The sequence below is a fragment of the Candidatus Wallbacteria bacterium genome (assembly GCA_028687545.1).
In the GTDB taxonomy this organism is placed as follows: Bacteria; Muiribacteriota; JAQTZZ01; order JAQTZZ01; family JAQTZZ01; genus JAQTZZ01.
Map to the genome: position 1 here is coordinate 1 of JAQTZZ010000012.1, position 88,314 is coordinate 88,314.

Sequence of the window (88,314 nt, forward strand, 5' to 3'; positions counted from 1 at the left end):
TGTATAGGAATCGTCATACAGCCTCGATCTTCCCCTCAAACCCAAGGAAACTGCTGAGCTGGAGATTCCCCTACTCCGCACCAGCGGGACTTTTTCAGAGACAGGATTCATCGGCCTCTCCCAGGATCCTGTCCTGCAGGTGGAATGCCTGAAACACCCGGAAGAGATCGACGTCAAAGAGCTCAAGAATCCGCTGTTTGCCGGGCAGAGCGTTTTTTCAGCCTACAAATGGGATAATCCAGATGCACAACTCAGGCTCAGGCTGATCAAACCGGATTATGAAGCAGTTCCGGACTGCATTGTCAGATACGCCAAATTTCAAACCGTTTATACCCTGGACAGGCTCACTAAAAATCTCTACACCCTGTTCATACAGAACAACGGCCGCCAGTTCCTGCGCGTCCGCCTGCCGGATGCCTCCACAATCTATTCCCTTGAAATCAATGGTCAGAAGGAACGCTTTTCCAAGCCTGACCCGGATGGATACACTGCCTTCAAAATACCCCCACAATCCGAATCAACATATTCTGTGCTAAGGTTGCAGTTTGAAACAGCTGCAGCTGGAAGCGCTGGGCTGTTCGGAGGCTCCAGGCTGAAAAGCCCTGAGATCAGCGAAGTAAATGTGAGCCGGCTGGACTGGGAACTGTATCTGCCGAGCAGACTTTCATACCTCTGGTTCGGGGGCAACGCGGAGTCTGTAGGAGGCAGGTATTCTTACTATGATTCCGGTTATGAGCAGAAAGTGCGGCAGCAGTCGTTCCAGATCGATTCAGGCAGTCTTGAGACTTCCGGCAAGCGCTTCCTGTTCACCAGACTGGCATCCAGCGCAAATCTCTCGTTCCTGTATATTTCGGAAAAATTCTATTCTTTCCTCCTGTTTTTACTGTTCCTGGGTACTCTTTACTGGCTGTTCAGGCGGAAAGACTTGCGGCTCTCAATTAAAACCCTGCTGGCAGCATTGCTGCTTTCCTTTTTCTTTGACAAAAGGCTGGACTCGATCAAGTTCGTTCTGCTGGACATACAGGTGGCTTCAGCAGCTGTAATCGGATTGCTCCTCTTACACAGATACAGGGATCTCAGAAAATCGAATCCGGTAAAAAAGGAAGGTGCGGCCTGAAATGAGGTTCTTTCTTCTCTTACTTCTGGCAGCGCAGTTCATGCTCTGCGCCACTGACGAGACCATCATCTTCAACCATGTCCCGGCTTCAGCCTTTCACAGCCTGCTCTCTGAAGACACTAAAGGCATATTGCTCACCAGTGATGAATTCATGGATCTGCTGAATAAAGGGCTGAAAAACGAACCTGAAAAACAGCCTTTTCCCTATACACTCAACTATTCCATCTATTCCGGGAGATTCATCCCTGGCTCATCGCTGCTCCTGCTTGACGGGAGCCTGGAAATCAGGCTCTGCGAAAATGGTCCGGCTCTGATCCCATTTGAGAGCGAAAACGCGTTTTTCTCATCTCTCGATTCCAATGGCCCCTGGTTTGAAACGTCCGCTGAAATCAAATCCCTGGCTGTTGATGGATCCGGATCGTTCCTGCTCAAAGCCAGAGTTTTCGTGCCTGTGGAGTATAAAAACGGCTTCATCCGGACCAGATTCCGCCTGCCGCAATTCAACGCCGGCGCAGTCTGCCTGACCTTCCCCTTTCCTGTGAAATGTGGCTCAGAGGACCTGCCATCCTGCGAGAAAATACTGGATCTTGACGGTTCGGCGGGTTACGAATTCATCCCTGAAACCAGAGTCGAGTCAGAAAGCATATCAGTGTCCCAGGAGATCAAACTGGAACTTTCAGAGTCCGAACTTCTGGAACGGATCGACTACAGTTTCTCTTGCTCTGGAACCGACGGGCTGATTCTTTCAATCCCTGCAGGCTGCTCTGCTGAAATGCACAGTTCATTTGCCTCATCCTCGAATCTTGAAAACAGCAGTCTGATCATCAGTTTTCCAGTCAGGATGAAAGAAGGAAAATTTCAAATCCTGCTCAGGCAAAACCTGAATCCTGGTGGGATCACAGTTCAAGGCATTGAAACAGAAAGCGCAATCATCGAATCCGGGACCATCTATTTCATGAAAAACGAATTTGCTCCGCTGCTCACTGGAACTTCCGGGCTTGATACCATCGAGTCAGCCGACGAACTCTGCTATGCTTTCAATCAGAATCGCTGGTGTCTCTCCTTCTTGCCTCAGAAATATCCTCAGAATCTTACAGAAATCCTTGATCTGAATCTCTATCTGACAGATCAGAAAACCTATTTCCAAGGAAAGCTCACAGTCAGTTCTGATTCCGGATTTTACTCCTGCGGGCTTGGCTGCGACCCTGCCTGGAACCTGACTCTGGTTCCGGAAGACAGCCTTGAATGCTGCTTCACGGACGAGGGGAACGGCAGACTCAGAGTGGAACTGCCGGTCAAATCAAAATCAATCAGTTTTCAGTTTTCTGGCGAACGGACAGGTGCAAGTACTGAAAACATACCTGTAATCCTGATCAAAGAAGGGATAGTCAAGGGAAGTATCAATCTAAGGCCTGATCCGGAAATTTCAGTTTCTCTCGCGAATTTCTCAGGTCTCAAATTCGATCCAGCAGGGTTGAATTATCAAATTACCGGTCCCTATTCCGGTACCCTGCAGCTGTCCCGCGAACAGCCGCAGATCACAGCGATCTTTGTGAGGAGCCTGCTGTTTTCCGAAACAGTTCAGGAAAAAATCACTGTCTTTACCGAGATCAGGAATAATTCCATCAGATCCCTGCAGGTTTCCTTTCCCGGGCATCCAGCCAGGATCAGGGTGACAACTGAGCATAAGGAAATCAGTTTCGATTCCAGTGAGAATTCCACGCTCTGCACAGTCACCTTCAATCAAAGCCTGAGCGGAGCCCAGGAGATCTCTTTCGAACTCGAACACAATACCCTCGATGCAGCTGTCTTTTCAGGAATCAGCTGCCCGGCTGCAGTTACTTCTTCGGGTTTCATCTCAGTCTATTCAGGCCGCAGCAGTGATTTTTCCATAAAAAACAGCGGACTGCTGGAAATCGACCCTGACGAGGTACCTGACTGCGGGCATTTCAGAGAGCGCTGCCTCGCTTCCTTCCGTTACGGAAATCCCAATTACACGCTGTCTGTATCGCAGAAAGAATTCGGAAAAAATCCCAGATCAGCAAAGGGATTCATAAACAAACTGGACCTCTCGACTGAACTTTCCACAGCACGTTTCTTCACTCAACTCTGCACACTGGATCTGTCGGCTGCAGGGATGCAGTTCCTGAAACTCAACCTGCCAGACCAGAGCCAGATCCTGTCTGCTCAGGTGGAAGGGGAAAGCGTCAAGGCAATGTGCGAAGAGGGTTCACTCCTGCTGCCGCTCTCTGATAAAGCCGAACAGAAAATTGAATTGCTCTATAGATCGCCTCAGAGGGGATTCTGCGACCTGAAAATTCCATTCCCCAAGTTCAAAGTGCCTGTGGTTACAACTGATTTCAGGCTGTATCTGCCTGAAAAATACAGAATGCTGGGTTTTTCAGGTATGTATAAATCTCAGGCCATGATTCACCCTGATCCAATTCTTTACTGGTTGATTATTAATATCAGACTATTACTGATACCTTTTGTGGTGATTTTTCTTGCAGTTTTACTGTTTAATTTTTTCAGAACTAAGAATTGGCGGTTCGATTGGTCAACTCTACTTTTGAAACTAATGTTAATAATAGCGGTGACTGGAATTCTAGCGGCGATTGCTGTCCCGAATTTCACTAAGGCACGTGTAAAATCTAAGCAGAAAGTGTTAGAAGCCACACAGAGAAACAACCAGTTTCAAGAAGAGATCAAATCCCTGTCTAATGCTCCTGTCACCCAGATGCCTGCTGATGCCGGGCAAGACAGAGAAATTGAAAAAAAAGTCCTGGCTGAACCCCAGCTGGAAATGGACAAGAAGCCTGGTGTAAAGGATGAAGAATCCCAGCTCAATGTTCAGGAAGGAGCGGCGGGAACTTTCTCCAATGTCGAGCAGAGCACTGAACAGATGAAGCCTGTTCCTGCGAAACCAAGGACGCCAATGCCTAAACCTGAGACAAAACGCAAAGGGCAGTTCTCGCTGCCGGTCCAGTTTGACCCTCAAGGCAGATTATATTCCTTCTCCATTGATAAGCAGCCGGAAAAACTCAACATATATGCCTGCAGAAATCGATTGCTCTCTCTGCTCGGAATGATCGGGCTGCTCTGCACCTTTTTCCAGGCGCTCAGACTGGAACTCAGGCAGAATCTCCTGTTGCTTTTATTGTTTCTCGTCTTCCCGATGATAATTCCTACTTTTGCCAATCAGCTCTTCAATTTTGCAGCAGGAGGAGTATTGACAGGAATGCTGGCAGTAAAATGCAGAACTCCGGCCAGGTTGATTCCATTCGCGCTCTTCTTCGCTCTGCTGATCTTTGGCTATGCCCTGTCTGCAGCGGAATACCTTATCCCTTCAGACGATATTCTGAATCACAGTCAGGACAGCAGAATTTATCTTGACCGGGAACAGTTTCTGAAGCTCTATCATGCCGCCTATCCAGAAGACCGGAAAACCGAAGACCCGCGGCCGGAACTGGTTTTCTCAAATCAGAAATATGAGCTCACTGTCTCTTCAGGCAGCGCCCAAGTGAAATATTCAGGAAATATCCTATCTACCAGGCCGGGTTTTACTAAAGTCAGGCTCAGGCTTCACAGTCTGAATCTCAGTTCACTCCTGCTGGACGGAAAACCAGCGGCTGCTGAAGGAGAAAACCTGCTGCTGTCCAAACCTGGAGCATACAAGCTTGAACTCAGCTTCTCGGTTTCCCTTGCTTCATCCGGAAACGACTCCAGCTTGAATTTCCCGGCAGTCACTGACAGTACCGCACTCTGCGAACTCGATTGCGGTCGTTTTATCCCCAGGTTTGACGGGAAAGCGTTTCAGAGGGATGGGGAAAGCTATTTCTTTTTTACTGAAGGAGAAGGCTTCAGCCTGGTACTGCAGGCTCAGGATATTTCCCAAAAAACAGTCAACACTGAAACAATCTGCAGCGTGGAAATCGGAGTGAACCGCATTTTCGGGAAATTAGCCGGTACTCTTAAAAATGCGTCCGGAAAGATCAGCCTGGTACTGCCGGAAAACTCCAGAGTCAGCTCTGCCGGCTCTCCAATGTTCGAACAGTGCAATCAAGCCGGCCGTACACTGGAAATTTCGATTTTCCCCGGTGCAGGAGAAGAGATTCCCTTCAGTCTCGATTATGAGCAGGAGAAGAAAGAAATACTGCCGCTGCCGATACCTGTTTTCTCCACCATTGAGACCTGTGGCAGGATCTCCTTCAGAACCCGTTCCTCAGAAAAACTCAGTTTCGAATCCCTGAAAAACATGCAGCGGATCGATTCAAACGATCCTGCTGAAACCGTTTTTTCATATTCCAGGCAGACTCCGTCCGGAAATTTGAAAATCAGGGAAAAATCGCCTGAAACAGAGACCACTTGCAGGGTGCAGGTATCCATTTCCAAAGCTAAAATCGAATCACAGTCTGATCTCGAAATCAGAAATCCTCCTGCCTTAACTAGGATCAAGATCCCGGAAGGCTTCAGGCTGATCAGACTTTCAGGGGCCAGTTACCTTGAAAATTCAGGAGAAATCCAGGTTTTCAGGAATAAGAATCCTCTCTGCCTGACACTTTTACTGGAATCAGCCTATGCGGACAGCATGGAAATCTGGGGACCAGGACTTTCAGGTCTGACAGATTCCACTCTGAGTGTAGCTGTTTCAGAAGAACTGGAACCCAGAATCATTGATACAACCGGCCTGTTTCAGAAAAAAAACGACACGAACGCTGAATTCGAGATCAGATCCGACGATTTCAGGATCGTTTATGAATTCCGGACACGGCCGTCTGCGCTGGATTTCATCTCAGTCTGTCACCTGAAGCTCAGAAACGAGGGAATCTCCTTCAGCGGCCTCCTGAATTTTACACCCAGCATTTCACCGGTATCCGAGCTTGGATTCAACCTGCTGCTGCCTGAAACGGCCCGCCCCCTGATCGTATGCGAAGAGGCCAGGGAAAAATCCGTCAGATACGAGGGCGGCTCATTCGAGATTTCGCTGAAACTCAAGCAGCCGATGCTCTCTCCTGTCCGCATCACAGTAAATGCTGATCTGAAGCAGGAAGAGGACCTCATTTTCCCGAAAATCTTACAGGATCTGACTGGCAGGGAAAAGAATTTCCTGCTGCTGGAAAATGACTCGGGGATGGAATTAGCCAGGAAAACCTGCACAAATCTTGAAGAAACAAGCAGCATCCCCTTCCTGCCTGAAGGACTTTCCCAAAATCGCATCTATCAGAGTTACGTCTCATACGGAAAAGACTGGGATCTTTCATATACTGTCAGGAAAATCGAGAGTGCGGTGCTGGTCAAAGCATCAGTGCTCTGGGCCAGTCTCAACACATTTATGGACGGATCAGGATATTCGCTCAATAAGGTTTCTTATAAAATCCGCACGAGCTCGCTGCAGTATTTCAGGCTGAAGCTCCCCAGGCTCGCCATACTCTGGCAGGTCCGCGTCCAGGATCACTCAGTGCAGGCGGCCCGGGACTCTGAAGAAAACCTGATCATCCCTCTTGAAAAAACCTCAGCCGGATCAATGGATCAGATGCTGGAGCTGACCTATCAATGCCGCCAGACGGTTTTTCCCTGCCTGCTTTCCCTGAGACCGCCAGTGATCATGGAAAAACTGGATATAGCCAAGACCTTCTGGACTGTCACCCTGCCGTCAGACCGCTGGTACCTCAGATTCTCAGGTAATCTGGAGAGAGCCGGCGAATCGGAAGGGGATGTGGAATATCTGCGGGAACTGGTGGACGAGATCCGCAATGTCCGCAGCGCTCAAAATTCTGAAAACCTGGCTGTTCAGAACCGGGCCCGCGAAAACCTGTCGATTCTTCAGGGAAAGCTGGACCTGGGGTATTCTAAAGTGACTTCTGCACAGATAGGAAGCAAAGGTTATTCAGTGCTCAAGGATGCGGACGAAGAGCGACAGAAACTGGCTTCTGAAAACACCGGAGACTCGAATCAACAGCAGAAAATGGACCAGATCTTTTCCCAGAATCTGATGCAGAATCAGACAGCCTGGTCCGGAAAAGATCAACCAAAAAAGCAGTCCGGCATGGAATTCCAAGGATTTGCCTCCAGAAAAAGAAAAACAGTGGAACAGAAATTCGAGATAGCAGAAGGCAATCTGATCAAGCTGCCTGACAATGGGAAAAAGTTTTACTTCAAAAAAATCGGCGAAACACCGAGACTGCGGGCGACCTTCCTGAGTCACGATCTATTGCGGCTGATCCTAGCGCTTCTCTTCCTCGGTGCAGTCATCAGATTCTGGAGGAGGAAGGCAGATTGAAACAGGCAGACTCAAGTCCGTCCTTTGGTTATGAATCCGCCTGATCTCCGGCATAGCTTGAAATCTCAAGCGTTTCTGTCGCCTCGTAATCCTTTCGTTTCTGTTCACCAAGGTAGCTCCATTTAAGCAGTCGGAAAAGAAGGTAGGGGATAAGAATCCAGTAAGTGGTGTAATTGGCGAGCGAAACCAGGTAATAGTTCCAGGAGGCGAACCCGCCTGCAATTTCTGAAGCCCAGTGCATGGTAAAGGCCGGTTCAGGTGCGCGTGAATTCAGGTTCCAGACAAGTGTGGCTATTGCAAGCCAGTTGGTGTAAATATTCGACATTGGGGAAGCGGCTGTGGTCAATTTCATTCCCACTGAACGGTCTTTAGTGAAGGGATAAAAAAGGTTTGAACCCAGAAATCCGGTCTGGTCCTCGATGATATGCGTCCAGAACGCCAGAATCGAGATAAAGAATGCTGCAATCGCCCCCGGAGTAAAAAAGCCACCAACATTCCCGGAGAAAAGTGCGTTCCAGTCCGCGAACAGCGCTAATCCAATCGGCCCCATAAGTGTTCCTACAGTAAGGCTGTGCGACCAGCGGCGATGCCAGGGTATAAAGTCAATTCTGACTTTATTTTTCCCGGGAACGAATTCAAAGTCAGGTCCTGAGAAAATTCCGACTTCAGTCTCTGCATAATATGTATTGATCACATCTGCCTTGAATTTGGCTGTATAAAATGCGTTTTCTCCAGGAGCAGTTTCCTGTAGGCAGGGAACAATCTTATAGATATTCTGGAATGTTTTAGCAACACCATGCTTACTTATCGATTCTTTTACCAGACTAACATCCGGCATGTATTCAAGCTTTTCCATCACCTGGCTCATGGTCTTCAAAGGACCGATCAGACATGTGACTTCTTTATTCACTTCGTCTACGAATACAAGATATGTCCTGTAATATGAGGAAGACAATCGAATGATGTCCATCCTGAGAGTGACGGACTTGCCTGTTTCTGCCGCCTCATCGATAGCAGCTGCAACTGCTTCAGCCGGAACCCTAGGATTCAGGTCGTTCTCATTGATGCGCACAACATGCTGATAATTCCAGAAGTATCTGGCGAATCGAAAATCCATGGTGTCAGGCAAGACTCCGAATGCTCCGCCTAAAGGAAGCAGAAATCCTTTTGTGGCGAATACAGAATTTATTGCCTCTGGAAAACAGGAGGCGATTGCAACTCCGCTTATAAAATGGGTAATTCCTTTCAAGATGCCCCCTATATCAATAAATACCTAGGAAATGCGCTATTTTCGGGCCGATTCCAGCCATATTCAGACAGATGGGAACAAGAAGAACCGCCAGGAGACTGATCCGTCTTGTATGCCACATGTTGGGGACAATTCCCAGCATGGTAGAAACAGTAAGGATGATCAGACCCTGCCAGCTGGTGATCCAGGCAGTCAAGCCGACAAGTATAATCAAACCGATCAATGAAAACACCTTGTAGTCGAATTTATGCACAAGCCAGATGCAGAGCCTAGAAAATGGTGCCAGCAGCAGAAACGAAAATCCTCCGATAAAAGCAATAATGCCGCAGACAAGCAGAAACTGTTCAGTGGTTTCGGGGACAAAGAACAGGCTGATATTGATGGCTGCCCCACCGCGCCGCATATAAACGCCAGGCAGGAAAAACAGCAGCAGAGCTCCTACATAATATAGAAGCCTTGCAGTTCCTCCACCGATCAGGAACTGCCTGTCTCCGCTGGAACAGGTAAGATGCCCGCTGAGAAGCAGCGCAGGTCCGGGAGTCATACCCGGATTGAGGCTTGCAAAGGCACCAGCCACAAAACCGGAAATTCCGCCCCTGGCAATGTCAATCTTGCGAACCTGTATACTCTGGCAGGCATGCTGTACAGGAACTCTGGTTCTGGTAACAAACGTCATGATAAAGGAAGGCACTGAAAACAGTCCGACAAAAACAGGCATCAGGGACTGGAAGGAGCTTTCCACTGGGACCAGGGTACGGAAGAAAATAAAAATTCCCAGGATTCCTGCAGCAAAAAAAGTGAAGTAACCCATCAGAAGCTGGACCCATCCGTCCTGAAAACGCTGTTTTGGATCAGCACCGACTCCATGATCTTTGGGCCATTCTGTCATCAGTATAAATACAATCACTACCGCTAAAATCCAATAATGGTGCGGTTGAATCAGTTTAAGCACTGTGGAAATCGGTCCTGAAAGGATTGGAATAAGGATTGTGATCACGAAAAGTCCCAGAAGTCCACCAATTCCCCCAAGCATGACAGCTTCATGTCCTCGTCCTTCGAGAAGAAATCTTTCATGAGGCAGCATTATCGAACGAAAGGATTCATCATTAGGCTGGAAATACTGGGAAGAAACGGTAAACAGCATCGAAAATCCAACTACCATTCCAAGCATGAACGATGTCAAAACCATAGGGTCAGTACCGGCAAACATGTTAACTGCTGTAAACGTAAAAAGCATGGTAATTGCAATCACATTATAGATATGCAGCCCGGGGATCAGCGAAACCGCAGCAGCAATGATCATCCCGATAAGAGATGCGAGTATCGACATGAACACCATAGTTGAAGTCATTTTCTTACTCCTCCCGCCAGGGGGTTACGGCATCGCGGTCTCCCTTGTCTGTCTTGATTTCCCAATAGCCTCCATCTGAGTAAAAAGTAAAAGTCCCCCTGACAGATACAAGATCACCTTCAGAATACTGTTCGGGTTTTATTCCGAAAACCAGGAAATTCTGGGGCGGATCCGCATCAGGATCGGAAATTTCAATTATGTACTTCTCACGGCATTTGACGATTCGGGATTTTTTCACCAGGACCGCCTTGTCACGCCAGGATTCAGCATTAGCAAGAAGTTCTGTCACAGTAGCCGGAGCATAGGCGATTCCGCCAGCCGACATAGTATGGCCAATGATTTTTATAAACTGCTGTGAAGAAAGATTGAGGACTCGATATCCGGGTCCGGCATAAAGAGAAGCTGATAACTCCACCAGATCTCCGTTTTTGGGAAGGTTACCGCTGTTTTTCAAAGCTGTTCCATTTTCACCCTCAGCCTTCAGCCTTATCACATTCTGATCATTGTCACTCCAGTCGACGGTTCCATCGGTCTTAAGTCCTCGGAGAGTCAGGCTGACGGAAGTGTTCCTTTTGTATTTATCCAGATTTGTATATGCAGCAGTCACCAGTCCCTTAACCCTCACTCTTTTAAAATTCATCGTTTCGTTCAGTGAGAAAATCGGAATAAACACTGGCTTGTATGTAAGAGCCAGAAAAAAGTAAAAAAAACCGAGGCAGACCAGGAAATATCCAAACCAGTAAAAATTCCTGACTGGAATCCGGGAACTTCTCAGTGCACCGCAATATATGCAGGACTGACGCTCAGGCCCCAGAAAACGGCCGCAGCTTTCACAGTTTTCCTTCGAAAATCTGTCATGTGGAATAGTAATCTCATTCTGAGCAGATGTCTCAGGATTCATTGTCAAATCTCCGCTGCTTTCAGTATTCATTGCACCTTCCTGATGTCTTCAGGCATGGCTACTGCAATCGAAAATCCGGCATTTTTGCCGCGCTCAGGCACAGGGACGCCGGAAATTCTTGTCAGATCACCTGACTGCGGCATTCCTTCCCAGGTTCCTGCTCCTTCGGAGATTCCAAGCGCATCCAGGACACCGCCCGGAAGATAGGCCAGGATTGTGCCACCTGAACCGTCATCGATCATGAATTCCATCCTGAAGCGGTTGTAAGCCGAAGAAATCAATTTTCCCTCTATCAGAATGCCTTCGGTCTGTGTTTCGTCTTTACTCAGCAGTACACTGATTTCACTGCTAGCCGTAACTGTATCAGGCCGTTTTCTGGAAATCGTAAGACCATAGGTTGAACCGAGAATCAGCGACTCACTCCTGCCCCTTGATTGAAATGTTCCATGGATCACTACTTTATCGCCGATTGCAGGGATCTTTCGTTCTTTTATCAACTCACGGGTTGCATCGTCATAGCAGCGGACTTTAATCACTTCAGTTCCATCATCAACCTGAAATTCAAGGGAACCGCCTGCCTCTTCCCCGCCCCGGGTAGCTTTGTAATATCTGAGGTCTCCGGAAACAGCACCTTCAACAATGACTTGGGCGTAATTATTCATCTGTCCCAGTTCAGCTACCTTGACCCTAGGATTGTCTATGTACCGGGCCAGTATGAACAGGAATAAAATTCCCAGAATTGTCGCGATCGGAGATCCATATTTAAGGATGCGGACCGACAGGCGCTTGGCATTAAAATGCCTGCAGAAAGGACATACTTCACAGGCTCCTACGTAACGCCCGCACTTCTGGCATTCGCATTCAGACCTGTTCTGGCTGTATACGAGATTTTCAACATCGGCTGGTAGTTTGATCTGTTTCTCCTGCCCGGATCTCCGGTAGAATAATTTTATACGGTCACTATAACAAAAACCGGATCATTTTGTCAAAATGGCAATACTGGTTTTAACCTGTCCGCTCAGTCTCTTGAAAATATCTTGAGAAACGCGCTCAGGATATTATCCGGATTGGTCATGATTTCCCTGGCAAAGATCAGAAGCGGCACTATCATAGTGGAACAGAAGGTGGAGAGCATTTTGACGTCATAAGGCCAGGTCGGCATGTGGCAGATGTGTTCATATATCTTTGACAATTTCTGATGTGAATCGTAGATCTCGTCACCGTCCTGGTTGAACATCTCGGAAATGCTGTCTGTGTCAAGCACCCGCTTCATGAGCTTACAGTTGATTTCAGAATATTTGCTCGACAGGCTCTGCAGAAGATGAAGCTTTGCAGCCGACATGGCTCTGTGGGCTTCCAGGAGCGGCAGAAAAAACACGATGCAGATCAGCATCATCACCAGGATCCCGCCTGTGACAAGGGGCCAGTTAAGGCCGTGTGTGATATAGAGCGCGATCAGGAAGAGGAGGGAGATCGCGATCGTATAATTGAGTTTGAGAGCCAGTACACCCAGCTTTCCCATCCCTCCCGCATTGTCAGGGTGGAGTGGATTGACTGAGAGGGCGTTTTCCATTCGCACAGCCATGAAAATGCCATTCAAAGACCTGATCATGAGAAGCAGCTTTTCCACAATCAGCGGTGTGAATATTCCCCAGAAAACCAGGTAGAATAAACGCATGGCAAACCAGCCAAAGGGATAGTTCAAGGTATCGTAACTGTCCTGGCCGAAGACTTGAACATAGATCCCTATTTCAGATGTGAGCTTGGCATTCACCAGTACAAGGCAAATTCCTACTGCCAGAAAAAAGTAATGGTAAAATCTGTCTCTTCTGCACTGAACAAACCCTCTGCAAAGCAGATTTTCCAATTTTTTCCCGAGTTTGGTCTGGGCTCCATCTGCATCAGTCAGCTTTTCCCTGTCGATCAGATCCCGGATGCCTGACAAAAAGTCATGATATTCGATCAAAGCCGTAGCAAAACAAATCACCAGCAGCGGGAAGAAAAAGAGAAATGAGAGATTTCCGAGGTGATAGCACAGGCTTACTCCTTTGGAAGCCGGCAGAGTGAAAAGAGTGCCGTCAAGCATTGCTCCCAGAAAAACCATCAGACTCGGGAGATAAAGCAGTATCAGCGGCCTGCGCCAGTCAATGAATCCTTTCCTCATTCTAAAGACAAATCGAAAAACTCTGTCCTGAAGCAGAGAATAGGTGACAGGCTCACTCATCATACCTCCTCGCCAGGTTTTCTAAGCAGCATCTCCAGTTCTTTCCTTCCGTCCATGAACACAACTTTCTTGAATCCGCATCTATCATCCAGCAGTACCTGAGTCTGGATTTTTCTGCCCTGGAAAGCGATATTGCCTTTGATGCTGAATGGAGCATTGAAGGTGTAAGTGCCGGATATTTCAAAAAGCTCGTGGTTAAGCGAACTGATAGCCCTGCAGATGCCGCTTGTGAGCTTGCCGGCAACAAGTTCCAGCGGCAGATGATCCTGCCAGCTGACTTCCGGTCTGTAAAAAAGTGGAAGCTTGGGCAGCGCTAGGAACAAGAACTTTAAGCTGGACTCGCTTTTGAAAAAATAATTATAAAAAATGAAAATCCGCTCCCTCAGGACAAAATAAAGCCTGTTTTTCTCGTCCGTCAGATAAGTGGCACCTGCCTCGTCCATTCTCACGGTATATTTCTCAATTCTGGAAGGTTTTCCCTTTTCGTTCACCTGGTAGATGAATGATTTTCCCAGAATGAAATTCACTTTCTGAGACAGGTTTTTCTCAGCAATGACAGACTCGATGTCTGATCTTTCCGGAGGGATCGCATTATCCCGAAATACAGTGTTATTCCCAATGAATGCATCGAAAAGAAAAGAGGCAGTGCCTGAAAACAGATCAGGAGTAAGCTGCGCCTGGATATGGACATGGGGCTGGGGTGAATACCCGGAATTTCCGCAGAATCCAAGCAGATTTCCGACTTCCACCCAGTCTCCGGGTTCCACCAGGATCGAGCCTGAGGCGAAATGGGCGATCAGCACATAGAATCCCCTCTCATCATACAACTGCACAAAATTACCGTAGCTGCGCTCGCTGTCTACTATGGCCGGTGAGTTATCTGGAATATCCTTGACTATCGAAACCACTTTTCCTCGGACAGGTGCATAGATCGGCTTGCGATAGGCATAAAAATCGCTCAACGCAGTTCCCAGACCGGAAAAAGTTGTGCCACGCTCGTCCCTGATCACCAGATCAATGGAATTCTTCAGCATGCCTTGATGGGTCCATTCACCATCAAAAGACTGCCAGATGGTCCATTTCCCTAAAACAGGAAGGCTGATTACTCTCCAGTGACGGGGAAATCTCTTGCCATAGGTAATATAATAAGAGAGGGTGCGCTCAGGGGAACCGGAATAGTAAAGTGTGGATAGGTACTTGAATCCCGAATACCCCAGGGTATACAGGAAGATCAGCACAGTCGCATTGAAAGGCAGTGTAAAGACTGGAAATCCGGAAGCCAGGTAAAACAGTCGCGCTGATTCATAAATCGGGATTGAAACAAGCACTGCAAATACAGCCAGAAGATAACTGGTGATGGAAGGAACCAGAAAAATTCCACCGATCGCCATAGCGATCAGGATGTAGTTGAAAGCATAGAAATCCAGAAAAGAGTCGTTCAGAGACCCGTTCAGCAGATACTCCATCCCGGAACCGGTGAAATAACCGGTAACTGCAAGAAAAGCCAGAATCCGCGAATGGATGAAGATCAGCAGAAAAATCAGACAGCCGATCGCAGGGGACGGTGAAAAGAACAGCCCCCCGAGCGCGGTAAAAAATCCCCTGATAACCAGTGGAAGGTCACTGCCCCATGTCAGATACTGAGGCGACTGGATTGCTTGTTCGACCAGGGAAGGATATCTGATGCCGAGCTGGCACATCAGGCCTCCTACCACTACAAATGGCAGACTCAGTACAGGCAGTTTATGACGGACGGCCAGGATACCGGACAGGGCATAAGTGGCTAGAAAAGAGAGGATCCCTGCCAAAAAAATCAGGGGCAGGGAAAAAAGTCCTGATTTGAAGACCTCTCCCAGATACATCCCTACCAGCAGCGGATTGTAAAGATATGCGCTGGAGCTGTCAAAAATGTTGCTGAGATTGATCAGCCTGGCAAAAAGGACAGAAGATAAAACACAGAACAGACCCGCAAGGCCGGCACGAGGGTTGAGCAGCGAACAAGCCAGCAGCATGAATCCCAGGAAAGGTCCATCCAGAAGGTAAACTTCAGCGTAACTTTTCAAGACAGGCAAAAAAATCTTACTTACTTTCATCAGTTAATCTCAGCCTGTCCGGTATTCTCTCCAGTCTCACTATATCTTGCAGCGTCTCGGCTTCTCTGATCAAATCAATTTCTCCGTTCCTTCCGATCAGCAATGAGGCAGGCCTGTATCTGATGAACTGCATGGACTGAGTTTGATTGTATGCACCGACTGGAGACAAAACCAGTTTTGTCCCGCGGGGCAGGGACGGCAGGTAAGTATGCTCATCCACCAGATCAATATTCATGCAGAGCGGTCCATACAGCACACTGGGTACATTAGGACCCGGAACTTCACTGGTCAGTTCAATGTTGAATTTATACCAGTTGGAAGTGAAAAGGATATTGACTCCGGCATCCAGCACATAGGCTCTCAGTCCTCCTGGCAGCGTCTTGGCCGCATGCACTGAAGTGATTAAAAAGCCGGCTTCATCGATGATGTATCTTCCTGATTCCAGAATCAGCCTGGGGGGATTACGTTTGAATTTTTTCAGAATTTCCCCTGTAATCTCTTCTGCGTAAGTCTCGATCGAAGGAACTGCAAGTTCAGGCGGCAGATAGATCCCCTTTAACCGGCTGCAGGAAGGAAAACCGCCTCCCATGTCAATGTATTCAATGCTGACTCCAAACTCCTTTTCACAGTGATGCAAAAAATCGCATAGTTTCCTGGCCGCGATCCCATAGGCTTTCTGCTCCAGAATGAAAGTCCCCAGATGGCAGTGCAGGCCGTTGATCTGGATTTTTCTGCCGCTCCTGATACGCTTCATAGCCTGCTGAGCCTGGCCGTTTTCCAGGTTGAAGCCGAAGCGGGTCCACTGGGGGGATATTCCGGCGTCCAGATTGATACGCAGCCCTGCCTGCACAGTTTTTCCAAGATCGGCTGCTGTCTTTTCCAGATCCTGGATTTCTTCATAATGATCAAGATTGATTCTGCCGCCCCCCAGAACAACTTTTTTCAAGGTATCGACCGGTTTATAGGGACCGTTGAAAATAATCCGGTTGGACGGTACTCCAATCCTGAGGGCTTTATCATATTCAAATTCCGACACCACTTCAGCTGATTCGCCTTCCTGATGCAGGATGCAGCAGATGGCATCCAGGTAATTTGTCTTGTATGACCAGCTGAACTCCACATCCGGATAGCGGGTGGTGAAGGCATTGGCAAAGGTCCGGTAACGGTTGCGGATCGTATTTTCCGAAAAAACGAACAGCGGGGAACCGAATTTCTGCACCAGTTCTTCAATTTCCACGCCCTCAATCCGGCTGCGGATTTTTTTCAGACAGGCCGTGGAGGGTGTGCCGAATTTATTAGTCATTCCGGTCTGGAGCTTTTGGATCACCGGTTTTTCGTACTTTTTCTTCATGCTTCTCCCCTGGTTGCCATTTTCTGAAAAAGATCCATGTCGCAAATCAGTTCATCAGTATAGCGCACAAAAAGCTTACCCGCCTCATAATCGGATCCCCTGTCAACATCTTTGCCCATCGCAGTCAATAGAAGCCGATACGGCAGATTGATCCCCAGGGCTGTGGCAAAATAAACCCAGGCCGGGAAACGGGGATTGATCTCTATCAGATAGACATCATCATTCTGAACTATGCATTCCAGTTCAAACCCGCCTCTCCATTTAAATTTCTTGACAAATTTCCGGGCTGCTTCAAGCATGGGCTCGTTTTTAACCGATACAGCGGTCCAGATCTTACCCTGGGCAGTGACAGTGAGCTTTTTCAGTCCTACCAGCCCCAGACTGCCGCCTTCGCCGTCTCCCAGGCCGATCACATTCATTTCTTCTCCGTTAACGGCTTTCTGGACCAGCACCGGATATCCCCATTCTGCAACCAGCGAGTCAAAACTCTGAAGGGCCTGCTGATAATGATGGCATCTGTATGCGCGATAAAAAATTCCCTTGACAAGCAGGGGAAAGCCGATCTCTGATACGGCTGAAATGAATTCCTCAAGTGATTTTGCCACTCTGGTGTTCGGATACTCGATCCCGATGCAGTCAGCGACTTCTACCAGCTTGTCCTTGGCCCGCAGGTCATAGTGTTCCTTGTCCGGGAGAAATGTACGGATCCCTGCTTCTGCGAGTTGTTCCTTTGATTCAATATACAAGGGTAATTCCGAATCCAGGGCTGAGATCACCAGATCAAGGCCGTAGTTTTCCTTGATATACATGAGGCGATTCAGATAAGGCTCTCTTCCACCGGAAGGATAGGGCATCAGAAATGATTTTTCGATGAAATCCCGCAAGTAAATCCCGGGTTCCAACGCATCATAGGCCAGACCAAAACATTTCACTTCACTGTCGATTTCAAGTATACTGCGGACGATTCCGAAACCAGGCCCAGGATTATCTGCGGTATTGATCCCTGAAACCCCGCAGATCAACTTCATTTGTCCTCCAGAAATCCGCAGCGCTTCAAATCGTCCATGAAAGAGGTCAAATCTGCTTCGGCTTCCTGACGGGAAACCTCGTACTCTCTGACAAGCCAGGAAATGATGAGTATCTTTTTAATCCCCTGCCTGAGTTTTTCTACAATCAGAAGCCCGACGGAATTGAGCGTATAACTGTTGCCTGTCTCGGAATCAAAGATAAAACCGTCAGGACTGATGGTGAGGCGGTTGATTTTACGGGTCACAGTTTACTTTCCCTCGCTCAATCTTAGGGCCAGCAATTTCGGAAGACCTGAGCTGACGATCTTATTCTGGGTAGCGGTAAAATTATATTCTTTCTTATGGTAGGTCACGGTGTTGTTTTCCTGGTCATACACCAGATAACACAGCCTGGGGTCTCCGTCGCGAGGCTGACCGATGCTGCCCGGATTTATGAGATAAAGACAATCGTTTTTAAATTTGAATTCCAGCTCATCTGCTGTTTCATAAATCGTCATTTCGCGTTTTTGATTCAGCTCGAGGATGATTGGAAAATGAGTATGTCCGAAAAACAGCACTTTCCCGCCTACAGGTAATTCATCGAAAACTTCAAGTGCAGTCTGATCGTCCAGTATATACTCATGCGTGTCCCGGATACTGCCATGACAATAAAACACAGAGCTGCTGAGACTCCCGGAAACCGGCAGCCCTGCCAGCCAGGTTTTTGACTCAGCCGACAATTTGTCCCCTGTCCAGGAAATCACTGACCTGGCGTGGTCGGTGAATCTCGCCCGAACCGAAAGGTCGGTCACTGCCAGATCATGGTTACCGGTAACTTTAGCGAAGATCCGCCCTTCCTCATCCCATCTGCGCATGATTTCAATGACTGGTTCGGGGTCAGGATTATAGCCTACAAAATCACCTAGAATCACCAGTTTGTCCAATACAGAAATTGAACTCTCAAAGGCACGAACCGCTTCCAGATTTGCATGCAGGTCTGAGCAGATAACGTAACGCAATTGAAGCTACTTCTTCTTGTTGAGGGCGAGCTGGGCTTCTTCCAAAAGATTTTTGCCGGCGTAAGTCTTGAACTTTTCCTGGGCTTTGGCGAGAAGTTTGGCTACGCTCTTGTGATTGATTTCCTCAAGAGCCATGATTACTGTCTGCACACCATACTTATCCTTGGCTTTTTCGAGCATTTCTTCCATCAGGAATACAGCAGTTTCAGGATCTTTCTCAAAAACATAAGCAGCAGCTTTTGCTTTGACTTCATCGGTCTCATCCTTGTTGTGGAGCATAGGCAGCACATATTCATGGGTGAATTCATTGCCGATCAGGCGCAACGCCAGAATGCTGCTTATCCGGACGCGGTCATCGACGTGTTTGAGCTTCTGCGTAATCATGTCGATGTCGCTGTCGTTCCCGACCTTTCCCAGTACTTTCACGGCTTCGGAGAGAACATTTGAATCGACCTCATACATGACCCGTTCCCTGAGAATATCTTTAGGGATCTTGAATGTTCCTTCGTAAATCTGATTCAGGATGACCAGTTTTAAATCCTGAGTTCCTTCTTTGAAAATGTATTCCATTCCCTTCATCACAACTTTGTGATCAGTCTCCTTGGCCAGAAATTCCCAGATCGTCTTGGGTTGAAAATCTTCAAATCCCACTTCCCGCTCGATCAGTTTCCCTAGCACATCAATCTTGTCCTCAATGCTGCCGGAAGTGAAAATCGTTCCAATCTGCGTGGCTGCATCGGCCTGCAGTCTGTCGTGGGCTGTTCCTGGTGCTGGGGTAGCAGCCGGTTTCTGGTCAGGCTGTGCGGGAGCTTCTTTTTTGATCTGATCAATGATCTTGAGAACACCTTCCCGGATTGCAGGACTGGGATCTGTCTTTGAGATCTGAACAAGTATCTCCAGCTTATGCCTGTAATCCGACTTGGCAAGGGCAATGATTGCTTTTTTCCTGGTGTTGGGATCAGGGTCGCTTAAAAATTTTTTAAACTTATCAATATCCATGCAGCATCCTTTGTTGAAGGGATGAATTTATTTTATTAGGTCAGAGGATTAATTTCAAGACTTTTTTTCAGATTCGGCATTTTGAAATATTTGGAGCTTAAAGCTATCATCAGATGTTCTCTTTTTGATTCATTTTTTAAGCAAAAGAGGCAGACATGAAAAACATGAGATTATGGGATATTGTTCTGATGAATGTCACTGCGATCATCGGACTGCGCTGGCTGCCTGTTGCAGCCCAGTATGGGGCAGCTTCCACCTCCTACTGGATTCTGGCGGCTCTGGTCTTCTTCATACCACTGGGCTTGATTTCTTCGGAACTTGCAACCACCTGGCCGGACCAGGGAGGGATGTATATCTGGGTAAGGAAAGCCTACGGAGAAAAATCCGCCTTCATCACTTCCTGGTTCTACTGGCTGTGCAACCTTTTCTATTTTCCAAGCATTTTGACGGCAAGCGCAGTAGTGATCGCGTTTCTGATCGACCCCGCCCTGAAAAACAACAAGCTCTATGTCTGCTCATCGGTTCTGGTGATCTTCTGGATCTTGACACTTTTCAATTTCAAAAGCCTGAAAACCGGTAAATGGCTGTCCAACCTGAGCGGGTCTGTCGGCACAATTCTGCCTGGATTGACAATCATCGGACTTGGAGTGATGTCCTCCCTGTTCTGGAGGCGACCGGTCCCGACCGACTTTTCCCTGTGCAGCTGGCTGCCAAGTCTCGGCTCTACGGCGGGCCTTTCCAACTTTTCAATGCTGATGTTCGCCATGGCAGGGATCGAACTTACGCCGATTTTGGCAGGAGAAACCGAGAATCCACAGAAGACTTTTCCTAGAGCCACGGTAATTTCAGCCCTGATCATCGCCGGAGTTTACATCATAGCCACAACCGCTCTTACACTGATCATATCCCCCGAAAAAATCGGAGCAGCAAGCGGTGTGATGGATGCAACCAAACTGCTCGCGGATGAACTGCAGATTAAATATCTGGTCGGTGCCATGGCCGTGATGATACTGATCGGAAATTTTGGAGGAATCAGTGTCTGGATAGTCTGCCCCATCAAGATGCTGTTCGAAAGCACCAAGCAGGGCGTCTTCCCGCAGGCCGTCACCAGGCTGAATCGGGAAGGAATGCCTCAGAACGCCCTGCTGATTCAAGCTGTTTTCATGACAATCATTGTGCTGCTGACCTCATTTTTCCCATCTGTGGATGCGATTTACCAGGCACTGGTACTGATGGCCACGATCACTTATTTCATCCCCTATCTATTGATGTTCGGCGCTTTCATCAAGCTCAGAAAATCATTTCCTGATGCAGTGCGGCCATACAGAGTCCCTGGTGCCGCCCCAGGGGCCTGGGCAGTCACAATTCTCGGGTTCTCCTCAGTCCTGCTGGCAATCGGTCTGTCCTTCGTCCCATCCGGGACTTTTGACACCAAGATGGCTCTTTATCTCAACGAACTGGGTATCGGCTTAGGTCCCCTGGCATTCGGCCTGCTTGGATTCATGATTTACTGGACTTATGAGTGGCGGCTGGGGATCGACCCGGAATCGGAAGTTTAGAAAGAATCCAGATTTGCTCAACTGCCGCAATAGTCTCTTGACGTACTGACACAGAACATGGCATACTGGATAAATAGCCTTGACCATCTTTTAGGGAGAGTGCGATGCCGGCAATCGAACATCACAAAACCCCGAATGTACTGATCATCGATGATGATGAAGATTTTCTGAAACTGATTTCCCCCATGCTCAAACAGCTGGGAATGTTTCCAATCCCTATGGCTGGCAGCCTTGAGGCAGTGGCATTCTTCAGACAGAATCATTTAATAATCGATTTTGTTTTAATGGATTATAGATTGCCGGTTTTAGATGGCTGCCATGTTTTCACTAAACTCAAATCTTTTGATCCTGAAATCAAATGCATTCTCTGCACAGCTTCCGATTCTCCTGAAGATTACCTTGAAGCCATGAAACTCGGGATGAAAGCCATCCTCAAAAAACCATTCACGCTTGAGGATGTGACAACTGCAATCAGTCTGGCAAGTAAGTCTGAACACTAGGAAAAAATGCCTCAAAGCCTGGTTCGTTTTGACATTCTTTTCTCTGTTGTGATACCCTTTTTCATGTTAAATCAAAGTTCCTGAAGGAGACTCCACCTTGAAATACCTTGGCTTTCTGCTGCACATTTACCAGCCGCCAACTCAGCTCGACTTCGTGATCCATGAAATTGTCAAACAATGCTACCTGCCACTTTCGGAAATCTTCACCTCTGATCTATTACCCAAATTCACCCTTAACATCAATTACAGCCTGACCGAAAAACTGCTTTCATGCGGGCATGACGATATAGTAAAAAATCTGAGGAAAGCTTCTGAAACCGGCAATCTGGAATTCACCGGTTCAGGTGCCTATCACCCGATATTCCCTCTGATCCCGCAGACTGAGGTTACCCGCCAGCTTACCGTCAACAGTGAAAAAAGCCGCAAGGTTTTCGGTAATTCCTTCCAACCTTCCGGAATTTTTCCCCCTGAAATGTGCTTCTCTTCGCATCTGGGAACCCTGATATGTGAAATGGGTTACAAATGGGCGATTACGGATGATCTTCCCTACAACTATTATCACCAGCAGAGTCCGTTCGATTACATTCCCGAGGTTTCCGGTCTCGGTGTATTCCTGCGCTCAAACCGCTGGTCCAATGAACTCTCCTTCAACTCCTGGAAAGGCAATGACTTCATCAACCGGATCGACGAGGATCTGGACAAATGGTTCGACGGCAAGGACGGATACCTGATCATCGCCCTGGATGGAGAAACATTCGGACATCACCATCGTTTCTACGAAGAAAAATTTCTGCGCTCCATGTTATACGAACTTCCGAATCACGATGACCTGCAGCTGGCCACGCTGTCGGAAATCTTCTCCAAGTTTCCTCTCAGAAAAAGCTTTGTTCCTCCGTCCACCTGGTCCGCTTCGATGCAGGACCTGCAGGGAGATGACCCATATCCTCTCTGGCAGAGCAGGCACAATCCGATCCATCACAATCAGTGGGTTCTTACTTATCATGTTCTCTCGTGTGTAGAGAAAGATAAAGGGGCTGACCCCACACTCAGAGAGCTGATGGATAAAGCTATCTATTCCTGTCAGTACTGGTGGGCTTCGATCTGGAATTTCGATCCGTCACAGATTTACCGCGGAGCATATCTATTGATGGACACTCTTGAGTATTATGCTCAGTTGCACGGCGACAGGGAGGCTCTGCGTCTCGGACGCGACCTCTATAACAATCTTGTCTATTCAGTAGCCGAAAGGCTGCGTAAAAAATCATAGCAAACCTTAACCATGCGTGGTTTGCAGAGTTTTTGCAATCAATAACGGAGGAAACATGGCCACTTTTTTTACTGACAAGGATTTTGAAGCAGAAGTGCTGAAACACAAGGGTGTCGTACTGGTGGACTTTTTCGCCGAATGGTGCGGCCCCTGCAAGATGCTGGCACCCATGATCGATGAAATCGCCAAAGAATATCAGGATAAAATCAAAGTCGGCAAGATGGATGTCGATAAATCCGCCGAAACAGCCGGTAAATACGGGATCCGCAGCATACCAACTCTGATCCTGTTCAAGGATGGCGTTGTGATGGAAACCCAGGTCGGCGCTCTACCCAAAAAAGACCTTACCAGTCTGATCAGCAGATACCTCTGACCATGGAATTACTGGATCTGATCATCATCGGAGGAGGACCTGCAGGTCTGACTGCAGGACTTTATGCTTCCCGTTCCCGCCTGTCCACCCTGATCATCGAGAAAACCGCGCCAGGTGGAATGATCCTGTTGAGCTCGGAAATCGAAAATTACCCGGGAACAGGCAAAACAGGCACATACGCCCTGATGCAGATCATGGAGAATCAATGCCGGGAATTCGGCTGCAGTATCAAAATCGCGGAAGCCCTTGAAATCCGGAAAACAGGACATTTTTTTACAGTGAGAACGAGCGAAGGGGAATTTTCCGCAAGTTCACTGATACTCGCTACAGGAACCCGCTACAAAAAACTGGAGGTGCCCGGCGAGCGTGAATTCACCGGCAGGGGAGTTTCTTACTGTGCAACCTGCGACGGACCCTTTTTCCGTAATCAGGATGTAGCTGTAGTCGGCGGCGGAAACAGTGCCTGCGAGGAAGCCCTGCATCTGACTAAATTCGCAAAAAAAGTCTATCTGATCCACCGCAGATTGGAATTCCGCGCCACCAGTATAGTAAAGGAACGGCTCAAGCAAAATTCCAAGATAGTACCTGTCCTGAACTCTGTTGTGCAAGAAATTCGAGGCAAAACAGGAGTGGAAAATATACTGCTGAGAAATACTGAAAGCGGGGCTATATCGGAGCTTCCAGTCACAGGAACCTTTATTTTCGTCGGCCTGATCCCGAATTCGGAAATATTCAAGAATCTGGTGGAACTGGAGGAAGGTTTCGTGAAAACCAGAGAGCTGCAAACCGACGTACCTGGAATTTTTGCAGCAGGGGACCTGCGGGTAACTCCGCTGCGACAGGTTATCACGGCTTGCGCAGACGGTGCCTCAGCTGCGTTTCTAGCTGAGAAATACCTTTCGAATCTTAGAACTTCTTAATGTTTTGACGCTCCTGCGAGATCAACAGCCAGGCTCCGCAGAGCAGTAAAGACAGGCAGCCTAAGTTCAAGAGCGCGATCCACCACAGTGAAAAAAAGTACGGAAGCCTGATCTGCAGATTCAGGCTGGGATGATCAGCGTAAAACACGGTCAAAGGCATCCTTGGCACAAAAAACGGTAATTGCCTGATCCCTCTATAAACAGTCAGATGATAGGTATCGCCGCACGAAAGGAAAAGGTGGAAAGCAGCACCCCACCTTCTAACTATTTCATCGGGAAATCCTTCGCTCCAGTAAGTCAGCCCCATTTCCTGTTGAAAGTTCAGGTTCAGACAGCATTCTCCGGTAGATTGGGACACATGATTACGGAAAACCTTAAACGCTCCCCTTACATGAGGCGTATAGCAGGCATATACCTGCGAGATCCCAAATTTCTTTATCAGGAATTCCCTAGCTGCCAGATCCCGCTTCTCGCCTTCTCCGGCCAGTTGGCCGGCATCTCTCCAGATCAGAGTAAGATCCTGATCACTGGACAATCTTTTCTCAAGCAGCACCCCGGCGTTCTCCGGGGTGTATTCAGGGGTTGTCAGGGGAGTGATTTCCGGAGAAATATACATTTTCGCCGTCCCGAGCATGGCGAAAGGCGACTCCAGCAGTGGACCGGGTCTGTTTGAACGCGCTAGAAAATCCCTGACTTCGAGCAGGCTCCGGTCTCGAACTGAAAACTGGCTCAGATCTCCCTGCCATTCAATCAGAAGCAGAACAGCCAGGCACAGGTAACGGACTTTGAGTGGCATCCTGCTCAGGCTGACCGCAAGCAGCAGGATCAGTGCGGGAAGTGCGAACATCGCATGGCTTGGTTCATAGACTGCCGCTGAAAACAGTGCGCTCATCAGATGAGAAAAGCCGAAGAGGAGGAGAAGTGGGAAAAAGAGATAAGCAGCCAGCAGCATGTATTTCCGCCTGATGTCGCCGATTCCCGCTCTGAAGCCATGCAAAAGCAGAATAATCATGATGATCAGCCCCCAGTAACCTGTCAGCTGGAAATGGCGACCTTCCAGCATGATGCTGAAATTATCCAGAAACTGCATGAAATTGGCAGGTTTCAGCCACCAGGCATGCAGCGATATCTGATAGGAAAAACCGGGATGGAAGGGCGAGGCTCTGGCACAGACAAGCACCGGAAGTATGCAAACCAGCACAGCTGCCTGCCAGGCCGCTAAAATTGAGAGCGAACGCAGATTCCGGTGTGTCAGCAGATAGGCTGCGGCCAGGAAGAGAAAAGGAAAAACAAAATAATAATGACTGTAAAATCCAAGAACCGATGCCATCACGAGCAGCCAGAAATCCCTTGATTTGCCGGTTTTGTCGAATTTCATCCAGGCCCAGAAGAAAATCACTGAGACAAGATACAGCAGAGTGTACATCCTGGCTTCCTGGGAATGGAACATATGCATCGGATTGATCGCGAGTAGGAGAGCCGAAATCACTCCTGCTTCCAATCCGAACAAGGCGCAGGCAGCCAGGTATGTGACATACACACCGGCTACCCCGAGCAGGGCGGAAGGCAGCCTCAGCGCAAATTCCTGGCTGAGCGGGAGCGACAGGAAAGGCCTCAGCATCAGATAATAAAGGGGAGGGTGCACATCGTCTCTAAGGATTTTGACGATGGTCCCGCCAATGCTCCGTCCGGTGTTCCAGTCCCGGCCGAAAAGTTCATCCCAGAAAAGGCAGAATCCACCCAGATCATGAATTCTGATCCATAATGAAAACAACAGGATAATGTAAATATATTTAGATTTGTGCTGCCCGATCCTGATCATGCTGCCAGCAGGAAAGTGAATTTAAGGAGCTTTTCCCGGGTCAGGTACTCGATTTTCATTTCCCTGGACATTTTACTAGCCATGAAAAGCCCGTATCCGTCAACCGGAAGCTCTTCGATTCTGGGTGGCAGGAGCTTGATTTCAGAATACTCCTGGTCAATGTAGGTTACAATCAGCTGAAGCTTATCCGCAAAAAGGCTGACTTCATATCTGAAAAGGCTTTCAGCGGGAGAGACGCTGTGCCTGAGAAAATTGGTGAACATTTCATTGAGGATAAAAGTAAGGTCATTCAGGCGCGAATGGCTGATTCCATCCCCTGATAAAGCCTTCTGCAGATCCTCTCTGAGGATGGAGATGAATTCGACCTTCTTCGGATAGGAAAAATCGATCTTCCTATTTTCCTTCATAGATCCTGTTAACCACCAGGTTGATAATCAGCCGGGCCAGCTTCTTGAAATTATGCCTTAAATAATCCGACTCCTCCATCAATTCGTCCAGGACAATGTCGGTGTCGAGCCTCGCCAGCTGGTCCCTGTCGACCACAACCGGATACGACTCCTTGAGAGCATATCTGGTGAGCGATTCTTCGGATCCCCGCTGGGAATTGATGATGCAATAATCCAGCTTCACTTTAGGCAGATACTCCAGAATAGTCCTGATGTGATCGGAAGCCGTGAAACCGCTCGTCTCATGTGGCTGAGTCATGATGTTGCAGATGTAAATCTTGAGGGCCGCGCTTTCAGACAGCACAGCCCGGATTTCCGGTATCAGCAGATTCGGGATCACGCTGGTGAACAGGCTGCCGGGTCCGAATATGATGCAGTCAGCCTCACTGATGGCCTGGATCACTTTATGATTGACGGCTGTTCCAGGGGGATCCAGAAAGACCCGCTTGATCTCCTTGCCCTGGGTGATGCCGATTTCGGATTCCCCTGCAGCGATGCTGCCGTTTTTCAATTCTGCCATCAGTGTGTGCGATGAACTCATCGCAGGCAGTATTGTACCTTTGATCGCCAGGATTTTGCTGGATTCCTCCACTGCCCGTTCGAAATCTCCGGTGACATTCGTCAGCGCGGCAATGAAGAGATTTCCGAAACTATGCCCTGAAAGTTCTCCGCTGCCCTCGAATCTGTATTTGAAAAGTTCAGCCATCAGGGTTTCCTCGTTGGCCAGGCTTACAAGACAGTTTCTGATGTCGCCTGGAGGCAGGATATGCAGTTCCGCCCTGATGCGGCCTGAACTCCCTCCATCATCCATCACGGTCACTACAGCGGTTACATTCCGCTCATCGTAGAATCTGGAATAGCGTTTGATTCCACGCAGAAGGGTCGACAATCCCGTTCCGCCGCCGATTACCACTATTTTGGGAGCGATTTCGAAATGTCTGGGTGGAAAGAATTTGGCAGCCTCTTTGCTGTCGAATCCCCTCAGCAACTCAAAAATATACCGGATCACCCTGTAATAAGAATAACCGAGCAGGCCACAGGCAGGAGTGAAGAAAAGCAGGAAAAAAAACAGCGAGAGTTTCTGCAGACCAAGAAAAACAATCTCCACCGTAATCAGGGCTGAAGACAGTATCAGGATAATCAGCCATCTGCGCAGTTCAATGTCCGGCAGCAGGAACCGGAATTTTTCAAACAGTTTTTTACCCATTGCCTTCTCCAGAGGAAGAACCAGGCAGAAATTCCTGAAGCTTTCTTACCAGGGCATGCGGTTTCTTGACAATCAACTGTTTCACCAGCGCGTTCAAGTACTCGGAGAGAATTCCGATGAAGAAAAAAACAAATGAAAATCCGATCATTTCTATGATGATCTCTGAGGGATATCCCGGCGGAGTGCTGTTCAGAAATATTTTTTGATAACAGATCCACAGGGAATATCCGACCGCGAAAATGAAAAAAGCAAAGGCCCAGACAAAAGAAAGACGCACTATGTTTGGAAAAGCCAGCAGATAGGTTGCTGTAAAAACATCCAGCAGCCTGGTAAAATCCATTTTACTGTTGCCTGAAATCCGCTCTCTGATCTTCACTCTCACGGATCTTGACCTGGACGAGATCCCGGGTAACGCTCCCTTGAGGGAAAAAATCGGGCTTAAGTTATAGCGCTCAAGGGACTGCTTGAGGATCCCGGACCGCGCAACCGCAAAATCGCTGATGTTCTTCTCATAACCCTTTACCCTGGTAAGAAAAGAGAACAGTCTGAAGAGCAGGTTCCAGATCGAGAAATATTCTTCTTTCAGGACATGTACTATGTCATCCCCTGTTTCGGTGAGAGAATTTTTCAAGCACAGCATGTCTTCAAAAGAAAACTGCTGATCAATGTCCATCAGGGCGGTGAACTCACATTCGGCATGCGAAAGACCAATCAGTGTAGCCCTGTCTTTGCCCACATTGTTCTGGAGAGTGAGCACCTTGATTTTAAGACCTGTTTCGGATGCAAGAGCCTGCATATCAGGCAGTTCCCCTGGCGAACCATCGTCCACCAGGATGATTTCTCCAATCTCACTCTTGAATCTGGCTGCTTCCCTGACGAAAAGAGTGGTCGTCTCGCCTTCATTGAAAACGCAAACCACTATGGATATCAAAAAAATCCCTCCGGAATAAAAGTAGAGACGCGCCATGGCGCGTCTCTACAATGGATTTCAAAACAGATTCCCCTGAGCTTCAACAAAGCACCGGGTAAGTTTTTCCCGCATGGAAACGCTTCGGGGATAGGCAACTGTAATAAAATTCTCACTGCGTTCGAATTTTATACAGTTGCTAATATTTTAACTTTCCGGAGACAGTCTTTGGAATATAATCATGTGCTCTCTTGTAGATTATCTCCAGCTTATTCATCTTATCGCCCTGGACGATTTTGTTGACCACATCTTGTCCCAGCAGCACGCAACCGAATGCTGTATACTGCCCATCAAGATGGGGAACCACAGTATGGGTAATGAAGAACTGTGAACCGTTGGAATTAGGGTCGCTAGTCCTGGCCATGGAGAGTACTCCTTCTTCATGCTTCTTGTCTGAGATTTCAAGCCCGAACTCATATCCAGGACCGCCTGAGCCGTTGCCATCAGGATCGCCGCCCTGGATCACAAAATTCTTGACTACCCTGTGGAATTTAAGACCATTGTAAAACTGGTGGTCGATCAGGTAGATAAAGGAAGCCACAGTGTTCGGTGCATCATCTTCATACAGAGCGGCATAGATATCACCCTTGTCAGTGCTGATCTTGACTACCGGCCAGTCTTTGCTGATGGCTGTTCTGGCGCGGTCAGCCTTAAAATCGCCGGCAATGCCTTTATCGATCGTGGCGATGGCTTCGGATGTGCTCCTCTTGGCAATCATTCCCCAGATGTCCATTGTTACCTCCCCGGTATTCGCTATTGCTTCTTGATTGGATTCGGCAGGTTCTTTCACCGTTCCGGATGCAGCGGCTTCAGCAGTGACAGCCGTTTCAGCGGTGACAGCTTTCACTTCCCCGGTCGAAGCCACTTCGGCAGTGGTCTTCACTTCTCCCGTTGCCGCCGCTTCCTTGGTGGACCCAGGCGTGATCTGACAAACTCCGCCGACGCAGTTGGTCCCTCCATCAGCGAAAACGCAAACAGTCAGCAGCAGCATCAGCATTGCGATCAATCTAGTCATGTTTTCCTCCTTGGTAAATTATTTGTCCAACCTATTCCTGCTGTGGTAATAGGTCAATCTCGATCTCCTGACTTCAGACAATCTCTTTCAGCCTTTTCTCCAACAGGCCCACGTATTTACTTTTCGGGTATGTTTTCAGGAATTCCCTGATTAATGATGCGGCTTCGGAATACTGTTTTTTCATGTCGCGGCAGACGATCAGACGGAACAGAGAAATCTCCCTGTAATCACTCCCTCCCTTATCCGTAATCTTCTGATAAAGTTCAGCTGCGTGAAGATAATCATCCTGCTTTTCATACAGGGCACCCTGAAGATAGAGGTATTCGTCTGCTTCCGATTTGTATAACCGATCTGTGAGGATTTCGAAGGCTTCCTGATAATTTCCGAGTTTGAGCAGACTGAGGACCTGTTCGACTGAGTCGACAGACACAGCCTGGATAAAGGAGGCAGCGCTGAAAAAAGCAAGCAGTAATATTTTCTTCATGAAATACCGGCATCATTTTAACACAACTTCCTTTTGGAAGCTATCCCGGAATCCGGCACCCGATTTTTACTGAAGAAATGTTTGCCAAACCGGCTGAGATCAAATAAAATATGGTCAATTCAGTCAAGGAGATCCACATGCATAAAGACAGCCTTAAATTCCTTGAGGCTCTGCACCTCGCCTCCAGTCCCACCGGATCTGAAATACCAGCCAAAAAGGTCTTTCGGGAGTATCTGAAAAATTACGCGGACAGATTCGAGTCCGACACGATTGGTAATACCATTGCCGTACTCTCAGGATCCAAACCTAAGGGCTCGATCCTGCTCGCCGGGCACATCGACGAGGTCGGAGTGATGGTGAAATACATTGACGAAAAAGGATTCATCTTCTTCTCGGCTGTGGGAGGTATTGATCCTGCAGTTCTGCCCGGCAAGCGCGTGGTCTTTGAAAAGAACGGGAAAAAAATTGTAGGAGTGCTCGGGAAAAAGCCGATCCATCTGCTGGATGCCAAGGACCGCGACAAAGCAGTTCAGATGGAAGACCTGTTCATAGATATCGGCTGCAACAGTAAAAAAGAAGCGGCAAAGCTTTTAGAACTAGGCGACACAGGGGTCACCAGTTATGGTCTGGAATATCTCCCGAATGACCTGGCAGTAGCCAGGGGATTCGACGACAGGATCGGTGCTTTCATCATTGCAGAAACTTTGAAAAATCTTTCCAGCCATAAAAAAAACCTCGCTTACACTGTTTATGCCACAGCCACCACCCAGGAAGAAATCGGCCTGCGCGGGGCATCGGTCTGTGCTTTCAATCTCAAACCTGACCTGGCAATTGCCCTGGATGTTACCCATGCCATCGATTATCCGAACGTGGAGAAGAAGAAGTTCGGAGACATCAATCTCGGTAAAGGCGGCGTGATACCCAAAGGACCCAATATCCATCCCTGGATTTATACAAACCTTGTTTCAGTAGCTAAGAAAAGCAAGATCCCCTATCAGGTCAACGCCCTTCCCAGACCGGCAGGCAATGATTCCAACGTGATCCAGATCACCCGGGGAGGCATCCCGGTGGGCGTGGTCGCGATTCCACTGCGCTACATGCATACCCCTTCGGAAGTGCTGTCGCTTAAGGATGTAGAAAACATCATCAGGCTGCTGACTGATTTCATCCTCGGTCTGAAGGAAAAAGTAAATTTCAACTGGTGAACTGATTAACTTGATTTAAAAGACTGGATCACGGCAATAAAAAAAGCTCCCTTTCAGGAGCTTTTTTTTACTTTTCCGTAATTAGCTGACAGATGTGTTGGCAGTGCTCAGTTTGGTTTTAATCGTGTCGAAAATGTCACCGATCGATGAGCCGGTAGCGGTCAGAGCTGCGATGGCCACGATGGCGATCAGGCCGAGGATCAGTCCGTATTCGACCATTCCCTGTCCAGATTCCTCTCTGAAAAATCTTGTCATGTTGCGCCTCCTGTTAGAATTATTCTAAAAGATACATAACAATTCCTGTGCCAAAGAACCAAAATGGCTTGAACAACATGTTTTTCCTTCGAAAATAGGCTTTAGACCACCAATTTTGCTGAAAATAATGTTCACTTTAGTATACATAATTCAAGGGGACTTAGATCAGAGCGGGGAACTGGTGTTCACATTTATATACATCAGATGCTGTAAAAAAGCTCAACTCTCCTGAAGCTCCACCGCCTCCCTGCTGATTTCAGAGGCGAGTCCGAGCAGCAGTTTTTCTTCTGCTTCGAGTTGGTTCAATTCAGTCCGCTGCTCGTTCAATTTATACTCCAGTCCATCCGGATCGCCGGAAAGCGCTTCCTCGGTCAGGGAAACCAATTCCTTCATCAACAGATCCAGCCTGACTTCGAGCTCCCGCTGTTCGTTTCTAAGGTTTTTCAGATATGTGATCTTTTCGTAAAGATTCATCGAGCCCTGCAATTTTCTCTCCCCATCCGTTGATGATCTTCTTCAGGCATTTGACCCGTTCCCTCTTGATTTCCACCATAAACTCAAGATTTTCCAGTGTTGTCCTCAGATTCTCGGCGATCGGCTTATGTCTGGCGCCGGTATGGTTCAGGCTCAGTATTCTCTCTTCCAGATCTGAGATTTCCTTTTTTTTGGACAAGTTGTCAGCTTCTATCAACTGGATGGACTCGTCAAGCTTTTGAAGTGAGGCGAACAATCCTTTGCTCATGATCATTGATAATTTTAGCATCAATAGCCTGATTTTACAATGCCTGACCCTCAGCACGCTTTTCCTGCAACTTCCAGGCAAGCTGACTCACCAGTAAGAATGCCGGGCAGCAGAGCGCTGAAATCCAGCAGAGGTTGAGCAGCATTATGTAAAACAGATTGAAATAAAAAGGCGGGCTGATTTCTATTTGATAATTACCAGGGGAAAGAATCAGGAGCGGAGGAAGAGAGCAGATGGAAAAGTCAAAAGGCCAATGTCTGAAATCGCGGCACAATTCAAGATTGTAGATTTCGCCGCAGGTCAGGGATAATTCATACTTTCTGCCAAATGGCAGGATTTTTCTCTGAGAAGGTTCATTTTCTTTGTAAATTTCCAGGCTGAGTTTATCCGGAAAAGTCAGTTCCAGGGCGGCAGTCCCATCCTCCCTGCCCGAGGATTTATCATACAAAATCAGGGACCCTGGTGCTGAATTCGGAGATAAGAAGGCTCTCACCGGCTGCAGATTGTATTTCTCCGTAAACCTGCTCACCTTCTGATTATCCTGCTCGAAATACTTATCTCCTGAATGGGATAAATTGCGGACGATTAGGTGATACCTGTCCTGGAGTCCGTTTTCCCATGTTTCCCTGCATTGAGATAGTGCCAGAGCTTTATGAGTCAGAATTTCCCTCCCTGCTGCCAGATCCCTGTCTGGAGAAATCAGAAATTTATCTGGTTTTTCACAGTCAACTTTTAAACATTGCTTAAGCTGAAAATAACTTCTGTCTTTATTAGCTAGTGTATTGATGTCCTGCTGAAGAAATATCAGGACTAAGGAGAAAAGCCAGATCCTCCTGGCCATGGCGTTCACACCTGAAACAGGGTGGCACAGAAGCGCGAGAAAAGGTGGAACAGCCAGCAATGTATCTGCAGTAAATAAAGTGATGAAAAGGTAATACAGCATGGTTCGGCCGGCCTTTGGCACCATGCGGTATCCCAGGAGCAGCGTCAGAAGCCACATGATCTGAACACTGGTTTCATCTCCGCAGAAGTAAAAACCTCCCAGCAGTTTCTGAAACTGTCCGACCAATTCAGAATGCCAGGAAACTTGAATTCCAGATTCAATCAATATCAGCAGCCGGTAAAGGATGAACAGTGAAATCCAGGCGGTCTGGAACAATCCAGGTTTTCTTTCCCATTTGCCTATGAACAGAAGATACAGTATTCCGCCGCTTATCAGCGCCATCCATAACAGATCCGGTTCAAAAAGACCGAGCAGGGCTGCAGCAGCTGTCAGCAAGGCTTTCCCAAGCGTGAGTGGAAGTACCGCACTCCAGAAAATCAGGGACAGATCGAAGTTGATGATTCTGATCAGATCCTGCTGGGCATACAGGAAATACAGAGGAATGAGGGGCAGCAGCATTAAAGACAGCCGGGCAGTCCCAGCTCCTGAAACGGATTTCACCAGCCGGTAAGTAAGGAATCCTCCGGCAATAGAGGCCAGGATCGAGCAGATCCTGAGCGATCCGTAATCCAGACCAAGTGCTTTGCTCAGGCTGATTTCAGGGTACTCAGGACAGGCTCCATTGATGTCCACCAGCAGGATGGCAGCTGCGTAAAGAGTAAAAATGGTCAGCGGATGCCTGCAAACAGCTGCGACAGCTCCAGGAGCGGACAGGCAGCTCCGTAATTCTGCAGCCTGGATTTTCAGTCTGGAGATCAGAGTAAAGGCTCTTTCCGCAGCATAGAAGTAAATCAGTTGAACTGGCGGCTTCAGATAAATTTTAAGCTTCCTGCAGGGCAGACAGTTGCCTAGTGCGATTAATAGCAGGACAAACCAGGCGGCATTGATCATCAATATCCACCATTTTCTGAAAATCAGAGGCAGCCGCAAGTCGAACTCCAGATTGCCCCCACCAGTGGAAACGACCGGAGGAAGTTCCCAGGATGCGTAAAAAAACGGGCAATAGTCGAGCGCTCGGCTCATCCTGAAATGATTCACTGTTCCTGTAGACAGGGGAACTTTAAAATTGTAGTTCCAGAGCTGTACCTGCGGGTTTCGCCAGTTTTCCTCGGAATAATATTCCAGGATTGTTGAGCAGTCGAATTTGAGTTGCAGCTGCGATTCAGTTTCGCTGACTGTTGATGTGCGTTGCCTGAATGCGACTAAAGAAAATGGGGCTGAACCAGGAGTATTAAATGCAAAAGCAGGTACCAGGTTGTTTTCCCTTATCAAGCATCGAGTGATCTCTGCTTCCCTCTCGCCGATGCTGCTTACTTGCTCCGGCGAATTTTCAATAAAAAGTACATTTTCGTGGCCTGGAATCAGTTTCTGATTCAACCTCTCCCTGGCCAGATCCATAGACATCTCTTTTTTTTCAAGCAGAGGGATCAGGCGGCACATCAAGCGCTGTGCAACCTGGCTGCTTCGCTCAGACGGGGAATACAGAAGATTCGTCCCTTCCCGCAAGTCTTTATCGAGATACTGTTTGAGCTGCGACAGGCTGTGGTCGCATTTAAGCAGTGTATCCAGGTCACCCTGCAGGAAGATCAGCATGATTGCCAGGGAAAACAACGCAGCGAACGGATTCGGAAGCTTTCCTGCAATGTATCCAAACAGGATCAGGATCAGGGGAGCCAGGAAGCCGAACTCAGTGGCTTCTGGATTTACTGCCGGGCCGTTCGCAAACGGATGGAACATAAAAAGCAGGGTCAGGCTGAGCAGGATTGCCGAACAGATGGACAGGAATTTTCTCAATTCTCCGCATCTGCCGGCAGTGAATACTCCTGAAATCAAAGTTATCCCGACCAGCATCGCCGCATACCTGAACTGCACTGAAAAAAGAAATCCATTGGTAAAGCTATAGATAAAGTCATGCAGCGCCGGGATCTGGTTCCAGTATTGGGTACAGAGAAGATCAAAGCTCTTTGGCCGGAATTTCTGAAGCCCACTCAAAAAATAAATTATCGAGGGGGAAGAGAAGATCAGCACTGCAGCCTGCCATTTGAGAAAATGATCCCTGTTCAACTCTTTCTTGTGTATTACTGAAAACAGGATGCTGAAGAGGTAAATCCCCAGAAAGCCGCCCTGGGAAAAAGTAAACCCGGCCAGGCTCACGCAGGCCAGCAGTTCCCATGAGCAGCCCCCGCGCAGGAATCTCAAAAAAAGAAAAAGGTAGAACGCGGTCAGAAAGACAGTTACTGAAGCCTCGGGAAATTGGAGATTAAGGCAGAATAAAAATGGGGAAAGCGAGGCAAAGAGTGCTGAATAGAGTCCTGTTTTCACTCCAAACAGCTCTTTCCCCAGCAGGTAGATACAATAGATTCCCAGCAGTCCTACTGTCTTCGCGGAAGTCGCGGATATGCCCAGTGAATGCTCGCTGAAGAGCAAAACAGTAAATGCGAAAACCAGGGTAAAGAAAAGAGGAGGGTTCAGGTGCTCAGACTCCATTTTCTGGCGAAATTCAGATGCAATGCCGGAAAACCATCCCAGAAGCAATTCCCGGTAATTTCTCAGGTCAGACTGCAGGAGCCCCAGAATCGAGGAAAAAAGCAGAAAGCACCAGGCCAGATCCAGGAGCAGTATCCAGGGTGTTCTGAAATAAAAAGGTATATTCAGATTTCTGACCTCTTCTCCACGTTTCAGAAACAACAATGGCGGGAGGCAGAGTGAAGGATTGAAAAGCTGGGAATGGACATTTTCCGACCAGGTGTGCAACCGTCTCCAGGCGTCCAGATGATAGCATTTTCCGGTAGACAAGGTCAGAGAGGCTGTGCCGTTATCGTCGGCAATCGTCTGGATTGCCTCAGGTTCGTCTTCAGAGTAAAGATTGTACCCCATGGGCAGCCTGTTTTTCAGTTTCAATGAATATATCTCCCCTGTAGAGCAAGGTTGGGAGTTGCCATACACAGTAATCGCCTGATAAGGACTCTGGGGAGAAAAAAATACGGCCTGAGGATTCAATGAATATTTCTTTCTGAGATAGTCTCTGGCAATCAGGTCCTGTGGCTGGCTTTCTCCTAGGCGCTGCCCGATTTCCCTGAAGACCAGGAATACATTCCCAGTTCCGGTCTGAGCATCGATCAAAGTTTCAATGCTGCCTGCAGACAGGCCTTTATACGAAGGCCAGGCCAGGGACCGGGAGCCGGCAATGTATGAGCCGGCCACTTCGCTCAGCGCGAAAGGGGAGGTGAAAACAGTTCCGCCCAAGCCTTTCAGATAATCCCTGATCTGAAACAGGCTCCTGTCCAGGTTGTCCTGATAGCCGAGAATGCTCTGGAAAAATATCAGGAGCAGCGCTCCGAGAGCCGGGATCCTGACCATCCCCGGCAGCAGTGTGAAAAACCTGGCCATGAAGATCAGGAGAGCCGGCAGTGCTATGATCCCATGCCTCATCCTGTAAACAGCCACTCCTGAAAAATGGAAAAAAAGTTCGGAAGTGAAAAAAAGGAGGAGCAGAGGAATCAATAAATAACCCAGCAGGAACAGCTCCCCTGAATTCTGCCCGCGATATACCCTGAGCAGCATCGTAGTCAGCACAATCAGCAGAAACAGGGTAATCGCCCACCAGGAATAATAATAAAAATATCCTTCCAGGAAATGCCTGATGATCTCGATGAATTCGAAGAAATGAGTCGGAGGAAGCCAGCCTGCGCAGGATTTCAGCAAAGTCCCGTACCTGGAGTTGAGCGGGGAGACGCTTCCGAAAATCAGGACAGGGCTGAGCCCGGCAAAGACAGATAACATCCAGACGAAAAGGCTGCGAAGTCCTGCCTTCTGGTTCAGGGTGGCCAAAAAATGCAGGGCTGCGAAAGCGAACACAAAGATAAAGTAATAGTCGCTGTAAAATCCGGCAAGCGAGGAAACAACCAGTACCGCCAGAGACTTTCTGCCCGGATTTTCCCGGAAACGCAGATAATACAGGATGAACTGCGCGCTCGCCCAGTAAAGCATCGAATACATCCGGGCTTCCTGTGAATGATAGAAATGGAAAGGATTGAAGGCGCAGAGCAGCGCAGCGAACAGACCTGCGTTCAGTCCGAACATGAAAGAGCCGAGCCTGAAAGTATAATAAATTCCGGCTACTCCGAAGAAGACAGAAACAAGTCTCAGGCAGGTTTCCAGTGAAAACGGCAGCTTAAGGAAAGGTCTTTCCAGTAAATAATATGTGGGAGGGTGTGTATCTTCCTGCAGCACCCGGGAAACAAGGCTCAGAGCTGAACATTCCCGGTTGATCTTTAAACCATAGTGTTCGTCCCAGTCCAGACAGAAATCGGACAGGCGATAAAGGCGCAGCGCTAGTCCCAGGACCAGAATCAGCAGGATCAGATGCTTTTTTTTCATTATAAACACGGAATCACCGTCCGCACACGGAATTCAGAAGTCCCGGAATTTCTCTGCAGGCGCGGTTGTAGTCCTCCTGAACCCCGATGTCGATGAAATAGCCTTGAGAAACAAATCCGCCGATTTTCAGTTGATCCGGATTTTTCTGCAGCAGCTCCGTTTCCAGCGAAAATTTCTCAGGCAGCTTTAATCCCTTTAATGATTTCCTGGACATCACATAAACACCGGCATTGATCAACCCAGACTGCCGGGATTTTTTTTCAGAAAAAGTTTCCACCATTTTACCCTTGGTCAGGGTAATGCAGCCGTATCTCTCAAAATTCTGCAGCTCACGCAGGGCAATGGTGATATCACAGCCGTTCTCGACATGCCATTGCAGAAGTTTCCGGGGGTCAAGCTCCAGAAAAGTGTCGCCATTAAAAACAGGAAAACAATCGCCCTGCATCAGGGGGAGAGCATGCAGGACAGCACCACCGGTACCCAGTGGTGTTTCCTCCTGAGAGTATTCGATGGTTGTCCCGTCAAGCCTGGATCCGAAAAAGTCACTGATCCGGTCCGCCATGAATCCAGTGGAGATCACCAGTCTCTGGAAGCCACTGACAGAAAGATATTTAAGCAGATACCAGAGAAATGGTTTCCCCTCAATGGGAAACATAGGTTTCGGAAGCCCCATTGCAGAGCTCTGCAGCCTGGTTCCCATCCCTCCTGCCAAGATCAGACCTTCCATCATCGGGTCAGCTCGCCCAGGTTTCCAGGCCCTTGTCGACGAATTGGAATCTTCTGAACTCCCCTCCGAATTCCTTCAATCTTTCTATTACCGGATGCCGCTTGTTCGCTGGACAATAAAATATCATGAAACCGCCCCCTCCTGCCCCGGTAAGCTTTCCACCGGTAGCTCCTGCCTTGATCGCTGCATCGTAAATCTCATCGATCATGGGATTCGAGATCCCTTCAGCCAGATCTTTCTTATATTTCCAGCCGAAGTTCAGCAGTTCTCCGATCTCATCCAGCTTTCCTTTCAGGATGGCTTCTTTCATCAGCACTGCCTGCTCCTTGAGCTTGTGCATGGCCTGGACCGCCTTCTCTTCATTTGCAGTCACACTTCTGACCTGGGCTTCGATGATCCTGGAGGACAGCCTGCTCGTCCCGGTGTAATACAGCACAAGGTTATGCTGGAGTTCATTCAGATAGTCGTCCTTGACTCTCAATGGATTCACCAGTACCCTGTCATTACCGGAAAATTCAATGAAATTGAATCCGCCAAACGCGGCGGAATAATGGTCCTGCTTCCCGCCGGCCATCAGCATGTCGAGGCGCTCTATCTCGTATGCAAGATGGGCAATCTCATATTTTCCGAGCGGCAGTTTATGCCATTCTGCGAACGCGCCGACAATCGCCACCACCAGGGTGGATGAAGACCCCAGCCCTGAACCGGGGGGAGAATCGACGCAGGTCGAAAGTTCAAACGACTGCTTTCCAAGGGAATATCTTTCCACCAGCCTGTTATAAACAGCTTTGATCAAATCCAGCTTTCCATTCAATTCCAGTTTTTCCAAGGCAGGGAATCTGCTTTTTTCTCCCCTGTCTACTGCATTCAGGGAAATCGTCCCGACCGCCGGTTCGATTGAGGCATAGGCATACAGACTGATCGTGGTATTGAGGACAGTTCCCCCGAAAATGTCGGAATAGGGATGCACATCAGTACCGCCACCGGCGAGACCGAGACGAAGCGGAGCCTTGCTTCTGAAAATCACTTCACCCCCTAAAGTCTTCCAAATGCCTTGAGCAGTATTGTTGCCTTTAAGCAGCGGAACAGTTTGAAAAAGTCAAGTTTGGATTTCCCTCCACCTCTGTCGTGGAAATCATACGGCAATTCCATGATCCTGTATTTACTGCGCAGGAAATGATAAAGCAGTTCTTCAGTGATCTCCGGACCAAGGGAATTAAGATTCGGAAGAATACCGGCGATCACCTCTCTCCGCAAGGCAGCGAACCCGCTGGTGGGATCTTTGATGTCCGTGGAAAAGAGCACTCTGACCCAGCCGCTGGAAGCAAAGCTTAACAGCTTTCTCAACAGGCCGCTCCGCAGGTCTCTGCCGTTTCCACTGAAACGGGAAGCGAGCACCACATGATATTTATCCAGATAAGAAAGCATCCTGACAATTGTCTCAGGAGGATGGGAAAGATCGCCGTCCATGTAGGCAAGGTAAGGAAAATCCCAGTGGTCCAGGGCGTATCTGTAGCCTTCGATTGCAGCTGTCCCCCTCCCCCGCCTCTGCTTTCTGACGAGCAGGTGAAGATTGGAGAATCGATCCTGCATTGCAATCACCCGGTCGCCTGTACCGTCTGGAGAATCATCGTCCACCACCAGCAGAATTTCATCAGGCAGCGCATTGAAGTATTCAGTCACCAGCTGCCCGATGTTTTCCGCTTCATTAAATGTGAAAACCAGTGTCACCAGCTTTCCGCTCACATCACTCCCTAACTATCTCAATAAAATGAGGTTCTGAGCCTTAAAAAAGGATAGCATTTTCTGGTAGCGTCCGCCAGCTGTTCCAAAAAAAATATCCACAAGTTTTGATTATTTCTTCTGATTCAACTGCCCATGAATCGAACAGATCAGGTTTAGACTCCCATTCGCATTTTTTTCCAGAATGTATTCTCCGCCTGCAGGACATTTCTCGAAAAGTCTGCAGAGCTCAAAATTCCTGAGATCCTGAAAATTTCGAGGTTCTCCCCTGGTCTGGATGTAAATGGGAATCGTGTTCATAAAATTAGTCAGATTCAATCTGCATTCTTTTAACTTCATCTCTTCAGAAACATCCGGATCTGGTTTTTCTGAATTTATCGAGGTCTCGGAAGTGGGCAGCGCTTGACTTGGACTTTTCTGCGTCCCGTCTTCGTTGAATTTCTCTGCTTCGATCAATCTGCCTTTCTCGTATCTGGAAATTATGGCGCAGGCTCTGCCTGGATAAAATTCCTTCTGTTCACCGTTAAGCAAACCGAGAGTATAATTGCGCACAGTGACAGAGCCGGTTTCTGAAGTAGAAATGTATATTCCGTCAGGTTTTGAATTAAAAAGCGCCACAGCATTGATCACTGAAAATGTCCGGCTCAATCCTCCAGTATCGAGATCTTTGAGAGATTCAAACTGGCCGTAAACACTGACCAGATTCCCGAACGAGATGTTCTTGTCAGCGAAAACTTCTTCACTGATCCTTACCAGGGCTCCTATTCCTGTCGCCTCGACTGTTCCGCCATTCGTATCATAGAACGACTGGAACAGGGTAGAAGTGGCAGCAGGACTCTGGGTGGGTTCGATCAGATACAATTCTTCAGTGCCTGGCAGTTTACGGCTGAGTCGCACGCAGTTCAGATAAACCGGCCTGCCCGAGAGCTTTCTGGCATCGATCGGAGGCCAAAAAGTAATTTTTTCACTTGTTACAGAGGCATGGTTTGAGCTGTCAATTTCAATTCCTTTGAGATTCGGCTCCAGTTCACTGAAGCGTGAAATTCCGGTGAAAGCTATTGGTTCCGGTATTTCTTCTGCAGCCTGGATTTCAATGGAGTTGGCCATCACAATGTTTTCTATAGAATCACCTGACAGGGTATCATTTTCCTTCTTAGTCAGAGATTGATTACCAGAATCAATTTTGACTGATTCCTTTTCCTTATTGTTTTGTGCCCGATTCACCCCAATCCAAATATTCCTGAACCCATAGCAGGCATAAATTAATAAAACCGCCAGCAATAGAACAGGCAGTTTCAAGGAAACGCCTTCCTCAGGTCTTCTCCTTGTCAACACATTGTCTGTACCCGAAAGGTTCACAGTTTCTCTTTTATCCAGCCTTTTCTTTCTGAAAACAGGGAATAATTTCCAGAATCCGGACGAAAAAGTGCTTTTCCCATGTTCTTTTTTCCGGATCTGGGTTTTCTCCTGACTGAGCATCTCTTTCTGCCTGCTGACTGCGAATTGGAACAATTTTCTGGCTTCCAGGTCGTCCAGTCCTTTCAAGGCTTCGATTCCGCATACCAGGAGGTAAGAATCATCGCCGACTACCATCTGTTCAAACGATTCAAGAGCTCTTTTCCGATTCCCCCTGAGCATTGATTCGGCAGTCTTAGCCTTGACCTTACTGTCCGGGTCTTGCAGAAACGGAGCAATATATTCCATTATCACCGGATTATTTATTAATCCGAATGCCTCAATCGCACTAGCTCTCACTTGAGGATTCTGATGTTTCAGCTGTTCAGCGAGCAACGGGATCCCTTCTTCCCCGCCAATTTGTCCAAGCAGGATCAGCAGGCTGGAAAGCACGGCCGGATCTTCTTCAACAGGGATCAATGACTTCAACAGATCTTTCGGCAGTTTAACACGGCCTGAAATCGCAGCATCCAAAATTCCCTGCTTGGCTTTGGTATCGTTCCCTATCAGGATCGTCTCGGGATTCTGAGGATCAGGTGACTTTTCAGACTCGGACAGCAGTCTTCTTGCGTATTGCTGCAGGTCTGGGTTGGGGTCGTTCTGAGCAGACCAGGATAATATTTTCCTTTTATCCGGGAACTGCATCAGAGCGATTGTGTCGAGAGCCTTTTTCCTTGTTTCAGGTTTGGGATCCGCGAGCAGTTTTTTCAGTTCTTCCCAGGTCATGAACCAGCCTTATTGTGGAATCTCTAAAACTTTCTGAAATTCTATCAATTTTTGGGATTTTGTCAAAGAAAGGTCCTTTGATCTGTAAATAAAAAACCGTAGCTGATGCAAAATCCTCTGAAAGGATTTTACAACACTACGGTTTTTAATATTTGGTGCCCCCAAGGAGATTCGAACTCCTGTCGCAGGCTTGAAAGGCCTGTGTCCTAGGCCCCTAGACGATGGGGGCTCAGTCTGCTGAAAAAAGCCTGTCTGCTTCGTTGCCCTCGAACTCAGTCGGTCGCTGTACGTTTAGTACAGCTCCCTCCATCGTTCTCGCGCGCCTCGCATCCAGACTTTTTTGAGCAGACTGGTGGAAAACGCATTGGGCATCATCAACAATTCTGAGTCTTTTGCTTACCTTTTCGCATCCAGGTATTTGTGACAACCTGGAACCAACGATATGGCAATGCTCACCTTACTGAGCTTTGGCTTGGTTAACCTGGTGGGCCCACCAGGGGTCGAACCTGGGACCACCCGGTTATGAGCCGGGAGCTCTGCCAACTGAGCTATGGGCCCTATGGCATGAGCTATTTTATTAAAGCTAGCTAGCCATGTCAAGAAATTTTGCGAATAATCAGGGACTAATAGACTGTATTCAGTATCTAATACGAATTCTCCAACATACCAACTTACAAACATACTAACATACCAACTTCTTGCAGTGCATATGCGATTAAATGAAACTGATTAATGTCAGTTAAATTTCAAAGTACTGCATTACGAACAGAAACGCAGGCAGAACAAGAATCGCCCCGTCGATGCGGTCCCAGACCCCGCCATGTCCTGGAAGGATACTGGATGAGTCTTTGAGATTCGCCCGCCGCTTCCAGGCTGATTCGAAGATGTCGCCTGTATGCCCGATCACAGAAGCGATTATCGCTAGAACTGAAACAGTGAAAACGCCTGTGCCAAAAAAATGACTGGCAACCGCGAATTCCACAATGAAAGTTCCGGATAGCCCGGCGATAAATCCTTCCCATGATTTCTTGGGCGAGATCCTCGGGCAGATCTTGTGTCGTCCAAAGGAGCAGCCGAAATAAAATGCAAAGATGTCATAGCACCAGAGGAAGGAAAACAGCCAGATAAATTTTGCGGCTCCCAGCCTGTAATACAATTCGCTTCCGCAACTCATCAGGGAAAAGTACATCAGCAGGAAGAAACCCAGGCTGAGCCTCTCCAGGGCTGGAAAAAGGTCATTTTTATTGAGTGCGATCAGGATGGCACCGATGATCACCAGATAGCGGATCTCGGCATTCACGAAAACCGCTTCTGCCGTGTAGAGAAGAAAAAAACCGGAGAACAGAAAATAGATTCTTTCGATCCCGGATAGCCCTGCCACAGTCAATCCTTCAGTTAGGGCCAGCAGGAAAATTGCAGCCCAGAGCCATTCGAATCCTGTCGGGAGGAAAGAGGCTATCCCGATGAAAACAACTGCGCAGAAAAGACCGGTGAGCAGTCGTTTCATCTCAGACCCCGCCGTAGCGGCGTTCGCGCTTGGTGTACTCCTGGATCGCGCGCAGAAAATCGATTTTCCTGAATTCAGGCCAGAATCGCGGCGTGACATAGATTTCGCTGTAGGCGCACTGCCAGAGCATGAAATTGGAGATGCGCATCTCGCCGCTCGTGCGGATCAGCAGGTCCACATCCGGAAGTTCAGGCAGGTAGAAGAAGCTCTTGAATTTAGACTCAGAAAGTGGCCCGGCAGTGACCTGCTCCAGTGCTTTGTTTACTGCGTCGAGGATTTCAGTCTTGCCGCTGTAATTCAGCGCCAGCACCAGATTCAGCCCTCCGCAATCCCTGGTTTCCGCAATCGCTTTTCTAAGCTCTTTTTCCGACTCAGCGGGTAATTCATGGGTTCTGCCGACAGCGGACAACCTGACATTGTTTTTCTTCAGCTTTTTCACTTCTCGACGCAGATAATCCCTTAGCAAAGTCATCAGACCATTGACTTCATCCTTAGGACGTGACCAGTTTTCTGTGGAGAAGGCATAAAGGGAGAGATACTGGATTCCAAGCTTGCCGGCTGTTTCCACCGCCATCCGGACGGACTTGACTCCCTCCTGATGTCCCACGATGCGCGGCAGGAAGCGCTTTTTGGCCCAGCGGCCATTACCATCCATGATAATGGCGATATGGCGGGGCAGGTTGGTCCCTGCCCGGCTCAGTTCGCTCATCAATTCGTTTTCAGTTCCCATGGAACCTCAGTCAAATGGATCAGAATTCCATGATTTCCTTTTTCTTGTTTTCGCATACAGACTCGAGCACTGCAATGTATTTATCCGTCAGTTTCTGGATCTCGTCGGTACCCTTTTTCTGATCGTCTTCAGTAATCTCTGATTTTTTTTCCAGGTCCTTGATCTTCTCGATATAAGTACGCCTGATGTTACGGATGCCCACCTTGGCTTCCTCATTCTTCTTGGAAACCTGCTTCACCAGGTCTTTTCTGCGCTCTTCGGTCAGGGCAGGAATCGACACTCTGATCGTCTTCCCGTCTGAAGCCGGAGTCACACCGAGATTGGCGGCTGTGATCGCTTTTTCAATCTCCTTGATTATCCCTTTATCGTATGGATTGACTACTAAGAGTCTCGGTTCGGGAGCTCCGATGCCGGCGAGCTGGTTGATCGGAGTGGGACTGCCGTAATAATCCACCTTCACCTGATGCAGGAGCGCCGGATTTGCTCGTCCGGTCCTGATGTTCATATATTCCTTTTCGATTGCTTCCACTGTTTTCTTGGATTTGTCTTCCATTTCATGATAGATACCTTTCAACATGACTACCTCCTTACAATACTGCCGATTTTTTCACCGGATATTATCCTGAGAATGTTGCCTTTCTTGAGATTGAACACCACTATGGGCAGGCTGTTCTCCTGGCAGAGAGTGAACGCGGTGGTGTCCATGACTTTAAGCTTTCTGTCGATTGCTTCCTGGAAGGTCAGTTCCGAATACATCTTTGCTTCCTTGAACTTGAGAGGGTCCATGTCATAGACGCCTTCCACCTTGGTGGCTTTGAGAATGCCGTCAGCCTTGATTTCGATGGCACGCAGCACAGCTGCAGTATCGGTGGTAAAATACGGTGAGCCCAGGCCACAGGCGAAGATGCAGACTATCCCTTTTTCAAGGTAACTGAGCGCTTTGCGCCTGATATAGGGTTCACAGACTTTATTGACTTCGATCGCAGTCATCACCCTGGTTGACATGTCGTATCGTTCCAGGGTTTCCTGCAGAGCCAGGGAATTCATGAGTGTGGCCAGCATTCCGATATGGTCTGCTACAACGCGGTCCATTCCTGAAGATTCGGCGCATGCTCCACGCCAGAAATTGCCGCCTCCAACGACGATCCCGACCTGAATGCCCCTCTTCACAACTTCCGAAATCTCCTGAGCCAGCTGATTCAAAAAAAGAGGGGAGATTCCCTCCCCTCTTTCTGCTCCCAGCGCTTCTCCGCTGATCTTTAAAAGGATTCGCTTCAGTTCCATCAGCGGTTCCCGATCTGGATCCTGGTGAACCTTCCGATTTTAATATTCTCGCCGACTTTGGCCACTTTTTCAAAAATCAGGTCCTTGACCTTCTTTTCCGGCTCTTTCACAAACGGCTGTTCCAGGAGACAGATTTCCTCGAAATATTTCGTGATCTTGCCTTCCACGATCTTATCGATGATGTTGGCCGGTTTCTTGTTGTCCTGGAGCTGGGCCCGGAAAATTTCCTTCTCCTTTTCCAGAACATCGACCGGGATTTCGTCGGAACTCACGAATTTCGGGTTGGAGGCTGCGATGTGCATCGCAATGTCCTTGGCCAGAGCCCTGAATTCATCGGTGCGTGCCACAAAATCCGTCTCACAGTTGATCTCCACCATCACGCCGATCTTTCCGTCGAGATGGATATACGATCCCACGAAACCTTCGTTGGCGGCCCTGTCGGCTCTCTTTTCAGCCTTGGCAATGCCCTTTTTTCTCAATATTTCGATCGCTTTTTCGACATCTCCATCGGACTCGACGAGGGCTTTCTTGCAATCCATGAAACCGACACCGGTTTTTTCACGGAGTTCTTTTACAGCATTGGCTTCGATCGCCTTACCCATTTTCACCCTCCCTCTCGTTCTCGCCATCCTCGGTATCCTCGCCGCCTTTTCCTTCGCGTCCTTCGATGCAGGCGTCCGCGATATAGCCGGTGATCAGCTTCACTGCTCTGATGGCGTCGTCATTACCAGGAATCACATAATCGACTTTATCCGGCTCGCAATTGGTGTCCACAATGGCGATCACAGGTATGCCGATTTTCCTGGCTTCCATCACCGCGTTTTCTTCGCGCTTGATGTCAACGACAAAAATTGCCTGCGGCAGACCGGAGAGACTCTTGATGCCTCCGAAGAACTTGCGCAGCCTGAAGAGCTCTTTTCTGACGACAGCCTGCTGCTTCTTGTGCATCTGATCAATGCCACCGCTCTTCTCAGCATCGTCAAGCTTATTGTAGTATTCGATTCTTTTTTTGATGGTCTTGAAATTAGTGAGCGTTCCACCCAGCCAGCGCTGCTCAACAAAAGGCATCCCTGCCCTGTTGGCTTCTTCTGTGATGGAGCTCTTGGCCTGCTTCTTGGTGCCCACGAACAGGACTTTGCCTCCGTCGTGGGTGATGTCACGCACGAATTTGAGAGCTTTCTGCAGGTTCTTTACGGTCTTCTGCAGGTCGATGATGTGAATGCCGTTGCGTTCAGTGAAAATGTAGCGGCTCATTTTGGGATGCCAGCGCCTCGTCTGGTGCCCGAAATGCACGCCCGCTTCGAGCAGATGCTTCATCAGTACATTGGATGCCATTCTGTTCCTCCGGGTTTGGTTTTTTTCCTCCATTTCCATCATCTTTGCCTCGTATACCTGCTTAGCAGTCAAAACAGGGCACCTACGAGGAAATCCGGAAATGTGTGAAATTCTGTTATAAGGTAATGGATTCAGGCTGCAATTACAAGGAATTCATCTCGGACCGGTAACCACTTTGTTTGATAAATTCTAATTTCCAAAACCATCTTTCGAGGATCCCGTAGAAATCTTCTCTTTTGTCGATATTAAAATCAACACTTGTCGTTATCCGGTTTTTCTGTCTGAGCTGACGAGGCAGTATCGATATTGATCCTTCCATTGCTGGAAGCGGAGGGGCTGTTGATAAATCCCCAGCCGAACAGCATGAGGACTAAAGCTCCGGCAGCTTTGAAAAGTATAATAATGATATTTACCATTATTCCCAGCCTTCCCGAAATCACTTTATTTTAACCCAAGCCTGACAACACTTCAATTTTCCCCTGATTTTCTTGAATCAAACTCTCCTGAAATATTATAATCAATGAATGTACTTCAGACTTATTGCAATCCCGCTTTTCCTGTTCCTGATCTCAGGCTGCGGAAACCGGAAAATTGTTTCAGATAACGTTTCCCTTTCACTACCTGCAGCAGTGCCCCCGCCGACTACAGAGGAAGTCGAAAGTGTGGATTACGGCGATACAATCGTCTTCCACATGGATGCCGATGCAGTAGTGCTCAATCCGCTGATCTGCGATGATCTCTATTCCCGGCTGGTCTGCCTCTGGATTTTCAATGGTCTGGTGAATTTAGACGAGCGGCTTGAGCTTAAACCCTCTCTGGCTGAAACCTTTGAAGTCAGCTCAGACGGGAAGCAGGCGTCTTTCCATCTCAGAAAAGACGTCAAATGGCATGACGGAGAGGAATTCACCACTGACGACGTTGTTTTCACCTATCAGAAGATCATGGACCCAGACACTCGCTCCAGACTGCGTTTCAGCTTTTCAATGGTGGATACGATCGAAGTTCAAGGTAAATTTGATTTAAAAGTCAAATACAAGCTGCCGAATCCGGACGCCATCTCCCTCTGGACTAATGCGATCGTAGCCAGACACGTCTATGACAACAGGAGCCTGGACCCGAATCTGCAGCCTGTAGGCACCGGCCCGTTCCGTTTCGTGGAATGGCTGCCACATGACCATATCCTGCTCGAAGCGAACATGCAGCATTTCAGGGGCCGTCCTTTTGTGGACCGTTTTCTGTTCAAATACGTGGCTGACTTCACCATGGCTTTCCAGATGGTTAAACAGGGCGAGATCGACATCATGGAACTTACTGCCGACCAGTATTTGAATCAGGCCGAAGAGCCTGATTTTCTGAACAAGTACACAATCCATCAATACAACACCTATTTCAATTCCCTCTGCTATAACTGCCGCAATCCACTTTTTAAAAGTCCGCGGGTCAGAAGGGCGCTTACTATGGCCATCGACCGTCAGGCGATCGTCAACGACATTTTCCATGGCTATGCCTATGTCCCTGCGCGACCCGTCTCCCCCCCATATGTAAAATACGAAAAAAAACTTGACCCCTGGCCGTATTCACCCGACACTGCCCGGAGGCTGCTCGAATCGGAAGGATGGCGGGATACAGACAATGACGGGATTCTGGAGCAGGAAGGCCGGAAATTCTCATTCGAGGTCAGCGTGGTCCATGGCACAAAAAATCGCTACCTGGCACTGGACATCGCTGCAGCCAATCTCAAAAAAATCGGAGTCATCGCAGATTGTAAGTATTACGAACTGGGGCAGTTCATGAGACTGCTGTATACAGGAAGTTTCGCAGCCATAGATACCGGATTGCTGCTGCAGGACGACCCGTATCAGTATTTCCATTCTTCCCAGATCTTCGACCTCCAGACAGGCAACACAGGCCTTAACCTGGTCGGATACCGGAACCCGGAAGTGGACAGTTTGCTGGACCTCATGCGCTCTGAGCTCAACCCGGCTGAACGGATGCGCCTGATCCAGAGATTTCACGAGCTGGTCAGCGACGATCAGCCTGCTACATTCATGTATTCAGACACGACACTGCTCGCTGTCAGCAAGCGCATCCGGGGCATAAAACCTGGACCGGACTGGATCTTCCACAACATGGAAAACTGGTATGTGCCCAGGCAGTTGCAGAAATATGTGGAAGGCAACTAGGGATAAGAATCCAGTCAGATTGACTTTACTGCCTTTTTTCGGTATAATAGAAATAGGCATACTGTAATAGTATATAAGTTACTGAAGTCTTTTTCGGCCAATGTATGGATTATGGAGGGAATATGGCTGAAAAGATTTTCTTTTTATTTATTTTTATTGTCTTGCTAAACTTCTCTTCTCAAACCGCTCAGGCTTCTGAAACAAACAGACCTGAGAAACCGGACAGCCCCAAAGCCTGGACCTTCATGTTCTACTTCGCTGCCACTTCAGACCTGGTGGAATTCACCAACTATACGATCAATGAAATGGAAAAAACCGGAAGCGGCGATAACATAGCCATTGCAGTGCAGTATGACGGCCCAGAACAGGGCGACAGTGTAAGATATATAGTCCAAAAAGACAATGACACCTCAAACATCACTTCACCAAAAGAAGAGCTTGGGGAAATTAACACCGGAGATCTTGCCAGTCTCACATCCTTTGTGGACTGGACCCTGGATAATGCACCGGCCGAGCATTACTGCTTTGTCTTCAACGGGCATGGATCTGGAAGTATTGATATGATGAAAAGCATCAAAAACTGCAGGCTGGACAGTAAAAACATGTGCTATGATCCGGAAAGCAACTATTCCTCTTCGATAGATGCTGCCGAAATGAATCAGTTTGCCAAGTATCTTTCCAAGAACTCAGGCAGAGGAAAAGTCAGTTTAATAGTTCTAAACGCCTGCCTGATGGGTAATGTGGAAGCCATCAACCAGTTTTCTCGCAATGTAGAGTATATCGTAGCCTCCGAAGCTGTCGTACGCGGAGGGCTTTCATTTTTACTGGCCCAGCAATTCCCTGACATCAACAAAAATCCTCAGATCACAGGCGCAGAGATCGGGAAGCGGATCGTCGACGGTTACTTTGAATTAGTAACCAGCCAGTCTATGACTAACGATTCCTTGAATGGTGTGACTAGCTATGCTCCCGGCTTTATCGTCAGCCTGATCGATTGTTCCCGCTTCTATCTCGGCGGGGAATCTTCACTCGTAGGGTCACTTAATGTTCTCTCACATGCACTCCGTGTAGACCTGAAAACCGATCTGGCAGCAATCAGCAAAGCCATGAAGGAGGCTCAGAACTATACCAGTTATGCTCAGCCGATGTATGCTGATATTGATGACTTGTGCGGGCTTTTTTACAATAACGCTGCTTCCAGCAACATCAGAACTGCGGCCTGGAATGTTCGGACTGCTCTGGAAAGAACCGTTGTGTATTTTAAGACTTCTCAGGACGCTGGAAAAGAGGCTAATGTCGGTCACGGACTCAGCATTTTCACTAAATGTGATAAATCCTCACTTCTCAAGGATTATCTGAATACAGATTTCGCTGCCGAGACAGAGTGGGACGAATTTCTGAAGGATTTCCTCACTGCATCAAACTGTCAGCAGCAATAAATTAGCTTCAGTCTCACAATTCAATCGGAATGATTTTTTGATGAATCATTTTCCTGGAATCAGGAATTTTTCTTGAACATCCACCTGTTCCGGCTATAATTGAATTATTAATCTTGCCTGAAAATCCTGAGAGGTAGATTCATGAAACAGATTCTGCTTTTTTTCCTGCTGCCAGCCTTCGCGATTTCCGCCACTCAGTTCCAGGACATGCTGTCTGAGTATAGAACCCTGTATTACGAATCAATCTCATCTCTGGAAAATCTGCAATGGCAAGACCAGAATACGCCCCGTTCGAGCGACGCAGTCGCCGGAATGCTCGAACAGAAAGGCCAGGAATTAGTAGAATTCATCTCAGCGAACAATGGAAATTTCGAAGTGCTCAAGGACTTTCTGCGCGAAACTTCAGCTTCCAATCTAGGCTATCTCAAAACCCCGCTTGAAAATCTGATCGTCAAACTCGCCACATCTGACTTTCCGGACAAGTTCAATAAAATAGCTTTTTTGAGGTCCAGCCTGAAAAAGATCGATGTTTCTGCAGTCGATGGCCGTTATCTGCCGCCAGTCGAGCAGGAAAAATTCGTGAACATGATCAAAGCATTATACGGGCTGGCAGACAGAAGCTTTATGCCGAAAAAAAGGGGCAAGGATGCCACCGAATATTTCGCTGCAGTCTCAGCGGTCTGGAACAATCTCTCGCCGGAAACCCAGTCTAATATTATCGCCCTGCAGAAAGGTAATACATATCGCCTTACACGCGAAGGGAACACAGTGGAGATCCAGGAATTCCAGTATACCACCGAAAATTTCGTGATCAATTACACGATCGGCGGCAGGCATTCCATTTTTCAGCCTGATGTCACTGAAAAAGCCCCGGACGGGAAGAACTATCCAAAATACGCGGTCACAGTGGGAAAATGCCTGGAAAACTCTCTTAACGTGCTCAGAAACACCCTGGTTATGAAATCGCCAAAATTGCCGTATACGGTCTATCTCAAAGAGCTGGGCGAACAGAATTATGGAGCTACCACTCCGGATTTCAGCGTTCCAGGCGAGGACAAGTATTACACCACCTTCATGGAAATCGAGAATGACTTTGCCGGAAATTACACTGACAATGACCTGCAGGATAAACAACTCGGACGGATCGAGGTCACAGCTGCCCATGAACTCTTTCATGCCAGCTGCGCCATGTATGGCGGTTTCAAATTCAATTCACCGCTCTGGTTCGCCGAATCTACGGCTGTCTGGGCTGAAGACTTCTTCTACACTGAAGTCAATGATTACATCCATTACCTGCAGGAAACAGACTCGCCTTTCCTGAATCCCCATTACGGCCTGATCAAGTACAGTTACGGCGGCTGTGTTTTCGACAGGTTCCTGTCTGAACAGCGCGGAGCTGCAGCTGTGCGCAAGTTGTGGGAGCAGTTCGCGGTTGATCATGACCCGGTTACTGCACTTGCCAATTCCATCGGTGAGAATTTCAAGATATTTTTTGGAGATTATGTAACTGCGCTATATCTGAAGGACGAAAAATTCACGGAAGGTAAACGCTATCCCGCCATGTTTCCCACCAATAAATTTTCCTCGTACCCGGTGAATTATCAGTTCCAGGTAGGGCAGCCTAACTATCTCGGCGCAAGTTATGTCCTGTTCGAACCGGTCAGGGTGAAGACCCTTAATCTCAAATGGAGTTCAATCTATAAATACCCGGTGAAAATAATCCTGATCAGCAGAAACGGCTCCAGCTCTGTCGAACAGAAATCCGGAACCGGCTGGAGTGTTGCGATCCCGGAATTCGGAAAAAACGTGGTCAAGCTGATCATCGCGCCATACCGCCTTGATGCTGAAGTGGAAAACGGGGACTTCCAGATCCAGGCGGAACTGAACTAAAAAGAAAAGACACCCGCAAGCCTGTCTGCGGGTGTCTATCGGATGGGTTCATTTTTCTTACTCGAACAGCCTGTGCAGAAGTATCTTCTTGATTTCATAGGCATCCCGGCCCGGCAGATTGTTGCAGAGTTCCGCCACATATTCTTCGCGGTTATGGTCTCCGTCTTCAGGCAGACTTTTGAGATGATCAAACAGTTTCTGGAGATCGGGTTCGTTGAGGTTCAGGTAGCGCATCAGGAAATTCTTGTCTTTGTCAGTGATTTTCATTGCTCCCCCGTTACTAAGTTCAAACCCCACTCGGCTTCGCCTCTGGGGTTAAGAAGCTGTAACAAATCCTCGCTTCGCTTAGAAGCTCTTACATGCCTGCCATGTTAGAGTTTCTTGTCCCGCCATAACTTTCCGCGGGGCTCGGATTTTAACAGCTTCTAAATTATGTTTTTAAGTTTCAATACCTTGCAGTCGTCAATTAATTCATAAGCGCTCTGGTAGCGTTTGTCAACTTCTTTTTCAATTGCCTTCATCACGATCCGGTCCAGTTCAGGTGGAAGTTCAGGTACGATTTTGGACGGCGGCGGCGGCAGTGTGTTGAAAATCTTGTACATCACCTGCTCAGGATTGTTACCCTTGAAAGGCAAAGTTCCAGTCAGGAATTCGTAGAGCGTCACTCCCAGCGCATAGATGTCTGTACCTTCAGTGATTTCGCCTCCTCTCAGCTGCTCTGGAGGCATATAATATAGAGTGCCGAACACCTCGCCTGTTTCGGTCATTGAGGAAACATCCAGAATCTTGGCCAGGCCGAAATCCATGATTTTGATGATGCGGTTCTGATGCAGCATGATGTTGTCGGGTTTGATATCCCTGTGGATGATGTTGTTGCTGTGGGCATATGCCAGTGCTTCACCCACCTGGAGCGCAATCCGCTTGACATACAGCGGCTGGATCCGGCCAAGGCGGTCCAGGATCTTTCTGAAGCTTTCACCCTCGACATATTCCATCACAATGTAGGGCATGTCGCCTTCCACCACCTCGAAGACCTTGACGATGCCGGGATGGTCGAGCCTTTTGGCAGCCAGACCGTCGCGCTTGATGAAGCGGCGGATGGTCTTCTGATTGTTCCTGTACTTCTCAGCGATCACCTTGATGGCTACTGTCTGATTGCGTGCGAGGTCAAGAGCCTTGTATACGATTCCCATTCCCCCGATGCCTATCTTCTGGAAATTTTTGAACTTCTTATTCAGGCCTTCGGACAGATTCATGTTTTTATATTCCATCTGGATGGCCAGCAAATCGCGCAGTCTGTTGAGCTTCTTCGGGATGTCGCGGTAGTTGGGGTCGATCTTCATGATCGCTTCATAGATCTCAATCGCTCCATCATACATTTCATTCTCTTCGTATGTTTTCCCGATCTTGTACATTTTCTCTTTTTTGACTTCAGGGTCCTCGATCTTGTCAAAGGGCTGGTCAGCCATGGTCAGGGATTTTTCGTGGAAGGTGGCGTTCTGGATGGCGAGAGAAGCTACGTCCGTAAGAATTCCGATCATGCGCAGGTCGTCTTCAGAAAGTTCAGGTTCAGGTCCGGAATCTCCTTTTTTCAATTCTTTCTTCTTCTCTGCCTGAGGTTCCTCTGAAACTGCCTTGACGCGTTCAAAGGCCAGAATGCCCCCCACTTTGTCCTTGCCGAAAAACAGAGGTGAGCAGACAGTCATCGGGAACTTGTCGGCCTTGAGCAGGTCAGCCAGCTGGTAATTCCGGCGGATATCATCTGTGGTGACCATCTTTTTATTCTCAATTACCCATTTCACCATACCCTGATTCTTATCGATGAATTTGATCCTGCCTGGCTCATATCCAAAGCAGTCTCCGAGTTCCAGGGCATTGGCATTTTTAGCTTCGAGGAATACTGCAGCCTTGTCAGCCGCCAACAGAGACTTGCAGGCATTCAATACCTGGGTGATTACTTCCGGAGTGTTTAGTGATTTGACAATGCTGGTAGTGATGTTTTTCAGATTCTCAATCCTGACAGTCAGCTTGACTCTGGCGTTCTTGGCGTCGTCGGACAAGACCTTGATCTGCCCGGCAATCTGTTTGTTGACATCCTCCAGTTTCTGCATCTCGCTTTTGAGGAGTCTTTCGCTGGAGGCCTTGCTGTTGGACGACAAGCGGTTTTCCTCAGCTTCGACAGCCACGCGGTAAGTGATGTATCCGACAGCGAAGAAGATGATGTAAATCGTCAGCAGACCAGGTTTTTCCAGCCAGATTTCCTTTTTAGCCAGACACTGGAATGAATTGTACCAGACCGTGTCACCTGTACCGGTTTTATCAAAGGAAAAATAAATCGTAATCGCATTCAGCGAAATCAATGCATTGATGATGAGCGCGTTGCTGAAACCTTTTCTATGGAAGTATCTGGAGCACAAAACAAGGGGAATGATCAGGAAAAAATACAGCAATGGGGAAACAGCGATGTCCGAGTTGAGGAAAGCCATCAAAAGCAGGAATCCCCCGAATGCGAGGTAAGTAGAAATACAGGCAGAAAGCTTCTTGCTGTCCATTAAAACAAGTTAGCATTTTTCCTGGACGGCGTCAATTTTAAGGTTCTGTGACCTGATGGCTGTGACACTTGATATTCTCACAATCAGAAATCCGTGCAAATTTTTCTTGATTTATTTTTCGCAGCCGGATATAATTTTAATTGAACCGCAGTGTATAAGATGTATTAGTAGTATTTTGTGTTGCAGTATGGAGGATAAGGATGAACAAGGCTACGGTTCTGCTCTTAGCAGTCATTTTTCTTTTTACCCCGGTTTTTTCAGCAGACAGCACACTAGACACTAAAGTATTCACTTTTATCGATCATTGTTTCGGCTACACGGAAATGCTGTACCAGCAGAAGCCGCAGGCTGAGATCGAGAAAACCCTCGATTCCCTCAACGCAGAAGCAGACTCGATCTCCGGCGCAATCATCTCAGACCTGGAAAAAGGGGATTCCTCAACCTACGATCAATTCGTGAGCTTTTACAACAGGCCTGACATCCACGAATGCCTTGAAAAGCGCGCACCGCTCAACCTGATCGCTGACCGGATCATCGAATTCAAAAAAGCCGGCCGTGAACAGACAGGCACTCTGTTCCCTGGCTATGGATATGCCGATTCAGGCTATGTCTATCGAAAGGGTGAAGAGCTTTCCAGAGAAGTGGTCAATACTTTCTGGAAACAGATCGAAGAGACTTTCGAAAAGAGTACTCGTTACTACATGATGATGGAAGTTTCCCTGACTGCCAATTTCAAAAGCGGAACTGTAAAAAAAGTAGGTTCACCTGTGAGCATGAATGTCGGCGGCAACATCAAGGAAGTAGTGGAATGCGAAGTCACAATGAAGGAAACCATCCGCACCACCTGCCGCGTGAAATACGAAAACGACAAAGTCTGGTTCAGGCTTTACAGGGCAGCCAAGTACCTCGGCGGCCTCTGGATAGGCGACTGGGAAGAATGCGGCCGGACATATGAAATGAAAGAAGAGCCGACCGGCCTGCCTGTGCTGGAGAATACGACTACATAGCCATTCTGGATATTTGTTCGGGTTGAATCAAACACCTTTAAATGCTATCTTCTCCTAATGAAATTACAGGTACTTCCCAACCTGCAGATCGGCATCACTGACCGCTGCAACCTGACCTGCTACATGTGCAGGCCTTCAGTGCTGCAGGACAGGGAAGCCTGCGGCGTGCCTCTGGCAGGGGACATGCCCAGGCAGGTCTTTGAAGACATCCTGCAGAATTGCCAAGACCAGGATTTCGACAACCTGATGCTCTGCTGGGTCGGAGAGCCGCTCCTGCATCCTGATTTCCTGCATTTCATAGAAACCATCAGGAATTTTGACAGGAAGCGTAATTTTTTCAGGGTGCTCACTTTCAACACCAATGGAGTGCTGTTCGATCAGCAGAAAATAGACAGATTCATGGAAATAATCAGGGACTGGAAGAAGAAAGTTTCTGTAGTCTTCTCTCTGGACGCCATGAGCCAGGAAACATATCTGAGCATCAAAAAGGCCGATCATTTCAAGGCTGCCTTTGACAATGCGAAATATTTCCTGAAGCGCAAAGCTGAACTGGCCATAGGGCCCAGGCTGCATGCTGCTTTCCAGTTCCTGGTGCTCCCGGAAAACGAGCAGCAAGTCCCTGATTTCTATTTCCATTTCAGAAGCTATCTGGAAAAGCTGAAGCAGAACTGGTCGCTTGGATTCGAAATCAATCACTCCAGCGACAATTCCATCATAGTCAGGGAAGCCAGGCTTTCGCCTCAGGAGCAGTCCAGCCGCCGCTTCAATTCAGCCAGGGATCTGCTGTCCAGATTTCCGGCTGACAGGCAGTTTTACCCCGAATCATACGAGATTCTTCCTGATCATGAAATCGTTGATCTCCCCTTTTACAAAAAAGTCAGGACTGATCTTTATTTATACAGGAACCGGCCCCCCTGCATTTCGCCATTTCTTTATCCCACAGTGCATGTGGACGGCAGCCTGACTGTCTGCTGCAGGGACAATGGGCTGACATTGCAGCTGGGGAACCTCAGCAGGGATTCGTTTGCCTCCCTCTGGCACGGGGAAGCTGCGGAACGGCTCAGAATGGCGCATCTGGAGTCTGATCCATCAGGATATCCGCTCTGCTTTTTCTGCGACAATTTCTCCACTTCATTTTTCAGGGACGAATCAGTGGAATCCGCCTTTGAGAAAAAATTTTCCTATCAGTCTGATCCTGAAAAACTGACTGACAGTGAATATCACCTGCGCCTGGAGAGGGTGTTTGAACTTGCCCCGACTCTTGCACTTGCCCTTAGATTGCAGGAGTATTATCTGAGCCTGCATCAGGAAGACAGGGTGGAAGCCCTGTATTCCCACCTTCTTTCCCGAAGTTCGGACCAGAAAGCAATTTCCATCCTGGCAGGTCTCAGATTTAAATCCGGAAAATATGAGGAGACAGTGACTCTGCTGCAGCAGGCAGGGGAACTGAGTGCAGAAGACGTGAAAATCCTGACTGAAAGCCTTACCAGGCTGGGAAGGCTTAAGGAAGCCTGCGGAATCGGAGAATGGTTTCTGGAAAACGGATCTGACTCCAGCCTGCTCATGACACTTGCCGAAATATACAGGCAGCTTGGAGAAACAGACAAGCTGAAACTGGCCTGGTCTGAACTCAGCATGGACGAGACTCTACCGGCTGAACTCAGGGAGAGTTTCAAACTGCGCCTGCAGGAATACCTCTCCCTTCAACATCAGAATCTTGGAAATTACGCAGAAGCCCTGCTTCATCTGAAAAAATTGAATAAAAGTGATTTTCAGCTCAGGGCTGCTGATATCCTGGAAGCTGCAGGCAAATTTTACCAGGCATACAGGCATCTGAAAAAAATCCAGGACCCGGAAAATTTTGAGAGGCGGGCTTCCCTGCTTCTGAAATCAGGCCGCCTGGAAGAGCTGATCGCGCTTTACGAGGGTTTCGGCCAGGCCGGTGAGTATGGCCAGATCAGGCCGCTGCTTTCGGCTTTATGGCTGACAGGAAAAATTTTCGTTGCAGCCAGGTTCCTCTCCTCACAGCCGGAATTTACGGACGAAGACTACTGCAGAGAGGCAGGCGGGATATTCCTGAAAGCAGGGCACTTCGCCAGAGCGAGATCCTGTTACCTGCTCCTGGAAAAAAGCAGGGACCTGGAAAAGAAAAGAGAAGCGCTCAATTCCCAGGTTTTCCTCTACCGAAGCTATGGCAGGAAATTTTCCGAACTGTGCTCAGGGTTAAGGCTGCTTTACCTGCAGCCTCTGGATTGGAACTCTATCCGTACAGTTCTGTATTCCTTCAGCTCGATTTTCATGAGAAAAAAACTACGCCATGATTCCTAAGGCGCTCTATATTCATTTTCCTTTCTGTGCCAGAAAATGCCCTTACTGCGACTTTTTCTCAATTCCCAGGCATACCCTGCCCAGGACATAATCCCCAGGTATCTGGAGGCATTGTCAGAAGAGCTTATCCTGTTCGAGCATACTGCGGTGAATACGGTTTATCTTGGCGGCGGCACCCCCACTCAGCTTTCTCCTGCTGAGCTCAATTCATTGCTCGCATCTGTCCGCAACCGCCTGCGCGTGGCCGAAGACGCGGAAGTGACTCTGGAAGCCAATCCAGAACATCTGGTCAAGTTCCAGCCTGAAATACTCAGTTCAACTGGAATCAACAGGCTGTCCCTGGGTCTGCAGCGCAGGGCTCCGGAGATGCTGAAAACCCTGGGCAGAAATGAAAATTCCTTCCAGCTCTGGACAGACAAGTATCATGACCTGCGCAGCACGGGAATTTCCCTGAGCCTTGACTTCATTTACGGAATCCCGGGTGACACAGTGGAAAAGTCGGTCAGGGAAATCACTGAAATCATCGGCTCCACTCCTCCAGACCATTTTTCCCTCTATCTTCTGGAAATCAAGCCAGGTACAGTTTTCCAGGAGAAAATGAACAGTGGGGAACTTAAATTGCCAATAGACGAAATTCAGGCGGAAATCTATCATGCTCTTAGAGGTCTGCTGGCCTCGCACGGATATCAGCAGTATGAAATCTCCAATTTCGCGAGCCCTGGTCATGAATCACGGCATAATCTGGTCTATTTCAACAACGGAGAATATCTGGGCATCGGCTCCGGCGCTTTTGGCCGCATCGACAACCTGCGCTATAAAAACAGTTCAGACCTCAGCCGCTATCTGTCGTGCCTGCAGGAAGGCAGAAGAGCAATGGAGTTTTCCGAGACTCTGGATGAGACACTGAATGCCAGGGAAACTCTGATGATGGGACTGAGAAAGAACGAAGGTGTGTCCCTGAGAGTGCTTTCCACAATAAAGGACAGTCAAAAAGAGTATGTGCTGGAAAGGATTTCCTATTGGAATAAAATGGGAGTGATCGTGGAAGACGGGGAAAGGATCAGGCTGAATCCTGATTACTTCTTCACCAGCAACGAAGTGATCGGGGATATAATTGACCTCAATTGAATCCTTTTGGAGCGTATTCCACCCGTAATCCATTGAGAAAATAGCAGAAACCTGGAAGATTGCTGAAACGGCAGGCGCTGCCTAAAAGTTCTTCTTCCTGTGTGAAGCTGGAACCGCCTCTGAGCACTTTTTTCTTCCCTGGAGTCACATTTATCGGATTAAGGACCGGCCTGTTCGTATTCACGATTCTCTGATAATAACTCTCATCATACCAGTCCTGGCACCATTCATAAACATTCCCGATCATGTCATACAGTCCCCAGGAATTGGGTTTCTTCAACCCCACCTCATGACTGCGTTGCCCGCTGTTTCCGGCGTACCACATGTATTCCCCATCCATGAACCTGCCCCAGAAAAAACGGAGATCACTGCCTGCTCGGCAGGCGTATTCCCATTCAGCCTCTGTAGGCAGCCTGAATCTGATCGGCCCCTTGTCATTCAATTTTCCCAGGAACACCTGGCATTCATCCCAGGATACGGTATCCACGGGCAATTTTGGAGACTTGATCTTGGAAGGGTTGTCTCCCATCACGGCTTGCCATTGTTCCTGGTTAACTTCGTGTTTTCCGAGATAAAATCCCTTGCCGATTCTCACTCTGACCTGAGGGTGCTCATCAGGAATGCCCTGAAAATCAGGTGAACCCATCGTGAATTCTCCAGGCGGCACATAGACGAACTCCATTTTCACGCTTCCTCCGATAGTGATCGAAATAATTTCTCCTGTGGAAGCGGCAAAAGATACTGTTTCAGCTAAAATCAGTCCCAGAAATAAAAACACGCATTTTCCATTCATCACATCAACATTATGACCGAGATTCCGCTGCAGAGCAAATGAAGTGCGCAAAGTGCTTGAATTTTGAACGAATTTTATAATCCCGCAATATCTGATATAATCATATCCAGTAAAAGCAGGACTAAATACAGGGAGCTGACCATGTGTTTCATATCTAGAATTTCAATCGTTCTTCTGATGATCATGCTTACTTCAGTGATGGCAGGTGTGTCTGTCTCAGGTTCTGCAGGCGGTCTTGCCGGAGCCAGGGTTAAGCTCTGGAAAACGAGTTCAATCATCAAGGAAGCAACTGCGGATTCCAATGGGAATTTCACTCTAACCGGCATTTCTTCAGGCATTTATATGCTCATGGCTTACAAAGGCGGATATTATCCTGGATCGTTGCAGCTCATTGTAAATGATCAAGACCAGAACGGAATAATGATCCCAGTCTCCCCGATTCCGCAAACCAGATTGTCCAATCTTGGTATGAATATCTACGGTACTGCAGAAGTCGACCACGACGGAGACGGCACGCTGGAAGCTGTGATCCCTGGAGATGTGGTAACTGCCAAAGACCCGCAGGGCATACTTTGCGGGCAATTCACTGTTAATCAAGCCGGACGTTACGGCACAATGCCGATTGTAGGTGACGACCCTGAAACAGCCACAGACGAAGGATGCAACAATGCTGATAATGTCGCTTTATTCGTAAACGGTGCTCATGTTTCAGGGACTTTGCCCTTCAGTAATATGGAAATCCTGGAAAAGAACATCTCCGCAGCAGCCGGGATGACCAGGTCGATTCCCTTGAAAACCGGCTGGAACCTGGTGAGCCTTGGACTGATCCCTGATACTGATTCAATTGAAACACTTTTTTCAGGCATTGACAGAATGAGATATGTGATGGGTTTCTTTCGCAATCCTGCCGACAACGGCAGTGAGGGATTCCGTACTTTTATGAATCTGCCCGGATTAAAAGCTTACAGTACTCTGACTGATCTTGATGCTTATCATGGATACTGGGTCTATATGACCGGAGATGATACCCTTGAATTGAGCGGAATAAGGGTGGCAGACAACTCGTCTCGCACCATGAGCCAGGGCTGGAACCTGGTGGGTTACTGGCTGGATTCCACGAACGCCCTTCCAACGTATCAAGGCCAGGCAAATACGACCATTGATTCCATCTTTGGAAGCACCGCTGTCAGTGGTGAAGTGAAATATGTGATGGGATTCTATCGTTTCCCGCCGGACGGAGGAACAGAAGGGTTCCGGACGTTTATGAACACCAGCGCTCTCAACTTCAGTACATTGAAAGAACTGACCCCTAAATTGGGATACTGGATGTATATGCTGAATGAAGGCCTGCTGCAATACGGACTTACCGCGTCAGCCCTTGCCGCGCCGAGCTGGATAAATGCCAGCGACGCTGCCTACACCACTGAAGTCAGGGTAACCTGGAATATTGTTACTGGAGCAGCCTGTTACCAGGTTTTCCGTGCGGACTCGTCCACAGGAACATATCTGGCTCTCTCACCCCAGCTGACTGAAACCAGATATGACGATCCAACCGTGGGGGCAGGGATTTTATATTTTTACAAGGTAAAAGCCATCAATAATTCCGGTGAAACAAGCCTGCTCAGTGATTGCGATTCGGGTTACGCGGCTTTGACAACAGCCAACAATCCCCCCTGGATCGCGAGTGTGGAAGTTACCGGTACTTCAGGCGGGATCACGATCAGTTACAGTCTTTCTGATCCTGACAACGACACCTGCAGCGTGCGGGTTTTTTATTCCATAGACGACGGTTATTCCTATACAGGTTCAGTGCATGTGGATGGAACTCTGGAAGGGATCCTGCCCGGATCAGGTAAAACAGTTACCTGGAATTCCAATCAAGACATCGCAGACACCCAGAACAGGGTAAGGGTGAAAATTATCCCGAACGACGGAAAAAATGAAGGCAGTGCCGGGGAATCAGGAATGTTTACAGTCAACAATGGAAAAGAATTGACTTCCATTGTTCTTACACCATCCATGATTTATCTGGACCCTGGACATTCCTATGATTTGACTGGCCTCAAGGTAATTGCAGCATATTCGGATGGAAGCAGCAGAGAAGTCACAGGTGAAACCTGGATTAAAAGCTCAGGTAGAGGCACAATCGAAAATAATATCTATACATCTCCCTCAGATACCGGCAATGTAATGCTGACAGCAAGTTACATGGAAGGCGCTGTATCAAAAACCTCTGAACTTAGCGTGACCGTAGGGATAAAACCCAGTTCAGGAGCAGTCAAAACAGTGACGCTGACTGGCGAAGTGACTATGGATTTCGTCTGGATCCCTGCAGGCAGCTTCAACATGGGCAGCCCGGTGAGTGAAACACTCAGACATTCCGACGAAGGACCGCAGCATACAGTGAACATCACAGGTTTCTGGATGAGCAGATATGAGGTTACCCAAGCTCAATGGCAGGGAATCATGGGGAGCAATCCCAGTAATTTTTCAGGTCCCAGTCGTCCAGTAGATGGACTTTCCTGGAACGACTGCCAGGGTTTTATTACAGCACTCAACAGCAAGGAAATAGGCAGCTTCAGGCTTCCCACCGAAGCGGAATGGGAATATGCCTGCAGAGCAGGGACAACAACAGCATATTACTGGGGCGGCAGCATGGACATTGATTACTGCTGGTATTATTACGAAACCAGCGGCTATCAGACGCATGATGTAGGCCTGAAACTTCCGAATGCCTGGGGTTTATATGACATGAGCGGAAATGTCTGGGAATGGTGCAATGACTGGTATTCTTCCAGTTATTACAGTACATCCCCTGCAGACGACCCTCCAGGCCCGGCAAGCGGTCAATTCGGCTACAGGGTTGTGCGGGGTGGCTCATGGAGCTGCTCAGATTTCATCGAGCGTTCTGCGAATCGGGATTACGTCAGCTTCGACTACCAGGGTCATGACTTCGGAATGAGGCTGTGCTTAAACTACGATGGAACAGGTGCCGCATTACCTTCTTCCCCTACTGGTCTTACCGCTAGCGGCAAGACAAACAGCAGCTTTACTCTTGCCTGGAATTCAGTGGGCTGTGCAGCCGGTTACAATGTTTTTAAAGGCGGCACTTTGTACGCTACGACTGAAACAACCTCAAAGGTAATCACCGGCTTGAGCGCAAATACAAGCTATACTATGGAAGTAACGGCTGTGAATGTAACTGGAGAAAGCGAAAAGTCTACTGCTCTGATCGTGACCACTAATCCGGACTTACCCGCAGCTCCCAGTGGGCTTTCCTCGAGCAGCATGACAAGCAACAGCTTTACTCTTGCCTGGAATTCAGTGGACTGTGCTGCCTGTTACAATGTTTATAAAGGCGGCACTTTGTACGCCACGACTGAAACAACCTCAAAGAGCATCACCGGCTTGAGCGCAAGTACCAGCTATACCATGGAAGTGTCTGCAGTGAATGTGACCGGAGAAGGTGCAAAGTCCCCTGGATTAAGCTTGACCACTAATCCGGACTTACCCGCGACTCCTGCCGGTCTTTCCATCTCTGACATGACAACCACGGGTTTCACACTCTCCTGGAATCCAGTTCCCTATGCCGCCGGTTACAAGATATACATGGGCGGAACCTTGCATGGTACAACCGAAGCATGCCTTACGAACTTCACAGGACTTTCGGCAGGAACAGGCTATACCATGGAAGTATCTGCTGTGAATTCTGCTGGTGAAGGTGCAAAGTCTGCAGCGCTCTTCTGGATCACAAATAAAAATGTAGTTTTAAGCGGTGAAGTGAGCATGGAGTTCGTCTGGATTCCGTCCGGCAGCTTTACAATGGGCAGCCCTGTCTCTGATACGAATAGCTGGACTGACGAACGCCCCCAGCATACAGTGAATATCACACGCGGTTTCTGGCTGGGAAAATATAAAGTAACCCAATCACAGTGGCAGGCATTGACCGGCAACAATCCCAGTTGTTACCAGGGTACAAACTACCCGAATTCCGGCAATCGGCCGGTGGAACAAGTGTCCTGGACCGACTGCCAGGCTTTCATTGCAACTCTTAACAGCAAAGGAGTCGGAACTTTCCGACTGCCCACTGAGGCTGAATGGGAATACGCCTGCCGGGCTAAGATGACAACAATCTATTACTGGGGTGCAAATTTTAATGGGAATTACATGTGGTACTCCGAAAACTCCGGTAATCAGACCCACGATGTGGGCCTGAAACTGCCCAATGCCTGGGGTTTGTATGACATGATCGGAAATCTCTGGGAACTGTGCAATGACTGGTACGACGGTTGTTATTACACCAGTTCTGCTGCCACTGATCCACAGGGACCAGCAAGTGGAACTACCAGAGTGATGCGGGGAGGTTCGTGGGGTGCAGGAATTGCTGACTGCCGCTCTGCAGCTCGCTGCGACAATACTGTTGACGGTAAAACCGTTGACATCGGATTCCGGCTTGCAGGAGACCTGTCAGGTATCCCTGCTCCCACCGGTCTTTTGTCCAGCGACAAGACAACCACCAGTTTCACGCTCAACTGGAGTGCAGTGAGTGACGCTGCCAGTTATGTGATATGCAAAGACGGAAGTTTCTATGGCACTTCAGAAACTAACTCCAAGCTCATTTCCGGACTTACTGCTGGAACAAGTTATTCAATGGAGGTATCTGCCGTGGACGCAGCAGGTAAGGGCTTGAAATCAACGGCACTGAATATAACCACGAATAAAATTCTGAATTTGACTGGCGAAGTAAGCATGGAATTTGTCTGGATCCCTGCCGGGAGCTTTGCGATGGGCAGTCCTACTTCTGAGACTGACAGCTGCGGTGACGAACGCCCGCAGCACACTGTGAACATTAATCATGGTTACTGGCTGGGAAAATATGAAATCACTCAATCCCAGTGGCAGGCTGTCAGAGGAAGCAACCCCAGTTATTTTCAGGGAACAAGCTTCCCGAACTCGGGTAACCGGCCAGTAGAACAGGTATCCTGGACTGACTGCCAGACCCTCATTACATTACTCAACAGCAAAGGTAGCGGGACCTTCAGATTACCTACTGAAGCGGAATGGGAATATGCCTGCAGGGCTGGTACTGCCAGTGCTTATTACTGGGGGGGAACTTTGAGCATGAATTACGGCTGGATTGACGATAACAGCAGCTCTCAAACTCATGATGTAGGTCTGAAACTTCCAAATGCCTGGGGTTTGTATGACATGATCGGAAATATCCTGGAATGGTGCAATGACTGGTATGGTGATAATTATAAAGACATGCCTGAGATTGTGGATGACCCGCAGGGGGAAACCAGCGGGGGCTCCCATGTAATGCGTGGCAATTCCTGGTATGATCTCCTCAGTACCAGTCATAGCCGCTCTGCTTATCGATACTATAACTCTGATAATACACATAAAAGTTACGGAGCGAGGCTGGTTTACGTTGAAGCTCCCAATTAAGTTCTCTTCTGTTATTTATTCAGTGCTCATGCCTGTGATGGTCATCAGGCGTATGAGGATGAGAATGTTCGTTTTCTGAGTGCTGATGCTGATGCGAATGTTCCAGGTCACCGGTTTCGACCCCTTCATGCTGGTGGTCGTGATGCCCGTCGTCATGCCTGTGTCTGTGATCGTGCGACATCCACTTGTGATGATGGCTGTGCCCGTGTGATTCCAAAAGCAGCATGTATGTTCCTGCCAGCATGACAGGAAGGGACACCCAGAACAGCAGATTGAGAGGGTCATTGAACAGGGCGAATGAAATCAGGGCTCCGGCGAAAGGGGCGATTCCGAAAACAGCAGATGTGCGGGCAGCTCCAAGATTCCGCAGCGCCAGAATGAAGAGAATGATTGAAAATCCATAGGACAGAAATCCCAGCGTCAGGGAACAGGCAATCATCCCTATCTGAGGCATTTTGAATCCGGCAGCAGCCAGATAAATCACCATAGAGGTGCTGCCTGCTGCTAAACCCTTCCAGATTACAGTCAGAAGGGGATCTTTGGCGGAAATGTTCCGGGTGAAGTTGTTGTCCAGACCCCATAAGCTGCAGGCGATGATGATCCCAAGCGCACCAGGCGAAAAACCCCATTCCCCGGAAAAATTCAGAGTTAAAAGAATTCCTGACAGAGTGATCAGAAAAAGTCCTGCCCAGATTCGGCTGCCGACAGCTTCATGGAAAATCAGAAATGCCAGGATTGAAGTTGCCACGCATTCAAAATTGAGCAGAAGTGAAGCGGTCGCAGCTGGAGTGGATTTCAGACTGTACATCAGGATAATGGGAGCAGCGACTCCACCGGCCAGAATTGAACCAAGCAGCCAGGGCAGATCTTTCGCAGATAATCCGGCTTCGATTTCCTGTTTGGGAATCGCTATTCCACGTATCAGTTTAAAGATCAGCACCCCGATTCCACAACCAAGATACAGAAGCGCTGCCAGCAATATTGTATCTACTTCTCCCAGAAGCAGTTTTGAAAGAGGTGCCGATGCCCCGAACAGGGCAGCTGCCAGCAGTGCCTGGAGATAAGGTATCAGAATTTTATTCTTCAAGGGTTATTGTATTCCTGTAAAGTCTTACTGCAGCATTTCTCACATATCAACCTACCAACATACTAACATACTAACTTCCGGCATAACATTCTTGAAATAGTTATCGTCAATATACTCAGCCGATGCCGCATTCCGCCGCAAAAATAAAGCTTGAATTACACGCATTTTCGGATATTATTATAATGTAAGTATCAAAAATATCATGAGGAGGAGAGTATGAAACTGTTGGGGATTTTGCTACTGGTTGCTTTCATTACAACCAGCGCATTCGCCACTGAATGGATTGCCCTGGATAAAGGGGTAAAAAGTAATTCAGCTTCTAAATCAGTAATCAAGGACACTGAGACAGAAATCATCATCACAGTCAATGTGCCGGGTTACGCTGCAACTGACCGCAGCATCGACGGCCAGGACTGCATTTCCTTATCTCTTGAGGGCACTTCACCCACGATGACCAAAGGCGACCCGGAATTGAGAAAAGTCACAGCTTTCGTGGCGCTTCCCGCCTGTTCCTCAGCTACAGCCAGGGTGGTTGACTCCAGTTTTGTAATCAAAGACTCTAATACAATAGTACCCTCCAGGGGTACGATCATGAGAAATCAGGATCCCAGCAGCGTACCTTACGAGTTTGGTCCTTCCTATAAAGTCAGAGGCTGGTACCCACTCGACAGCGAACTCGTAACTGTTTCCGCGCCTTTCATTTTCAGGGATCAGTATGGTGTAAGACTGGAAGTAACTCCATTCCAATATGACAATCAGAAGAAAAAGCTGAAGGTCTATTCCAATTTTAAGATCGCCATCACTCCAATTGGCATTTCCAAAGGTTTCTTCCGCTCCCAGTCGACATCCGGCGATTTTGAAGGCCTCTATTCCAAGGTATTCATGAATTACACGGCACCTGTAAGAGTTGCCAAAGGTGCATCAGTCCCAGCGGTGAAGAAGAATCTTCTGATCATTGCCGGCGACACCATGCTCGACTCAGTCAAAGCCCTGAAGGACTGGAAAGTCAAATGCGGCTATACAGTCGATGTCGTAAAAGCTTCTGATGCCGGGAAAACCGGTGATGAACTCAAGACTTTCCTTCAGAAACAATACGACGCTGGAAAGCTCTGCTTCGTGATCCTGGTCGGCGATGCCGAGCAGATCCCCACCCTTAAGGGTAAACAGGAAAGTGCCGATTCAGATGCATGCCTGGTCAAACTTGCCGGCAACGACAATGTGCAGGATGCCTTCATCTCCAGAATTTCAGTTGAAAACAAAGATCAGGCAGACTATGTCATTGCCAAGTCTATAGCCTATGAGCAGAATCCGATGCAGGGAGCAGACGGGGCATGGTACAAGCAGGCTCTCGGTATCGCTTCCTCCCAGGCCGGCGGCGACGACAACATGATCGACTATGACAGGATTAAGTCTTATAACAAGGAACTGCAGGGCAAACTTGGATTCACCACTATTTTCGAATGCTACGACGGCAGCGGAGCCAGCACACAGAAAATCTTCGACGCCTGCAAGAGCGGCGTTAGCATCATCAACTACTGCGGCCACGGCGGTGACACTGAGTGGGTCACCACAGGCTTTTCCAATGACGACTGCGCCAATCTCCAGAACGGTATGAAACTGCCTGTGATCTGGGATGTCGCCTGCGTGAATGGAGCTTTTGTAGGCCAGACCTGCTTCGCCGAAGCCTGGCTGCGCACAGGCACCAAAGCCAAGCCGGCAGGCACGATCGGCATGGCTGCGGCCACCACCAACATGGCCTGGTATCCACCCTGCATCTGGCAGAAGGAAATCGTCAATGAACAGATCTGCGGTAAGAAGAACCAGATCGCCCAGGTGATCAACCTGTTCGGAATTCTCAAGACCATGGAGCAGTTCGGAGTCGAGGATTCCAGCAAAGGCAACCAGGTCAATGAGCAGGTGGTTTACTTCGGCGATGGTACAGTTGCTCTGAGATTTGCCCCTGCCAGAGAAATCCAGGTGCAGAAATCAAGTGACGCAAACAACGCTCAGATCCAGATCCTGGGCGGCGGAACCGAAGACATTACAGTAACCCTGTATGACGACAAGGGCGAGAACATCGTCACAGTGAAACCGGACGAAACAGGAGTGGTCAGAACCTCCCTGCGCGGTCAGACCATGTTCACAGTGTATGGCCCTGGCATTGTCCCGCTGATCGACGAACAGCTGTAATTATCAGAGACATGCTTAGGCATGTCGTCAGCTAAATTAAAAAAGGGGCTGTCCCAAAAGGACAGTCCCTTTTATTTAACCAGCAAAAATCATCCGGATGGTTATATTTATATCAATGCCAACAGATTCTACTGGATGTGGTTCGACGTGTTCTATTTCGGCAAGACGACCTGGCTGACCATGATCGCTGCCAGGCAGACAATAAAGAAACAGCCTTGAATCAAAGATACCCATCTGCTATGGAGTGAAGACCAGCCTCAATCCCAGTCCGCTGTATCGGTCACTAGGTATGGTATTGCTGCGACCCGCGGACCGGCAGAAAAATACACCGAGGCTCCAGCAGCCACCACGAACCACGCGGAGCGAGCCGGTTACTGGTCCAGTCGGGTCATTTGCGGGTGATAAACTGTAAAAATCATCTGCATACCAATCCTGACACCACTCCATGACATTTCCGCTCATGTCATACAACTCCCAGGTATTGGGCAGAATCCCACCCACAACGTTCGTTTGAGCTCCACTATTACTGTCATACCAGCAGTATGAGCCATCAATGATTTCCCCCCAGTAGTAAGCAGAAGTGTTGCCGGCCCGGCAAGCGTATTCCCATTCCGCTTCAGTGGGTAATCTGAAGGTTCCTATTCCCATGCTGTTGAGAGATGCAATGTATATCTGACAATCATTCCAGGAAACCTGTTCCACCGGGCGGTTACCGGAATTGGGATAACTCGCGCCTTGAAAATAACTGGGATTGCTGCTGGAGACAGCCAGCCACTGGGCTTGGGTAACTTCATATTTTCCAAGCCAAAACCCCTGTGTGATGCTTACTGAGTGCTGAGGATTCTCGTCGTAATATCTATACTGCTCTGAATCGGGACTGCTCATTGTAAAACTGCCTGCTGGAATCCATTTGAATTCCATGGTCACACTACCGGGCAGAGTTAAAGTCATGCTGTCACCTGCGTTATGAACGCCAATTCCTGTTATCGTAAGATTTATCTCAGCGGTTTTTGTCACCCCGTTTTCCGTGAAGCTGCAGCCGAGCACTGCGTTTCCTGCGCTGACTGGGGCTGTGTAGGTCAACCCGCTCAGGCTTCCGCTGCCGCTCTTTATGGACCAGGATGCATTGTTTGTTTTGATGCAGCTGCCGTCACTGTAATAAGCGTTGACAGCCAGATTGCTGAGGTCATAACTCTGGGAAGCACCCACTGTGATACTGCCAGGGTTAGTGCAGATATACACCGGACCTGAGATTGTCCTTTTTACAGCGATCCCGAGCCAGTCGCCAGTGCCGGAATGTGTGTAACTGGTGCTGCTGCCTGTCATGACAATCATCTTTTTATCAGAGGACATGACTCCATGAATCGATGGAATTCCTGGTGCTGTTATGATGCCTTGTGGCGAGATGACAAGGCTGCTTGAGATCTGGCCTGAGTAATTATAATCGTCACTGCCGAGGAGCGAGAGATTGATAAGATTCCCGTAGCCGTCGATCAGCGCTTGCCCATAATACCATGCAGACCAGCCTGTCGTGAGAACAGCATGGAGCTGCCATGCACCGGCTAAATCTTCTTTGTCGAAACTTCCCCCGCCTTTCAAGATGGCGCAGAATCCTCTGCTGCTGTCCGAATTGTCAAAAGTGCCTGTCAGCAAAGATTTATCGCCTGACATGACTCCATGAAAAGACGGCATATCGCTGCTTGTGACTATTCCGCTCGCGGAAATCCCCATGTTGTAAATACCAACTGGTGTGGTCATTCTACCGGTCGAATCGACTTCATCTGTTGCATAATAGCAGCCTGTTTCCTGTTGCGGAGTTCCTGTGATAATACCTTGCTCATACCATGTCCCCTGAAGATCTGATAATGAGAATGAAGCTTCTTTCAGAAATGATATCCACATGCCGTAGCAGTCATCACCGCCACCCTGGGTCTGCACTACAGTCTTCCCGTCCCCTGAGAGAACTCCGTGAACATCGGAATCAGGATCTGGAGTAGTGATGTCCCCTGAGCTGTCTAGATTACATATGCCTAACTCTTGATTTGTATAAACGTTCCCATTACTGTCTCGGCCGTCGGTTACTGTGGCAATACCGCTGCTGGCGAATGACATTGAGCCATAAACCCACATACACTGGTCGGATGCAACTCCAGAGTATATACCAGAGAGATTCCAGTTCCCCTGCAGGGAACTATTTGAGACCGCCTGAGCAGTGGTTACAGCTAGTGTAGTTGTTTTAGGGCTTGTGCCTCCGCTGTTGACTGCTTCCACTTGAATCGTATACTGAGTGTGCGGGACGAGTCCGCTGATAAAGGCCAAAAGTCCTGTAATTCCAGTGTGGATAAGAGTCCCGTTTTTATAAATATTGTAAGTGCTTGCATTCTCTTCAGTATCCCAGCTTACTATGAATCCGCTGCTGGAAATGTTGCGCGATTTCAGATTGACAGGAGCCTGTGGCGCTCCTTCCTCAATCGTCACCGCTACTTCTGCTGTTCTTGTCACAATGTTCTTGGTGAAGCTGCAGACAAGAGTGGCAGATCCGGAACTGGATGGCGCGGTATAGGTGCTGCCGTTCACACTCCCTTCTCCGCTTTTCACTGACCAGGATGGATTGTAAGCACCTGCTTCGATGCTTCCGGTGTAGTATGCGGTTACAACGATTGCGGCCAGATTGTAGTTTGCTCCGATAGGCACGCTGATAGATGAAGGAAAAACTGTGATGTGATCCAGCACCTTGTCACACCAGTACGCATCCTGTCCGTACTTCAGTATGCCCTGGCCCTGCATATAGACCCAGTAGCCATGATTGGGAACGAGCGAGGATAATGTGCTGAAACTGATCGCTGAATTGTTCATGAATGTCCTGAATCCCTCGTTCCCTCCATCTCCAGGATTACGATAAAATCCCATGATGTATTTCACGATTCCGCTGACTGCGTTCTGATTGAAGACAGAGTCGATCATTGTGCTGGCTTGTGTTTCACTGGTAGGCAGGCTTATCTGATCATTCAGCCAGTAGCTCACCAGATTCCAGCCAGTGCTGACTGTTGCTTCCTTAGTTGAGGAAATTTCAGTTCCTGAAACTTCCAGAGTGGCGACATTGTTCATATACACCCAATAGCCGTGATATCCGTCCATGGTCAAGAGAGTGGAGAAGTCCCGTACATTATCGATATTCATATAGGTGCGGAAGCCTTCTGTCCCTGCATCTGCAGGATAGCGGAAGAATCCCATCACATATTTCATATCAGGAACGCTGTTGAAGACAACCTCAATGGATCTACAGTCCGGTGACAGTCCAAGGCTGATCAGGTTCCAGCCGGATTTGAGGGGAATCTGTGAAGTAAGGGCTGAGAGAGGAGCGAGCTTGAAAACCAGTAACAGGAAAAATATTAAAATAAAATGGAACGCAAAAGACTTTTTCATTCAGCACCTGCCATTTTTTTTGAAGAATATTATGGGAAATATGAAAACTTTGCAAACAGACCTGTCACCTTTGTTGAAAGGTTCCAGGCAGTGCAGGATATCGCACAGGAATTGAAGCGCTTTACTGATTACCTGACTTTTCGAATCCAGCCCAGGTAAGTTTTATCCCAATGACCTGTCCTTGCTCTCAATCGAAAGATCCACATCAGACGGAGTGAAGAAAAGCTGGGCTTTGCCTTCGGACAGTTTTTCCAGTATCTCTTTCTTACGCAGTGTGTTGAAAAGGCCGATCCTGTCTGCTGCAGGAACATCTTTACCCACACCTTCCAGGAAAACCCTGACCCGCTCAGCCTCTGCCTCGCCCTTGGTCTTGAATTCCCGCAGCACATGATCGTGCTGAATTTCCAGCAGCTCTCCCTTCACCTTTTCCGCCTCGATCTTTCCGCTGATTTCCTTGAGCATGACTTCATTGGAGGTTTCCTGCTTCTGGATCATATTCAGCCTGTTGGTGGTTTCCTGGATGATCTCCTGCAGGATCTTCTGGGTAGCCTCGTCCTTGCAGGTGATTGAGCGTACTTCCACAGCGTGGAGCAGTACACCGCGGTCCGGGTAGAAAGGATCTTCGCTGTGCAGTGAAGCACCAGCCACAATGGCGTTGAAATCCGCGAGGAACCGTTCAAGGGTCACCTGAGACACGGACTGGATGATCTGGCTCCTGGCATGCGAGCAGATGTCGCCAGGCACATCGTCGGTAGTGCGCACCATCTTCTCCACATCGCTTATCTGCCAGAAGAAAGTAATCCCGATGTTCAGTTCCACGTTGTCCTGGGTCCTGGCCCCGAACTCGTACCACATGAATTTGGGCCGCATGTCGATATGAGTCACGATCAGGTTGCGCTGTTCCTTGTGAATGCCGGATGACCACTGGAATTTAAGAAGCCCGCAGTAAGGATCGAGGAAAAAGGAACGTTCCTTGTCATGGCCTTTCCTGAACAAAAATTTTCCGGTCTTGTCCTTGATCACTACAGTCTCGTGATCTTCCAGCAAAATGCGTTTCTGCACTTCCATGATCTCCTGTTTGGGGCCTGGCACAAAGACCTGCTGTTCAGTGAGAAGCTGCTGGCTGCCTGTGCCTGTGTCCCTTATCAGTACTGCAGTGTGTTCGTCGACATTGATCCCTTCCCGCACTCCATCGATCTGCTCCTCGTGGGGGCTTAGATAGACCAGTGTCTCACCGCGGGCTACCCTCAGTATACCGGTGCTCTTATCGATGATTACCACAAACTGGTTATGTTTCAAGGCAATCGCAGCAAAGCGCTTGAGTACCTCGTCATTAGCCTTCTGAAAATACATTTTCGGGCCGAGTTCATTGCGCAGTTCCCCAGTCAGCCTGTCGCGCACGCGGAGATATTCGGTGGGGCCGAGAGTCATCCCCCTGCGTCTCTGCACACGATACAGGGGAAGCGATAGATACACTGAAGGTCCTTCCACTGTAAAGCGTCTGGTGAAACCCTCAATCAGGAGCTGCTCGTCGTCCTGCAGAAAATAGAGCCAGGGGATCATGTTGCCTCCATAAATATTCAAAATCCTTGCATCGGCAGTAGTTGAATTGCTGACTTGAATAATTTTATTCTATCAGGATAAATTGACCTAATCAATTAGAACAGTAAATATTCCACTCTGAAGCTCATGTTGTTGTCCACTGCATTTCCAGTATCTGAAATCTTCCAGGAAAGCTCCCAGTTCCAGGTGTTTTTACAGCTTCCCATCAGGCTCAGGTTCGAGACTGATCCTGTCTCCACAAGGCTGTATGAAGTTTTTAATTCGAACAAGGGGAAACTCAATCCAGTCCCGGCATCTGTCGTTCTGCTGCCCGCATGGGTTGAGCGCCCCAGATACAGCTTACAGCGCTTGAAACCGTAATTCATCCGGGAAAAAAAGTCATGATAATCATTGAAGCTGTATTTCCCATTCAGGAAAAATTCTTTAAGGCTGTAATTGCCTGAAAGATAGGGGCCATCATCGCAGCCTGACCTGGCATTCGAAAGATATCCGGCACCAATCCGTCCGAATTTTTCCCTCCTGAACAAGGCTGAATCATAAATCAGATTGCCAAGGCCATCCTGGTTTTCCCAGGCGTAGTTCCCTGTGAAACTCAAGTTGTCGGCCAGGAACTTCTCCCCGACCATGCTGGAACGGTGCTCTTCCCTCACACCTCCCAGACTGTAATGTTCGAGATACAGCCTGTCAGGTCCGAAATTGAAATTATCCCTCATCACATAATAATATTCACGTTCCAGCGTGTCGTTGCGGCCAAGAAACCCGGAAAAATAATTGAACCCGCTCTCAGGCTTGTATAAATTTGTGCGTAAAAAATGTGTCAGATCTCCTCCCAGACTTTCCTGCCTGTATTCACAGTCCATGCTGGAACGACCCACTTTCAAACCCCTGGATTCAAATGGCATCTCTCTTTCTCCAAAATCGTAGCGGCCGTATTTCCTCAGAAAAAGTTCAGATTTCACTAGACCCCTGGACACAAGATTCAGATCACAACCCCTTTTTTCAGGGCTGAGGCTGACAGGTTTCAATCCCTGTTCGAGAGAATAGTAATTTACAGTATAACCAAGTTCTGCCGTTTCACCATTGGTAAGATTCAGCGCATATCCGCTTTTTCCTCCGTGGTCACCGGTTTCCCCGAGATTGTATCTCAGATTCAGTGCCGAATCAGCAGGGAGCAGGAACTGTTCTGCACAGGTCAGCTGATGTTCCTGATCGACATCAGTACCGCTCTTTCCCGATTCGTAAAACCGGAACTCGGTCTGCCCGGCCCTGCCACCGGTACCGATAAATCTCTGGCGCTCGCTGTTATCGACTGCTCTGTAATAAACTGTGATCCGCTCGAAACTTGCGATCACATTCTGGAAGAACAGCATTCCGTTATCATAGTCCAGTGTATATTCAAAGTTTGAAATCAGCAGACGGTCGTCCAGATAAACGCGTTCCGACCCCATCACTACAGGCGATTTCTTTAAAAGATAGGGCCCCCTCTTCGATTGTCCGAAAAAATCCTCCCGGGCTGAGTTGCGATTCTCTTCAGAATACAGAAACATCATTTCCCGGCCTGGCATCCAGGAGTATCGCTCAGTCACACCCCTCATCACCGGAAGTTTCAGCCCGAAGATTCCGTTGTCTTCCCAGTTCTGGTCACCCAGGCAGAAAGCGTTGTCCTCTGTTTTGTAATTCAGCGAGATCCTGCGGAGGCTGTCGCTGTTCAATTCATTCCTGTCGTCGTAATCCAGATACATCGAATAATCAGGGATCTCGTTCTGCAGCACGAAATTCAGGCTTTCCCTCCAGGGCTGTTCCAGGTTGGACTGGTCGAATTCAAAAGCCTTGGCTCCTTGCAGTTCCATGGCACCGAGCCTGACCGCGAAAAAGAAAAATGCGAGAAGAGCGCAGCTTTTCACCGAAATCTTATCGACCTTATTTATCAAAAATGGAGTCCGTCAAAGACAGAGGAGATTTCTGCCGATAGGTAAAAAAGTCTTTTGCGAGGAAATTTTTCCATGCCGGAAAAGAATTTTGAACTTATCCTCCAACATGGTGCGGTTGAGGAAAAACGCGCAGCGCTGGAAGAACTTACTAAAATTAAATCCGGGGCATCTCTTTCACTCCTGTACCAGGCAGCGAATGAAGGTGGACTGGATATCCGCTATTCCGCCTGGTCGGCCCTGAGAAAACTGCGCGACTCAATCTGCTCTTCTTTCCTCGACCTTCCCGAGCAGGAACAGCATGAAATCGTTAATCTCTTTGAGAAACACAAGGATAGGGACGTTGTTCCTTTCCTCTGTGAAATTATCTATTGTGTACCTTATAAAGTCCTGGTCTATGTCGTCCAGTCCCTGGGAATAATCGGCGACAGGCGTGCGCTTTCCCACCTTCACGAACTCTGTCACAAGCCGGAACTCCACCCGTTCGTCAAATCAGCGCTTGTCAAAGCGCTGGGCAGGCTTGGAGATCAGGACGAAATTCCCATCCTGCAGGGTATGCTCAATTCCGGAGACAACCGGCTCAAAGCCAACACGATAGAAGCACTTGAATTCATCGGTGACAAAAAAATCATCCCGCTGATACTTCCTTTTTTACACGATCCCGATGACCGTGTCCGGGCTTATGCAGCCAAGGCTCTCTGGAAACTCGGAGATGACAGCATGCTGGGGTCCTTTAAAGATCTGCTTAAAGTTCCGCAAACGGAAATTCGTGAAAGTGTAGTGTTCGCCCTGGGAGAAGCCCTTGATCCCAGGGTAATCCCCCTGCTGGCGGAACAACTGGATTGTCAGGACACAAAACTTCAGGACTCCACAATCAACGCCATTTCCAAGATAGCCAGATGGCATCCGAACAGGGAGACTTTTTTGAATATGGGCCAGGCTTATGGTTCCACATCTCCCTATGTCAGGGCCATGTTCCTGGACAAACTGGTGGAAATCGGGGAATATCTTGTCCGCCGCGAACTGTCTCCATCAGGAGCTGCAATGCTGTCGCCGCTCGCTGAGTCGCTGGCCCGCGACCGGCCTGACCACGCTGTGACTTTTCAAGAGCTTGTCTTTCAAAAGGACGGTACTGAAGCCAGCCTGAAATCCCTTTTGCATTACTATAAAAGAAGCGGCGACTTCCAGTCGCCGTTCCGCAAGGTTTACAGTCTGTTCAGGGAATTCCCGAAGCGTTATGGTTACAGTGAACTGTTCGGGGAATGCGTCACCCCTGCTGAATCGCTTCTTCCATATCTGCCCGAACTCTGGCTGGCTGCTGCCGGAATCATGGGACCTGAAGAGTTTACAGGATTCAGCTCAAATTTTTTCAAGGAACTTGAAGTCCAGCTCGAACTTCTGCATTCGGCAGCCGAACTCTATATTCTGGAGAATTCGAAGCTGGACCGGAATGAACTCTTCCTGCGCCAGAATTCCATCCTGGAACGAGTCGATCAGAATCTGGCGGACACTCACCTCCAGCTTCTGAAAAAACTGCTGGTGGATGGAGAATTTTCAGGCCCCCTGGCAAAGCTAAATCACGTCCATTTCCTGCACCTCATGCAGCTTGCTGCGCAATCCGGGAAGCAACAGGCTGATTTATGCAAGGAAACTGCCTGCAAAGCAGTGATTCTCCTCCTGACCCTCAAGCTGCTTCCAGCCGAATCGCGGGAATACTGGTGCCAGCGTTATGTTAACATCATGCCAAAGCTTCCGGAAGGACAGATCCCATTGAAACCGCCTGTTGCGGAATACCTTGCACAGAGATTTATTGCCTGTGGATCTTATGATTCAGCTCTCTCAATCTATCAGAAAATTCTGGAAGAGCAGCCATCGGATCTTTTGATTCATCGCGAACTGGCATTAATTCACGAAATGCTTGGCAACCTGGACAATGCTGCTTCCGAATATGAGATTGTTGAAGAGCTGGCATCCAGCCAGGGGCAGCCTTACATCCAGTTCCTTGCCATCAGAAAGCTGATCACAATCTCACCCGAACGGGAAAAATACATCTCCAAACTCTCGGAGCTGGAATCGCCTTATTGTGAAAAATACAAAAACCTGCTCAGGAACGATCCCGACAATTACACAGTACTATCGCTGCTTTATGAGGCCAATCTGCTCTTGTACCGTTTCCAGGAGGCTTTCCTGGGTCTGTCCTCATTGCAGAGGTTTATCCCGGAGCAGAAATTTCGCAGAGGCATGATCATGGAATTCATCGCCAAAACCCGAGGCTATGACAATAAAACCGCACTGCAGGCTTTTTTAATCCTCCTGTCCCGGGAGTTCGAAAATTCAGACCTGGAAGAATTTCATCTGCTGCTCCAGGAAATTAAAAAAGACCTCCCGCAGGAAACAGCATTGTCTGAACTCGACAGAGTCGAAGTCTTCCCGCTTGAAACCAGGGCCAGGCTGCTGATTCTGATCAATTACGGCGACACTGGAGGGATTTTCGAGCTGATTTCAAGGCTTTATCTTAAAGAACACGAAAAAGTTCGGGAAATCATGGAATTTTTCGTGCGTTTCAAGGCTATCGAAAATTCCACTGCCAGGGCAGCAATCTTGACCATTCTCGGTGAATACTATGAGCGGACCAGGAAAATTGAGCAGAATCAGGAACTCTTCGATGAAATCAACAAGCTGGAACCCGGGGACACCATGATCCTGGAGAAAATTGCGGAAATCAACCTCCATCTCGGTAAAAACTCCCAGGCCCTCAATTACTATAAAAAGCTCACAGCCAGAGAACCGGATAATCCCAGTTATCTGCAGAAAATTGGTGATATTTTACAGTCTTCCGGGAATCAGGATGAGGCTTTTGAGGCTTTCCAGTCCGCCCTGAAAATTGACAGCACTCTTCAGAAGGAAATGAAGAAATGTCTGGAAATAATCGGGGATGAGCTTTGCGAAGGGCAGATCGACAAAGCCTATACTAAATGCATGTTTTTTTCGGAAATCGCTGCCAAATCCTCAATGGCCGCTGAATTTTCCGAACTGCAGGAACTGATAGTAGATCAGCACGAAATCATGAAAAAAGTGGAAACCCTGATCGAAACTCATGAACCGGGAAAAATCCTGGAACAATTACAGGCGCTGCTCGAATCCAGCAGAGAAAACACTTTCTCGGTAATCTGGGGGTTGAAGAAACTTCTGCAAATGAATCCCCCGAACCAGGATCTGATTAAATTCCAGCTCGGTGACTGCTATAGCAACCTTAAGGAATACGGGAAAGCCATGAACTGGTATGCCAGGACAGAGCAGGCCATGGGTAACGACGCCAGGGCAATGATGGCCTATTGCGCGATCAGGCTGGAGAGAGAGGACGAAGCCTTCCATCTTTTAAACAGAATCCCGAAAGAAGCTGTCCGTGAAAGCAACCTTCTAGTGGACGAATACAAGGAGCTCATCCGGATCTATGAGAAGAAGAATCCGGGCCGGGCGCAGATGATTAAAGACCTGCTCAGTGAAATCTTTCCAGGTTACGGTGCAGAAAAATGAGAAACCCCAAAAAATTCAATTCCCAGGATCTGGATTTTCATCTTCATTTCCTGATTGATGATATCTCTGATCCCGAGCCTTTTATTCCGGAATTGAGAAAAATCCTGGAGGAAGGCATCTGGAAAATCCTTTTCCAGTGCCTGTATAAGTCCTGCGAAGCACAACTAAAAAATCCCATCATTCCGAAAGATACCTGGGAAGCTTTGATACTGTTAAAAGTGCTTGCAAACAGAACAGGTGTTGCCTATTCGGAAGAGGATTTCAATGCTGCTGCAACTAATTTCGAGGAAAAAGCCCTCCTGCTCCGTCATCTTGCGGGATGCCGTCGAATTTCCGAACAGCCCTGGCTGGACACATACTGGAATCTTTATTTAAAGACAAAAAAAATCAGCCTGCACCCGGACCTGCCGGCAGTAATTCTGCTTGGTGGAACGCTGCTCGAAATTCTCGGTTTGTCTAAGGAAGAACTGTCTCAGGAACTGCAGCAGTCCCGTAAAATCCTCGAACGTGACATCCTGATGCGCGGTATGGATTGTTTTCTGCCAAATCCGTCGGAAATCCTGAAGAAACGCCCTGAACCCAAGCCTGCGAAAAAGGAAATCCCGGAAATAGATCTGGCCAGCAGGGTTGAAATAAAGGCTCAGGAGGTAAAACCAGCTGAAACAGTTGAACTGGAAATAAAAATCCCGGAAATTCAGCTGGAAAAGGAACCCAGCTTAAGTGTTGAAATTTCTTCTGAACCACCTGTTCCAAAGCCGCAGATTTTGATTCAGGAAGTTGCGGCTGAATTATCCAAAGAGCAGAAAATAAAAAAGACTGATGCCGGATCTAAAATCCCGTCCCTACCGGATAATGCCACGGAAATCAAGACTGAAAGCGTAGAATTGCAGGCTGAACGGCTGCTTGAAGAGAGGGACATCCCAGGGCTGGAAGATGTATTGCATCGTAACAGATCTCAGCTTGCAGGAGAATCACTGCATCGATTCCACGAATGGATCTTCAGGCAGAAAAAGGATCAACAGTCTTTCAAGCTGATGCTGGACTCCTGCCTGGAATCGCTGGACGATTCCCGCACCATCGAGATTTTGAAAGATCTTCTCTCTTCATTCAGCCAGCCGATGATCGCCGAAGAACTGCTGAAACTGTTGGAGAAACACGGAGATTTTCAGGAAATGCTGGAGCTCTTCACCCGTCTGGGCCATCCGAGCGGCAATCAGCTGAAAGCAAAGCTGAATCAACTGATCCAGCTGGCTGAAATCCGCAACTCTCTATCAGGCATGATGTCGCTGCTGGAGTTCTACCTGGAAAAATGGCCTGACGACTGTAACAAGCAGTCACAATACCTGGAAGTGCTTGTGAATCAGGGAAACCAGAAGCAGATCATAGTTCAGGCGGAAAATCTGCTTGAATCCGGACAGCTTCCCAGGCTGGAAGGACTGCTGGAGCGGGTGGAAAATGCTGGCATCAGCACCCTGCAGCTCAAATCTCTCAAGCTTCAACTTCTCAAACAGAAGGGAGAAACCGCCGCCTATTTCAGCCTGGCCCGGGAAATTGTCAGAGAAACAGATGATCACAAGCTGGCCATCAGCACTCTGAAACATTATTTTTCTACCGGAGACGGTGAAAATCTCTCTCTGATACTTGAAGCGCTGCCTGCGAAGGGTAAGTATTTACATCTGCTGATGGAACTTGCGTCCAGAGTTCAGGATGCAGGCATCTTCCTGATCCTCTCACGAAAAATCTGTGAAATAGACAAGGATAAAGCCGTTCATCTCTCAAGACTGGCGGAAAAATTTGCAGAGAAGCTGATGGAAAAGCCTGACGGCATGCTCCGTGAATTGGCGGATTTTTTCTCCCCTCTGCTTTTCTCTTTGACAGAGCCGTGGTATCAGCATCTCTGGCGGAAAAAATGCCTGTCTCCTGACGAGTATGAGAAAATTCTCAGTGAACATAATCGGATCGACCAGCTGCTCTCATTCTGGAAAGAAACCGGTTGCTCCGGCAAAAAGCTGCAGGAAAAACTGCGCCTTCTGGAACGTTCACTGTTACCCGAAAAAAGCCCATTTTTGCCGGTTGTCTATCGTGAACTGGCAACTCTTTCCCCTGACCAGGAAAATTACCGCTCGCTGCTTCAATCGCTCTTTGATTTCGGAATCTACAACGAGATCCCGGACCTGCTCTGGTTCGTTTTTAGGAATCACCAGGACTCCGGATTCTGTGAAAGCCTGATCCTGCAGTTGAAAAAGAACAGGTTTTTCCCTCATGATTTGAAAAGGCTGCTGATTTTATCACTGCTTAAGAACAATACCAGCGATAAATACGCCAAGGAAATGACGGAATGGGGTACCCTGCTGCTGCGAGAGGCTGCTCAGCTGGAAAAGCTTTCCGCAGAACTTCTGGAAATGGAACTGTCGGAAGCTTTCATAACAGCGACAATCAAGATTGAACCGCAGGAAACTCTGGAAATTGCCTGCCTCCTCTATCATGAGGCAGACCGGGCCGGGAAAAAGCTTCTGCAGTCGCATCTGGGTATTTTCCTCCTGGAACACGGAAAAGACAGCTTCATCCATGAAACGCTCGGGCTGCTGATGGAGTTCGGGGAATGGACCAGAGCACTTGAAATAATCGAATCCAGGCCTGAAAAATCAAGTTATCTGGGTGAAATTAAAACCCTCACCAGGATTGGCAATGAGCGCGCGATCCTGCTTCTCTTCACAGCTTTCTGCGAATCAGCGGATTTCGAAAACCTGGAAAAGGAAGGATGCTTGTTTTTCAGGGGAACTGAAAATCTGCTGGTTTTTCTGAAAAAAAACGGATTTCATCTGCCTTATCTGCATGTTCTTTTAAAGCAACAGTCAGTACCGGACCTGTCGGAGCTGTTCTCGGAAATGGTCAGGAACGAGGACTGGAAAACACTGGTTGAAGCTGCGGAACTGTCCATCCAAAGCGGCAGCAGCAGGCTTGAGTATTTCCACTTTCTCGTGCTCGGACTGGAGCGGCTTGGCCGCAAAGCGGAACTGGCCCTGAACCTGCCGCGATATCTCGAAAATATCTCAGGAACCGGTAAGTTGGAACTTCTGATCCAGGCCGAAGAATTTGAAAGAGCGGCCCGCGAATGCGGCAACCTGCATGCTTCAGGCTATCAGGATCACGATTACCTGTTCCGCAAGCTGTCTGAAATCAGATTCAAGAAGTATCTCAAAACCAAAAAAGAAGACCCTGAATTCTCGCTTTACATGGCGCGGATTCTCAAGTCTCGCGGAGAGCTGCAAAAGTCGGTGGCGGAATATGAAAACTACCTGGTCAACTATCCACAGGATGAGCAGGCTACATACGAACTCCTGAAACTCTGCCGGGAGCTGAAATACATGGAAAAGCTCCCGGAGCTCGCCAGGAAGCTCAATAAATTCAAGCCGGATTCACAGGAATACCTGCTGCTTTTAGACGAGATCACAGGGGACGTGAAGCTGAAACGGATGTATGGGCTGCATTGACCTGGATGGCGGCCGGAAGTTGATTAAAAAGGGCTGAAACTAATCAGCCCTTTTTTAATGATAAGCAGTTTTCAACCCGTTAAGGGATATACTTAACCCAGCCGTTGATTGTGTTGAACGGAATTCCCCCCAGGAGGAAAGTGCTGCCCGGGAAGGACATTGCATAAGAGTAAGTCGTTCCGCTCGTCAGATTGACATTGCCGCTTGCATAGACAGCACTGGCCATTTTTGAGGTCAGGTTGATCGTTAAGATGCCTGAACTCACAGTGAAAGTGTTGGAAGCTGCATTGGTGTAAGACAGGGTGCTGGAGGAAACGGTTGCGGTCAACGAACTGTATCCATTGATTGTAGCTATGGCTCCGGCAGGGACACTGAATCCGCCGGCTGAAGTGTAATTAAGTGCAGAAAGAGCGACTTCTGCTTTCTTGGTCGCACTCTGGATAGTAATCGAAACCGGGACTGAGAGGCTGGTCTGCGAAGTCGGCATGGTTACTGCCATCTCAGCGCTGAACACCGCTGTAGTGGTATCAGAAGTCGAGAGAGGAAGCTTGAAAGCGGGTGTGACACCTGAAATTATGGCTGCAGTGTTGCTCGACGGGGTGGACATGGTCACTGCAGTTCCGTTGATTCTGGTAATGGATACTGTAGCATACCAGGCCTGGAGATTGCTGTATCTGACAGAGCCTGTCACTGTGTTGAAGATATTCGCATCCGTTGTACCCCCATAAAGAAAATTGATTGAGGGGAAGGACAATGTGTAGGTGTAAGTTGCGCCCTCTGTCAGATCACTGCCGGCACCTGCATAGATCGCATTGGCCATGGCAGGGGTCAGGTTGACAGTCACCACGCTGCCGCTTACTGTGAAGGTATTGGAAGCGACATTGGTGTAAGTCAGACTGGTAGAGGGATAGGTTGCGGTCAATGAGTTGAAGATATTGATCGTGGCAACAGCTGTGGCCGGGATACTGAAACCTCCGGTTGCATTGTAGCTGATCGAGGAGAGGTTGAGCACCGCTCGCTTGGCTGCACTCCGGATTGTAAGATTGACCGGGCTTGAAATGGAGGTCACCGAGGTCGAGGCCGGCATGGTGATCGAGATTTCGGCGCTGAACACCGCAGTGGCGGTATCAGAGGTCGAAAGCGGCAGCTTGAAAGTAGGAGGGGTCGTTGAGGCCGCCGCCACGCTCCCGCCGGCCGGAGATCCCATGGTGATTGCAGTGCCGTTAATCCTGGTGACAGCAGCAGTAGCATAGAGGTAGGTGTTGGTCATCGGCGTGGTAGTAGTGATGGTAGTATTAAGGGTATTGGCAGTGATTCCAGTTGCAGTTGATAGAGCGTTGATATCAACTGTGGCAGTTTTATCTGCGATCTTGATCACCTCAGACATCACATTATTCGCTGACAGAATCGTAGGTTTCATGATCTCGCCAAGATTGGAGTAGGCTCCGCTCACGCTGGCGACATCCAGGTCGTCGATGTCGCCGCTTCCCATGCGGGTGGCAACTGTGGCTTTGGCATCAGTGATAGCTGCAGCGAAAGCCATAATTGTAAGATTTGCTGATTTGTCGGTCAGGGCGGCCTGGATCTTGGTGCTGATCAGATCGGCAGTGATGTCAGTGACAGAAATGCTGGGGCCAAGCACCTGGAGTGTAGCAATCGTGGTGGCTGGAGTCATGGGCATGTTTCCATCGGCTGAAACCGAGGATTTGACGTTGAGCATGAGCTTCTCGGCGGAGTTTTCGGTGAATTTGAACATGAACACATGCGGGAGACTGTTGTAAATGCTGCTGTCAAGAATGTAAGCCTTGTATTTCCCGTTGGTCACAGCATTGGAATCCCAGTCGATCCTGCTGGCAATGTTTATATTTTGACCATAGTATCTGACCCAGCAATAAAAGCTTACATTGTTGGCGGAGCTGAGAAAAGCGTCATTAGCAACCCCGTTTAAAGCAAGTTCTGCCGGAGCGGCTCCACCACCGCTGTCACCACCACCGCCGCCACAGCCCATCACAGGTACTAATGCGATCGCGATTGCTGCAACCAGGACAAATCCTAAAATTCTTTTTCCCACTTTTTCTCCTTGTGAAACTCAAAAAATTCTAACATCTTGATAAAGTTATGTCAGCAGTAGGGTATTATGATATGGGGTATAACCCTACAAATTGTTCTTTTGCCAGTTCAAAGAGCTTGTAAAGCTGCTCTGGTTTCAGTTCCTGAGCTCTTGATTTCAGGCTGATTCCAAGCTCAGTCAGAGATTTTTCCACTCTCCCCCTTTCTTCTTCGCTGTAGTTATTGCAGAGCATCTTTCTCCGGCAGGAGAATGCTTTTTTTACAAATTCTCTGAAGCTGTCGAAATCCTTTGGATCACGACGGCGCGGAGTGAAACTGAGGAGCAGGGAGCTGACTTTCGGGGCAGGATAAAAATTTTCAGGACCAACCGGGAAAAGCTTTTTCACTTCATAGTAGTATCCAGTGAGAGCGGTAAAAAAACTGTAATTTTTTGAGCCTACCAATGCCTGCAGCCTGTCGCCGACCTCCTTCTGCAGCATGAACACCATCGGAAACTGGTAGGGAATCAGCTTAAAGATGATCTGGCTGGCAATACTGAATGGTAGATTTCCGACCACTGACAGGTCGCTGCCACAAAATTCGCTCAGATCTGCCTCCAGAAAATCAGCCTGAATCAGGGTGACGTTTTCCAGAGCGGACAATCGCTCAACCGAAATCCGATACAGTCCTTCGTCGATCTCATATCCGATTACTCTTGAAAACCGGTTTGCCAGAGTCTCTGTGAGCCCACCTGGCCCTGTTCCGATCTCAATCACAGTCGCCGCGTCAGGTACAATTTTTGAGATACGTTCGAAGATGGCGTCCTGCCAGAGAAAATTCTGACCTTTGCTTCTGGAGGGGCGGATTGCCAGACGCTCAAGGGTTGACATCAGTTCGCTTTTTTTCATCTGAGGCTCCTAACTCATACAGCAGGATCAATTCGCCAGACCCTTCATAACGATAAGCGCTGTTCTTGATGTTTTTGCGCTTGAATTTTGTGAGCGCACTGAAATACAGTTTCTCCAGCTGCCCTAATTCTTGTCGATCCAGCACTGCTGAAGAAAACACAAATACAATCATCTTGGCCCAGTCTTTCTGAAGCTTGCAATGTTTTTCGGGGGCAGCAGCCCAGTCCTGTACCGCTTTCAGCACCCGCTCGATGCAGCTGTCGACAGTTGCAGGATTTACTCTTGCCACCAGAGTCGTATCAGTCAGATGCCCAAGAAAAGCGTCAGGCTGAATCAGATGAAGGATTTCCTGAAGTTCAGTCACCAGCTCTTCCAGAAATCGATATCCTTCTATGAAACCGCTGCTTACGCTGACCAGATTCAAACCTATCAAGTGAAGCACGAGATATTCGTGTGTTCCGCTTTTCAGATCCCTGGTTAACTTTGCCTGTGTGTAATAATATCCCGGCAGGCCGGTGATCGGATGACTGAGTCCGGCTTCTCCCACCTTAACTGTGATCCTGCGCAGAAGAATGGCGAGCTGTGATTTGAGCCTGTTCCATAGAAAAAAAAGCTTCAGGTCCTCTGTTTCAGAAGCCCTCGCTGGATCGATCTCTCCCAGTAACCTGGCAAATATGCGTTCAGGCCGAAGGAAAGCGAAATAAAAATAGTTCAGCACAAGCAGGAAAACCAGGAAGTAAAGCAGAGAAAGATAAAAAGTCAGCTTGAATTTCACACTCAAGCAGTAATGCCTGTAATTTCCGAGAAAGACTGAAATGCGGCAGTTCCCCTTTTTTTTCCCGGCTTTCAGGATGTCTCTGGAAAACTCCAGATTGTCCGAAACCTCAACCGTTACTTCCCCGACCTGCATTACGATCCCGCCATCCGAACCGGTCAATGTGAATGAGGAAAAGTACGGATCATCCTTTAAAAGCCGTTCCAGGCTTTTTTTCAGAAAAAAGAAATTCTGCTCATCTTTGACGTTTTCGACCTGATAAACGATAAGTTCCAGCAGAGTTTCGTATCTTCCAATGATTTCATTTTTAAATCGGGCTGTCTGGTCTATGAAAAAAAAGTATCCGCAGCCGAAAAACAATGCTCCTTCGAGAAGCAGGAAGGAAAAAAGGAAAATGACCTGCTTGAATTTCATCGAGGTTCAGGAGAATCTGCCGATTTTGTCCGGAATGATCAGTTCAGCCCCTGTCAGACGGCGCACTTCTTCCAGAGTGGTGCCTTCCCAGATCTCGCGGAGCAGAAGCCCCTTGTCCGTAACTTCCATCACTGCCAATTCTGAAACGATCAGGTTGACTTCGCGTTTCGCGGTAAGCGGCAAAGTGCATTTTTTAAGGATTTTCGGATCGCCGTTCTTCGTGACATGTTCAGTGGAAATGATTACGCGCCGGGCTCCGACTGTCAGGTCCATCGCTCCACCCATACCGGGTGTAAGTTTTCCAGGGACCATATAATTGGCAAGGTTTCCTTCCTGGTCCACTTCCAGCGATCCGAGGACCGTGGCGTCCACATGGCCGCCCCTGATAATTGCAAAGGAAGTGGCGCTGTCGAAAAAGGAACCTCCCGGCAGAACCGTGACAGGCTGGGAGCCGGCATTGGTCACATCCGGATCTTCCTTGCCAGGTTCCGGAGACGGGCCGAGACCCATCATGCCGTTTTCAGACTGCAGGATTATATTCACGCATTTCGGCACGTAATTTCCGACCAGTGTCGGCATGCCGATTCCCAGATTGACCACATCGCCGTCCTTGAATTCCTGGGCTATTCTTTTCGCGATTCTTTCCCTTTCAGGTGCTACTGCCATCTCACTCCTCCTCGCTGTAGATGTGGTCGACAACTATTCCCGGAGTCATCACCTGGTCCGGGTCGATGGAACCTGTTTCCACCAGATGCTCGGCCTGCACGATCACGACATCCGCGGCCATGGCCATCAGCGGGTTGAAGTTCCTGGCTGTGCCGCGGAACACGAGGTTCCCGGCCCTGTCTGCGAGATGTGCTTTCAGTAACGCCACATCAGCGCGCAGAGGCGTTTCCAGTAAAAATGTTTTGCCTTTGACGTCCACTTTCTGTTTGCCCTCTTCAACCGCGGTGCCGAGCCCGGTTGGAGTAAGCACTCCACCCAGGCCTGCT

At 48.4% G+C, this 88,314-nt stretch carries 63 protein-coding genes and 2 tRNA genes; 19 read left to right on the top strand and 46 right to left on the bottom strand.

Annotated elements, in window-relative coordinates; all coding sequences use genetic code 11:
- The first annotated feature begins 139 nt into the window (after positions 1-139).
- On the top strand, positions 140-1,117 hold the full coding sequence (locus PHW04_07460; protein MDD2715713.1) for a hypothetical protein: 978 nt from the start codon (positions 140-142) through the stop codon (positions 1,115-1,117).
- Position 1,118: 1 nt separating this feature from the next.
- Entirely contained in the window at positions 1,119-7,397 is a 6,279-nt protein-coding gene (locus PHW04_07465) for a hypothetical protein (protein ID MDD2715714.1), read from the top strand.
- A gap of 28 nt (positions 7,398-7,425) precedes the next feature.
- On the opposite strand, the gene PHW04_07470 is transcribed toward PHW04_07465, so the two are convergent.
- From PHW04_07470 to PHW04_07520, 11 genes are all read right to left on the bottom strand, one after another.
- Positions 7,426-8,646, bottom strand: a complete 1,221-nt coding sequence (locus PHW04_07470) for a metal-dependent hydrolase (protein MDD2715715.1) — start codon at positions 8,644-8,646, stop codon at positions 7,426-7,428.
- A 13-nt stretch (positions 8,647-8,659) separates the two neighbouring features.
- Positions 8,660-9,997, bottom strand: coding sequence for a tripartite tricarboxylate transporter permease (locus PHW04_07475; GenBank protein MDD2715716.1), 1,338 nt, complete (start codon positions 9,995-9,997; stop codon positions 8,660-8,662).
- A 4-nt stretch (positions 9,998-10,001) separates the two neighbouring features.
- Positions 10,002-10,928 carry a hypothetical protein gene (locus PHW04_07480; GenBank protein MDD2715717.1) on the bottom strand — a complete coding sequence of 309 codons (927 nt, stop codon included), beginning with the start codon at positions 10,926-10,928 and terminating at the stop codon, positions 10,002-10,004.
- Positions 10,925-11,560 carry a hypothetical protein gene (locus PHW04_07485; GenBank protein ID MDD2715718.1) on the bottom strand — a complete coding sequence of 212 codons (636 nt, stop codon included), beginning with the start codon at positions 11,558-11,560 and terminating at the stop codon, positions 10,925-10,927. Before PHW04_07485 ends, PHW04_07480 begins: the two co-directional genes overlap by 4 nt.
- A 356-nt stretch (positions 11,561-11,916) precedes the next feature.
- Positions 11,917-13,122 carry a hypothetical protein gene (locus PHW04_07490; GenBank protein MDD2715719.1) on the bottom strand — a complete coding sequence of 402 codons (1,206 nt, stop codon included), beginning with the start codon at positions 13,120-13,122 and terminating at the stop codon, positions 11,917-11,919.
- A complete protein-coding gene (locus PHW04_07495; protein MDD2715720.1) occupies positions 13,122-15,215 on the bottom strand; it encodes an urea transporter in 2,094 nt (697 codons plus the stop codon). Before PHW04_07495 ends, PHW04_07490 begins: the two co-directional genes overlap by 1 nt.
- Positions 15,202-16,566, bottom strand: coding sequence for a diaminopimelate decarboxylase (locus PHW04_07500; GenBank protein MDD2715721.1), 1,365 nt, complete (start codon positions 16,564-16,566; stop codon positions 15,202-15,204). Before PHW04_07500 ends, PHW04_07495 begins: the two co-directional genes overlap by 14 nt.
- Positions 16,563-17,594 carry an ATP-grasp domain-containing protein gene (locus PHW04_07505; GenBank protein MDD2715722.1) on the bottom strand — a complete coding sequence of 344 codons (1,032 nt, stop codon included), beginning with the start codon at positions 17,592-17,594 and terminating at the stop codon, positions 16,563-16,565. Before PHW04_07505 ends, PHW04_07500 begins: the two co-directional genes overlap by 4 nt.
- Positions 17,591-17,839 (bottom strand): PqqD family protein, encoded by a 249-nt coding sequence (locus PHW04_07510; GenBank protein MDD2715723.1) that lies wholly within the window; start codon positions 17,837-17,839, stop codon positions 17,591-17,593. The genes PHW04_07505 and PHW04_07510 overlap by 4 nt, the downstream gene beginning before the upstream one ends.
- Before the next feature lie 3 nt (positions 17,840-17,842).
- A complete protein-coding gene (locus PHW04_07515) occupies positions 17,843-18,592 on the bottom strand; it encodes a metallophosphoesterase family protein (GenBank protein ID MDD2715724.1) in 750 nt (249 codons plus the stop codon).
- Between the two features lie 6 nt (positions 18,593-18,598).
- Positions 18,599-19,591, bottom strand: a complete 993-nt coding sequence (locus PHW04_07520; protein ID MDD2715725.1) for a HEAT repeat domain-containing protein — start codon at positions 19,589-19,591, stop codon at positions 18,599-18,601.
- Between the two features lie 155 nt (positions 19,592-19,746).
- On the opposite strand from PHW04_07520, the gene PHW04_07525 reads away from it, so the two are divergent.
- The 5 genes from PHW04_07525 to trxB all read left to right on the top strand — a co-directional run bounded on the left by PHW04_07525 (position 19,747) and on the right by trxB (position 24,210).
- Positions 19,747-21,150 carry an APC family permease gene (locus PHW04_07525; GenBank protein ID MDD2715726.1) on the top strand — a complete coding sequence of 468 codons (1,404 nt, stop codon included), beginning with the start codon at positions 19,747-19,749 and terminating at the stop codon, positions 21,148-21,150.
- Between the two features lie 104 nt (positions 21,151-21,254).
- On the top strand, positions 21,255-21,650 hold the full coding sequence (locus tag PHW04_07530) for a response regulator (GenBank protein ID MDD2715727.1): 396 nt from the start codon (positions 21,255-21,257) through the stop codon (positions 21,648-21,650).
- Positions 21,651-21,747: 97 nt separating this feature from the next.
- Entirely contained in the window at positions 21,748-22,917 is a 1,170-nt protein-coding gene (locus PHW04_07535; GenBank protein ID MDD2715728.1) for a hypothetical protein, read from the top strand.
- Positions 22,918-22,972: 55 nt separating this feature from the next.
- A complete protein-coding gene (gene trxA / locus PHW04_07540; GenBank protein MDD2715729.1) occupies positions 22,973-23,290 on the top strand; it encodes a thioredoxin in 318 nt (105 codons plus the stop codon).
- Positions 23,291-23,292: 2 nt separating this feature from the next.
- On the top strand, positions 23,293-24,210 hold the full coding sequence (trxB, locus tag PHW04_07545; protein ID MDD2715730.1) for a thioredoxin-disulfide reductase: 918 nt from the start codon (positions 23,293-23,295) through the stop codon (positions 24,208-24,210).
- On the opposite strand, the gene PHW04_07550 is transcribed toward trxB, so the two are convergent.
- The 6 genes from PHW04_07550 to PHW04_07575 all read right to left on the bottom strand — a co-directional run bounded on the left by PHW04_07550 (position 24,197) and on the right by PHW04_07575 (position 30,151).
- A complete protein-coding gene (locus PHW04_07550) occupies positions 24,197-26,032 on the bottom strand; it encodes a glycosyltransferase family 39 protein (protein MDD2715731.1) in 1,836 nt (611 codons plus the stop codon). The genes trxB and PHW04_07550 overlap by 14 nt on opposite strands.
- Positions 26,029-26,439 carry a hypothetical protein gene (locus PHW04_07555; GenBank protein MDD2715732.1) on the bottom strand — a complete coding sequence of 137 codons (411 nt, stop codon included), beginning with the start codon at positions 26,437-26,439 and terminating at the stop codon, positions 26,029-26,031. Before PHW04_07555 ends, PHW04_07550 begins: the two co-directional genes overlap by 4 nt.
- Positions 26,426-27,685 carry a YvcK family protein gene (locus tag PHW04_07560; protein ID MDD2715733.1) on the bottom strand — a complete coding sequence of 420 codons (1,260 nt, stop codon included), beginning with the start codon at positions 27,683-27,685 and terminating at the stop codon, positions 26,426-26,428. The genes PHW04_07555 and PHW04_07560 overlap by 14 nt, the downstream gene beginning before the upstream one ends.
- Positions 27,678-28,652 carry a glycosyltransferase family 2 protein gene (locus PHW04_07565; GenBank protein ID MDD2715734.1) on the bottom strand — a complete coding sequence of 325 codons (975 nt, stop codon included), beginning with the start codon at positions 28,650-28,652 and terminating at the stop codon, positions 27,678-27,680. Before PHW04_07565 ends, PHW04_07560 begins: the two co-directional genes overlap by 8 nt.
- A 139-nt stretch (positions 28,653-28,791) precedes the next feature.
- Entirely contained in the window at positions 28,792-29,667 is an 876-nt protein-coding gene (locus PHW04_07570) for a peptidylprolyl isomerase (GenBank protein MDD2715735.1), read from the bottom strand.
- Between the two features lie 73 nt (positions 29,668-29,740).
- Positions 29,741-30,151: a tetratricopeptide repeat protein gene (locus tag PHW04_07575; protein ID MDD2715736.1), complete on the bottom strand. Its 411-nt coding sequence runs from the start codon at positions 30,149-30,151 to the stop codon at positions 29,741-29,743.
- 137 nt (positions 30,152-30,288) lie between these two features.
- Between PHW04_07575 and PHW04_07580 the strand changes: the two genes are divergently transcribed.
- On the top strand, positions 30,289-31,356 hold the full coding sequence (locus PHW04_07580; protein ID MDD2715737.1) for a M42 family metallopeptidase: 1,068 nt from the start codon (positions 30,289-30,291) through the stop codon (positions 31,354-31,356).
- 81 nt (positions 31,357-31,437) lie between these two features.
- On the opposite strand, the gene PHW04_07585 is transcribed toward PHW04_07580, so the two are convergent.
- The 17 genes from PHW04_07585 to PHW04_07665 form a co-directional block, all read right to left on the bottom strand.
- Positions 31,438-31,611, bottom strand: coding sequence for a Flp family type IVb pilin (locus PHW04_07585; protein ID MDD2715738.1), 174 nt, complete (start codon positions 31,609-31,611; stop codon positions 31,438-31,440).
- Between the two features lie 219 nt (positions 31,612-31,830).
- Positions 31,831-32,085, bottom strand: coding sequence for a hypothetical protein (locus tag PHW04_07590; protein ID MDD2715739.1), 255 nt, complete (start codon positions 32,083-32,085; stop codon positions 31,831-31,833).
- Entirely contained in the window at positions 32,045-32,353 is a 309-nt protein-coding gene (locus PHW04_07595; protein ID MDD2715740.1) for a hypothetical protein, read from the bottom strand. Before PHW04_07595 ends, PHW04_07590 begins: the two co-directional genes overlap by 41 nt.
- A 34-nt stretch (positions 32,354-32,387) precedes the next feature.
- Complete coding sequence (locus PHW04_07600) at positions 32,388-37,676, bottom strand: glycosyltransferase family 39 protein (protein ID MDD2715741.1); 5,289 nt, start codon at positions 37,674-37,676, stop codon at positions 32,388-32,390.
- A gap of 13 nt (positions 37,677-37,689) precedes the next feature.
- The gene (locus tag PHW04_07605; GenBank protein ID MDD2715742.1) at positions 37,690-38,403 is read right to left on the bottom strand and encodes a nucleotidyltransferase family protein; all 714 of its coding nucleotides are present in this window, start codon (positions 38,401-38,403) and stop codon (positions 37,690-37,692) included.
- Positions 38,404-38,410: 7 nt separating this feature from the next.
- Positions 38,411-39,430 carry a dehydrogenase gene (locus PHW04_07610; GenBank protein ID MDD2715743.1) on the bottom strand — a complete coding sequence of 340 codons (1,020 nt, stop codon included), beginning with the start codon at positions 39,428-39,430 and terminating at the stop codon, positions 38,411-38,413.
- Positions 39,431-39,438: 8 nt separating this feature from the next.
- The gene (locus PHW04_07615) at positions 39,439-40,149 is read right to left on the bottom strand and encodes a glycosyltransferase (GenBank protein MDD2715744.1); all 711 of its coding nucleotides are present in this window, start codon (positions 40,147-40,149) and stop codon (positions 39,439-39,441) included.
- 108 nt (positions 40,150-40,257) lie between these two features.
- Entirely contained in the window at positions 40,258-42,327 is a 2,070-nt protein-coding gene (locus PHW04_07620; GenBank protein MDD2715745.1) for a HEAT repeat domain-containing protein, read from the bottom strand.
- A gap of 153 nt (positions 42,328-42,480) precedes the next feature.
- Positions 42,481-42,556, bottom strand: a tRNA-Glu gene (locus tag PHW04_07625).
- Positions 42,557-42,809: 253 nt separating this feature from the next.
- Positions 42,810-42,885, bottom strand: a tRNA-Ile gene (locus PHW04_07630).
- 181 nt (positions 42,886-43,066) lie between these two features.
- The gene (locus PHW04_07635; protein ID MDD2715746.1) at positions 43,067-43,834 is read right to left on the bottom strand and encodes a phosphatidate cytidylyltransferase; all 768 of its coding nucleotides are present in this window, start codon (positions 43,832-43,834) and stop codon (positions 43,067-43,069) included.
- 1 nt (position 43,835) lies between these two features.
- Complete coding sequence (locus tag PHW04_07640) at positions 43,836-44,564, bottom strand: isoprenyl transferase (protein ID MDD2715747.1); 729 nt, start codon at positions 44,562-44,564, stop codon at positions 43,836-43,838.
- A 19-nt stretch (positions 44,565-44,583) separates the two neighbouring features.
- Positions 44,584-45,141: a ribosome recycling factor gene (gene frr / locus PHW04_07645; GenBank protein ID MDD2715748.1), complete on the bottom strand. Its 558-nt coding sequence runs from the start codon at positions 45,139-45,141 to the stop codon at positions 44,584-44,586.
- Between the two features lie 2 nt (positions 45,142-45,143).
- On the bottom strand, positions 45,144-45,848 hold the full coding sequence (gene pyrH, locus PHW04_07650) for a UMP kinase (protein ID MDD2715749.1): 705 nt from the start codon (positions 45,846-45,848) through the stop codon (positions 45,144-45,146).
- On the bottom strand, positions 45,848-46,450 hold the full coding sequence (gene tsf, locus PHW04_07655) for a translation elongation factor Ts (protein ID MDD2715750.1): 603 nt from the start codon (positions 46,448-46,450) through the stop codon (positions 45,848-45,850). Before tsf ends, pyrH begins: the two co-directional genes overlap by 1 nt.
- Positions 46,443-47,183 carry a 30S ribosomal protein S2 gene (gene rpsB, locus PHW04_07660; GenBank protein ID MDD2715751.1) on the bottom strand — a complete coding sequence of 247 codons (741 nt, stop codon included), beginning with the start codon at positions 47,181-47,183 and terminating at the stop codon, positions 46,443-46,445. The genes tsf and rpsB overlap by 8 nt, the downstream gene beginning before the upstream one ends.
- Before the next feature lie 251 nt (positions 47,184-47,434).
- Positions 47,435-47,599 (bottom strand): hypothetical protein, encoded by a 165-nt coding sequence (locus tag PHW04_07665; GenBank protein ID MDD2715752.1) that lies wholly within the window; start codon positions 47,597-47,599, stop codon positions 47,435-47,437.
- A gap of 108 nt (positions 47,600-47,707) precedes the next feature.
- On the opposite strand from PHW04_07665, the gene PHW04_07670 reads away from it, so the two are divergent.
- From PHW04_07670 to PHW04_07680, 3 genes are all read left to right on the top strand, one after another.
- Positions 47,708-49,366 carry an ABC transporter substrate-binding protein gene (locus PHW04_07670; protein MDD2715753.1) on the top strand — a complete coding sequence of 553 codons (1,659 nt, stop codon included), beginning with the start codon at positions 47,708-47,710 and terminating at the stop codon, positions 49,364-49,366.
- Between the two features lie 122 nt (positions 49,367-49,488).
- On the top strand, positions 49,489-50,805 hold the full coding sequence (locus tag PHW04_07675) for a clostripain-related cysteine peptidase (protein MDD2715754.1): 1,317 nt from the start codon (positions 49,489-49,491) through the stop codon (positions 50,803-50,805).
- Positions 50,806-50,946: 141 nt separating this feature from the next.
- A complete protein-coding gene (locus PHW04_07680) occupies positions 50,947-52,695 on the top strand; it encodes a hypothetical protein (protein MDD2715755.1) in 1,749 nt (582 codons plus the stop codon).
- 57 nt (positions 52,696-52,752) lie between these two features.
- Here the strand turns inward: PHW04_07680 and PHW04_07685 are convergent, their stop codons facing one another.
- Together PHW04_07685 and PHW04_07690 are read right to left on the bottom strand one after the other, a co-directional pair.
- The gene (locus tag PHW04_07685) at positions 52,753-52,962 is read right to left on the bottom strand and encodes a hypothetical protein (protein ID MDD2715756.1); all 210 of its coding nucleotides are present in this window, start codon (positions 52,960-52,962) and stop codon (positions 52,753-52,755) included.
- A 158-nt stretch (positions 52,963-53,120) separates the two neighbouring features.
- Positions 53,121-55,247, bottom strand: a complete 2,127-nt coding sequence (locus PHW04_07690) for a protein kinase (protein ID MDD2715757.1) — start codon at positions 55,245-55,247, stop codon at positions 53,121-53,123.
- 200 nt (positions 55,248-55,447) lie between these two features.
- Between PHW04_07690 and PHW04_07695 the strand changes: the two genes are divergently transcribed.
- The 3 genes from PHW04_07695 to hemW are packed head-to-tail and all read left to right on the top strand — an operon-like array spanning position 55,448 to position 59,710.
- On the top strand, positions 55,448-56,254 hold the full coding sequence (locus PHW04_07695; GenBank protein MDD2715758.1) for a hypothetical protein: 807 nt from the start codon (positions 55,448-55,450) through the stop codon (positions 56,252-56,254).
- Positions 56,255-56,311: 57 nt separating this feature from the next.
- The gene (locus PHW04_07700) at positions 56,312-58,582 is read left to right on the top strand and encodes an SPASM domain-containing protein (GenBank protein MDD2715759.1); all 2,271 of its coding nucleotides are present in this window, start codon (positions 56,312-56,314) and stop codon (positions 58,580-58,582) included.
- Between the two features lie 36 nt (positions 58,583-58,618).
- Positions 58,619-59,710, top strand: coding sequence for a radical SAM family heme chaperone HemW (gene hemW, locus PHW04_07705; GenBank protein MDD2715760.1), 1,092 nt, complete (start codon positions 58,619-58,621; stop codon positions 59,708-59,710).
- Here hemW and PHW04_07710 read toward each other — a convergent pair.
- Positions 59,703-60,554, bottom strand: a complete 852-nt coding sequence (locus PHW04_07710) for a formylglycine-generating enzyme family protein (protein ID MDD2715761.1) — start codon at positions 60,552-60,554, stop codon at positions 59,703-59,705. The genes hemW and PHW04_07710 overlap by 8 nt on opposite strands.
- Positions 60,555-60,644: 90 nt before the next feature.
- On the opposite strand from PHW04_07710, the gene PHW04_07715 reads away from it, so the two are divergent.
- Entirely contained in the window at positions 60,645-65,951 is a 5,307-nt protein-coding gene (locus tag PHW04_07715) for an SUMF1/EgtB/PvdO family nonheme iron enzyme (protein ID MDD2715762.1), read from the top strand.
- Positions 65,952-65,970: 19 nt separating this feature from the next.
- Here the strand turns inward: PHW04_07715 and PHW04_07720 are convergent, their stop codons facing one another.
- Positions 65,971-67,038, bottom strand: coding sequence for a DMT family transporter (locus tag PHW04_07720; GenBank protein ID MDD2715763.1), 1,068 nt, complete (start codon positions 67,036-67,038; stop codon positions 65,971-65,973).
- Between the two features lie 216 nt (positions 67,039-67,254).
- Between PHW04_07720 and PHW04_07725 the strand changes: the two genes are divergently transcribed.
- Complete coding sequence (locus PHW04_07725; protein ID MDD2715764.1) at positions 67,255-69,228, top strand: C25 family cysteine peptidase; 1,974 nt, start codon at positions 67,255-67,257, stop codon at positions 69,226-69,228.
- Positions 69,229-69,249: 21 nt separating this feature from the next.
- Entirely contained in the window at positions 69,250-69,447 is a 198-nt protein-coding gene (locus PHW04_07730; GenBank protein ID MDD2715765.1) for a hypothetical protein, read from the top strand.
- 18 nt (positions 69,448-69,465) lie between these two features.
- On the opposite strand, the gene PHW04_07735 is transcribed toward PHW04_07730, so the two are convergent.
- From PHW04_07735 to PHW04_07745, 3 genes are all read right to left on the bottom strand, one after another.
- Positions 69,466-72,654 carry an SUMF1/EgtB/PvdO family nonheme iron enzyme gene (locus PHW04_07735; GenBank protein ID MDD2715766.1) on the bottom strand — a complete coding sequence of 1,063 codons (3,189 nt, stop codon included), beginning with the start codon at positions 72,652-72,654 and terminating at the stop codon, positions 69,466-69,468.
- 162 nt (positions 72,655-72,816) lie between these two features.
- On the bottom strand, positions 72,817-74,217 hold the full coding sequence (locus PHW04_07740; GenBank protein ID MDD2715767.1) for an SPFH domain-containing protein: 1,401 nt from the start codon (positions 74,215-74,217) through the stop codon (positions 72,817-72,819).
- A gap of 95 nt (positions 74,218-74,312) precedes the next feature.
- The gene (locus tag PHW04_07745) at positions 74,313-76,121 is read right to left on the bottom strand and encodes a hypothetical protein (GenBank protein ID MDD2715768.1); all 1,809 of its coding nucleotides are present in this window, start codon (positions 76,119-76,121) and stop codon (positions 74,313-74,315) included.
- Positions 76,122-76,220: 99 nt separating this feature from the next.
- On the opposite strand from PHW04_07745, the gene PHW04_07750 reads away from it, so the two are divergent.
- Positions 76,221-79,682, top strand: a complete 3,462-nt coding sequence (locus PHW04_07750; protein ID MDD2715769.1) for a HEAT repeat domain-containing protein — start codon at positions 76,221-76,223, stop codon at positions 79,680-79,682.
- Positions 79,679-83,176, top strand: a complete 3,498-nt coding sequence (locus PHW04_07755; protein ID MDD2715770.1) for a hypothetical protein — start codon at positions 79,679-79,681, stop codon at positions 83,174-83,176. The genes PHW04_07750 and PHW04_07755 overlap by 4 nt, the downstream gene beginning before the upstream one ends.
- 79 nt (positions 83,177-83,255) lie before the next feature.
- Here the strand turns inward: PHW04_07755 and PHW04_07760 are convergent, their stop codons facing one another.
- The 5 genes from PHW04_07760 to PHW04_07780 form a co-directional block, all read right to left on the bottom strand.
- Positions 83,256-85,247 carry a hypothetical protein gene (locus tag PHW04_07760; GenBank protein ID MDD2715771.1) on the bottom strand — a complete coding sequence of 664 codons (1,992 nt, stop codon included), beginning with the start codon at positions 85,245-85,247 and terminating at the stop codon, positions 83,256-83,258.
- A 64-nt stretch (positions 85,248-85,311) separates the two neighbouring features.
- Complete coding sequence (gene rsmA / locus PHW04_07765; GenBank protein ID MDD2715772.1) at positions 85,312-86,133, bottom strand: 16S rRNA (adenine(1518)-N(6)/adenine(1519)-N(6))-dimethyltransferase RsmA; 822 nt, start codon at positions 86,131-86,133, stop codon at positions 85,312-85,314.
- Positions 86,102-87,322 (bottom strand): hypothetical protein, encoded by a 1,221-nt coding sequence (locus tag PHW04_07770; protein ID MDD2715773.1) that lies wholly within the window; start codon positions 87,320-87,322, stop codon positions 86,102-86,104. The genes rsmA and PHW04_07770 overlap by 32 nt, the downstream gene beginning before the upstream one ends.
- 6 nt (positions 87,323-87,328) lie before the next feature.
- On the bottom strand, positions 87,329-87,988 hold the full coding sequence (locus PHW04_07775) for a 3-oxoacid CoA-transferase subunit B (protein MDD2715774.1): 660 nt from the start codon (positions 87,986-87,988) through the stop codon (positions 87,329-87,331).
- A 1-nt stretch (position 87,989) separates the two neighbouring features.
- On the bottom strand, positions 87,990-88,314 hold a 325-nt coding region (locus PHW04_07780; GenBank protein MDD2715775.1), incomplete at its 5' end, for a 3-oxoacid CoA-transferase subunit A.

Excerpts from the sequence above, each read along its gene's own strand:
- PHW04_07570 (MDD2715735.1), bottom strand. The coding sequence starts at position 29,667 with ATGACTAGATTGATCGCAATGCTGATGCTGCTGCTGACTGTTTGCGTT.
- PHW04_07775 (MDD2715774.1), bottom strand. The coding sequence starts at position 87,988 with ATGGCAGTAGCACCTGAAAGGGAAAGAATCGCGAAAAGAATAGCCCAG.
- PHW04_07590 (MDD2715739.1), bottom strand. The coding sequence starts at position 32,085 with ATGAATCTTTACGAAAAGATCACATATCTGAAAAACCTTAGAAACGAA.
- PHW04_07555 (MDD2715732.1), bottom strand. The coding sequence starts at position 26,439 with ATGAAGGAAAATAGGAAGATCGATTTTTCCTATCCGAAGAAGGTCGAA.
- trxA (MDD2715729.1), top strand. The coding sequence starts at position 22,973 with ATGGCCACTTTTTTTACTGACAAGGATTTTGAAGCAGAAGTGCTGAAA.
- PHW04_07595 (MDD2715740.1), bottom strand. The coding sequence starts at position 32,353 with ATGAGCAAAGGATTGTTCGCCTCACTTCAAAAGCTTGACGAGTCCATC.
- PHW04_07485 (MDD2715718.1), bottom strand. The coding sequence starts at position 11,560 with ATGAATAATTACGCCCAAGTCATTGTTGAAGGTGCTGTTTCCGGAGAC.
- PHW04_07575 (MDD2715736.1), bottom strand. The coding sequence starts at position 30,151 with ATGAAGAAAATATTACTGCTTGCTTTTTTCAGCGCTGCCTCCTTTATC.
- PHW04_07730 (MDD2715765.1), top strand. The coding sequence starts at position 69,250 with ATGTCGTCAGCTAAATTAAAAAAGGGGCTGTCCCAAAAGGACAGTCCC.
- PHW04_07750 (MDD2715769.1), top strand. The coding sequence starts at position 76,221 with ATGCCGGAAAAGAATTTTGAACTTATCCTCCAACATGGTGCGGTTGAG.
- PHW04_07560 (MDD2715733.1), bottom strand. The coding sequence starts at position 27,685 with ATGGGTAAAAAACTGTTTGAAAAATTCCGGTTCCTGCTGCCGGACATT.
- PHW04_07680 (MDD2715755.1), top strand. The coding sequence starts at position 50,947 with ATGAAACAGATTCTGCTTTTTTTCCTGCTGCCAGCCTTCGCGATTTCC.
- PHW04_07585 (MDD2715738.1), bottom strand. The coding sequence starts at position 31,611 with ATGACAAGATTTTTCAGAGAGGAATCTGGACAGGGAATGGTCGAATAC.
- frr (MDD2715748.1), bottom strand. The coding sequence starts at position 45,141 with ATGTTGAAAGGTATCTATCATGAAATGGAAGACAAATCCAAGAAAACA.
- PHW04_07465 (MDD2715714.1), top strand. The coding sequence starts at position 1,119 with ATGAGGTTCTTTCTTCTCTTACTTCTGGCAGCGCAGTTCATGCTCTGC.
- rsmA (MDD2715772.1), bottom strand. The coding sequence starts at position 86,133 with ATGAAAAAAAGCGAACTGATGTCAACCCTTGAGCGTCTGGCAATCCGC.
- PHW04_07525 (MDD2715726.1), top strand. The coding sequence starts at position 19,747 with ATGAAAAACATGAGATTATGGGATATTGTTCTGATGAATGTCACTGCG.
- PHW04_07550 (MDD2715731.1), bottom strand. The coding sequence starts at position 26,032 with ATGATCAGGATCGGGCAGCACAAATCTAAATATATTTACATTATCCTG.
- hemW (MDD2715760.1), top strand. The coding sequence starts at position 58,619 with ATGCCCTTACTGCGACTTTTTCTCAATTCCCAGGCATACCCTGCCCAG.
- PHW04_07700 (MDD2715759.1), top strand. The coding sequence starts at position 56,312 with ATGAAATTACAGGTACTTCCCAACCTGCAGATCGGCATCACTGACCGC.
- pyrH (MDD2715749.1), bottom strand. The coding sequence starts at position 45,848 with ATGGAACTGAAGCGAATCCTTTTAAAGATCAGCGGAGAAGCGCTGGGA.
- PHW04_07530 (MDD2715727.1), top strand. The coding sequence starts at position 21,255 with ATGCCGGCAATCGAACATCACAAAACCCCGAATGTACTGATCATCGAT.
- PHW04_07685 (MDD2715756.1), bottom strand. The coding sequence starts at position 52,962 with ATGAAAATCACTGACAAAGACAAGAATTTCCTGATGCGCTACCTGAAC.
- PHW04_07690 (MDD2715757.1), bottom strand. The coding sequence starts at position 55,247 with ATGGACAGCAAGAAGCTTTCTGCCTGTATTTCTACTTACCTCGCATTC.
- PHW04_07635 (MDD2715746.1), bottom strand. The coding sequence starts at position 43,834 with ATGAAACGACTGCTCACCGGTCTTTTCTGCGCAGTTGTTTTCATCGGG.
- PHW04_07665 (MDD2715752.1), bottom strand. The coding sequence starts at position 47,599 with ATGGTAAATATCATTATTATACTTTTCAAAGCTGCCGGAGCTTTAGTC.
- PHW04_07715 (MDD2715762.1), top strand. The coding sequence starts at position 60,645 with ATGTGTTTCATATCTAGAATTTCAATCGTTCTTCTGATGATCATGCTT.
- PHW04_07755 (MDD2715770.1), top strand. The coding sequence starts at position 79,679 with ATGAGAAACCCCAAAAAATTCAATTCCCAGGATCTGGATTTTCATCTT.
- PHW04_07495 (MDD2715720.1), bottom strand. The coding sequence starts at position 15,215 with ATGAAAGTAAGTAAGATTTTTTTGCCTGTCTTGAAAAGTTACGCTGAA.
- PHW04_07675 (MDD2715754.1), top strand. The coding sequence starts at position 49,489 with ATGGCTGAAAAGATTTTCTTTTTATTTATTTTTATTGTCTTGCTAAAC.
- PHW04_07740 (MDD2715767.1), bottom strand. The coding sequence starts at position 74,217 with ATGATCCCCTGGCTCTATTTTCTGCAGGACGACGAGCAGCTCCTGATT.
- rpsB (MDD2715751.1), bottom strand. The coding sequence starts at position 47,183 with ATGGCATCCAATGTACTGATGAAGCATCTGCTCGAAGCGGGCGTGCAT.
- PHW04_07480 (MDD2715717.1), bottom strand. The coding sequence starts at position 10,928 with ATGAATACTGAAAGCAGCGGAGATTTGACAATGAATCCTGAGACATCT.
- PHW04_07475 (MDD2715716.1), bottom strand. The coding sequence starts at position 9,997 with ATGACTTCAACTATGGTGTTCATGTCGATACTCGCATCTCTTATCGGG.
- PHW04_07520 (MDD2715725.1), bottom strand. The coding sequence starts at position 19,591 with ATGGATATTGATAAGTTTAAAAAATTTTTAAGCGACCCTGATCCCAAC.
- PHW04_07490 (MDD2715719.1), bottom strand. The coding sequence starts at position 13,122 with ATGAGTGAGCCTGTCACCTATTCTCTGCTTCAGGACAGAGTTTTTCGA.
- PHW04_07565 (MDD2715734.1), bottom strand. The coding sequence starts at position 28,652 with ATGGCGCGTCTCTACTTTTATTCCGGAGGGATTTTTTTGATATCCATA.
- PHW04_07695 (MDD2715758.1), top strand. The coding sequence starts at position 55,448 with ATGAACAAGGCTACGGTTCTGCTCTTAGCAGTCATTTTTCTTTTTACC.
- tsf (MDD2715750.1), bottom strand. The coding sequence starts at position 46,450 with ATGGGTAAGGCGATCGAAGCCAATGCTGTAAAAGAACTCCGTGAAAAA.
- PHW04_07500 (MDD2715721.1), bottom strand. The coding sequence starts at position 16,566 with ATGAAGAAAAAGTACGAAAAACCGGTGATCCAAAAGCTCCAGACCGGA.
- PHW04_07735 (MDD2715766.1), bottom strand. The coding sequence starts at position 72,654 with ATGAAAAAGTCTTTTGCGTTCCATTTTATTTTAATATTTTTCCTGTTA.
- PHW04_07770 (MDD2715773.1), bottom strand. The coding sequence starts at position 87,322 with ATGAAATTCAAGCAGGTCATTTTCCTTTTTTCCTTCCTGCTTCTCGAA.
- PHW04_07725 (MDD2715764.1), top strand. The coding sequence starts at position 67,255 with ATGAAACTGTTGGGGATTTTGCTACTGGTTGCTTTCATTACAACCAGC.
- PHW04_07620 (MDD2715745.1), bottom strand. The coding sequence starts at position 42,327 with ATGACCTGGGAAGAACTGAAAAAACTGCTCGCGGATCCCAAACCTGAA.
- trxB (MDD2715730.1), top strand. The coding sequence starts at position 23,293 with ATGGAATTACTGGATCTGATCATCATCGGAGGAGGACCTGCAGGTCTG.
- PHW04_07640 (MDD2715747.1), bottom strand. The coding sequence starts at position 44,564 with ATGGGAACTGAAAACGAATTGATGAGCGAACTGAGCCGGGCAGGGACC.
- PHW04_07505 (MDD2715722.1), bottom strand. The coding sequence starts at position 17,594 with ATGAAGTTGATCTGCGGGGTTTCAGGGATCAATACCGCAGATAATCCT.
- PHW04_07600 (MDD2715741.1), bottom strand. The coding sequence starts at position 37,676 with ATGAAAAAAAAGCATCTGATCCTGCTGATTCTGGTCCTGGGACTAGCG.
- PHW04_07670 (MDD2715753.1), top strand. The coding sequence starts at position 47,708 with ATGTACTTCAGACTTATTGCAATCCCGCTTTTCCTGTTCCTGATCTCA.
- PHW04_07605 (MDD2715742.1), bottom strand. The coding sequence starts at position 38,403 with ATGGAAGGTCTGATCTTGGCAGGAGGGATGGGAACCAGGCTGCAGAGC.
- PHW04_07580 (MDD2715737.1), top strand. The coding sequence starts at position 30,289 with ATGCATAAAGACAGCCTTAAATTCCTTGAGGCTCTGCACCTCGCCTCC.